This window comes from Rhizobium sp. Leaf262 (genome assembly GCF_001422245.1).
Lineage (GTDB): Bacteria > Pseudomonadota > Alphaproteobacteria > Rhizobiales > Rhizobiaceae > Agrobacterium.
This window is the reverse complement of record NZ_LMMM01000020.1, coordinates 57,672-171,481: the sequence shown is the minus strand read 5'-3', so window position 1 is coordinate 171,481 and position 113,810 is coordinate 57,672. Positions and strand designations below refer to the sequence as shown.

Sequence of the window (113,810 nt, the reverse complement as noted above, 5' to 3'; positions counted from 1 at the left end):
CTTCTGAGAGAAGAGATGCGGGGGAAAACAATCGCATTGATGATCTGCGACTCCGGCTTGAAGTATCTTTCTACGGATTTGTGGGCAGAGACCTGATCAAGGGCTCGTCGCCTGTCAGCGCAGACCCAAGCAGAGGGTGCGGTTGACTCGTCTATTAAAGTTGACTATCGTCTATAAATAAGAACGGAGGACGGAGTGTGAGGATGCCGATTAAAGAAGCCATCGATCAGAGCAATCAAAGCAGCGATTCTGAAGACATCGCGCGCCAATTACGAAAAGAAAGAGAAAGCAGGAACTGGTCGCTATCTCAGCTTGCCGTTCAATCCGGGGTAAGTAAGGGGACGATCAGTAAGATCGAACGAGGCGAAGCAAGCCCGACGGCAGTCGTGCTATCGCGACTGGCCGCTGCCTTTGGATTTACATTGGCCGGTTTTCTCTTGAAAGCGGAAGATTCCGGCGATCCGGTGACACGGAGCGCCCAGCAACCTGAATGGACGGATCCCGAAACGCATTACAAGCGTCGCCAAATTTTTGCGAAAGCGGATCATCCTATTGATCTGACCGCTATCGAGTTTCCACCAAATCAGAAAATCAAGTTTCCTGCCGCCGCATTTGGCGCCCGCAGGCACCTGATCTACGTCCAGACCGGACAAATCACCATTCGCATCGGCGACGACGCCCATAGGCTGACGGCTGGAGATAGCATCGGCATCAATGTTCTGACCGACGTGTCATTCGAGAACGAAACGGATGCGCCGTGTTTCTATCTGGTCGCAACGGCAAAGTAACCGCAGGATATTTTCATGTCTTTCGCCATTCTAGAAGCCTGCAGCACAACACATGTGCAACAGGTGCAATTTCTTCTGCGCGAGTATGTGGCGACCAGTCTGGTCGATCTCAGTTCGCAAAGCATCGATGCAGAAATTGCCGGGCTTCCCGGCGATTACGCTCCGCCCACCGGAGCCCTGTTTCTGGCAACCAGCGCGAATGGAAAGCCAGCAGGCTGCGTGGCGATCCACAAATTTGGCAAGCCGGGTGATGCGGAGTTGAAGCGGCTTTTCGTTGCTCCGAGCTATCGTGGCCTAGGACTTGGAAAGGCTCTGGTCACGACGGCGCTGGCGCATGCAAAGCAGATGGGTTTCAGCCGGCTGGTTCTGGATACCATGCCTGAAATGACCGCTGCCATTGCTGCTTATGAAGGCCTCGGCTTCCAGAGGGTCGACCCATACTGGGACAACGTGCTTCCAGTCATCTATTTTGGAAAAAGTTTGTAAGCGTTCAGAAAGCGAGCAATTCCACGTTCACTATGGTCGTTAAAGCCGATGAATCTCTAAGTCATCTGGCGAGAATGCGTCTCACAACAGGCCTGAGGACAGAGCCTCGCTTTTAAGGCGCTCCTCGGCCTCATCAAGGAGTTGGGGCGATAGGCTGGGATGTATGCGTGCAACAACTTCGCTCGTCACTGCCGCACCGATCGTTCCATGCCTGACCGCGGAAATGAAATCTGCACCCATGAGCAGCTTGGCGAGCGCCGTACTTACCAGCGCGTCATTTGCTCCACCGGGATCGATGATGTTGGCCTTTGGTGCCGGTATGTTTATCTGTTCTTGCGGGGTGGCGACTGCCACACTGAAGTCTCGAGAAATGACTGCAACATTCTTTGCACCCCTGCGTGCCAGTTCTTGCGCCAGCTTGGGTGGATCGAGATTCTCATGAATATATGATCGCGCCTCTTCCTCGCGTAAAAACAATGCATCGACATTTTCAAGGGTCTCAGGCAGGCGGACGGCTTTTGTCGTCGAAACTGCATCCAGCGCTAGCTGGAATCTGGCCCCTTTCTTCCGCTGGAGCAAGGCTGACAGAACGGATGCTGGAAGGTTGCAATCGGCGAAGACCCATGTTGCCGAGACAAAGTGTTGCACAAAGCGATCAAGGAACTCCGACGGAAGCCTGTCGAAGATTTCCATATCCGAAAACGCGACCACAGCTTCGCTTCCTGTGACGACAGATGTGTAAGTGGCGGTTCGCAGGTCAGGCCGAACTGAAACGCCACTGGTGTCGATGCCAAGTCCTTTGAGGTGAGCAATCAGTGACCGCCCGCTTTCGTCATCTCCGACAATGGAGATCAACGAAACGTCCACGCCCAGCCGCGCCGCGTTCTCAGCGACGTTTCGTGCAACGCCTCCAAAGTTATGGATAGTGGTTACCGGGTTCGATGTTTTAAATGAAATCGGTTGGTCAGAGAGCAGCACGGTGTCGATCGTGGATCCGCCGATGCACACCAGCCTGTCCTTCTTCGAAAGCACATAAGCCCTGCCCAGCAGATATCCTTTTCGCGTGAGCTGAGTGATGTGCATGGCAAGGGTAGGGCGCGGTATGCCCAACGAAACGGCAACGTCCTGTTGGGCCGCAAACGGGTTGTCTGCGAGGCGATCCAGAACCGCCTTCTCCATCTCTGTAAGCATTTCCATTCAATGGTTCCAAACTCAGTCGCCACGTTCGACCGTATAACATTGGTTAAAAACTCGGCAAGCATTGCCAGAAATTGATCGCTTTTTGAGCAACAAAGATTATATTGACAACAAAAGTTGGCGATGTCACGTTCCCATTACCGTTAGCTCTCTGACGGAATCCAAACGAGATGGTCTGAGTAAACAGGCCCGGAAAAACCTCCAAGAGACGGAAAATGAGAATGGAAATTGGAATCTTTATCCCGATCGGTAACAATGGATGGCTGATTTCAGAGAACGCTCCCCAGTACAAACCCACGTTTGAATTGAACAAGGAGATCACCCTCAAGGCTGAAAAATATGGTCTCGATTTCGTGCTTTCCATGATCAAGCTCCGCGGCTTTGGCGGAAAAACCGAATTCTGGGACCATAATCTGGAATCGTTTACGTTGATGGCAGGGCTTGCTGCTGTGACGACGAAAATCAAACTTTTCGCCACCGCCGCGACACTGGTTATGCCGCCTGCAATCGTCGCCCGCATGGCGTCAACGATCGACTCCATCTCCAATGGCCGCTTCGGACTCAACCTCGTTACCGGTTGGCAGCGACCGGAATATTCTCAAATGGGCCTATGGCCGGGCGATGAATATTTTTCCAAGCGCTATGACTATCTGGGAGAATATGCAACGGTTCTGCGCGACCTGTGGGAAACGGGAACGTCCAATCTAAAGGGCGAGTTTTTCCAGATGGATGATTGCAAGCTCTCGCCGCGTCCCCAGGCTGATATGAAAATCATCTGTGCCGGCTCGTCCAATGCAGGTATGCAGTTTTCCGCCGAATATGCCGACTACAATTTCTGCTTTGGCGTTGGTGTGAACACCCCGACTGCCTTTGCGCCGGCAGCCGAGCGCTTAATTGCGGCAACAGAAAAGACAGCGCGTAGTGTGTCGTCGTTCGTCCTTTTTATGGTGATCGCCGACGAGACTGACGATCTGGCCCGCGCGAAGTGGGAAAGTTACAAGGAGGGCGCAGATCAAGAGGCAATTGCCTGGCTTGGCGCGCAGGGCGCTGCCGACACCAAATCTGGTACCGACACCAACGTTCGCCAGATGGCCGATCCCGTTTCCGCCGTTAACATCAACATGGGAACGCTCGTCGGTTCGTTCGAGACTGTCGCCGCACTGCTTGACGAAGTTCCAACGGTGCCCGGCACAGGCGGCGTGCTTCTGACCTTCGATGATTTCGTCAAAGGTGTTGAAAATTTTGGCACGAAAATTCAGCCGTTGATGAAATGCCGTCAGCATATCAAGCCTTTTGCGGAGGAGGCGGCATGACGGTGACGGTAAGTGCGGGTTATCAGCCGCGTCCTGACCTGACAAAGAGCGTGACGCTTCCGGCGCGCCCCGAGCCGCTTTCGCTAAAGCCGAGTGAGACGGCAGTCGTTGTCGTCGATATGCAAAATGGGTATTCGACTGAAGGTGGATATGTCGACCTCGCGGGCTTTGACATTTCAGGTGCAAAATCCACCATCGGCAATATCAAGAAGACGCTGGACGCTGCCCGTGCGGCAGGCGTTCTCGTCGTCTATTTCCAGAACGGCTGGGATAAGGATTATGTCGAAGCTGGGGGCCCAGGCTCTCCGAACTGGCATAAATCCAACGCGCTCAAGCACATGCGCGCACATCCTGAATTACAAGGTCAGTTGCTGGCCAAAGGCACCTGGGACTATGCGATCGTAGACGAGTTGCAGCCGCAGCCGGGCGACATCCTTGTGCCGAAGACCCGCTATTCAGGATTCTTCAACACCAATATGGACAGCGTGCTGCGCGCCCGCGGTATTCGCAATCTCGTCTTTGTCGGTATAGCGACCAATGTATGCGTCGAAAGCTCGTTGCGAGATGCCTTCCATCTCGAATACTTCGGCGTGATGCTCGAGGACGCGACTCATCATCTTGGGCCCGAATTCATCCAGCAGGCGAGCGTTTACAACATAGAGAAATTTTTCGGTTGGGTGGCTTCGACCAATGACTTCTGCGCCGTTATCTCTCAGGCTGCACCAGCGGAAGCCTAGCCAATTTAAGAGTGAGGATTGAACAATGCCTAAAATCGCAATTATACCGGACAAGACACATAAACCGATCGCTCCATTTTCCCCGGGCACGCTTGCCGACGGTGTCGTTTACGTGTCAGGGACGCTGCCATTCGATCAAAACAACGACGTCGTGCATATCGGGGACGCTGGTGCACAGACCCGTCATGTCCTTGAAACCATCAAATCCGTTATAGAAGCCGCGGGCGGCTCGATGGATGACGTGACGATGAACCATATCTTCATCACGGACTGGGCGAATTATCAGGCCGTAAACAGCGTTTATGCAGAGTATTTCCCAGGTGAAAAGCCTGCAAGATATTGCATTCAGTGTGGCCTCGTGAAGCCGGATGCCCTGATAGAGATTGCTTCAGTCGCCCATATCAGGAAGTAGTCCGAATGGTCCACTTCGATGTTCGTGGACTGCGAGAGCCGGATGCCCCGACGATAATTCTGTCTTCTGGTCTTGGGGGTAGTGCTGCCTATTGGGGCCCTCAGCTGGGCTTTTTGGAGGAAAGGTTCCGAGTGGTCGTTTACGACCACTTCGGCACCAATCGCTCACCCGGCGACATCGGTGAAAACTACTCGATTACCGAGATGGCCGGTGACGTTCTGGAGATAGCAGAGACATTGTCGCTGACCTCGTTCAGTTTTATGGGCCACGCTTTGGGTGGACTGGTCGGCCTGGACATCGCGCATCGATTCCCCGGCCTCATTGACCGCCTCATCCTGGTCAATGCCTGGGCGAAGGCTGATCCTCATTCCGGACGGTGTTTCGACGTCCGCATCGAGCTTCTTCAGAAGTCCGGTGTGGCAGCCTTTATCAAGGCGCAGCCCCTTTTTCTCTATCCCGCCATCTACATGGCGCAGAATGCTGAACGTATGGACGCGGAGGAAGCACACGCAATCGAGAGCTTTCAAGGCACCCAAAACATTCTGCGCCGTATTTCTGCGTTGCGGGAATTCAACGTCGAGGATCGGTTGTCGGCGATTACCAGCCGGTGCCTGGTGATCGCAACCAAGGATGACCTGCTGGTTCCCTACGAGAGATCAATACACCTGAGTGATAACCTTTCCAGTGCTGAGCTATGTCTCATTGATCACGGCGGGCACGCGGTCAACGTTACATCACCAGACCTTTTCAATGATTGTGTTCAGCGCTTCCTCATGCGCTGAAGATGATCATGACAACGGTCGGGTATGAGGGTCTCAAAGGCTCTCCACCCTTGCGCTAGCCACAAGGGTGAAATCGCAACGATGAGCCGAAAGGGACTGCTAAGCTACAGCGTCCTTTAAAATCTCTTCGGTGGGTGACGATGCCAGCGCTTCAAACAGCGGTTTGGAGAAAATATAACCTTGCACCAGAGTGACTCCGAGGTCTCTCAAGGCGGCAAGCTCGCCGGCGGTCTCTACTCCTTCACACAACGGAACTATGTCGAGGTCTGCCAACATACCAAGAGTGCTTTTCACGATCTTACGGCGTGTCAAATCCTTGTCGATGTCGCGGATTAACTGCATGTCCAACTTCACGATGTCAGGCTGAAAATGAGCGAGAAGTCCGAGCCCGGAGTAACCTGCGCCAAAATCATCGATTGCTGTCTGAAAGCCCATTTCCCGATAAATGCGTAAGATATTCAGTAAGTGGGCGGTATCCAGTTTCTCGTTTTCGGTGAACTCGAAAATGATCCTGTTCAATGGGAAGCCCGTTTTCATAGCCGCCGCTAAGGTCACCCGAATACATGCCCGCGGCTCGTAAACCGCATTGGGCATGAAGTTTATGGAAAGTTTTGTGGAGCTTGACGGGTCATATAGCTTCGATGCCAGTTCAATCGCCTTTACACGACATTGCTGATCGAACGCATATCGATTGCTTTCGTCAACCTTCGACAGGACGGTTCCAGCGCCCTCACCATTTGGACCGCGTACCAAAGCCTCGTGTCCGAAGATAGAGCCTGTTTCGATATTCAGAATAGGTTGAAACGCCATGGAGAATGGCAAGTCGCCAATCTCGCTCTCATGGCAGCCGTGACATTTTGCCGAAGTCATAAATATCTCCGTGATTACTCTCACGCAGTGTGGACAAAGGGCATTAAGCTTTCGTTGTTTTAGCTATAATAATTGTATGTAGAAACGTTAAGCGGACGATTGAACCTGATGCTTGTCGTAGGCAGTGTAGTAGGCGATGGCGAGCAGAGCGCCTCCAATCACGTTTCCGATTGTCGACGGAACGAGGTTTGCCGCGATATCGCAGAGCGAGATCACCTTGCTTGCCTCCTGGGTGAAAAATTGCGTCATAAACGCATATGAGAGGAGATACATGTTCGCTATGGAGTGCTCGAACCCGGCGGCGACGAATGCAGCAACTGGTAACAGCAAGCCAAGGATTTTCTGGGTGACGGTCTGTCCTGCATAGGCGAGCCAGACTGCGAGACAGACGAGCAGATTGGCAAGAACACCGCTTGCTGCCGTCGCGATGAAACCCTTCGCCGTTTTGGTTTCTGCAAGCTCCATCGCGGCGCGACCAATTGCGCCATCGCCGGCCTCGTTCAGGCCAGAGAGAGCAGCAATGGACGCCAGAAGAACAGCGCCGAGAAAATTAGCGATGTAAACGATGCTCAATGCACGTATTGCCTTGAACGCCGGTATTTGTCTCGCAACCACCGGGCCAATCATAAGCGTATTACCAGTAAAAAGCTCCGCGCCCGCGATCAGCACCAGTGCCAGGCCCAAAGAAAATACCAGACCCGCCACCACCTGAGCCATTCCAAATGGTATGGCGTCGGCACCGGCAAGCGCGACAGTCGCGAATATGCCACCCAAACCGATATAAACGCCTGCAAGCACGCCCAGGACGATCATTTTTGACAACGGTAGATCGGCTTTATCGCGACAGGCCGCAAACACGGTTTCCTGCAGTCGATCTTGCTGTGGCATTGAGGCGTCAGGCATTGGGTCCCAATCTTCAGGTTTCACATTAAGAAACTTTGAGGACCCAACGATTTATCGGGAAGGAAGGTCATTCACAGGTCAACACCATCGCGTGAAGCCGGTCATTTGCGTTTGCCCGTTTTCCTTTGGTCGGACACAGATCGGGCGTTTGCTAAAAGGTGCCCGGACCAGCGTTCGCGTGTGCCACACCAACGGCCGGGCTGAGCGATACGTCAGGCCGACCGTTGATTGCATTGGGACGATTACTTTACTCCGCCCGAAATGAAGGCCTGAAGTTCGGGCGTTTTTGCCTGTTCGAACAGTTCCTTAGAAGGCCCCATCTCCCAAATCTTGCCCTGATGCATGAAGACCGTCACATCGGCCACACTGCGTGCGAAATTCATTTCATGTGTGACCAACAGCATCGTCATGCCCTCGCGTGCGAGTTTCTCCATGACCAGCAGCACTTCTCCCGTCAATTCTGGATCAAGCGCTGATGTCACTTCATCGAAAAGCATCACCTTTGGGCGCATCGCCAGTGATCTGGCGATGGCTACGCGCTGCTGCTGGCCACCCGAGAGCATGTCGGGGTAGACATCGAATTTTTCTGCGAGCCCTACCTGTTCCAAGACCTTGCGGGCGAGCTTTTCCGCCTCATCCTGAGCCACGCCCTGCGTTATCCTTGGCGACAGCATGATGTTTTGCCCTACGGTCAGGTGCGGAAACAGATTGTAGCTTTGGAAGACGATACCGACATCCTTGCGCAGTTCCCTCAGCTTCCCCTGATCCTGCTCCACCTTATGTCCCGCAACGGTGATGCTGCCGGCCTGAAACTGCTCGAGACCATTGATGCAGCGAAGCATGGTGCTTTTGCCGGACCCACTTCTTCCGATGACGGCAACGACCTGTCCCGCTTCCACGGTGAGCGACACGCCTTTCAAGACTTCCAGTGCGCCATAGCGCTTGTGAATCTGATCAATGACTACGACCGACATGGAGTGTCCTTTCGAGGTGGCGACTAAGGCGAGACAGCGGGAAGCAGATCGCGAAATAAAGGATGGCAACGACAAGAAAGACCTGAAAAGGCTTGAACGTGGCGTTGTTGACGAGTTGTCCAGCGCGTGAAAGCTCGACAAAGCCCACGACCGACACGATCGAAGTGTTTTTGACGAGCTGGACGAGAAAACCCACGGTTGGCGGCAACGAAATGCGAAGCGCCTGGGGCAGGATGATATAGCGGTACTGCTGGAAACGGGTGAGCGCCAGCGATGCCGAAGCTTCCCACTGCTGTTGGGGAACCGCCTGTATGGAGCCGCGCCAGATTTCCGCAAGATAGGCAGAGACATAAACCGAAAGGGAAACCGATGCGGCCAACAAAGGCGGGATCTCAAACCCGAAGAGTGTCAGTCCATAATAGGACATGAACAGGATCATCAGCACCGGAATGGACTGGATGATGGTGATGTATCCCGCTGCCAGACTGCGCAGCAACTTGTTCTGTGCCAGCCTCATGATGGCGAAGAGACCACCGGACAGGGAGCCGATCGCAAAAGCGATTGCCGTCAGGATAATCGACCAACCGGCAGCACGAAGGAGAAAGAGGAATTCAGGCCAACCGAATGTGGACATCAGGCAATCCCCTCCTTGATGGTAACGAGCGGCGCGATCTTGACGCGGCGTCGGAACAACCAGTGGCCAAGCCATGCCAGAATGATTTTCAGCGCCAGTGCAAGAACGAGGTAGATGGCGGTCACGACGATGTAGGTTTCGAAGCTGCGGAACGTGCGCTGTTCGATTATCGAGGCTGCGCCGGAAAGCTCCGGGACGGAAATGAACGAGCAGATACTGGACGCCAGAAGCATCAGCACGAATTGGCTGGACAAAGCTGGCCAGATTTTTGCGAAGGCTGGCTTCAGCACCACGTAACGGAAGACCTGTATACGGCTGAGTGCCAGTGAAAGACCGGCCTCGATCTGGGAGCGATGGATCGAATCCACGCCAGCGCGAATGATTTCCGTTGCATAGGCGGAAAGATTGAGTGTCATGGCAAAAAGTGCCGCTTGCGTGCCGGACATGCGAAAGCCCATCAGCGGCAGTCCGAAGAAGATCATGAAGAGTTGGACCAGGAACGGCGTGTTCCGCAAAAGCTCGACATAGGAATCGACGCCGAAACGAACCGCGGCGTTACCGAGATTACGCAGGGCCACCAGAATGATCGCCAGCAACGTACCGAGGATGATGGCTGTTGCGGAAAGCCAGATGGTCAGCATTATGCCGCGAAGGATCAAGTCGGATTCAGCCAGTACCGACTCGAAATGGAGTGTGAAATTCATGGATTATGTCCTCCCGAGTATCCATTTCCAGCGCGCCGCATGATAGCGGCGCGCCCGGGATTCTTGGGTCCGGCTTAAAAAGTCGGAAGCGTAGGCAGAGGTGTGCCGACCCATTTGCGGGCGATGGCATCCAACTCTCCGTTTTGCTTGATGTAGTAGATGGTGTTGTTGAGCCACTGATGAAGATCGTAGGCATCCTTGCGGACCGTCATGGAGTTGGGCTGCATGCCAAAGAAGAACTTCACCTCGGTCGTGGTGTCGCCCCGCAGGCGAATGGCAGTGTTGGCCTGCGCATCCGGCCCGGCAATGGCTTGCACCTGCTGAGAGAACAACGCCTGCATGGTGGTCGCATCGTCGTCGAAGCGCAGGATCGTCAGGCCGAGTTCCTTTTCGCGGTTGACGAACTCACGCTCGACACTCGATCCACGGTTGACGCCGACCGTCATCCCCTTGAGGTCCTCCCACTTTTCGATCTTGGTATCCTTGTGCGAGTAGATGCCAACCTGAAACGCGCTGTAGGGATTGGTGAACATGACAGCCTTGGCACGTTCCGGTGTCGGTGCGAGCGTTGCGACGAGAAAATCCACCTTGCCGGATTCCAGCGCCGGAATGCGGGCCGGTGGTGTCAACTGAACCATGGTCACCGGCACACCGAGATATTTGCCGATAAGCGTTGCGACGTCGGCATCGTATCCGATCGGATTACCCTGGGCATCGACGGAGCCGAAGGGTGGTGCGCCAACGAGAACGCCGATCTTGACCGAACCCCGCTTGGCGATTTCATCGACGCTCTGCGCATTTGCAGAAACACCGGTGAGCATACCGGCACAAACGGCAATCGCCGCTGCCGCAATTTTAAAAGATTTCAAGAAGCTCATCACTCTCTCCCTTGTTTGATTAAGCTTTCGTTTTGGGCCTGCCTCCGCTGACCCGTTTTCTCGACTTACTTCGCCGCCTCCCGTACGACGTTGATGCAATCGCGGCCTTCCAGACGGCGATTGACGTTGTCTGCGATCGTCTGCTGACGCCGCTGAATGGTGCCGCTGGTCCAGCCAGACATGTGCGGCGTCATGACGATGTTATCGAGTTCGTGAAACGGCAAAGCCGATGGCAGTTTCGAGCGGACGTCCGGTGATGGATAGGCGTACCAGGTGTCGATGATCGCCCCGCCGATTGTGCGCTGTTTCAACGCGTCGTACAGCCCCTGTTCGTCAATGGTCGGGCCACGCCCGACGTTGATGATGAGGGCGTCCGGCTTCATGGCGGAGAATGCGGCTGCGTCCACGATGCTGCGCGTCGAATCCGTCAATGGGACCGACACGACAATGAAATCCGCTGTTGGCCAGAATGCGTCCAACTGTTCGAGCGTAAAGGACTGGTCGACAAGATCCGACGGTTCGACCCGGCTGCGATTGGCGACGCTCACCTGCATTCCAAATGCCTTGGCGCGCTTTGCTATGGCTTTGCCGATGTGGCCAAAACCGAGCAGTCCGATGGTCTTGCCGGAAATCTCTCCATGCAACCGGTCGCTGGAGCCAGACCAGTATGCCCACTCACCGCGGCGCAATCTGGCGTCGGCATCTTCCAGCGGAACATGGCGATTGAGTATGGCGCTGAACACGTATTCAGCAATGGCGGGATCGTGACCGAAGCAGTTGCAGACAACCGCAGCTTTCGGCATCGCATCGAGATTGACGGAGTCGTATCCGGCGCCTGGAACGTGAAACAGGCTCAATCGTTCCGGCGTCGGCAATGACGCATCGTATTTTGCGCCGATAATGATGTCGGCGTTTGTATAAGCCTGACGCTCATCCTCTGTGGCCAGCACGTCGGGCAGGATGGTGACGTCCGCTCCGCCCTTCACCAGATTTGCGAAATCGCCGCTGAAACACGCGGCATTTTCACCATGGAACACGATCCTTGGCGACATATGCTTTCCTCCCTGCATCACACGCATCTAAAATCCGACACTGCCATCGACCGCAGCACCGACCTCATTTCGAAATTCGCTGTCCCGTCGTCGCCGAGAACAGGATGACCTGTCCGGGGTCGATCGTCAGCGACACCATCTGCCCTATGGACAACTCGCTGTAGCCGGAAACCGTAACCATCACCGCGTCGAGGTCGCCGTCGTCGGTGTGCGCTGTCCGTCCATCGTGCAGTCTCACGGCAATGATGGAATCGGCACCGACATGTTCGACCATGATCACTTCGCCTTTTAACGAGTCCGCTGCAGAATTTGCTGTCAGCGAGATGGCATTGGGTCGAACACCTAGCAGGATGTCGGTCTCTCCATTGGTCGAGGCCAAACTGATGGGAACGGTGGTTGAACCAACAGCGAGCTCATTGCCTTGTCTTTTCGCCACGATCAGATTCATAGGCGGTGTGCCGATAAAGCGTGCGACATAGGTATTTGCAGGGTTGGTATAGATTTCCCGTGCTGTGCCAAATTGCTGGATGATACCATCGCGCATAAGGGCGATCTTCGTCCCCATGGTCATTGCTTCGACCTGATCATGCGTCACATAGACGAAGGTGCCGCCGATCTCCTTGTGAAGCCGTGAAATCTCGGAACGCATGGACGTGCGCAGCTTTGCGTCGAGGTTGGACAGCGGTTCATCCATCAGGAAGACTTCGGGCTCACGCACCATGGCACGACCCAGTGCAACGCGCTGTCGCTGACCGCCAGACAGCGTGCGCGGAAAGCGGTCGAGCATCTCTGTCAATCCGAGGATTTTTGAAATCCTGGCGACTTTCTCGACAATGCCCGGCGAGCTTTCGATCCGGCGTTTCGCCATACCGCCGATGATGGGCAGATGATGCCACAAACGAAACTGTTGCATCAGAAGCGGGAACGACATGTTTCTGCGAACGGACAGATGCGGATAGAGCGCGTAGGACTGAAATACGAAGGCGATGTCTCTGTCGCCGGGCGGCAGCTGATCGACGCGTTTTCCGCCGATCATGATTTCGCCGCCTGAAATGCTTTCCAGTCCTGCCAGCATACGCAGCAGCGTCGATTTTCCACACCCGGACGGACCGAGCAGCACGAGAAAATCACCCTCGTCGATCGAGACATTGATATCGCGAATGACTTCCTTGGCGCCGAATTTCTTGGAAATGTTGGTGAGCTCGATAGCGGACATGACAGGTTCCTATCAGCCTTTGACGCTGCCAGCGGTCATTCCGGCGACCACATAGCGTTGGGCAAAGAGATAAAAGACAATAGCGGGCAGGGTGTAGATGACGCCTACCGCCATGACGGAATGGATAGGGGTGGAGAGTTCCCCGACGAAACTTGCAAGGCCGACTGAGGCGGTGCGCATGTTTTCACTGCTGACAAGTGTCTGGGCGAAGACGTATTCGTTCCAGCCGTGGAAGAATGAAATGACAGCGGCGGCGGCAAGAGTAGGCGCAATCAGCGGAATGACGATCCCCAAGACGATGTCCAGGCGCGAGCATCCGTCGACGCGTGCAGCTTCCTCGATTTCAATAGGGATGCCGTCTATGGCACCCTTGATGATCCACGTGATGACCGGCACGACGAAAGCCGTGTTGGCGAGTATCAAGCCGGAAATCGTGTTCAGTAGGTTGAGGTCTCCAAAGATGGAGTAGAGCGGTACCACCAGCATTGCTTCCGGCAGCATTTGTGTTGCGAACAAAGCAAAACCCAAGAGGGCAAGACCCGCGAACCTGAAGCGGGACAAGGCATAGGCTGGCAAGACTGCGAGCAGGATGCTCAAAACCGTCGTCCCCGCAGCAACCAGAAAACTGTTCTTCAGCCAGACGGCGACTGGTATGGTATTGAACACGTCGATGTAAATCCCGAGCTGCGACCAGTCCGGCAAGATGCGCGGCGACGTCGCAAACAATTCGGAAGAGGGCGTCATCGATGTGACGACCATCCAGTAGATCGGGAACGCGGCAAATCCCAGCATCAGTAGAACCAGAAGGATACGAAGCTGCTGTCCGTTTTGTCGGCTGGTCATCAACGTTTCCCCTGCGCCTGCTCGGTCATCTGCGTGACTTTGAAATAGATGACGGTCACGAGGAGTGCGATGGACAGTCCGATCATGCCGATGGAGGCCGCGGTGCCGAGATCACGGTAGACAAAGCCCTGACGGTACAGCTCTATGACCAGCGTATTGGTGGCGCCTATCGGTCCGCCCTGCGTCATCAACCAGATCAGGTCGAAACGGCGGAGAGACCAGATGGTGACGAAAAGCGTCAACATCAGCACAGTGGGCTGAATGGTGGGCCATGTCGCGGTCTTGAAGATGTTCAGGCGGTCTGCGCCATCGATGACCGCCGCTTCTTTTAGTTCTTGCGGAACGCCCTGGAGCGCCGCGAGAATGACGACCGACGAAAATGGAAAAATTTGCCACACCGTTGTCAACAGGATGGCGGGCAGAGCAAGGCTGGGATTATCCAGCCAATTCTCGCCGCCCAAGGGCAAACCCATGCCGGTCAACACCCGGTTGAAAATGCCGTATTGTGAATTGAATATCCAAGTGAAGACCAGAGCCACGGCCACCGATGGCGCTGCCCACGGAATGGTTATAAGCGCGCGTGCGATACCCCGTCCGAAGAAAGGGGAATCGAGCAGAAGTGCCGACCCCAATCCTATGCCAATAGCGAAGATCACGCAGGCTATCGTGTAAATTGCCGTAACCGACAGAACTTTCCACAATTCACCGTCTTCGATCAGAAAGGCATAGTTTTCAACGCCGACAAAAGGATTGACGTCCGGCGTCAACAGGTCGGTTGCGGTAAAGCTCATGTAGAACTGTTGAACCAGCGGGTAGAACTGGAAAAGCAGCAGATAGATGCCGACAGGGGCGGCAAATAGATATGGCGTCCACGGGTGGCCGTCGAGTCGAACTCGAACGAGTTGGGCGCGTTTCATAATGAACCTCGATCGGAAAATGGATGGTTTGCGGAGGCTTGCATCAAACCTCCGCAGTTGATCACCGAAGGACGCGTCGCTCTACCAGGGATTGCGCACGATCCATCGCATCTTTCGGATCGGCATTTTCGAGAAGCACCTTCAGCACCTGCTCCAGCACAATCTGCTGGATTTCTGGCGTCTTGCCCTCATGTCCCATGACAAGTTGCGGAAGCGCATTTTGCATCTGCCCTTCGTAAACTTTCAGCCAAGGCTGCTTCGCCTGCTCCTCTGCGGACATGTCAAGTTTGGTGCCTACGCCGGTTCCCATGGCGGCCTGAAGGCCCTTCTGGTTTTCAGGAGAGTAGGCCCATTTGATGAAAGTACCTGCTGCGTCCTTGTGTTTGGTATTGGCGTTAACGACGAGCGCAGTCATGATCAAACCCTGAGCCTTGTCTGGGAATGGCGAGGGGGCTGCCGCAAAGGCCAGTTGTGGCGCATTTTGATGGAAGATGGCCGCCACGCCGCCATTGTCGACATTCATGGCGATCTTGCCTTCCCAGAACATGCGTCGATAGGTGGCGGCGTCCGCACCTTTCGGTGTCACGCTGGCATCGTAAACCTGCTTATAGGCGGTAACACCCTTGATGACTTCTGGGCTGTTCAGCGTCAGTTTGCCGTCCTTGTCGCTCCAGCGTCCGCCAAAGCCGAAGACATAATTGCACAGGTCCTGCCAAAAGCCGGCGCGTTCCGCCATCGTCGCGCGGTACGCATAACCAAATGTGCCGCCCTTCGTTTTTTCCTTGGCCGCGGCCAAGAAGCTTTCGAAATCCTTTGGCGGCTCTGGAAGAATGTCCTTGTTGTAAAGGAGGGCGTAACCAGTGGTGTCGAACAACAGGCCATAACGAACGTCCTTCACCTTCATAAAGCGATCAGGTCCAAGGAATTCATAATCCTTTTCGCTGATCACATCATCGAGCGGCAAAAGACGCCCGGACGGGATTGCGGCAAAAAAGTCAGTCTGGTCGAACCGGACGAGGTCCGGCCCGCCACCGCCGCCCATCTGTGTAAAAACAGTGTTGGCGAGGCTAGAGAATGGAATTGCGATCGGCTCGACTTCGACCTTATCCTGACTCTCGTTGAATTTCTGAATCCATGCTTTTACGCGGTCGCCGCGTCCTGCTTCAGCGAAGACGGCTGCAGCAAAGGTGATCTTGTCTTTCGCAAAAGCCGTTGCTCCCAAAGGAACCAGTGCGGCCACCATTGTCGCTGCCATCAGTGATTTTATCGTCTTTTTCATTGATGCTCCTCCCTGAGCCTCCATACAGCGCCTCCCGAGCGCCGCGTATAAGATAAATATCGTGATATTTCAGAATGCGGGGTGCGACAGGGCCTCTCTGGAGAGTTTGCTACCCGTGCCGCCTTGTCTTTTAAATGTTGAAAATCGGCTCTATGCTGCAATCCAGCAGTCGAGGATCAATGCCAACCTCCATCTCGTCAAACATTGAGTCCACGAACCCGATCAATGCGTCTGTCGCTGAGATTGCCGTATCGAGATGGCGGTTGGCGACTGCGTTCAGGACGGAAAGATGGCAATCAACAGTCGGTGAGAGATCGGCTTTACCATGCGTCAGCGTGTGATGAATGAAGCCGATGCGGCGATAGATGGTGTGTAGCGGTCGCAGCGTATGCTCAAGGAACGGCTCGCTCGCCGCAGAAAGCAGGATCTGGTCGATCCGGCGATCCAGCAGGTTGAATTCGGTCAGGGTGATCTTGTCGCGACGCTCACGAAGCGCGCGCTCAAGGTGCAGCATCTGGTTGCGATGGGAGAGACTGGCGCGTTCTACCGCCAGACGCACGACGAAACGCTCCATATCCCGGCGCAATTGCAGCAAAAGGCGTTCCCGCGCCAGATCGATAGGCGCTACCCGTAAACCATGGCGTGGCAAAACGATCAGGAGGGTGTCTGCCGCAAGCCTGCTGACGGCATTGTGGACCGGAGTTCGGCCAAGGCCTGTTACATCTTGCAGTTCCTGCAAGGTCAACTGGCGACCCGGCTTCAGCTCGCAATTGATGAGCAGTTCCTCGATCCGCTCATAGGCGAGGTCGAAGAAATTGACCCGGTTTGCCCGCTGCGGCTTTTGGCCTTCGGTTACGAGTTCCGGCTTGGTCTGTTTTCGTGCCATCTCCGGTCTCCTCCCGTCACGGTCCAGAACGTCAGCGTGTTTTCCGTATAAAACATGTTGTGAAATTTCACAAGCGATATTATTGTCCGCTGCCATGGCAGGCTGGGAGGCTCGTCGAACAATTGGACGCGGACCAGAGCGGGACGTGCGGAGGATCGAATGAAAATTACGTCTATTGAAACTTTGCGAACGGAAGAGTTCGCAAACGTCCTGTGGGTGCGCGTGCATACGGACGCGGGAGTCATCGGGCTTGGTGAAACCTTCTATGGTGCGGGTTCCGTGGAGGCTCACATTCACGATGTGCTCGCCGGTCGTTTGTTGGGTCGCGATCCCTTGCGCATCGAGGCGCATGCCCGCGAACTCGTAAACTTGCCGATGGCGCAAGCTTCGACAGGTGCTGAATACCGTGCTGCCTCCGCGATCGACCTTGCGCTGTGGGATATTTTCGGCAAGGTCTGCGCCCAGCCCGTTCATCAGATGCTGGGTGGTCTTTGCCATGATCGCATTCCGGTCTACAACACCTGCGCAGGTTACGGTTACGTTCGCTCCAACAAGATCAAGCCGGTCGATACATGGAACTTCCGTGAGAACGCCGAAGGCCCCTACGAAGACCTGAAAGGTTTTATGACGGATGCAGGCGCTCTTGCCGAAAACCTGCTGGAGCAGGGCATTTCGGCGATGAAGATATGGCCGTTCGATCCCGCGGCAATCGAGAATGATGGTCGATATATTACCAGTGAGCAATTGCGGGCCGCGATCAAGCCGTTCGAGCAGATCCGCTCGCGAGTCGGCGACAGAATGCGCATCATGGTGGAGTTTCATAGCCTTTGGAACCTGCCGACGATCAAGAAGATTGCGCGGGAACTCGAAGCGTTCGACCCTACATGGTATGAAGACCCGATCCGGATGAACTCTGTCTCGGCGCTGAAGGAGCTTGCTGCTTCGACAAGTGTGCCGATTTGTGCCTCAGAAACACTTGGGTCCCGTTTCCCTTACAAGGACATGCTGGAAGCGGGAGCCATCGGCATCGTCATGACCGACCTGGTCTGGACCGGCGGTCTGACGGAAGGGCGCAAGATCGCCTCTTTGGCCGATACCTATCACCGACCCTTCGCACCGCATGATTGTACAGGCCCCGTTGCTTATGCCGCTGCCGTTCATTCATCCTTCTCGCAAACCAACACCATGATTCAGGAGTCGGTGCGTGCTTTTTATTCCGGTTGGTACAAGGAACTGGTGACGAATGTTCCTGTCATCGAGAATGGTTACGTCCTTCCGATGGAAGGCCCCGGCCTGGGCACGGAGTTGCTGCCTCAGGTCTTTGAACGGTCGGACCTGACGGTTCGCCGCAGCGCAATGTGAGGGACGCCGGATGAGCAATCAGACAATTTTCAGTCTTCAGGGGCGCACCGCTCTCGTTACCGGCTCTTCACGGGGGCTTGGTCGGGCCATGGCCGAAGGGCTTGCCGTTGCCGGCGCCCGCATCATCATCAACGGTACGGACCCTTCCCGTGTCGATGAAACCGTTGCCGAGTTTCGCGCGGCAGGCCATCAGGCTGACGCGGCAGCGTTTGATGTCACCTCGGAAGAGGCGATCAAAAACGCTTTCGCCGCGCTCGACACGGCGGGCATCGAGGTCGATATTCTCGTCAATAACGCTGGTATTCAATACCGCAAACCGATGATCGAGCTTGAGACCGCGGACTGGCAACGTGTGATCGATACCAACCTTACCAGCGCATTCGTGATTGGTCGCGAGGCGGCCAAGCGCATGATCCCGAGGGGATATGGCAAGATCGTCAATATCGGTTCACTTACCAGTGAACTCGCCAGGGCAACCGTTGCACCGTACACGGTTGCAAAGGGTGGCATCAAGATGCTGACACGTGCCATGGCGGCGGAGTGGGCGCAACACGGAATTCAATCCAACGCCATTGGCCCCGGCTACATGCTTACCGACATGAACCAGGCGCTGATCGATAACCCTGAATTCGATGCCTGGGTGAAGGGGCGCACGCCGTCCAGACGTTGGGGCAAGCCGGAAGAGCTGATCGGCACCGCCGTGTTCCTCTCGTCATCGGCATCCGATTACGTCAACGGCCAGATCATCTACGTCGATGGTGGAATGCTGGCTGTTCTTTAGCGGTCACAAAAAAGAAATTGGGAGGAGAAAGTCATGCGAGGAGTGGTCATCCACGCACCGAAGGATTTGCGCGTCGAGGAGGTGGCGAGCCAATCACTTGGTGCGGATGAGGTTCGAGTCGGTGTTTCCACGGGCGGCATTTGCGGGTCTGATCTGCATTATTACCACCACGGCGGCTTTGGGACCGTGCGCGTGCGTGAGCCCATGGCGCTGGGTCATGAGTTTTCCGGTGTTGTACTGGAAGCCGGTGGAGATGTGTCGCATCTCGTGCCTGGCATGCGCGTTGCCGTCAATCCGAGCCGACCGTGTGGACATTGCCGCTATTGCGCCGAGGGAATGCAAAACCAGTGCCTCGACATGCGTTTTATGGGCAGTGCCATGCGAACCCCTCATATTCAGGGCGGATTTCGCGAGATCGTGACCGTTCACGGCTCTCAACCCGTACCCATTGACGATGCGCTATCGATGGGTGAGGCGGCGATGGCCGAACCCCTGGCGGTGTGTTTGCATGCGGCGCGCCAAGCGGGATCGCTGCTGGGCAAGCAGGTTCTTGTCACCGGTGCCGGCCCCATTGGCATGTTGAGCGTGCTTGTTGCCCGAAGAGCCGGTGCGGCGCGGATCGTGGTCACCGACGTTGCCGAGGCTCCGCTGGAGCTGGCGAGGCGCATCGGAGCCGACGAGGCGATCAATGTTGGCTCGAATGCTACAGCACTCGATCTGTATCGTGCTGATAAAGGCACTTTCGATGTGCTGTTTGAAGCGTCCGGCAACCAGTCGGCGCTCGTTTCCGCACTGGATATTTTGCGGCCTGGGGGTGTGATTGTGCAGCTCGGTCTCGGCGGTGAGATGACTTTGCCGATCAACACCATCGTTGCCAAGGAGTTGCAACTCAGGGGGACCTTCCGTTTCCATGAAGAGTTCCAACTGGCCGTCGAAATGATGGGGCAGGGCTTGATCGATGTGAAGCCTCTCATCAGCGCCACCTTGCCTTTCGACCGGGCCCGTGAAGCCTTCGAGCTTGCCAGCGACCGTTCGCAAAGCATGAAAGTGCAACTTGAGTTCGGGGAGGCGGGCAAATGAGCCGTGTCATTGCCAAGCCCTTGACGAAAGAAGATTTCGCGCCATTTGGAGAGGTTTTCGACACCTCTCAGTTCAACGGAAGCGCCTTTGTGCAAGAGACCTTCATCGCAACGGACGACGCAAAGCGGCCCGTCCTCCAGATGGTGAGGATTGAAAACGTGGCGCAGGAACTGACGATCAGGCAGCTGGAAACGCATCCCTTTTCCTCGCAGACGTTTCTTGCGCTCGATCAATGCGCCTCGCTTGTCATCGTTTGCGAGCCGGATGCCTCTGGTCGGCCAGACGTTGCCACATTTAAGGCTTTCGTTGCTGCACCTCATCAGGTCGTTACCTACAGGCGCAATGTTTTGCATCACAAGCTCACACCGCTGAAAGCACCGGCAACCTTTGCCATGACCATGTGCCAGACCGGCGTGGGTGCAGATACGATAATGCATGACCTGCCTCAGGCCGTAACAATTGATATCGCGTCCGCATCTTGAATAGGGGACGGGCTTGCTTGCTGCTGGCGTGCGCTGAACCCTTGCCAGGAGCTTTCTCACGCTCGTGATGATTTTCAGAATCTTCTTGATTTGCCGTCGCTAATTTGCCGCGGATAATGACAAGGATGGCCGGTTTTTTGCTGTGCTTTTTGGCCGCATGCGACCGATTAGGGCCATAAACGCCTTGTCCAGCAAGCTATCATTTATTTAGCTCGTGAACGGAGAGTTTTGCGCTGCAACGGAAATGGAGTTGCAGGGCTGTGAAAGTTGAAGACACGTCGTACGGAGGTTGAGGGAGACGGCATGAAAATTGGATCGCCGAGGGAGATAAGCAGTGATGAATCGCGCGTGGCTTTGACGCCAGATAGCGCGGGTCATTTGCAGAGGCTTGGATATGAATGCGTGATTGAAAGGGGAGCCGGTATCGCGGCGGGTTTTTCCGACGAAGCCTATCGTGCCGCGGGTGTGGGACTGGTCGATAGCGCCACGGCTCTGTATGAAGCAGCCGATGTCGTCGTCAAGGTTCGACCTCCACAGTCATCGGAGATCACATTAATATCTGCGGATAAGACGCTGATATCGTTTTTCTATCCTGCGCAAAACGCCGAGCTTCTCGAAGAGGCGCGCACCAAGGGCATCAATGTGATCGCCATGGACATGGTGCCGCGTATTTCCCGCGCCCAGAAGATGGACGCGCTTTCATCGATGGCGAACATTGCTGGCTATCGTGCGGTCATCGAAGCTGGCAACAACTTCGGTCGCTTCTTTACGGGACAGGTAACGGCAGCGGGCAAGGTGCCACCAGCAAAGGTTCTGGTGATTGGCGCGGGTGTTGCAGGACTTGCCGCGATCGGCACGGCGACCTCGCTCGGCGCGATCACCTATGCCTTCGACGTGCGCCCTGAAGTGGCCGAGCAGATCGAATCAATGGGCGCTCAGTTCGTCTATCTCGACTTTGCCGATCAGCAGGATGGCGCAGCAACGGGCGGTTATGCAGCCCCGTCCTCGCCGGAATTTCTTGAGAAACAGCTCGCCAAGTTTCGCGAACTGGCGCCCGAAATCGACATCGTCATCACCACGGCGCTGATCCCGGGCCGTGATGCACCAAAACTATGGCTTGCTGACATGGTTGCGATGATGAAGCCCGGTTCTGTCATCATCGATCTAGCGGCCGAACGTGGCGGCAATTGCGACCTGACCGTTGCCGATCAGCGTGTCGTTTCAGACAACGGCGTCGTGGTCATCGGCTATACCGATTTTCCCAGCCGCATGGCCTCGCAGGCATCTACGCTCTACGCCACCAATATTCGCCATATGATGACGGATTTGACGCCTGCCAAGGACGGTCACGTCGTGCACAATATGGAGGATGATGTCATCCGCGGCGCGACGGTCGCCTATCAGGGCGAAATCACCTATCCGCCGCCGCCGCCGAAAATAAAGGCGATCGCGGCGCAAAAACCGAAGGAGAAGGTCAAGGAGCCGACACCGGAGGAAAAACGTGCGAGAGAAACAGCCGCCTTCAAGACACAGACACGGCGTCAGGGTCTGCTGCTTCTCGGCGCGACCGCGCTGCTACTGTTAGTGGGCGCATACGCACCATCGAGCTTTATGAACCATTTCATCGTTTTCGTTCTGGCCTGCTTCATCGGCTTTCAGGTTATCTGGAACGTATCCCACTCGCTGCACACCCCACTGATGGCGGTAACCAACGCGATTTCCGGCATCGTCATCCTCGGCGCATTGCTGCAGATCGGTTCCGGTAACTGGCTGGTGGTGATCCTGGCTTCGCTGTCGGTGCTGATTGCCACAATCAACGTCGTCGGGGGTTTTCTGGTGACACGGCGCATGCTCGCCATGTTCCAGAAGTCGTGATCAAACAGGGGGTATTATCATGACGATTGGTATCGTTTCGGCCGCCCATGTCGCGGCAGCAGTTCTGTTCATTCTTTCTCTTGGGGGCCTGTCCGGTCAGGAAAGCGCCAAGCGGGCCGTGTGGTACGGCATTCTTGGTATGGCGCTCGCCGTATTCGCGACCGTTTTCGGTCCAGATGTCGGCCACGGGTTCATCGTGTTTCTGATGATCATCGGCGGTGCGGTCCTCGGCTATTATGTTGCAAATCGCGTACAGATGACCGAGATGCCGCAGCTCGTTGCGGCTTTGCATTCCTTCGTCGGCCTTGCAGCCGTTTTCATCGGTTTCAATGCGCATATCGAGGCTGCAGATGTTGCTGCCCTTGATGAAGCGGCAAAGGCCGCTCTTTCCGGTTTTGCAGCGATTTTGGCGCACAAATCTCCGGTCGAACTCGTCATCCTGAAGGTAGAGGTCTTCCTCGGCGTCTTCATCGGTGCTGTCACCTTTACTGGCTCTGTCGTCGCGTTCGGCAAATTGGCTGGAAAGGTTGATGGCAGGGCAAAGAAGCTGCCCGGCGGCCACATGCTGAATGCCGGTGCAGCGATCCTGTCGCTGATCCTGCTCATCATGTATGTCAACGGAGCGGGTGCATGGGCGCTTGTGCTTGTTACGCTCGCGGCCTTTTTCATCGGCTATCACCTGATCATGGGTATCGGCGGAGCCGATATGCCGGTCGTCGTGTCCATGTTGAACAGTTATTCTGGATGGGCTGCTGCGGCCATCGGCTTCACGCTGGGCAATGATCTTCTGATCGTGACAGGTGCGCTGGTCGGTTCCTCGGGCGCTATCCTTTCCTATATCATGTGCAAGGCGATGAACCGTTCGTTCGTCTCCGTCATTCTCGGCGGCTTCGGCACCGTATCTGGTCCGGCGATGGAGATTTCAGGCGAGCAGATTGCCATCGATGCCGATGGTGTCGCCTCCGCACTGAACGATGCCGACAGCGTTGTCATCGTTCCCGGTTACGGCATGGCGGTTGCGCAGGCGCAAGGGTCTGTTTCCGAACTGACCAGAAAGCTCCGTGCGAGTGGCAAGGAAGTCCGCTTCGCCATCCACCCGGTGGCCGGTCGCCTGCCCGGGCACATGAACGTGCTGCTGGCGGAGGCCAAGGTACCCTATGATATCGTGCTGGAAATGGACGAGATCAACGACGATTTTCCAAAGACCGATGTGGTTATCGTCATCGGCTCCAACGACATCGTCAATCCGGCAGCACAGGAAGATCCGAACTCGCCTATCGCAGGGATGCCGGTTCTTGAAGTATGGAAGGCCAAGCAGGTCTTTGTCTCTAAGCGTGGCCAGGGCACCGGCTATTCCGGTATCGAGAACCCGCTGTTCTTCAAGGAGAACACGCGGATGTTCTACGGGGATGCCAAGCAAAGCCTCGACCGGCTGTTGCCATTGATCCGGTAATCGCATGTGATATTTGCTGATGATGATGAGCAAAAGGCCCGAAGTCATTCGGGCCTTTTGCAGTTCGGCGCTGTATTTAACAGAAAATACAAACCTCATCCCGGACATAAACAGTCAGTTGATTTCTCCGATCATTGCGAGCAGTTTGCAAAGATGGGCTGTCGCACACGCGCCAGTAACATCATGACGCGCCCTTTCCATCCGCGAGCGCTCTTGAATGCCTAGGATCACACTGTGCGTATCTTACTCGTTGAAGACGACAATATTCTCGGTTCATCCCTCCAGAAAGCCCTGGAGAAACATGCTTACGGCGTGGATTGGTTTCGCGATGGCGTGTCCGGCCTTGAAGCCGCAGAAAATTCGGATTTCGCCGCCGTCATTCTTGATATCAACCTGCCGGGATTGGGCGGTATCGGGGTTTTGAAAGGTCTGCGGCAGAAGGGAAACCGGGTTCCGGTGCTGCTTTTGACGGCGCTTGATTCCGTCAGGCAGAAAGTGGAGGGGCTGGACGAAGGTGCGGACGACTATCTGGTCAAACCTTTCGATCTGGATGAGCTTCTGGCGCGGCTGCGGGCGCTCATACGTCGGCGGGATGGCCGCACGGAAAGTGTCATCCGCTGTGGTGATCTGGAGGTAGACCCATCGGCCATGGTCATCCGCCGACGCGGTGTCCAGCTTCATGCCACCGCCAAGGAGTTTCATCTTCTGAAGCTGCTGATGGAGCGAGCGGGCCGTTACGTCACCAAGAATGACATCGAATATGCGCTCTACGATGCGTCCAGTCTGGTCGAAAGCAACGCCATCGAAGTCAACATCTATAATCTGCGCAAAAAGCTCGGGACCGATGTGATCAAGTCCATTCGCGGCGTTGGGTATATGATAGAGCGATGAAAAACTCGACGCTTTCGCGCAAACTCTTTCTCAGAATAGCCCCGGTCGTCGTGGTGGCCATCGTCGCCATTGGCGCTTTCGCATTCGACAGTGCTACACGAGAGATCGACAACATCTACGATGCGCAAATGATCAATGATGCCAATGTCATGTGGGGATTGCTGCGTCATCGGCTTGAAGATCCAGCCCGCCAGGGTCCGCACAAGATGGGCGACATCGATTTCAGCATGGATAATCAACTGGCCTTCAACGAGGATGCGGATGATTACGCCGACGCCCATATGTTTCGCGCCTGGGTCGATGGTCATATCGCCGTTTACAGCAGCACGGCATTTTTATCCGATGTGCCGCCGCGACCGGTCGGTTTCAGCGATTTTTCGTATAAGGGCGAAGCATGGCGCATCTATTCGCTTCGCATTCCAGACACCGCCATCGTCCTCGAAGTCGGTCAGAAGGATACCCTGCGGGCAACGCTGGTTGCCAATATTCTTCTCAATCTGTTTTTCCCGCTGCTCGTTATTCTGCCGATCATCGCTGCGCTGATCTGGCTCGGCATCAACAGCAGCCTCAGCACGATCCATGATCTGGTCCGCCAGATCCGCACCCGTTCCCCCGATGACCTCTCGGCCATTCCCACAGGGGCTCTTTCGCGTGATCTGCTGCCTCTGGGCCGCTCGATCAATCAGCTTCTCGTCAAGCTTGGCAATTCCCTGACGCTCGAAAGGCGCTTCTCCGATCTTGCTGCCCACCAGTTGCGAACGCCGCAGGCCTCGGTGAAGCTGCTGCTGCAAATGCTGCGCAACGCAGATGATGAAGCCGAACGCCAGCAGCTCATCTCGTCTCTGGTGGAAAGCAACGACCGGGCCTCGCATCTCATCGAGCAGCTTTTGCGGCTTGCGCGGGTCAGTCATCATCCGCTTCGCGTCGAAAAAGTAGCCCTCTATCATATGACGGCCTCCGTACTGGCGGAGTTTGGCGCCCTCATCAACAGCCGTAATCTGGATGTTTCGCTCGAAGGTGAAGAGGATATCGAGGTCGAAACCGATGGGGCCTCGGTGCGGACGATCATCGTCAACCTCATCGACAACGCCGTGAAATACTCCGTCGTCGGGGGGCGGGTGGCCGTTGTGGTCTCTAGTGACGGCGACGCGTGCCTTCTGTCCATTAGCGATACCGGCCCCGGCATTGCGCCGGAAGAGCGGTCGTCGGTGTTCCAGCGTTTCTACAGGGTCGATACGCTGCAGACGGAAGGATCGGGCCTTGGCCTTGCTATCGTTGCCGACATTGCCGAACGGCTCTCGATCAAGATCGACATGGGTACGCCCGAGTGGGGGGCCGGATTGAAGGTCTATCTGCATATTCCTCAAAATGTGTGACGATTTCAGTTTCGCTTCATTTTGACCTAAGCTTCGGCTCATCAGCCCTTGTTATGACCTCTGCCAGACGACAGGCAGGAATTGGTTCATGCAAGTGTTTTGTGATTTTGACGGAACGATCTCGGTCGGCGATACGACGGATCTGGTTCTCACACGGTTTGCCCACCCGGAATGGGAATTCATAGAACAGCAATGGCTCCGTGGACTCATCGGGTCGGCAGAATGCATGCGCAGACAGATCGCGCTTCTCCATGTCACACCGCATGATCTCGATGAGCTTCTCGATACGGTTGAGATCGATTCAGGATTTCCGGCCTTTCTGTCCGCATGCAAGGCATGGAATGTTCCGGTCACCGTCGTCAGCGATGGTGTCGGCTATTTCATAGGCCGTATTCTGGCCCGCCACGATATCGCCGGTCTGCCGATCATCGCCAACGTGCTGACCCAGTATCAGAGCGAAGACGGCGTCACCTATTCCATAAGCCAGCCCTTTGCGGAACGTAACTGCGGCACCGGCTCAGGTGTCTGCAAATGCGCAGTGGTTGAAGCCGTCGGCGGCACGATCTACATCGGTGACGGTCGCTCGGACTTCTGCGTGTCCGATAAAGCGGACATCGTATTTGCAAAAGACAAGCTTGCCGATCACTGCCGCCGGCAGGGTATCCCCTTCATCCCCTTCAACACTTTCACCGACCTTCTTCCCCGCATCACGTCGATCCTGTCCGACGGAGCACGGTCTTACCGTGCCCAGACGAAAACTCTCATCGCGTGAACCATCCTGAAAGGCATTTTTATGCGTAGCAATGTCATACCCGTTCACACAGCAGCCGATTGGCCGAACGAAAAGACTGAAGAGGAACTGCGCGTCCTGGAGGACACCTATTGTTCCCATGGCGATACGGTTCACTATTCGCCAAAGCCGAAGTTCTTCACCGAATGCAGCGGGTCCTATCTTTACGATGAAGGCGGCACGGCGTTTCTCGACCTTCAGATGTGGTACTCCGCCGTCAATTTCGGCTACCGCAATGAACGCCTGAACGCGACGGTTCACCGCCAGCTCGATCGTCTGCCACAGGTGGCATCCCAGTATCTGCACCGCGAAAAGGTCGAGCTTGCTACGCTCATCGCTCAGGATGCCGAACAGAAGTTCGGTCACAAGGGCCGTGTGCATTTCAACGTTGGCGGGTCACAGGCCATCGAGGATTCGCTGAAGCTCGTTCGCAACTACACGGGCGGGAAAAGCCTGATGTTTGCCTTCGAGGGTGGCTATCATGGCCGCACGCTCGGCGCCTCGGCCATCACCTCCAGCTATCGGTATCGCCGCCGCTATGGCCATTTTGGCGACCGCGCACAGTTCATCGAGTTTCCCTATCATTTCCGCGGGCCCAAGGGCATGTCGAAGGAAGAGTATGGTGAAACGTGCGTGGCCAAATTCGCTCGCCTGTTCGAAAGCGAATATAACGGCGTCTGGGATCCAAAGGTCGGCAAGAGCGAATATGCCGCCTTCTACATCGAGCCCATTCAGGGAACCGGCGGTTACGTCATTCCACCGATGAATTTCTTCACGGGTCTGAAGAAGGTTCTGGATGACCACGGAATCCTTATGGTGGTCGATGAAATCCAGATGGGTGTATATCGTACCGGCAAACTCTGGTCGGTGGAGCACTTCGGTGTATCGCCGGATGTTCTGGTGTTCGGCAAAGCCATCACCAACGGGCTCAATCCTCTGTCCGGCGTCTGGGCCAGAGAAGAGCTGATCAATCCAACCGTATTCCCTCCAGGCTCGACGCATTCGACCTTCGCCAGCAACCCGATGGGAACGGCTGTGGCGCTGGAAACCATGAAGATGCTGCAGGAGGAAGACTTCGGCGCCGCGATCATGGCCAAGGGTGCCTATTTCCTGGATGGCTTGAAACAATTGCAGCGTGCACACGCCATCGTCGGCGAGGTGGATGGGCTGGGTCTTGCTCTGCGTATGGAGATTTGCCAGGACGACAGTTACACGCCCGACAAGGCCACGATGGACTGGCTGTGCGACGAAGGTATGAAGGGCGACTTGCAGGTGGGTGCCAGCACCTACGGTCTGGTTCTCGATGTCGGCGGTTACCACAAGAACGTCATCACCTTCGCACCGAACCTGCTGATCACCTATGAGGAAATCGACCTTGCGCTCGCTTTGCTCGATCAACTCCTGATCCGCGCTGAACGGAGATAGGACCATGCAACTCCTTCTCCTTCATCTCGATGATGCGTTGGAGTTGCAGCCCGGCTTCGTGCGCGCCTGTGTTGCCGCAGGCGCGTCGCAACATGTCGACAAGGATGCGGGCAGGGATGTGCGGCTGTGGAGCAAGCAGCGTCAGCTAAGTGAACTCGCCCGCAGCCTTTCCAAGAACGGATGTGCTCTTAACGGGCAACCCCGGCTTTGCTTCATGGGATCAGGGGATTTTCACCACGTCACGGCCCTGCTGCTCGATGCCGCCCTGGAAAAACATCCGACCCCCACGACGCTGATCCACTTCGACAATCACCCGGATTGGGTGACGTTTCACGGCGGGCTGCACTGCGGGTCTTGGGTCAACAGCGCGCTGGAAAATCGTAATATCGAAAAGGTCATCACCATTGGTGTGTGCAGCGACGACTTGCGCAATCCCGAGCGTAATGGTGCCAATTTAAAGTGGCTCGCACAGGGCAGGCTCGAGCTTTATCCCTATTCGCATCCTCCAAGCCGGGTGTCATCAGACTATGGAAGCGGGCCGAGTTTCCGCCAGGAAGCCGGTGCGCTGCACTGGCGCTCGATTTGCGGTATCGGCGAGGCGAATTTCTTCGAGGAAATTCTTGGTCGCATCCAGACGCCATCGGTCTATATCTCCATCGACAAGGATGTTCTGGCTGCCGATGACGCCGTCACCAATTGGGATCAGGGCGGTATGCGGTTGCCCTATCTCCTGTCCCTCATTAGCGAAATCGGCAGGCGTCATCGCATCATTGGTGCAGACGTCATCGGTGATTATTCCGCGCCGGCCTATTCGGGAATGCCGTGGACTCAGATTGCCAAGAAGGTCGAGAGCCTGATCGATCAGCCGCGTCTGCGTCAGGACAAATCCTCTATCGAGGATGTCAACAGCGCGGCAAACCATGCGCTTCTGGATATTCTGGCGGAGCACATGCAATGAACGGCAGCCTGACCCTCACCATGCTTGGCCTGATCTGTTTCTGCATCCTTGCGGAAACAGCGCGTGAAGTCTGCTTTAAATATGCTGCCAATGACAGCACGCTGACCGCCACTCTGGTCAAACCCGTCACATGGGCTGGGATCGTATTCTGGGCAATCGAATTGATGAGCTGGACTGCGGTTTTGCAGAAGGTGCCGCTTTCGATTGCCTTTCCGCTGATGGCGTTGAGTTACGCCGCAATCGTGGTGGCCGGGGCCATTCTCTTCAAGGAACACATCAACATCAATCACGCCCTGGGGGTGTTTCTCATCACCTCCGGCGTTGTCTGTGTGGGAGTTACAGGATTATGAAAATCTTCGCACATACCAAATGGGATGTCGCCCCGGTCATCGCAGCTGTCGCGCATCTGGCTTTCGACATCTACCTGATTGCCGGTTTCCACAGCCGACCGCTTTGGCTTTCCGGCGTTCTCGGTTGTCTCTACGCCATTTCCATCTCCTGGAATATCAACAGCATATCCCACAATTTCATCCACACGCCCTATTTCAAGCCAAAGTGGATGAACTACGGATTCAGCCTGCTGGAATCCGTTGCGATCGGGTTTTCCCAGACCTACTATCACTGGATCCACATGCGGCATCATTCTGGAAACAGTGACAGGCCGGATGAAAAAGGCGACACGGTCGATCTCCTCTCGATCTACCGCCACGGCCGCAACGGTGAGCCGGAAAATGTCTGGTCATACACCTTCCTCAGTTTCTTCCGCGACGACATTGGAGACATCCACAAGGCCATCGCCAAGAACCGTCCTTTTGACGCAAAATGGGGACGTCTGGAGCTGGTGGTGTTTCTGGCCATGGTCGGTGCCGCCTTGCTTTACGATTGGAAAGCGGTGCTGTTTTTCGTCCCCTTCTACTATCTCGGCAACTGCCTTTCGTCCCTGAACGGATATTACGAACATCTGCACGGTGATCCCGATGTCCCGATTGCCTGGGGCGTCAGCAGTCACAAGCCGTTTTACAACTGGCTGTGGTTTGGCAATGGCTATCATGCAGAACACCATTACCGCCCGAAAACCCATTGGACGAAACTCAGCACGCTGCACGAGCAGATCAGGGCCGAACAGGAAAAAGCGGGCGTACACGTCATCAGCACCTGCCACGCACTGGGCTTCATGGCCAAGGAAAATCGTGAACTGGAGTTGCATCGTGACATCTGACGGTCTGAGTTTTTATCTGGAAGGAACCAATGGCAGCGGCGTTCTTCTCGTCCATGGCCTTACCGGTGCGCCGTCGGAAATGCGGCTGGTCGCCCGGCAGCTCAATCGGAGGGGATATAGCGTTTACGCACCTCTTCTGGCTGGGCACGGTTCCGATGTCGATACGCTGCGCCGCTCCAGCTGGCAAAACTGGCTGGACAGTTTGATCGATGCGGCGGCGTTGCTCAAGGCCCGCACGGAAGAGGTCTTTGCGGCTGGCATCTGCGTCGGGGGCAAGCTTTCCATTCTGGCTGCGGATGCCCAACCGGAGACCATCAGGGCGGCTGCGGTCTACTCGCCATGCTTCGGTTACGATGGCTGGAACGTGCCGTTCTATTACCCGCTTCTTTCCCATCACATCGACTGGCTTTCGCACGTTCCGTTTCTGGATCGGCTGAGTTTCAGCGAAACGCCTTCGATGGGTATCAAGGACCCGCGCATGCGCCGGATGATCGAGGGAATGGCAAGTGAAGGCATTCTCGAAAAGTTTCCCGGAAAGGGATTGGTGGAGATGCATCGGCTGGGCAAGGCGCTTAAACAAAGACTGCCTGACATCCATACGCCGACGCTGATCGTGCATTCGGTGGAAGACGATCTCAGTCATGCCCGGCATGCCCGCTACATCAACGATCACATCGGCGGATCGCACGAACTGCGGTGGATCGAAGACAGCTATCACATGATCCACGTCGATCGGCACCATCGCCAGGTCGCGGATTTCACCGCCGATTTTTTCGAGGCTCATCATGCTGCACCTCATTCATAGTCCCGTTGCCATGGGAACCGGCGATACGGTGACCCACATCAGCAAGACGATTCACGACATCGCGCCCGCAGCATGGAACATCTGCTTCCCTGCGCAGGTCGAGGATTACGACTGCCTGCTGGCGATAGAAGACGCTGGCCTTGCCAGCTTTGAGTGGCGCTATGTGACCCTTGTCGAAAACGGCCTGATCGTCGCCGCCATGCCGTTTTTCGTCTGCTCTTACGCGCTGGATACGACGCTCGAAGCAGGCCGGGTTCGCCGGTCCATTCATAAGATGCGGCAATGGTTTCCCGGATTTCTCACCCTGCGGCTTGCGTGTCTGGGCTCTCCCTGCACGGAAACTGCGGCGATAGGATTTCACCCCGATGTTGCGGTCAGCCAGCGCGCAGAGCTGTTGCGCATGCTGCTGAACGCTTTCGAGGCTTACGCCGCCCAGGAAAAATGCCCGCTGATGGCACTGAAAGATGTGCCGGAAACAACGTCTTCTGCGCTCGTCGATGTGATACGCGAACGGGGTTATGCCGCACTCGGCGGCTTGCCGACGGCCAGCCTCGATATCGACTTCGAGACGATAGAGGATTACCTCGAAGGCCTGTCTGCCAGCACGCGCAAGGATATGCGCCGCAAGCTGAAGTCGCTTGGGAAGGTGCATATTGAAACGAGAACCGATTTTGCCGATTTGTTGCCGCAGGTCATGGCGCTTTATCACGATACGCGCAACCGCAGCGAATGGCAGTTCGAGGAACTGACGGAAGCCTATTTCTCGGGCATTCTGGAACGAATGGAAGGCCGCGCCTTCTGCACCTTCTACCTCGTCGGTGATACGCTGATTGCGGCCAACCTGCTCGTTCACGACGACGAGACGTTGATCGACAAGTTCTTCTGCATGGACGGGGAGAAGGGGCGTCCCTACAACCCCTATTTTCTGAGCTGGTTCACCAATCTGCGCTATTGCCTCGACAACGGTCTGACCCGTTATCAAAGCGGGCAGGCCTATTATGAAAACAAGCTGCGGCTGGGCAGTACGCTGACGGCCAACACCATGTTCTTTCGTCACCGAAATCCTGCCGTACAGGCGCTGCTGAAACTGCTGTCACCGATGTTTTCCACCGACGAGGCCACATGATGTCCTCGATCCGTCTGTCATGGCTGGCGGTGCCGGTGCTGAACACGCTGTTTCAGATTTTCATCAAACGCGGTGCTGAGGATATGGGTGAGACCGGCGGCATGTGGCATCGGCTTGCCTGTGCGCTCCAGTCTCACTGGGTCCTTGCAGCCATTGCAGTCGAGGTCATCTGCTTTTTCCTCTGGATGAATATTCTTTCCGAACTGGATCTCAGCAAGGCATTTCCCCTGTCTGCCGTGAGCTATGTGCTGGTCATCGCCAGCGGATGGCTGATTTTCGGAGAGCCCATCGTCACCCTCCAAGTCATCGGCAGCATCCTCATCCTCACCGGTGTCTGGTTGATTGCGATTGCGGAAAAAGGCGATGGCAAGACACGCCCGGCACCGCCGCAGATGTTGGAGAGGGATGATCGGCATGCCGCAACCAGATCGTTATGACGCCAGAGTTTACTCTGTTGTCGACCGCATCCTGAAGCGCGCGCTTGCGCGCATCGTCTCAAGCGGTGCCTTGACGGTGAAGACCGCGAAAGGCCGCACCATGACGTTTGGGGATGGCACGGGCACGCCCGTCTCCGTCCGCTTCATGGACAATCGGGCGCAATGGGCATTTCTGATCGATGCCGATATGCGTCTGGGGGAGCTCTACATGGATGGGCGCTTCTGCGTAGAGACGGGAACGATCTACGATTTCGTCGCCCTGATCCTGCGGGAAGCAGGCAACCGGAAACACCCGCTTGTCTCCCGGCTGATCGATGGACTGCGGGCCAGGTTTCGCAGCTTTCGCCTTCGCAATCTGCCGGCTCGCTCGAAGCGCAATGTCGCGCATCACTATGATCTGGATGCGCGACTCTACGAGCTTTTTCTGGATGCCGACAGGCAATATTCCTGCGCCTATTTCGAGCGGGAAGATCAGTCTCTCGAGGATGCGCAGGCCGCCAAAAAGCGGCACATCGCCAAAAAGCTCAAGGCTGAGGCTGGCAATACCATTCTGGACATCGGGTCGGGCTGGGGTGGTCTTGCCCTTCATTTGGGCCAACACGTACCAGATAGCCGCGTGCTTGGCATAACCCTGTCGGAAGAACAGTTGGCCTATGCGCGCATGCGGCAACAGCCCGCTTCTGCCCATGTCGAATTTGCCTTGCAAGACTACAGAACGCTGACGGGCCGCTTCGACAGGATCGTCTCTGTCGGAATGTTCGAGCATGTGGGCGTGGGCTCCTATGCGACTTTCTTCAAGACCTGCGATGCGCTCTTGGCGGACGACGGCGTAATGGTCCTGCACACGATCGGCTGCTCGGGTCCTCCAGGATTTACCACGCCTTGGCTGGACAAATACATATTTCCCGGCGGGTACGTTCCAGCCTTGTCGGAAATCGTGCCGGTCATCGAAGCTGCGGGTCTCGTCATTACCGATGTGGAAGTTCTGCGTTTGCACTACGCCTTGACGCTGCGCCATTGGCGAGACCGTTTCATGGCGCATCGGGATGATGTGGAGCGCCTGTATGATGCGCGCTTTTGCCGTATGTGGGAATATTACCTGTCAACGGCGGAAGCCGCGTTCCGCTATGAGGATCTCGTCGTCTTCCAGATCCAGATCGCCAAACGTAACGACGTTCTTCCCATGACACGCCAATATCTCTACACGAACTGATCAATCAAAAGCTGATTTCGAAAGACCTCGTCAGCGAAACGCCGATGATGCTCTGATCGGGCGAGCCCAGAACGCTGGTGATCGGGCTATCGGCGGCATCGTTCAAAAGCCGGTCATATTTATAATAGACCTGCGCGCTCCAGACCTGTGAGATATTGTAGGTCGCGGCGACAGCAACGCCGAGCGATTTCAATCCACCGTCCGCGTCAAAAGCATCAACCCGTCCATTTGCCGCGGATTCGGCAGGTGTCACGCTGAAGTTGGTGTTCATATAGGCGCCATTGGCCACGGAAGCGCGACCGCCAGCCGATAGAACAAGCTTGTCGGTCACGGGCAAAAACCAGTCCGCCGCGAAATCCGCGAGAAGGCCTTCACCGCCCCAGAGCGCCTGACGGGTTTCGACGCGCAGCCGCACCTTGTCTTCCACCGGCCAATATTGCAGGAAAGCCCCCGCGTCGATGGCCCAATCCACCTTCTGCAGCCCACTCAGACGGCGATCATCTGACGTCGAGCGACCGGGGCGAAAGCCCGCGACAGGACCGAACTCCACGCCTGAAAACTCCAGCAGCGTGTAGTCGATGTTGTCATCCGGCGCGCTATAATCCGCTGGCTCGTCCATGCGGCGGATATCGAATGAGGGGATGAAGCCCAGCGACCCGCGATCGGCGCCCGGATAGGAAGGTCCGTATTCCGTAGAGCCCCCGATCGTGATGACCCAACCGGTGGATGTTTTTTGCGAGTCGTTCTCCGCTGCGGCATGATGAGCCGACATGAGAACGACGATAAAAAAACTGCCTGCTGAACGCCCCGAACGCCAGCACCCCAAAGAAGCCATATAACCTATCCACCCGATACTTCCGACCATCAGCTTCTCCTTTTTTGGTCTTATCCGCAAGGGCATTGCTGAGCTCAAGCCCGCCTCATCTACGGGCTTTTGCAGGAGGAGTGATCATTCTTGTGGAAACGCCGTAACTTCCGAGGGCGAATTCGCATCTCTCGCGTTTGGTAAGCTGCTGGTGACGATGCTATAAACGGCATGCCTGTTACGTTCGAAGGCCAGTGCTTATGATTTTGACTATCGCTATTTCAGGTTACCGCTCTCTACGTAATCTCGTTCTACCGCTTGAAAAACTCACTGTCGTTACCGGAGCCAACGGCTCGGGCAAATCCAGCTTTTATCGGGCGTTGCGGCTTCTTGCCGATGTGGCGCAGGGGCGGGCAATTGCTTCTCTGGCGGCGGAAGGGGGGCTTCAATCCACGATCTGGGCAGGGCCCGAGGCATTCTCCAGAGGCATGAAAGACGGCAGCGTTCCCTTGCAGGGAACGGTGCGGAAACACCCGATTGCGCTCAAGCTTGGATTGGCATCGGAGGATTATGGCTATGCCATCGATCTGGGCTTGCCCGTCGCGCCGCCTCCGCCGAGCTACTTTTCGCTCGACCCGGTCATCAAGGCAGAAGCCGTTTGGGCGGGCGAGACGCTCAGTCGTCGGAATGTTTTTGCCGAGCGTGCCGGGCCGACTGTCACGGCATTATCGGAAAGCGGCAGGCGTGAGGTATTGCTTCACGATCTTGCGTCTTTCGAAAGCATGATGACACAGTCCGCCGATCCTAAAAATCTTCCGGAACTGCTCTATCTTCGCGCCCGCATGAATGGTTGGCGCTTCTACGATCATTTTCGCACAGATCCCCATGCGCCTGTTCGGCAGATGCAGGTGGGCACCAGAACACCGGTTCTGGCGTCTGATGGTGCCGACCTCGCCGCAGCCGTCGCCACGATTTTGGAAATCGGCGATGCTGACGGGCTTCATGCCGCGATCGACGACGCCTTTCCCGGCAGCACAATCGAGATCAGACAGGAAAGTGGGCGCTTCGAACTTTTGATGCGACAGAAAGGTCTTCTGCGCCCTCTTTCCACCGCCGAATTGTCCGATGGCACATTGCGATACCTGCTGCTTGTCGCAGCGTTGATGACGCCTCGACCACCCTCCCTGATGGTGCTGAACGAGCCGGAAACCAGTCTGCATCCCAGCCTCCTTCCGCCATTGGCCCGCCTTGTGCTGCAAGCATGCGAGCGGTCCCAGCTCATCGTGGTGTCGCACGCGGAAGATCTGGTTTCTGCCCTGAATATGCAGGGCAATGCCATGATGATCACACTCTCCAAGTCTTTGGGCGAGACCGTTGCAGATGCAATCGAGGCACCTTCCTGGGTATGGCCTTCGCGATAGGAATATCTATCGTTTTCAATGCATTGATGAGGTTTGAGTGGATGTGTCAGCGGTTTCATCAAACACCACACGTGGAAATTAGTTATATAAAAAACTTGTGTTGTCGTATAACTATCTTTAATTCATCATGTGAGTGAGTGGCAAAGCTTCGAATTTTGCCGAAGCTGAAACGCGGGAGGCGTCTATGCGGAAGAAAACTCTCAATGCGCTGCTGATAAGCTGCGCGATCATGTGTGCAGGCACTGCTGCTGCGCAGGCGCAGACCATCAGCGTCTGGTCAAGGCAGACGGATGAATCGATCAGCGTTCTGAAGGCGCTGACGGATGCTTTCACGGCAGATACCGGCATCAAGGTTGAGACGTTCAACACCGGCATCGATTTCGAACAGCGACTGGCGAGAGCCGCTGCGGGCCGCACCTTGCCGGACATTGTGCTCAACGACACCACCGCAATTGGCCAAATGCGCCAGATGGGTATTCTGGAAGCGATCGACCCCGCAAAAATCGATGGCAGCCAGGATGTGTCGTCGTCCGCATGGGATGGAGCCAAGGCGGGTGACGGGCAGATTTATTCGGTGCCGATCTCGGCCCAGGCGTTTGCGATGTTCATCCGCAAGGACTGGCGCGAAAAGCTGAACATGCCGCAGCCGAAAACCTGGGACGATGTGCGCAAGCTGGCGGAAGCTTTCACCAACAAGGACCCGGATGGAAACGGTAAGGCTGACACATTCGGCATGGCAATCCCCGGGTCGACCACCCGTGGTTATGCCAGCTGGTTCATAAGCAGTTTCATCTGGCAGGCGGGTGGTGATTACGTCAAGCAGGCGCCTGATGGCTTTATCCCTACGCTCAATACGCCGCAGGTGACCGAGGCGCTTACCTATGTGCGGGGCATGATCTGCGACAAGCTTGCCCAGCCTGGCGCAATCAATGCAACGACGGGCGACACCCTGCCGACATTCCGTTCTGGTCAGACGGGCATATTCATCTCCGGCCCCTATCACATTCCGCAGCTTGATGCCGAACCCGGCAAAGATGTGGTTGAAGTCGTCATGATGCCCGCAGGTCCCGCCGGTGTCGCTTCGCTGGCCGAGGGCACGAGCGCCTACCTCCTGAAAAGCGTCAAGGATGTGGATGCGGCCAACAAGTTTCTCGCTTTTCTGATTTCACCGAAGGGGCAGGAAATCGCGATGGCGCAGGGGTCTGGCAAGACGCCGATCGTTCGCCTCCCTGTCAACACCAAGGTGGATGTCAATGCCGTGCGCAACGATCCGCGCTGGATGGTCTTTAAGGAGACCTTTGACAAATACGGCCATTACATGCCGCCCGTGCCGAACTGGACGGCAATCCGGACGGTCACCGGCGAAGGTTTCAACCGAATTCTGGCGCAATGCGACGCAAACGTTGCCGAAGAGCTGGAAGCCCTGAACACTCAGGTCGCTACGGAATTGAGCGGGCAGAACGCGCTCTCAGCTTCCAAACAGTAAACGGTTTTCTCCGCATCCCCTTTACATTGAGGGGATGGAGGCCATGCATTGTTTCTTGAGGTGAACATGTCCGTCATGTCTCAGTCTTCCGCTGCGCAAAGCGCCACGCCCGCATCCCGTCCCAAGCGTCGCCGCACAAGAAAACGTCTCAGCACATCACTCATTCCGTGGCTGTTTCTGGCGCCGGCCCTGATCATTTTCACATGGTTCAAGTTTTATCCCATGGTTTCGGGCTTCTCCATGTCGTTTTACGACGTGCAGTTCTATTCCGACAGCAAATGGGTGGGGCTCGACAATTTCTACCGCGCCTTCAACGATCTGGCGTTACGCGCTGCGGTTATCCATACGACGATCTATGTTATTGTAGCCACGCTGTCGGCATCCTTCGTCGCATTCTTCATGGCGCTTGCGCTGGAAGGGCCGGCGCGCCATCTGGGCGTCATTCGTACTGCCGTGTTTCTGCCCGCCATTACCAGTGTCGCCATCATTGCAGAAATCTGGCGTATCCTTTTCAATTCGGCGGATTATGGCCTCGTCAACTCCCTGCTGGGACTGATCGGCATCGCGCCCCAGGGTTTTTTAAGCGATCCCAATCAGGCGCTGTGGGTGCTGATCCTGATGAGCGTCTGGAAAAGCGCGCCCTATGACATGGTGATCTTCGTTGCGGGTCTCGTAGGCGTGAACCGGGAACTGTACGATGCTGCAAATGTCGATGGTGCCAGCATGTGGCGCAAGCTCTGGCATGTGACGTTGCCGGGCATCATTCCCTCCATCTCGGTGGTGCTGATGCTGTCATTCATCCGCGGTTTCAGGGTGTTCGCCGAAGTCTACGCCACGACGGGCGGTGGCCCTGCAGGTTCGACATCCACAATCATGACCCATGTCTACAAGGTTGGATTCGAGGAGCTGAATTACGGTTACGCCTCGGCTGTCTCGCTCATGTTGCTGGTGTTTACGGTCCTGTTGACGCTGCTGCACATGAAAATCAAATCCAGATTTACCCGGTGATGAGACGAAAGATGAAAACTCCTCTTCTGCTAACCGTGATGCGGTATGTCCTTTACGCCATTCTGATCGTTGTTTTCGTCGGGCCGTTCTGGGGTGCGCTGGTTACCGCCTTCAGTGGCGTCAGCCTGAAACCCGGTGAATTGACCCTCATTCCGCATAGCCCGACGCTTGAGAACTTCCGCATCGCGCTCGTGGATATGAAAGTTTGGCGATATCTGATGAACTCGGTCATCGTCGTCATCGTCGGTACGGCCTTGCAGGTCACCGTCAGTGCCCTTGCGGCCTACGCGCTTGCCCGCAAGAAGTTTCGCGGCGCTGCGGTCGTCAGCCTGCTTATCCTTTGTACGCTGATGCTGCCGGAAGAGGTCATCGCGATTCCACTCTATCTGGTCATGCAGAAGGAACTGCCGATCATTAATGTCTCGATCTACAATACGTATCTGGCGATGATCCTGCCGGTGGTCGGCTGGGCGTTTTCCATCTTCATGCTGACGGAGTTCATGCGTGCCATTCCGCTCGAGCTGGAAGAGGCCGCGCGCATCGACGGTGCAAGCGAATGGCAGATATTCTTTCGGGTTATCCTGCCATTGGTGCGTCCGGCGCTAGGGACAGTGCTCATTTTCGGCTTCATCATGATCTGGGATCAGTATCTTCTGCCGCTGATCGTGGTGAACGACAAGGAGTTGATGACACTGCCCGTGGCGCTCGGATCGCTGCGCGTGGACGACACCATCACACCAAATATCCTGGTGGCAGCGACGCTCGTCGCCATGGCACCCAGTGTCGTCGTCTACCTCCTGCTACAGCGGCAGTTCAATCGCGGCATCATGGCTGGCGCGGTCAAAGGCTAATTGCGCAGGATTTGCGCCAAGACAATTCAGGAGAAGAAGATGGGTGCGGTTTCTCTCAGAAACGTGTCGAAATCATTCGGTGCCGTCGACGTCATCAAGGACGTATCCATAGATATCGAAGATGGCGAATTCTGCGTCCTTATCGGGCCGAGCGGCTCGGGCAAATCGACCTTGCTGCGGATCATCGCGGGGCTTGAGGAAGCCACCGAGGGCACGATCGCTATCGGCCAGCGCGATGTCACCGATCTCGAGCCAAAGGAGCGTGACATCGCCATGGTGTTCCAGAGCTATGCTCTTTATCCGCAAATGACCGTGCGTGAAAACATGAGCTTCGCCCTGCGTTTGGCAAAGCGACCCAAGGACGAAATCAAGCAGAAGATCGATGAGGTCGCGCAGATGCTCGATCTTGGGAAATTGCTGGACCGCCTGCCGAAGGAGTTGTCCGGTGGCCAGCGCCAACGTGTTGCTATGGGTCGAGCCATCGTCCGCAATCCTGCCGTTTTCCTCTTCGATGAGCCGCTTTCGAACCTCGATGCGAAGCTTCGCAGTCAGGTGAGAGGCGAAATCCGCGACCTGCATCACAAATGGAATACGACCTCCGTCTACGTGACCCATGATCAGGTCGAGGCGATGACGATGGGGCAAAAGATCGTGGTGTTGCGTGACGGACGTGTCGAGCAGGCCGGGACACCGCTCGACCTCTATGATTTGCCTGACAGTATTTTCGTCGCCAGCTTTATCGGCTCGCCTGCCATCAATCTCATCAAGGCGAAGATCAGCGCCGATGCTAAAACGCTTTTGCTGCAAGATGGGCAGAGCCGGTTGTCGATACCCGGACATTACACCGATGCAGGCGGGCGTGACGTGGTCGTGGGCGTACGACCTGAATATCTTCAGATCGTGCAACACGGCACGGTCGATGCTTTGCCTGCGAAGGTCCATGCGGTGGAAACGACGGGCTCTGATACAACGGTGATTTGTGATAGTCCCGTTGGACAGATACTCGTTTCCTCGAAAAGCCGCAGCGAACTGCGTGTTGGCGAAGAGGTCGCGTTGACGATTGCCGATGGAAAAGCACTGCTTTTCGATGCCGGGACGGAACGCCGTCTGGTGCCATCGGTGTGAGACAGACATCGCATTGATAAAGCAGATTGGACTGACATGACATTGCAAGGCCCTTCGGTCCACACCGCCGAGCGCATCGCCCGCCCGAATTGCGGTGTTGGTGAAACCCCCGTCTGGGAGCCGGATGCCGGGCGCGTGACCTGGGTGGATGCGGCCGGTGCAAAGCTTTATCGCATGACCTACCCGGCTGCTCGTATGGAGCAGTTCGATCTGCCTGTGCGCGTAGGTGCCTTGGCGCTGAAGGCCTGCGGTGGGTTTATCGCCTCGACCGAGCGGGGCTTTGTCACGCTCGACATTGGCGATGGGGAAATCTTGCTGGGGGCTGGTAACGGACCGGCTCTCGGTTCCGGGTGGAGGATGAATGACGGAGCTTGCGATCGACAGGGGCGTTTCTGGTCCGGCTCCATGGCACCGGATACGTCTGCGCCCGGCGCGTTCGGCACACTGTTCAGCATTGGTCGTGGTGGTGTGGTTCTGGAGCGGGGCGGGCAGTTTCGAACACAGAACGGGCTCGCCTGGAGCCCTGACGGGCGGGTCATGTACGTATCGGACTCCAACCCACTCAATCCGCGAGTGCTGGTGCAGGATTTCGACCCGACCACCGGGAATTTCAAAAACAGCAGGCTGTTTGCGGATCAAGCGACGCTGGGCGGTCGGCCTGATGGTGCAGCTGTCGATACGGACGGTTGCTACTGGATCGCGGCAAGTGATGGCGGCAAGATTGTGCGCATGACGCCTCGGGGACGCATCGATGCGGAAATCCACGTCGATGTGCCGAATCCGACCAATATCTGCTTCATCGGGCCAGACTTGAAGACTGCTTTCATCACGAGCCTGAAAGCAGAGGGCGTTGGGCTTGGCGGCGACGTATACGTCGTCGATCTTCCTTTCCAGGGAATGCCGGAACCCATTTATGACCCCAACATGTCAGATGAGCCCTAAGCAGTGCGACAGCCTTTTGGCTGAGTTTCCATAAGACAGACTGAACGGAGCAAGCAGATGTATCTCGGAACACAAATCCCGGCCCGCAACGACGATGACTACCGGGTGATGAAGCAGCTCGGCGTCAGCAACGTTTCCGCCACGCCGCCGGGCGATTGGCGTGCATGGGATCGAGCGACGCTGGAGGCTTTTCGCGAAAAGATCGAGAGTTTCGGCCTGACGCTCGATATGACGCAGCTTCCCATGCCGTCCACGCGGGTCGACCGGGATGTGCCCTGCAAAGACATCATGCTGGCGGGGCCGGAGCGTGACAGCCAGATCGACGGAATTTGCAGGCTGATCGAAAATTGTGCTGCTGCCGGTATTCCGTCCGTTCGCTATAATTTCAATTATATCGGCATTCCCCGCACACCCATGGAGCCGGGGCGTGGTGGCTATATGGCAGAGGCGTTCAGGCTGGACCTTGCCAATCCCGATGAACCGGCACCGGCTGGCGTCGGCTCGCTTGATGAGGACACGATCTGGGAGCGGGTCGATTATTTCCTGGCGCGCGTGGTTCCGGTGGCGGAGTCCGTCAATGTTCGTCTCGCCTGTCACCCGCACGACCCGGCAACGCCGCCGGGCTACATGGGCGTTACCCGGGTTCTTGGCTCTGTCGAGGGCATGAAGCGTTTCGTCGGAATGCATGAAAGCCCGGTCCACGGCCTGAACTTTTGCATCGGTACCTTGGGTGAGATGGTTGAGGATGTGTCCGAAGTGCCTGAAATCACACGCTGGTTTGGTGAGCGCGGCAAGATCATGAACATTCATTTCCGCAACATCGTCGGCAAGCGCTATTCGTTCCGAGAAAGCTTTCCGGAAGACGGCGATATCGACATGCCTGCGGTCATCGATGCACTGCGAGACACGGGCTATCAATACATGGTCATGCCTGATCATGCGCCAACGCTGGCTGGGGAAAACCAGCAGCAAGTCGCTTTTGCTTTTTGCTACGGCTATATCGCCGCGCTTTTGCAGACGCGTTGCTGATTTCAGTGGCGGCCTGTCTCAGACCGTCGGACATGTTTCTTGAACAAACGATCGGATGTACCCATGACATCTTCACCCATCCGTATTTCACCTCAGAGCGGCGAGATCACTGAAACGCTGCAGTCACTTTTCGACGCGCAAACAGGACCGCTCCATGTCTTGCTCGAAGCGGGGATACACCATTGTGGTGGGTTGCGGCTACGCTCTGATTTGACGATCGAGATTTCAGATGGTGCCGAGCTGCATTTCGTACCGCGCTACGACGCCTATGCGCATACGACCGTTGCCATCGTTGCCGAGGAAAGCAACCGGGCGATGATGACCGCGGTGGGTGCTCGTAATATTGCGTTGATCGGCGGCGGGCGGATTTTCTGCGCCGGATCGACAGCTTATACCCACGGTGACGATGGTGAGATGGGAACGCTTGTCGCATCACGCCACCGTCCGCGTATTCTGGTTCTCGATGCTTGCCGTGACATCACAATCGAAAACCTGCGCATCGACGACTCTCCAATGTGGACCATGCATTTCGCCGGATGCGACGGCATCAAGGTCAAAGGTGTTGCTGTCGATAATGATCGCCGAATGCCAAACACTGACGGCATCGTTATCGACGGATGCCGCAACGTCGACATTATCGACAGTGTTTTTCGAACCGCCGATGATGGGATCGTGCTGAAAACGACGCGTCGGGAGGACGGTTCGCTAACCGGACCTTGTGAGAATGTCATTGTCAGAAATTGCATCGTGGAAAGCCGCTCCTGTGCCTTGAAGCTGGGAACGGAAAGTTTCTCTGACTTCCGCAACATCTCCTTTGAAGATGTCCGTATCGAAAAATCCAATCGTGGCCTTGGTATCTTCTCACGTGATGGCGGTGCTGTGGCTGGTGTTCGCTTCGTGCGTATCACCGTGGATTGCCATGAAACGCCCGCAGGTTTTTGGGGTTCTGGAGAAGCGATAACAATCACGGTGCTCGATCGCCGCCCGGAAGAGTTCCCGGCCGGGGCTGTTACAGATGTCGTTGTCGAAGATGTTACGGGACGAATGGAAGGTGCCATCAACCTAGTTGCAGAAACGCCCGGTGGTATTTCAGGGGTGGCTCTACGCAGGGTCTCGCTAGAGCAGGTTCCTGGCCCTTTGAAGACGGGACTAAGTTATGATATCCGCCCGACGATTGAGGATCGCTTCGATCGGTTTCCGATTGAGGACAAAAGTGCGGGGCGAGTAAACGCCTGGCGGTTTGGACCTGATGGGAAGATCATCGGGCTGATTGAGTATCCAGGCGGCATGCCGGGCATTTTTACACATAACGTCACCGGCCTAGACCTTGACGACGTACATGTGGTGAGACCTCTTCCGCTGCCGGAAGGCTGGAATCAGAGAGAAATCTCCATCGTTTCCACAGACCCGGCTTAGCCGCCTGGAATTCTTTTCGTCAGCTCTGGTTATTTCTACTTCATGCAGCCCCTGCTGGATCACCTATGGGCAGTAGTGCGGGATTGATCACCGGATCGTTGGGATTTTTGCTGTCACCGGGATTCGTTATGGGAGGAGCTGCGGGCTTCTCCTGTGTGCGGTCAGGAATACCGGGTGTTGTTGTCGGTCCACGAGGTGTTTCGACTGGATCGGTACCGGGAAGGTCACGGTCAGGCATATTTGTCTCCTCTTAATGAACCCATTAAACCGCTCTCCAGCTGTGAAGTTCCAAATCATATCCGATTGATGCAAGTCTGCGCTCCCGCCAAGCTGCAAACGGGCAGTGGAAGGGCCGCCCGGTTGCTGGGCTGTGTGTAAAACATCAGAACTATGTGCAAGATGTAAAATATGCTTTGACCAGAACCGAAAACGTTTTAGACATCGTTCGGGACGATTGTCAGACATCCTGACAATACGGCAAGCCTACTGCTGGAGGGCAAGGGGCTTGTCTGGACATGTGGAGGACTATCCGTGAATTCCGAAGGTGTACTGCGCGCAGAATCCATTTTGCCGGACGATGCCGATAACGCTCTCCTGGTCGGGCGCGTCTGGTCTGACGCGCAAGGTGGTCCTTGTCCGGTTCTTATCTCCGATGGCCGGGTTCTGGATCTGTCAAGCATCGCGCCAACGATGTCAGGTCTGCTCGAACTGGATGATCTCGGCGCGGTCCTTCGTCACTCGACCTCGTTTCCAGACCTTGGACCGTTGCAGGACTTCCTGTCTGGCGATGCTGGCAAGGTTCTGGCGCCGATCGACCTGCAGGCTATCAAGGCTGCTGGCGTGACCTTTGCAGACAGCATGCTGGAGCGGGTGATCGAGGAACAGGCCAAGGGTGATCCCCGTCGCGCTCAGGACATTCGTGCCAAGCTCGCGCCGGTTCTCGGCGATAGCCTTCGTGGTCTCGTCGCGGGGTCCGAACAGGCTGCTGCGGTCAAGACGCTCTTGCAGGACATGGGCCTCTGGTCGCAATATCTCGAGGTCGGCATCGGCCCTGATGCGGAGATATTTACCAAAGCACAGCCTATGTCATCGGTAGGATGCGGCGATCTCGTCGGCATCCACCCAATTTCCCAATGGAATAATCCCGAGCCGGAAGTGGTCCTCGTCCTGCGCTCGGACGGCACGATCCTAGGTGCAAGCCTGGGCAACGACGTCAACCTTCGCGACGTCGAAGGGCGCTCCGCCCTGCTTCTGGGGAAGGCCAAGGACAACAACGCTTCCTGCTCCATCGGCCCCTTCATCCGACTTTTCGACGAAAGCTTCACAATGGAGGACTTGCGCCGGGTTCGTGTTGGCTTGCGGGTGGAAGGCGAAGACGGCTTTGAAATGACAGGCGAAAGCCCGATGGAAGCCATCAGCCGCTCACCCGAAAGCCTTGCCTCCCAATTGAGAAATCGAAATCATCAATATCCTGATGGTGCGGTTCTGTTTCTGGGCACCATGTTTGCGCCTGTCAAAGACCGCCGTGGCGCAGGGCAGGGGTTCACCCACGAAATCGGCGACCGGGTTGAGATTTCCACCGCAAAGCTCGGACGGCTCGTAAACCGGGTTGAGCGCACCGACCAGTGCCCGGAATGGACGTTCGGCGTCGGTTCCCTCATTCGCAATCTGGCCCGACGCGGTCTTCTTGGAAAGGTGTGAGACATGCAAAAAGCCATCGATCTCTTCTATCGTTTCCTCGAGCTCCTGCTGATCCTGCTGCTGTCAGGCATGGCGATCATGGTCTTCCTCAACGTGATCCTTCGCTACGGTTTCAATTCCGGCCTCAACGTATCGGAAGAATTGTCGCGTTACTTCTTCGTTTGGCTGACCTTCATAGGTGCCGTCGTCGCCTTCAGGGAGCACAGCCATCTCGGTATCGAAACACTCGTAATGTTTCTGTCGCGTCGCGGTCGCATCATCTGCATGTCGCTTGCCAATGTGGTGATCATCGTCTGCTCGGCCATCTTTTTCTGGGGTACGTGGAAACAGTTTCCCATCAACGCCAGCATGGCTGCACCGGTGACCGGCATGTCGATGATCTGGGTCTACGGGATCGGTCTATTCACCGGTGCTGGCATGGTTCTGATCGCGCTGGAGCGTCTCGTGCGACTTTTGACCGGGCGCGTCACCGATGAGGAGATTTCAGCCTTTGCCGGTGAGAACCTGACAGTCGAACAACTGGCGGAGCGGACCTGATGACACTTCTCGTCTTTATCGCATCGCTCTTGGGCGCAATGGTCATCGGCGTGCCCGTCGCCTTTGCCCTGATGTTCTGTGGCGTCATTCTCATGTGGTTCATGGGCATGTTCAACACCCAGATCATCGCGCAGAACATGATTGCTGGTGCCGACACCTTCACGCTGCTGGCGATCCCCTTTTTCATCCTGGCGGGTGAGTTGATGAATTCGGGCGGTCTGTCGCGCCGTATCATCGATTTCGCCATTGCATGCGTCGGTCACATACGTGGCGGTCTCGGCATCGTGGCCATTCTGGCTGCGATCATCATGGCCAGTATTTCAGGCTCTGCGGCAGCGGATACGGCCGCGCTCGCTGCCATTCTGCTGCCGATGATGGCAAAGGCGGGCTACAATGTTCCGCGCGCTGGCGGACTGATTGCAGCCGGTGGCATCATCGCTCCGGTCATTCCGCCATCGATGGCGTTCATCGTGTTCGGTGTGGCCGCAAACGTTTCCATCACGCAACTGTTCATGGCGGGCATCGTTCCCGGCATTTTGATGGGGCTCTCGCTCGTCGTCGCCTGGCTGATCGTCGTCCGCAAAGATAACGTGCAACCGCTGCCGAAAGCGCCAATGTCCGAACGGCTGACAGCTACCGGTCGCGCCGCGTGGGCGCTCGGAATGCCGGTCATCATTCTCGGCGGCATCAAGGCGGGCGTCGTGACGCCGACGGAGGCTGCCGTCATCGCTGCGGCTTACGCCATGTTCGTGGGCATGTTTATCTATCGTGAATTGAAGCCGAAGGATTTGCCGCGGGTCATTCTGCAGGCCGCCAAGACGACGTCGGTCATCATGTTTCTGGTGTGTGCAGCGCTCGTTTCGGCCTGGCTCATCACGGCAGCTAACATCCCCGCCGAGATTGCCGGTTATATCGAGCCGCTGATCGATCGTCCGATGCTTCTGATGTTCGTCATCATGATCCTCGTCCTTGTCGTCGGTACCGCGCTCGATCTGACGCCGACGATTCTCATTCTGACGCCGGTGTTGATGCCGATTATCAAGCAGGCCGGCATCGATCCCGTCTATTTCGGCGTCATGTTCATCATGAATAACTGTATCGGCCTGATTACGCCGCCTGTCGGCGTGGTTCTCAATGTCGTCAGCGGTGTCGGACGTATTCCGCTCGGCAAGGTCACGATCGGCGTATGGCCCTTCCTGCTGGCGCAAACGATCGTCTTGTTTCTGCTGGTCATTTTTCCGGACATCGTTCTCGTGCCTGCGCGCTGGCTTCGCTAACGCGTCACCGTTCAATCATCGTTTTCTATCAATCTGGGAGGATAAAATGAGAAAACTGCTACTCGCTACCACGGCATTCGCATTCGGTCTGTCGGCTGCAATGCCAGCCTTTGCCGAGTTCAATGCCAGAAATATTCGTATTTCCAACGGCATCAACGCCGATCACCCCGTAGGCAACGGTATCAAGGCGATGCAGGCCTGCCTCGATGAAAAATCCGGCGGCAAGCTCAAGATCACCGCCTTCTGGGGCGGCGCACTCGGCGGCGACCTTCAGGCGACGCAGGCACTGCGGTCTGGTGTTCAGGAAGGCGTCGTCACGTCGTCTTCGCCGCTCGTCGGCATCATTCCAGCGCTTGGCGTCTTCGATCTGCCGTTCCTCTTTGCAAACCCGCAGGAGGCCTACAAGGTGCTCGACGGCAAGTTCGGCGACATGATGAATGAAAAGCTGGAGGCTGCCGGTCTCGTCAACCTCGCCTATTGGGAGAACGGCTTCCGAAACCTGTCCAACTCCGTTCGCCCAGTAACGAAGTGGGAGGATTTTTCGGGGATGAAGGTTCGCGTCATGCAGAACAACATCTTCCTCGACACCTTCCAGAACCTTGGTGCGAACCCGACACCAATGGCTTTCGGCGAAGTATTTTCCGCACTTGAAACCAATGCGATCGACGCACAGGAAAACCCCTATGTGACGATCGACACGTCCAAGTTCTTCGAGGTTCAGAAGTATATCACCGAGACGAACCACGCCTACACGCCGTTCCTGCTGCTGTTCTCAAAGGCAATCTTCGACACCTACACAACAGAAGAGCAGGCAGCGCTTCGTGAGTGCGCGGTCGTTGGACGTGACGAGGAGCGCAAGGTCATTCAGGAACTCAACAAGACCTCGCTCGAAAAAATCAAGGAAGCGGGACTGAAGGTGAACACCCTGTCACCGGAAGAACAGACCCGTATCCGCGAAAAGTCCATGGTGGTTTACGAGAAGCACAAGCAGCAGATTGGCCCTGATGTCGTTGACGCCATCATCGCCGAACTGACTGAAATACGGAAGTAACCGACCATTCGAACTCACGGTCTAAAGACATGCACGGAGCCTATGCTCCGTGCATTTTTGTTGTCAGGTCTGCTTATGCATCTCTACTGTCGGGTTATTTGCCCCGCCAGTTTGAAAGGGCTTGCGACAGCAGCACCGGCAGCATCGAAGACGAATGCACCAATGTTCTTGCCGTTCGTGCGCATCTGCGCTTCGGCCCTGACCAAATCACCGGAGAAGCGGGCTAGCGAAGCGTATCGGTCGTGACCAAGACCGTCGGAAGATTTCAGCGAAGAGATGTCGATGACTGTGAGGCGTTCTGCCTTGGCTGCCTGTTCGATTAGCGGATCGTTTATATCAAGCAAGCCGACGCGCGGTCGCTCGCCGCTCACAAAACTCGATATGCTGAGCGCGTCATCGCTTTTTGACACAAGCAGAACGACCGGGTTGGGAATACGTCCGATATCACCAAGCTGAGATTTGAAGACGTCAACGTCGATATCCGGTGCAGCAAGCACGATCTGCAGCTTTGCCAGAACGTCATTCTGCCCCCGAAACTTCAACTGCCGTGCGACTTCCATGGACAGAAAACCGCCCATGCTGTGTCCGAAGAGGACGATGCGTTTGATCTTGGGCGCTTTGGCAAGGGCGGTCAAAAGCGCATCCAGTTGTGAGCGTGAATACAGCACCGCATCCTTGTCGGCGACATAACCCGTGACGCTTGCTGCCGATGGCCAGGAGAACATGACCGGCGCACTCATGGAGGTGGCGTCCGCCGACATCTGGGCAGTTCTGAAAAGCGCCTCCTGATACGAGTAGTTATAGCCGTGAACGAATACGGCGGCCGTACCATCAAATTTGGCGGCAGATGCGGCAGCGTCCTGAACCAACGCATCCAGCGAGAGCTTTTCCCGTTCGGTTATGACGAATTCGCGCTTTGGGTCGGGTTTAGACGAAGGGTATGTGATATTTGCGCCGTTCCTGTCGCGCGGCACGGAAAAGACGAAGCGGTCGTAGTGGACATCCGTGGCCCAGCGATTGCCGAACGCGTTTTCCTTGCTTTGAAACACGCGGTTGGTGACGGCGAGTATGGTCACTTTCTGGGCCGGGTCGTTCTTCAATGCAACGGGTTGCAGCACGGCTGGCGTCGGGCGCGAAACGCAGCCCGACAGGGCCACGGCAACGGCAGCTATGGTCATGATGTAGCGCGAACGCCTGTCGATGCTGGATGAGAATAGAAACACGTTGGGCTTCGCTCTGCGAGGTGGGCATGGAAGAGGGCGCTGACGCGCCCTCCGGTAAATCAGACCGTTGCGGGCTCCTGCGTCGGCTTGGCGTCATCTTCACGGGGAATACGGAACCATGCAACGTAGAGCGCAGGAAGGAACAGCAGCGTCAAAACCGTTCCTACCACAATCCCGCCCATCATGGCATAGGCCATCGGGCCCCAGAAGACCTCGCGAGAGATAGGTATGAGGGCCAGCGTCGCCGCTGCCGCCGTCAACATGATCGGTCGCATACGGTGTTCCGTAGCTTCGATCACCGCTTGCCAGGCGCTGACACCCTCTTCTCGCAGATGCTCGATCTGCACCACGAGAATGACCGAGTTTCTGATGAGGATACCGATCAGCGCGAGCACGCCGAGGATGGCAACGAAGCCCATCGGAGCGTTGCTGAGCAACAGGGCTGCGACGACGCCGATGAGAGCCAACGGAGCGACGGCAAAGACGAGGAACAGGCGGCTGAAACTTTGAAGCTGGAACATCAGGATCGTGGCCATGGCCAGCAGCATCATGGGAGCGACCGCTGCGATCGGTCCCTGTGCCTCTTCACTCGATTCCACCGAGCCGCCGATTTCGACCTTGTAGCCTGTCGGCAGCGAAGCAGTGAACTTCTCGACCTCGGGCTTCAATTTCTCGACGATCGTTGCAGGCTGCGTCGGGCCGACGACGGCGGCCTTGACGATGATCGTCGGCATGCGGTCACGACGCCCGATCATAGGCTGCTCCAGCTCATAGCGGAACTTCGCGACAGCTGAGAGCGGGACGGACTTGCCGTTCGATGCAGCAAGCTGAAGGTTGCGGAGTGTATCGATCGAACCGCGTTCGAGGTCTTCGGCACGGCCCACCACATCGACCAGATAGATGTCGTCCCTGACTTGGGTCACGGTGGTTCCCTGAACGATATCATTGAGAGCGGTTGCGATATCCTGCGAGGAAACACCCAACTGGCGTGCCTTGTCCTGCAAGACGTCTACCTTCACGACGCGGGACGGTTCGTTCCAGTCATAGGCGATGTTGGACAGCAACGGCTGCGCATTGATGATGTTACCGAACCGCTGTGCGAGCTGACGCACGGTCTGCGTGTCCGGTCCGCTGATACGATACTGGACAGGCTTTCCAACCGGCGGTCCAATGTCGAGCAGCTTCACGAAGGCATCCGTGCCCGGGAATGTGTTGGAAAGATAATCCTGAAGATCGGCCCGCAGGCGGTTTCTGGCCTCCAGGTCCTTTGCCACGATGACGATCTGACCAAACCATGCGGCTGGGCTTTGGACGTCGTAGGACAGGATGAAACGGGGAGCGCCTTCACCGACATAGGTCGACCAGTGATCGATATCGCCATTGCCGACAAGCTTCTCCTGCTCAAACTGCGTCATTTGCCTGTTGGTTTCGGCAATCGTGCTGTTTTGCGGGAGATTCCAGTCGATAATCAGTTCCTCGCGGTCAGACGCGGGGAAAAACTGCTGCTGGACAAGACCCAGGCCACCGAGTGACAGGGCGAAGACGACGACGGTCGAGACGATCGTCACCCAGCGCCAACGCATAGCAAGCAGCAGCATCCAGGCAAAGGCGCTTGCAACGCGGCCTTTTTTACCATGGTGCGACTTCATTGTTTTGGGCAGAATGACGACGCCGAGCAGCGGGGTGAACACCACCGCAACGACCCATGAGACCACCAGAGACACGGCGATGACGACGAAGAGCGTGAAGGTAAATTCACCTGCAGCGCTGCTGTTGAGGCCAATCGGAATGAAGCCTGCAACAGTGACGAGCGTGCCCGTGAGCATCGGAAATGCAGTGGATGTATAGACGTATGTCGCAGCCTTTCGCAGGTCGTCACCTACTTCCAGCCTGGACACCATCATCTCCACTGCAATCATGGCATCGTCCACCAGAAGGCCCAGAGCGATGATGAGAGCGCCGAGCGAAATGCGCTGGAGCGAGATGCCCGAATATTCCATGAACACGAAGGTGATGGCCAGAACGAGCGGGATCGAAATTGCAACGACCAGACCCGCACGAACACCAAGGCTGATGAAGCTGATGGCAAGAACGATGACGATGGCTTCGAAAAGCGCCGTCGTGAAGCCGGAAACGGCTTCTTCCACCACGGCAGGCTGATCGGAAACCCGCTCCACGGTTACGCCAATGGGGAGGTCAGCCACCACGCGCTTCATTTCCGCATCGAGCTGTTCGCCGAAGGTCAGAAGGTTGGCGCCGGGTATCATGCCAATGGAAAGGCCGATGGCAGGCTTGCCTTTGAAGCGGAAGAGCGAGGACGGAGGATCGACATATCCGCGTTTGATCGTGGCAATGTCGGTCAACGGGAAATAACGGTCATTGACCCGCAGATTGATGGTCTTGAGGCTTTCCTCCGACAGGAATGCTCCTCCCACCCGCAATGCGATGCTCTCCGGCCCGGCATCGACGAAGCCGGATTGGGTCACGGCATTCTGTGCCTGAAGCGTGTCGATGATGGCCTGGCGGTCGATCCCCAGAGCCGCAATCTTGCGGGTGGAGAATTCGAGATAGATCACCTCGTCCTGTTCGCCCACGACGTCGATCTTGCCGGCATTGGGCACCGTCAGAAGCTTTTCGCGCGCATCTTCCACGAGATCACGCAGTTGTCGCTGTGAGAGGCCATCGGAGGTAAAGGCGAAGATATTGCCGTAGACATCGCCGAACGTGTCGTTGAAGAAGGGGCCGACGACACCGCTCGGCAGGTCTCCCTTGATGTCGTTGACCATGTTGCGGACCCGGATCCAGTTGCCGGTGACGTCCCTGGCCTTCGTCGTGGGAAGAAGCTCGACGTAGATCGTCGTCTGGCCAGCCTTGGTTTCGCTGCGGGTGTAATCCAGCGCGTCCAGCTCCTGAAGCTTCTTTTCGATTCTATCTGTGACCTGTTTGGTCACTTCCTCGGCAGAGGCACCCGGCCACTGGGCGTTGATGATCATGGTCTTGATCGTGAAAGCGGGGTCTTCTTCGCGACCCAGATTGATGTAGGAGAGGGTACCGGCGATGATGAAGATGATCATGAAGTACCAGACGAGCGAACGGTGATCGAGCGCCCAGTCGGAGAGATTGAACGATTTCACTGGGCATTCTCCTGCTCGATGCGCACGGCCTGGCCGTCTTTAAGTTGGTTGACACCGGCCACCACGACACGGTCACCGGGATTGACGCCTGCTTCGACGACCACGGAACCGCCGGGAACAGAACCTGGTGCAAGGGTGACATCCCGCGAGGACACGTTGCCCGCCTTGGCGTCCACGATCCAGACGAGCGTCTTTTGGCCATCGCGCTTGATTGCGGAAGAAGGTAGACGGATAATGGGCTGCGCATCCGATGTTGCCGTGGCAGTGATGACGGCACCCAGACGCAAGGCGTCCGGCGGATTGACCAGCGCGAGTTTCGTTCTCAGCGTCCGCGTTGCATCATCAGCTTCCGGTGCGACTTCCCGAACCAGGCCTTGCGCGTGATAGGTCGGGTCGAGCTGAAGCGCTACGTCGAATGCGGTGCCGGGCTTGAGCAGTGAAACCGCCGCTTCCGGCACGTCGATCACAGCGTCGCGTTCCTCGGGACGAGCAACGGTGACGACGCTTTGTCCCGCCGACACCACCTGACCAACCTCGGCGGACGTACTGGTGACGACGCCGTCGAACTCGCTTAGCAGGAGTGCGTAGCTCAACTGCTCGTTCGCCTTGTCGAGGTTGGCCTGCGCTTTGGCCAGGTTTGCTTGGGCTGTGGCGCGTTCTTGCTGCGCAGTTTCGAAGGTCGCCTTGGCGGCGGATTGCTTCTCGAAAAGCGTTTGCTGGCGCTGTTCGTTGGTCACCGCATTCGCGTATTGCGCCTGGGCGTTGGAAAGATCCGACTGCGAGCTTCTGACGGCAAGTTCCAGCGAAAGAGGATCGATCGCAGCCAGCACATCGCCTTTTTTCACGATGTCGCCGACCTGAACGTTTCGCGCCACGATGCGACCAAGAACGCGAAAGCCGAATTGCGTCTCAATGCGCGCGTTGACGGTGCCAGGTAGGGTCAAGGTTGCTGCAGGTGCAGGCTGAGCGATAATGGAAAGCACGGGCCGCGGTTTTTCAGCTGGCTCCTCTTCCTTCTGGCAGGCAGACAGAAAGGTGGCGGCAAGCAGAAGCGCCACGATAGTCTTTTGCGATGTCATCGGGCACTTCCTTCATAAGAGACGGTTTCGCCTATAGCCAGAAATTTGGTGCCGGTGGTCACGACGACTTCCCCTTCCGACAGGCCGGAACGAACCGTAAAGCGTTCATTTGCGTATTTTCCCACTTCGACTTTCCGCAAGGAAACGGCGCCGCTCTTCTGGTCTACGAGCCAGACGGCGGGGTGACCGGCGTCCGATGCCATTGCCGACCAGGGAAGTACGATCATGTCGAATGGTTTATAATGCGCGGTCGCGACGATCGGGCTACCGAGCCGTACATCTGCGTTGGCATCAAGCGTAAGTTTGACGCGAATGGTTCCCGTCGTGGTGTCTAGCGCCGGAGAGACTTCCCGAACCGTTGCCTTTATGGGCTTGCCACCAGTCAGTGTCGTGACGATGACATCATGCTGGATTTCGCCGCCCAGAAGCGTGGTTTCATCCGCATTGATCACTGCGTCGCGCGGGCCGTCATGGGCGAGGGTGAAAACAAGTTGGGCCGCCTGCGCGACCTGACCAACTTCCACGCTGCGAGCCGTAATGACGCCATCGGCATCCGCCTTCAGTTCGGTCTGTTCAAGCGCGTCGCGTGCGGTATCGACCTGCGCCTGCGCAGATTGAACGGTCCCCTGTCCTGTCAGCAGTGTTTCCTGCGCCTGATCGAGCGCCGCTCTTGTGGTGACGCCGGTGTTGAAGAGGCTCTGCTGTCGGTCGAACGCCTGCTGCGCCTGTGTCTGCTGGGCTTGCGCCGATTGCAACGTTGCCAGCGCAACCTGAAGATCTGCCTTCTGCTCTTCCGGATCGATACGGGCAAGAACCTGACCGTTAGAGACATGGTCGCCCACGTCCACAAGGCGCTCGACAATACGCCCGCTGACACGGAACGACAGATCGGATTGGACGCGGGCGCTGATCTCACCGGTCGTGGAAGCCGAATCCGTAACCTCGACGGGCTTCACCTTGACCACTTCGACATGCCGCGGCGGCTTTTCCTGAGCTTCTTTTTCAGGCGCACAGGCAGACAGGCCCGACAGGGATGCCGCCATGAGGGCGATTGTTGCGTACCGTCTCATATATTGCCTCTTGAACAATGATGAATAGCTGATACATTTGACTTACCGGACAGTCAATGAAATTATTGTGTGCGCGAATTGATCGGGTGCAGATGGTTAAGGAGTACAATGGCAAGGCTGACACGCGCCGAACAGAAGGCACTTCGCCCCACCCAGATATTGGAGGCTGCCTTCGAGGAATTCGTCGAGCACGGATATACGGCGGCAAGGGTGGAGGATATCGCAGAGCGGATCGGCGTCACCAAGGGAACGGTGTATGTCTATTTTCCAACGAAGGAAGAGATTTTTGCGGCGATGATCCGTCATATCGCCGCTCCGCTTGAGAACTTCGTTTCGAATCTCGGCGACCTGCAAGGAAGCAGTTCAGAGCGTTTGAAAGCGCTCGTTCTGCAGCTCTACGAAAGCTTGCTCTCGGAGAGGCGGCTTCGGCAGCTGTTGCGGTTTGTCATTTCGGAAGGCACCCGCTTTCCGCAGGTTATAGACACTCACCATGACGAATTGATCGAGCCGCTTCTCATGCATATCCAGACGATTCTGGATGACGGGGTGAAGTCTGGCGAGTTCCGGTCCGGCCCCCGGGCAACGGCACGGATCATCTTTGCCCCGGTCATCGCGATGGGTGTTGAAACCCTCATTCACGGGGATCGTCGGGAAACCGAACTTCCAAGCTTCATCGAAGCGCATCTTGATCTTGTGATGTGTGCGCTCGCTGTCTGCCCTCAGCAGCCTGCTCCACAGGGCTGACGATGGAGGATGGTCGGCACCGTCTGTCTTCAGACGTGCTGACCGCCATTGATATGGATTTCGGCGCCGTTGATGTAGGAAGACGGTTCGGTGCACAGGAAATAGATCGTTTCGGCGATCTCAAGCGGATCGCCCAGCCGTTGCATCGGCACCTCCGCCGCCACAAGCTCGTCCGTGCCGGGCGAAAGAATGGAGGTCTCGATCTCTCCGGGCGCGATTGCATTCGCTCTGACACCGCGTCGACCGAACTCGTGGGCCATCTCTCGTGTCAGGGAGCCCAGCGCTGCCTTTGATGCAGCATAGGCCACACCTGCAAAGGGGTGGACGCGAGTTCCGGCAATGGATGTGACATTGACGATCGAGCCCTTCGCGGCCTCAAGCTCAGGCAACAACGCGCGGGCAATCAGCGCTGTGGAAATGAGATTGACATTGAGCACCTGCGTCCAGATATCCGCGTCCGTTCCCATCACGCCAAGCCTGCTTTTATCTGGGCCCTTTGGTGAAATGCCGGCATTGTTGACCAGTGCATGCAAGCGCCCATGCGGCAAGCGCTCACGCACCGTTTCGGCAAGCCTTTCCACTTGGCTCAAGTCTGAAAGGTCGGCTTGAATATGGCTCTCACGGGCCGATGGCCATGCGCATTCTTCTGAAAACGGTTGTCGGGAAACCGTAAGTATGCGCCAACCCTTTGATTGGAAGAGCTTTACAGTTGCATGGCCAATGCCACGACTGGCGCCCGTCAATAACATGTAGCGACGTTCTTCGGTCATTCAGTCACTCTCCGTTGCTGATGGTAAGTTGGGGTGCAGCGGATAGATTGCAAGCGGCTTCATGGATTGGCCGTTCCCATATGATCCGGAAACTTGCGGCTGAGGAAAGGTGACTTGTCGAGACCGAAGCGCCAGGGCTGATCGATCGCTTTCGAAATTCCAATACGCGGACCAGCGATAATTGTGGGGGTAGACGAAGGCGCACTGACGAAGCAGGGGGTGCGGTCCAGGGACACGCCATCCATGTCGCCGGTAATCGCCAGTGCCTGAGAAAGCTTGCCTGGACCGGAGCAAAGTCTGGTCACGCCTTCGACATTGCGGCGCATCTTCATCATGTCGACGCCGCCCGTAGGCTCCAAGGCGCGGATCAGCACGGCAGAGCCCGGAACACACACGATGTTCGCACACCAGTGCAAGCCGTAGGAGCGATAGACGTAAAGATGTCCGGCAGGCCCGAACATGGTGCGATTGCGCGGCGTTGGACCATTGAAGCTGTGGGAAGCAGGATCGTCTGCCCGGTATGCCTCGGTTTCAACGATCATGCCGCTGGTATGATGGATATGCAGAACGCAGCCGATCAGCGCTTTTGCAACGATGACCGCGTCTCTCAAATAAAAGTCTTGGGCAAGGATGGCCATTTGATCCGTTTGTCTGGAACTAGCTCGGTTGTGTGATGTTGTCCCTCGATACTAGCCGAGACACATTCGACTTTGGAGAAAAGCATGACGATTGCAAAGGTTGCGCTGGTGACAGGCGCAGGATCGGGAATAGGTCGAGCGGCAACACTCGCACTGGCCAGCGAAGGATACAGCATCGGCCTCCTCGGGCGCACCAGAGACGAGCTCGAAAAGGTCGCAAAGGAAGTGCGTGCCACCGGACATCAGGCGATCACTCTTGTTGCGGATGTCGCCCATGATGACCAGATGACTGAGGCTTTGGCAAAACTGATAGAACAATTCGGCAGGCTTGATGTCGTCGTTGCAAACGCCGGTATCAACGGGGTCTGGGCGCCCATTGAAGATTTGAAGCCAGCAGAGTGGGACCAGACGATCAGCGTCAATTTGCGTGGTACCTATCTCACCATCAACAAGGCGGTCCCTCATATGAAAGCCAATGGAGGATCGATTATCATCGTGTCGTCCATCAATGGCACCAGAACCTTTACGTCCCCGGGGGCAACCGCCTATTCGGTGACAAAGGCAGGACAACTGGCAATGGCGCAGCAGCTTGCGTTGGAACTTGCCCGATACGGCATTCGCGTCAATGCCTTGTGCCCGGGCGCAATCGACACCGAAATAGATGACAATACCCAGATCCGTGACAAGGAAAAGACCGAGATTCCAGTCGAATGGCCCAAGGGCGAAATTCCGATTTCAAACGGCAGGGCGGGTAGCAGTGAAGACGTCGCTGACCTGATCGTCTTTCTGGCCGGTACAAAGTCGCGTCACATCACCGGTACGCCAGTATGGATCGACGGTGGCCAGGGGCTCCTTGTCTGAAAAGCCCCTGCCTCACTATGTTGTGTTCGTATGATTAACGAACCCGTAACGTAAATTCACGACTCTTTGTCCCAACGGCCGGTTGCCGTCATCCGGCCAACTTCTCTATGTACGTTTCGCTTATAGAGGCGGGCAAGGCGTTTAATGACTGATACGATTTCTTCCGGGTTCGTAGCGACGAAGTTACGGGGCATAAGGACAGCATTTGTGCGGGCAACCTCCGTTGCCGCTTTGTGCGGCGTTCTGGCGGCCTGTACCTCCATGGGATTGGATAGTGCCAATCGTGCGCCGCCCAAACTGTCTTCAAAGGTCGCTGCTTCCATGTCCGCCAAGGGTATGAAGCCTGAGAGCCCCGTTCTCGTGCGTATTTTCAAACAGGAGAGCGAACTGGAGGTCTGGAAGGTCGACAAGACCGGAAACTACGCTTTGTTCAAGTCCTATCCAATGTGCCGTTGGTCGGGAAAGCTGGGGCCTAAGACCAAGAGTGGTGACAGACAAGCACCCGAAGGCTTCTACCATGTCTCCGCAGGCATGCTGAATCCCAATTCGCAATATTACGTGTCGTTCAATCTGGGTTATCCCAACCGTCTCGAATCCGCTTTGGGTTACACTGGCGAAGCGCTGATGGTTCATGGCGCATGTTCGTCGTCCGGCTGTTATGCGATGACGGATGAGCAGGTCGGAGAAATCTATGCGATCGTCGATCGAGCGTTGAAGGGTGGGCAAAAACAATTTCAGGTTCAGGCCTATCCGTTCCGCATGATGGCACGCAATCTGGCGGCATACAAGAACGACCCGAATTTTTCGTTCTGGAAGACCTTGAAGGAAGGCTATGATTCCTTCGAGCTGACACGGCAGCAGCCGAAAGTATCCGTCTGCGGTCGGCGTTATGTCTTCAACAGCGAATTTGCTGGTGGCGAACCGACCGATCCGCTGGCCAGTTGCCCGCCCGTGGCCGCCCAGCTGAACCCGGCACTGGTCGCGAAACTCGATGCTGAGCAGCAGAAACTATCCTTGGCGCTGAATGATGCACCGGCCAGCGCAGCCACGGCCTATGTCGATGGCGGTATGCATCCCAGCTTTAGAGCTATCCTGAAAAACAACGGCGCAAAGAGCATGGCAGCGAAAGTTTCCGGCACCAAATATCCTATCAGCCGCCCGGAAGCGGCGCTTGCAGACCCGTTTGCGGGTGCGAGATGAAACTCAGTAAGGACCTTAATTGACAATGCATGACACCACCCGCAGATCTTTCCTTTTTGGCACAGGAGGTCTTGCATTGACTGCGCTTGCTGGCTGCACGACGACGCCACGCGAGACCGCGCAGGCATCGCGTCCCGTTGCCGATCCCTTCTATGCAGAGATTTACGGCCCGAAACCGGATGAGCAGTTTCCACTACCAGCCATTCCCTATGAGAAGATTGATCCCCGCTTCTACCGACAGATGGTCTCAAACCCCACCGGCGAACGTCCCGGAACGATCGTCGTGGATACAGCCAATCATTTTCTCTACCTGACCTACGAGGGCAATCAGGCGATGCGCTACGGCGTCGGCCTGGGGCGAGCCGGCTTCGAGTGGTCGGGCAGGGGTGTTATCCAGTACAAACGGCAGTGGCCCCGCTGGACGCCGCCAGACGAAATGATTGGTCGACAGCCGGAACTTGCGCCCTACAGCGCAGCAAATGGGGGGATGGCGCCGGGGCTCAACAACCCGCTGGGCGCACGTGCGCTCTACATTTTCAAGGATGGGCGGGATACGATCTATCGCCTGCACGGTTCGCCGGAATGGTGGACCATTGGCAAGTCTGTGTCGTCAGGCTGCGTCCGTCTGATGAATCAGGACATCGTCGATCTCTATAATCGCGTGCCGGATGGAACACCGATTGTCGTCATGGCGGGTGCACCTGCATCTCAAAATGTCGCCATGGCGCCCGGCTTCGAGCCCATGTAACGGATTTTGTCTGGAGGTCAGTGGGGAGGAGTGTGTTCTTCCCACTGAACGCAGATCGAAGCCCCTTGCGACGATGCAGTCGCCGACTGGCTGACAGTAGCCCGCAGACTTTGTGCCATTGCAGTAATGAGGCGTGTCCCAAGGCCGGTGCCCTTGGGAGGGTTGCTGCCGCTGATGCCGATGCCATCGTCCTCAACGGTCAGGCGAACGGTATTGTCTTTCGTTTTCAGCTGGATACGGATATCACCTTCACCATTAGGATAAGCGTATTTCAGCGCGTTGGTGGTCAGTTCGGTCAAAATAACGCCAAGCGAAACAGCCTGATCCGGCGTAGCCTTGATCGTGTCCATATCGGTCGTAATGCGAATTTTCTCGTTGTCGCGCGCCGATCTCGCCAAATCCTGAATGATCGACGAAAGATAGGAAGCAAGCTCGACTTCCCCGACATTATAGGCGGTATAAAGGCTGCGGTGAACGCCCGCTATAGCCGAAATGCGGCTCTGTGTTTCCAGAAGGGCGGTGCGTGCCTCTTCGGTTGCCACGGCATTCAGCTGCATGCGGATCATCGCAGAAACGAGTGACAGGCTGTTTGCAATGCGGTGGTTCATTTCCTTTGCCATCAGCTCGGCCCGTTCCTTGGCCTGTAGCAACTGGCGTTCGGCTTCTTCCTTTTCGCGGCGAAGCTGGAAGTTCTCCCGCGCTTGTTGAATGGAGTTCAGCAACAGCGGAAAAAAGTCGTCGGCAACGTTCTTGATGACGTAATCGGCTGCCCCTGCCTTCAAGGCGTCGATGGCGATTTGCGCCTCGCTGGCACCGGTGACGTAAAGGACGGGAATTTCCCGGGATGCCTCGCCGATGCTCGCCAGGAACTGCAATCCGGTTCCGTTCTGGAAATAGTGGTCGAGAACCACGGCATCGAAGGTGTTGGCGCGAAATTCCTCCAGTCCTGTGCTCACCGAGGCTGCGTGAACCACTGTTATGTCATGACGTCCAAGAACGCGCTGTGCGAGTTTTGCCAGCGTTGGATCGTCATCGACATAAAGTATTCTCAACGTCATGACGCTTTCACGGAACCTGAATTACAGAGAAGAAAAGACCGAGATTTCTGATGGCTGTCGCAAAGCCTTCATAGTCCACCGGTTTGGTAATATAGACATTGGCGCCAAGATCATAGCACTTCTGAATTTCGGTCTCGTCATCCGTTGTGGTCAGCACCACGACCGGAAGACGCTTGGTGTGCTCGTTGCTTTTGATCTGCTCGAGGATCTTGATGCCGGACATATCGGGCAGATTGAGGTCCAGCAAGATCAGCAGGTAGCGGTCCTTGCTCACAAGCCCATCGCGTTCCGGACCCAGTATGAAGTCCAGAGCCTTGTGACCGAGCGTGAAGGGCACGATTTCGTTGTTGACGCCCGCGCGCCTTACATTTTTTTCGATAAGGCGGGCATGGCCTTCATCGTCTTCGACCATGACGATCGTTACTTCCTGGCCTGTGGCTTTCATATATCGCTTCCTCGCGTGATTTTTCGAAGGTCGGTCGGCAATGTCAGGTGGAATGTACTTCCCTTGCCAAGCTCGGAGACGACCGTAATGTCTCCACCTAAATTTCTGATTAGCGAACGAACGTGAGCAAGACCGATGCCTTCGCCCTGTTGGTCCTGCTCTCCCGCACGGCGAAAGAGTTCGAAAATGCGTTCGTAATCGTCTTCGGCGATCCCTCGGCCATTGTCGCTGACGTCGATGCGGACAATGCCCCGCCCCTGTGGCAGGATACGAGCGGAGAGTTCCAGCGGTCTGCCCGGCATCTGGTATTTGACGGCATTATCGAAGAGATTGCCGAGAATCTGATCAAGCGAAATCCTGTCGCTGATCACGGTAAAGCTCTGCACGTCGACATCGATGTTGCCATCGACAGCGGTCACCTGATGGTGAACACTGGCTGCTGCGGAGGTCAGAAGCTCTTTCAGATCGACTTTTTCAGCCTGAAGCTTTCTGCGTCCATCGCGGGAAATCTTCAGAATTGCATTGATCAACTGGTCCATCTTGCGGGTTGAAGACCGGATGAAGCCCATCGCCTCGGGCAAATCTTCCTGCACCGCAATCTTCGCGTCCTGCACATCACGCTCTGACAGCGGAGTGCCATCGGCCAGAACGAAAGCCTGCACGGGTTTCAGCGATGCGTCGAACTCTGACAGGAAGCCCATTATGTTGACAAGCGGTGCGCGAAGATCGTGGGTAACGATATAGGCGAAGCGCTGAATTTCCTGATTGGCTCGGATGAGATCGCGAGTTCTTTCGTCCACGCGTTCTTCAAGGCCGCGGTTGAGCTCATCGACTTCTTCACGCGACCGCATGAGTTCGCGGATATATTTCATGATGAGCGCAAGAGCACCGCCGAGAACGGCAAGGATGGCGACCGCAGCGCCTATGGTGAACCAGCGCAGATTTTCTGCGGCCGACAGCTGATCGGCGACGATGATGCGCAAGCGATCGTCCGTCATGCGCTGGTAGTTGTCCAGCGTCTCGCGGATTGCCCGCATATAGGCAAGGCCTGTGTCGCTGCGCACCAGATCGATGGCGTCAGGCGTGCGCTGCGAGCGAACGAGTTCTACACCGCGCCCAATTTCGGTAAGCTTGGCATCGATGTTTGATTGGAGCGCTTCGAGGTCGCCAATGTAGTTCGGACGGCTTCCAATCCTCTCGACCAGAAGTTCCCGTTTCTTGGGGAGAGTTGTCAGGGCTTCCTGGTAGGGAGCCAGATAGCGGTCGTCGCCCGTCAGCAGAAAGCCGCGCTGACCCGTCTCCGCATCCTGCACCGTTGTCAGGACGTCAACGATGGAAGCGCGCAAGCGGCGCAGATCCGCGGTTTCCTGAGAGTATTTGTTGTTGGCCTGAACAAGCCACAGCGATGTTGCCACCATGCCGATCAGCAGGGCGACACCCAGTCCAAACATGATGAGCGTCCGACGAATGAACGCGGATAATTTTGCCAACGCAAGCTCCGTCGCTTTTTAGTTGGTCCGTAAGTAATCCGCCACTAAGCCCTTATGCAAGACGTTGCTGCGCGATTGGTTAAGTTGTTCACTTTTATCGAACAAGAATCGAGCTGTACCACCGCTGGTAGCCGGGATTGAGCGCTGTGACGGGTGAAATGGCCAATAAAAAAGCCCACCCTCGCGGGTGAGCTCAATGCGTTGGCCGGTGTTCGGGTCTATTAGAGACTGCGGCCGATATCGAGAAATTTCTGTCGGCGCTCGTTGCGCAACTGGTTGCCTGCTTGGGGAACGAGTTCCTTGAGAGCCGCATCAATCGTCTTGCCGGTCGCCTCGATGACCTTTTCCGGGTCGCGGTGCGCGCCGCCCAAGGGTTCCGGGATGATGCCGTCAATGACGCCGAGAGCCTTGAGGTCGTCGGACGTGATGCGCATATTGGTCGCGGCTTCCTTGGCACGGGTGGAATCACGCCACAGGATGGACGCCGCACCTTCAGGCGAAATGACCGAATAGATCGCATGCTCGAGCATGTAGACCCTGTTGCCGGTCGCAATCGCGATTGCGCCGCCGGAGCCGCCTTCGCCGATCACGACGGAGACGATCGGAACATTCGCGTTGAGGCACATTTCGGTAGAACGGGCGATTGCTTCGGCCTGACCACGCTCTTCCGCACCGACGCCTGGATATGCGCCTGCGGTGTCGATCAACGTCACGACAGGCAGGCCAAAGCGGTCGGCGAGTTCCAGAACGCGGATCGCCTTGCGGTAGCCTTCAGGCCGTGGGCTGCCGAAATTGTGCTTGAGGCGCGACTTCGTGTCGTTACCCTTTTCCTGGCCGATGATGGCGACAGGCTGGCCGTTGAAGCGCCCAAGTCCGGCCTGGATGGCTGCATCTTCGGCGAACTTGCGGTCACCGGCCAATGGCGTGAAATCGGTAAAGAGTGCCTTGGCGTAATCGACGAAATGCGGGCGCTGCGGATGACGCGCGACCTGCGTTTTCTGCCAGGCGTTCAGTTTGGAGTAGATGTCCTGCATCGCGTCCTTGACGCGGGACTCAAGACGCGAAATCTCCTCCGAGGTATCTATGCTCTCGTCTTCGGCGGCGAGTTTTTTCAACTCGAGAATCTTGCCTTCAAGGTCCGAGATAGGTTTTTCGAAGTCGAGGTAGTTGTGCATGAGATCCGTTTCCGATCGTTTTGCGCAAGGTTTGACCGGGTGGCCCCGGCGGTTCCGGTCGCTCTAATCAAGGTTTTTGCCCTGTTTGGCAAGGGGGTGGTGCGTTTGTACCAGCTCTTGAAGGCGTTCTTCCAACACATGTGTATAGATTTGTGTCGTGGAAATGTCCGAATGGCCCAGCAGTTCCTGCACTGCTCGCAGATCGGCGCCGTTCTGGAGAAGATGACTGGCAAAGGCGTGACGCATGACATGCGGTGATATCGCCGAGGGGGTAAGACCAGCCCGTATGGCGATGTCTTTTAAATCGCGGGCAAAGACTTGTCGGGGCAGATGCCCCTCTTTGCCGTTGGAGGGAAACAGCCAGAGGCTTTCAGGTTGATCGTCTTTCTGGTGCAGCAGTGTTTTTCTGGCACTGTCGTATTTTTCCATGGCGTCCATGGCCGCACGTGACAAAAGCACCATCCGATCTTTGTTGCCCTTACCCCGGATCATCAGGAAACGCCCCTCGTGCAGTAGAACGGTGCTCGGTAGGGCGACGAGTTCGCTTACACGCATGCCGGTGGCATAGAGAAGCTCCAGCAGAAGATGCATCCGAATACGCGCCATCTGGCCGGGCCCTTCCGTATCCGCCTCCCTGGAAGCCTGGGACAGAAGTGCGGTGACATCTTTGACGCTCATTGTTTTAGGCAGCGAACGGCCCTTGCGTGGTGCATCCAGTATGCCGGTCGGATCATCGCCACGCAGGCCTTCGGAATAAAGGAATTTGTAGAATTGCCGCATCGACGACAGCCGTCTCGCCTGGGAAGACGTGGCGAAGCCTTGCGTTGAAAGGTGCTCCAGATAGGCGGAAAGATCTGCTGTGGCCGCTTCTGCCAGCGTCATGTCTCGCTGTTGGAGAAACGCCTTGAGATCGGTGAGATCGCGCTCATAAGATGACAACGTGTTTTCTGCCGCGCCGCGCTCGGCGCTCATCATTTCCAGAAAACTATCCAGCCTCGCGGCATCATGCCCAGCCATCAGCGTCTACTTTCGATTGCTCATGGCGTGAGCGGGTTCAGCCGTTCCGAAGGGATGCGTACCGTCACTTCCCGCTCACGCGGCTCCACCAGCATGACGAGCGAGAGCATGCTGCCATATATGATGCCCGCAATGGCAGCCAGCACGAAAAAGAATCGAAAAAGGGTTGGCATGGTAACTCCGAGGCGGTCCTAGCGTAATATCGGGTGCGTCGTGTGTGAGGACAAGGTGCAGGAAGTGCGCCTTGCTGCGCATCTTCAAGGTGATTCTCTTTCTATAAGGCGCAATTTGGCTTGACGCTTCGTAAACATTTGCAGATACCGATCCCAAACGGGCCATCATTCATGAGCGAAATCAACACAAGTTTTCATCCTTTCATGGGTGAGAAATCCATAGGTGAAAGAGCGCGGGCAAAGCTCGGAAGACGAAATCTCGTTTTCGTGGGTTTGATGGGTGCGGGCAAATCCGCCATAGGCAGGCTTGTCGCGCAGCAACTCAAAATCCCTTTCGTCGATACCGATGTGGAAATCGAGCGCGTTTCACGCATGTCGATCGCCGAACTTTTCGCTTCGTACGGTGAGGATGAGTTTCGCGCGCTGGAAAAACGGGTCATCAAGCGTCTGCTTCGAGGTGGCCCGAAGGTCGTGTCGACCGGCGGTGGTGCCTTCATCAACGACAGCACGCGCAAGCACATCAAACGCGGCAGTATCTCCATGTGGCTGAAAGCGGACATCGAGGTGCTTTGGGAGCGAGTCAATAAACGGGACAATCGTCCGCTGCTGAAAACCGAGAATCCAAAAGCCACACTGATGGCGCTCATGGAGCGCCGCTATCCGATTTACGAACAAGCCGACATTACGATCGAGTCCCGCGATGTCCGCAAGGAAATCATCGTCAGCGAGGTACTGGAAGCGATCCTCGGTGCAGAGCAGAAGGCATGATCCATGACATCGCATGATATCCATATCGACGAGCGCCTCGTGCATGTTCCTCTGGGCGACAGAGCCTATGACATTCTGATTGGTCCGGGTCTGGTGGCGCGCGCCGGTGGGGAAATTTCCTCTCGACTGAAGGGCAAGCGTGCGGCGATCATAACCGATGAGCATGTCGCGCCGCTGTATCTCGAAGCACTGATGGACGGTTTGCAGACGGACGGTATCGAAGCCGTGTCCCTGACGCTTCCGGCGGGTGAGAAGACCAAGAGTTTCGACCATCTGGTTACGGTGTGCGACACCGTTCTGGCTGCCCGTGTCGAGCGGAACGATGCCGTGATTGCGCTCGGTGGCGGCGTCATAGGCGATCTCGCAGGTTTTGCGGCGGGTATCGTGCGTCGCGGCGTGCGTTTCGTACAAATCCCAACGTCGCTGCTGGCGCAGGTCGATTCGTCCGTGGGTGGGAAAACGGGCATCAATTCCCGTCACGGCAAGAATTTGCTGGGCGTATTCCACCAGCCAGATCTGGTTCTGGCAGATACGGCCGCGCTGGATACGCTCAGCGTTCGCGAATTTCGCGCCGGTTATGCCGAAGTGGTCAAATACGGCCTCATCGACAAGCCGGAGTTTTTCGAATGGCTGGAAAATAACTGGAGTGACGTTCTGAAAGGCGGCCCGGCCCGTATTCAGGCGATCGCGACGAGTTGCCAGGCCAAGGCCGATGTGGTCGTGGCCGACGAGAAGGAAAACGGCGTCCGCGCCCTTCTCAATCTCGGCCACACCTTTGGCCACGCGCTGGAAGCGGCAACCGAGTATGACAGCAAACGTCTGGTCCATGGCGAAGGTGTTGCTATCGGTATGGTGCTGGCGCATCAGTTCTCGGCGCGTCTAAACCTGGCAAGCCCTGACGATGCCGCCCGTGTCGAAGCGCATTTGAAAGCTGTCGGCCTTCCGACGACCATGAAGGACATTCCCGGAGAACTGCCGCCGGTGGAAACGCTGATGACGGCGATTGCGCAGGACAAGAAGGTCAAGGGCGGCAAGCTCACCTTCATCCTCACGCATGGTATCGGGCAGTCCTTCGTCGCCGACGATGTCGCCGCTTCAGAAGTGCAATCCTTCCTCACCGAAAAGCACCCCGGATAAAGTCCGCAGGCTTCAGAACCGGGTGTTTTCACCCGGGGCTGCGACTTCGATGGCCAGCGCATGCAGGCCCGCGTCGAGTTCCGGCTTTAAAAGTGCATTGATAGCGCGGTGGCGGTCTACCCGTGACTTGCCGGAAAAGCTCTCCGACACTATCTGAACCCGCATATGCGTTTCGCCGGTGCCGGTCATGTCCGGCTGGTGACCCGCATGCAGGTGGCTCTCATCGATCACATTCAGCCGAACTGGCGAAAACGTCTCGTTGAGCTTGTTTTCTATGCGCTCTCGCAGGGGCATCTGTTCAGTCTCCAAATCAGTATTGCGTGTCGAAGGGGCTCTCTAAAAGCCTGCAACATTCCGCTTTGTCAATTCTTGTTTGGCGCGCTTTCGCGTCCCATAATTAGGGTACCATGAAACTGGATTCGAAATATTTCGACCGCATTCGCACACGCCGCAGACGGGAGCCGGAGCCTGAAATCAAGGCGCCGACCTGCCAGTGGGATGGGTGCGACAAGCCGGGCGTTCACCGCGCTCCCGTCGGCCGCAATGCCGAGGGGCAATTCTTCATGTTCTGTTTTGAGCACGTGAAGGATTACAACAAGGGCTACAACTATTTTTCCGGCCTATCGGACAACGAAATCGCCCGTTACCAGAAAGAGGCCATCACTGGCCATCGCCCCACATGGACTGTCGGCGTCAACAAAACCGCCAGCGATAGCCCGCTGCATTCGACCCTTCGTTCGGGCGCGGCCAATGCACGCATTCGCGATCCCTTCGGCTTTGCCGGGCAGGGGCGCTCCGGCGGGCCTCGCTACCAGCAGAGCCGCAAGCTCAAGACTTTGGAACAGAAGGCCTTCGACACGCTGGGCCTCAGTGTGAATGCGACACGGGAACAGATCAAACGCAGCTATAAGGAGCTTGTCAAAAAGCACCATCCTGATGCTAATGGTGGTGATCGCGGATCGGAAGAGCGTTTTCGGGCTGTTATTCAAGCCTACCAATTGTTAAAGCAATCCGGTTTCTGCTAAGCCCTTTCCTGTGACCGCCTGATAGATATGTGGCCGGGTGGCTGCTACCCGCCTTGGAGACGTTATGAGCAAAATTGACCTGGATATTACCAACCTGCCGGATACCACAGTTTCCGTGCGTGATGTTTTCGGTATCGACACGGATTTGCGCGTGCCTGCCTATTCTAAGGGCGACGCCTATGTGCCCGACTTGGACCCGGACTATCTTTTCGACCGCGACACGACTCTGGCCATTCTCGCTGGCTTTGCGCACAATCGCCGCGTCATGGTCTCCGGCTTTCACGGCACTGGTAAATCCACCCATATCGAACAGGTCGCTGCCCGCCTTAACTGGCCGTGCGTTCGCGTCAACCTCGATAGCCATGTCAGTCGTATCGATCTCGTTGGCAAGGATGCCATCGTTCTGAAGGACGGCAAGCAGGTAACCGAATTCAAGGACGGCATTCTGCCTTGGGCCTACCAGCACAATGTTGCGCTTGTCTTCGACGAGTACGATGCCGGACGCCCGGACGTGATGTTCGTCATTCAGCGCGTGCTCGAATCGTCTGGACGCCTGACCCTGCTCGACCAGAGCCGCGTCATCCGTCCGCACCCCGCATTCCGCATTTTTGCGACCGCCAACACCGTTGGCCTTGGTGACACGACCGGCCTCTACCACGGCACGCAGCAGATCAACCAGGCGCAGATGGACCGCTGGTCCGTTGTGACGACGCTGAACTATCTGCCGCATCAGCAGGAAGTGGACATCGTGGTTGCGAAGGTCAAAAGCCTCGACAACGCGAAGGGCCGCGAAACCGCGTCCAAGATGGTGCGCGTCGCCGATCTGACGCGCTCGGCCTTCGTCAATGGCGATCTGTCCACCGTCATGAGCCCGCGTACCGTCATCACCTGGGCGGAAAATGCCGATATCTTCGGTGATGTCGCTTTTGCCTTCCGCGTCACCTTCCTCAATAAGTGCGATGAGCTGGAGCGGACGCTGGTGGCTGAGCATTATCAGCGCGCATTCGGCGTCGAGTTGAAGGAAAGCGCTGCGAACATCGTTCTCAGCGCCTGATATTCCCCGGTTTTCCCGGAGAGTGTCACTCATGAGTTGAAGACGTCACCCTGATACCCCGGTGGATGGGTGACGTTCTGGAATCGACAGGAAAGACAATGGCAGGCCGCGGCGACAATGTGAGACCCAAATCCGGAATGATGATCGATGCGGAACCGCTGCGTCAGGCTATCACAGGATGTGTGCGCTCGATTGCGGGCGATGCGGAAGTCGAAGTCACCTTCGCCAATGAGCGGCCTGGTCTTGCCGGTGAGCGTATGCGCCTGCCGGAAATCTCCAAGAAGCCGACTGCCCAGGAAATCGCGATCACGCGTGGCCTCGGCGATTCCATGGCCCTTCGCCTTGCCTGCCACGATAGTGACGTTCACGCCACAATGGCCCCTCAGGGGCCGGATGCACGGCTGATCTTCGATGCGGTGGAACAGGCGCGTGTCGAATCCATCGGCGCGCGTCGCATGCCCGGCATGGCGGCCAATATGCGCGCCATGAACACCGAGAAATACGCCAAGGCGAATTTCGTCAACATCAACACCCAGGAAGACGCGCCGCTGGCCGAAGCGATCGCCATGATGGTGCGCGAACGTCTCACTGGCGAAAAGCCGCCTGAAAGCGCCGGCAAGGTGCTGGATCTGTGGCGCGACTTCATCGAAGACAAGGCCTCCGCAGACCTTCAGGATCTGTCGAAGGTTGTCGAAGACCAGAAGGCCTTTTCGAAACTCATCCGCAAGATGTTGACTTCCATGCAGATGGCGGAAGATTTCGGTGACGAAGACGATCAGCCGGAAAGCCAGGAAGCCGAATCCGAAGAAGACCAGCCCGCCAGCAATGAAACGCAGGACGAGCAGGTCGAAGAAGAGGCCGGGTCCGATGCCGCCCCTGCCGAAGAGAGCGAAGCCTCTCAGGAGCAGATGGAAGACGGCGAGATGGATGGCGCAGAGATGTCGGAGGACGAAATGTCCGACGACCTCGATGAGGACTCCGAAACACCGGGCGAAACCCGCCGACCCAACAGCCCCTTCGACGACTTCAACGAGAAGGTGGATTACCGCATCTTCACGCAGGAATTCGATGAGGAAATTTCTGCCGAAGAGCTTTGCGACGAAGCCGAGCTGGATCGGTTGCGCGCTTTCCTCGACAAACAGCTTGCCCATTTGCAAGGTGCGGTCGGTCGCTTGGCCAACCGTCTGCAACGCCGCCTGATGGCGCAGCAGAACCGCTCCTGGGACTTCGATCTGGAGGAAGGCTATCTCGATCCGGCGCGTCTGGTGCGTCTGGTCATCGATCCCATGCAGCCGCTGTCCTTCAAGAAGGAACGCGACACCAAATTCCGCGATACGGTCGTGTCGCTGGTCATCGACAATTCCGGCTCAATGCGTGGCCGCCCGATCACGGTTGCTGCCACCTGCGCCGATATTCTGGCGCGCACGCTGGAGCGCTCGGGCGTAAAGGTCGAAATCCTCGGCTTCACCACCAAGGCCTGGAAGGGCGGACAGTCGCGCGAGCAGTGGCTGGCGGGTGGCAAGCCGCCGTCTCCCGGTCGCCTCAACGATCTGCGCCACATCGTCTACAAATCCGCAGATGCCCCATGGCGTCGTGCACGCCGCAATCTCGGTCTGATGATGCGCGAAGGCTTGCTGAAGGAAAACATCGACGGCGAAGCGCTGATGTGGGCGCACAATCGCCTCATCAATCGCCCCGAGCAGCGCAAGATCATGATGATGATCTCGGACGGCGCGCCAGTGGATGATTCCACGCTTTCGGTCAATCCGGGCAACTACTTGGAGCGACATCTTCGTGCAGTGATCGAGCAGATCGAGACGCGCTCCTCTGTGGAACTGCTGGCCATCGGCATTGGTCACGACGTCACGCGTTACTACCAGCGTGCCGTTACCATTGTCGATGCCGACGAGCTCGCAGGTGCGATGACCGAACAGTTGGCTGCGTTGTTCGAGGATACGAGCAATGCCCCGCGCCGCTCTGGCAGGATGCGCCGTGCGAGCTAGGCTCGCGGGCCGCAAAGTCGTGCGGTTCTTCACGGTGATCGGTCTCGTTGCAGCCACGCTTTTTCCTGACGAGATGGCGGCCTCGACCATTCGCGTCGAGGTCACGGCGCAGCCTATAATGGATTTCAAGGTCGGGTCTGCTCAGAAGCACTTCGGCAAGCTGGAGTTTATGGGCGGTTTGCTCATGAAATCACCCGAGCCACTGTTCGGTGCCATCTCCAGCATTCGTTTTTTGCTGGATGGACAGAATTTTCTGGCGGTGCTGGATACCGGACACTGGATGAGCGGCACGCTGGAACGGGGTGCGACCGGCGCACTCTCCGGTTTGTCGAATGTCAGCATCGATGCGATGCTGGACCAAAACGGGCAGGCGGCAAAGCGTAAAGTGGACATGGATGCCGAGGGGCTGGCAGTGCGCGGTGTGCAGGCTTTCGTCAGTTATGAGCAACAACCGCGAATCGATATCTATCCTTACGAAAATCGTGTGACTGCAAAGCCGGTCGGGCATTTGCCGCACCTTATTCCCGATAGCGAGTTTCGTCGAAACGCAGGCATGGAGACGCTCGCACTCTCGCCTGCCGACGGACCCTTGAAGGGCGCTATGGTGACGGTCGCCGAGGCCAGTCTTGACAGAAATGGCAACCTCTTTGCGGCTGTTCTAGAGGGTCCGCGAAAGGGACTTTTTGCAGTGGCAAAAAACGCGTCCTTTTCCGTCACCGATGGCGCATTTTTGCCTGATGGCGATCTTCTCCTGCTTGAGCGACGGTTCAATTTTGCGGAGGGGATCGGCATGCGCATCCGCCGCATCAAGGCCGATGCGATCAGGCCCGGTGCCGTCGTCGATGGAGACATCCTTCTCGAGGCTGATCTGTCCTACCAGATTGACAATATGGAAGGTCTCGATGTTGTGAAGGCGCCGGATGGTTCGCTTCGTCTCATCCTCGTTTCCGACGACAACCACTCTTTTCTTCAGAGAAACGTCATGCTCGAGTTCAAGTTGACGGAATAAGCTGCCATCTAAGTTCTTTCTGGCATGATTTTTTTGGATGAGCGCACTTTCGCTCAGCTGTGCTCGTCATATGTCGAAATTCTAAATCTCCTACAGATTACAGTAATTTAATCTTCCATCATCTTTCGTTTTCAGTGTTTGGCGCGTTAAGTGTGCAGGGAAAAACGATGGTTGCGTCGTCTTCAAGTCGCAGGGTGCAAATGATGGCTCTGATGGCATCAGCGGCGTAATACAACCGTAATTTCTATAGAACTATACTGATCGAAATGTAATGCCTGCGCAAAGGACGATGTATTTACTGTTCCTTCAGTAAGTCAAAAACCTTTGTGCTTCATAGGCGACGTGCCTTCTGTCCATCGGATTCATATCCTCCAAAGGACTACCGGATGAAGTACATTTTAACCCTCGTGGCGGTCGCGGCCTTTTCGGTACTGCTTTTCGTCTATCGCAGCGATTTGCAGCCCTATCTTCCTGCTTGGGCAAGCCAGACGAGCGCGACCAAGGATACGGCGCACGCCTCTGGTTCAGGGCAGTCAAGGAATGGTGAACGGCATGGCGGGTCAGCCCAGGCTGGTGGCCGTGCGATCGCCGTTACGGTGGCCGTTGCCAAGACCGGCTCGTTGCCCATCATGCGCGAAACGATCGGCACCATCGTGCCGGTGGCTTCCACGGCGCTCACCAGTCCGATTTCTGGCATCGTTGCCAATGTGCTGGGTAAGGACGGCGCAGAGGTGAAGGCGGGAGATCTCCTGATCCAGCTCGATGACCGCACGATAAAGGCAAATATCCAGCGTGACGAAGCCCAGCTTGTCAAGGATCAGGCGACGCTTGATGCTGCGAATGCCACGCTTAACCGGGTGCAGACATTGGCCAAGACGGGTGTCGATACGCAGCAGCAGGTCAGCGATGCCGAATCTGCCGCCAAACAGGCGGCTGCGACCTTGCTGGTCGATCAGGCCAATATCGCCGCCGATAAAGTCACCCTGTCGCAAACCCAGATACGCGCGCCTTTCGACGGTAAGCTCGGGGCTATGCTGTTTTCCGCCGGTGCTTATGTCGCCCCGGGCACGGATGTGGTGCTGCTGACCCAGATGAAGCCGGTTTATGCGGAGTTCATGCTACCGGAGCCCGATCTCGATCTCATCCGCACCACGCTGACCAACAACAGTCTGACGGCCGAGGTGTATCCGACGCAAGGTGATCCGGCCAACAGTTCCGCTACCGGCAAGATCGTGTTTATCGATAACCTCGTTGATGCGGCTTCCGGCACATTCAAGCTGCGGATGCTTCTGGATAATGAGGGAGAGAAATTCTGGCCGGGACAATCGTTAAAGGTCGATGTCAAGGCGGGACAGGCGGACAATCTGGTCGTCGTCCCCATGGTGGCGCTTCAGCCATTGTCGGGTGGCTACGTTTGTTATGTGGTAAAGCCTGACAACACCGTTGAGCAACGCAAAGTGACGGTGGCTGTGAGCGACGGTAATAGTGCTGGCATATCGCAGGGATTGGCGCAGGGCGAGACTGTCGTGACCGAAGGGCAGGCGAGCTTGACCAACGGGACACACGTCATGGTGAAAAATCCGAGCGAAGGCGCGGATGCTGCAGCTAAGATATCTCAGAACGGTGCATCGCTATGAATATTTCCGAGATATTCATCCGCAGACCCGTTGCAACGATCCTGTTGATGATTGGTGTTCTGCTGGCCGGTGCTTCCGCCTATCGCAACCTGCCTGTGGCCGCGCTGCCGCAGGCCGACTTTCCGACCATCAACGTCTCTGCCCAGCTTGCCGGTGCCGCTCCCGATACCATGGCCAGTTCGGTGGCCACCCCGCTGATCAAGCAATTCGAAACCATCGCAGGCATCGATACGATCACGGCAAGCTCTTCGCTTGGCAGCACACAGATTACCATTCAGTTCAATCTTTCGCGCAACATCGATGCCGCCGCAGCCGATGTTCAAGCCGCGATTGCGCGCACGCAGCGGCAACTGCCCGACAATATGACATCGCCACCGAGCTATCGGAAGGCAAACCCGGCGGATGCCGCCGTCATCATTCTTGCCTTGACCAGCGATGGGGCAGAGCTGACGAAGATGGACGACATCGCCGAAAATATCATCTCTCCGGCGCTCTCCACGATATCGGGCGTCGCGCAGGCGCAGATTTTCGGTGCGAAGACCTATGCGGTCCGTGTCGAGGTCGATCCGGCTAAGCTCGCCAGCCGTGGAATATCGCTGAATGGGCTGTCCACGACATTGGCCGCCGCCAATGACCAGTCGCCGATCGGCACGCTGCAGAATTCTTCTCAGGCCCTAACTCTGGACGCATCGACCCAGCGAACGGATGCCGCTGCTTTTCGCACCCTGATTATCGCCAATCCGAACGGGCGCATCGTGCGCTTGCAGGATGTCGCAACGGTCAAGGACAGTGTCGAAGTCGTCAATCAGGGTAGCTGGCTGGATGGCACGCCCGCAATCGTTCTTTCCGTGCAGCGCCAACCGGGTGCCAATACGGTCGCCGTGGTGGATGCCATAAAGGCCAAGCTGCCGGAATTGCAGGCGAGCCTGCCCGCCAACATGCATATCAATGTTGTCAACGACGCGTCTGTATCCATCCGTGCAGCGGTTGCTGATGTCGAGACGACGCTGATGGTGACACTCGGTCTCGTTATTCTTGTCATCTATCTGTTTCTTCGCCAGGTCTGGGCCACATTTATTCCCGGCCTTGCCGTGCCGCTGTCGCTGGTCGCCACGCTGGGAGCCATGTATGCGCTCGGCTATTCCATCGACAATATTTCTCTGCTCGGACTGACGCTTTCCGTTGGTCTCGTGGTTGATGACGCCATCGTCATGCTGGAAAATATCGTCCGCAAGGTCGAAGAGGGCATGCCGCCTTTTCAGGCCGCTGTCGAAGGGGCGAGCGAAGTCACCGGCACCATTATTTCAATGTCGATCTCACTGGTTGCGGTCTTCCTACCCATCCTTCTCATGGGGGGCATCGTCGGGCGCGTCCTGAACGAGTTTGGTGTGGTCGTCACGCTGGCCATCATGTCATCGGCCATCGTGTCCCTAACCGTCACACCCATGCTGGCAGCCCGCCTGCCACATCATGCGGCACCAGAACAACGCAAGAAGACATTGTTTGATCGCGCGACCGATGCGTATGGACGTTCGGTGGGCTGGTGTCTCACGCACCGCTTGGTCGTCATCGTCATGTTCGTTTTGACCTTGATCGGTTCTGGCTGGATGTTCTCCAGTCTTGCCCGCAGCTTCTTCCCGACGGAAGACATAGGCCTGCTGACGGTGTCGACACAGGCGCGGCAGGATATTTCCTATAAGGCCATGAGCGGGCTCCAGTCACAGGCTGCCTCTATTCTGTCCGCCGATCCAGCGGTGGCCCACGTGACATCGACACTTGGCTCAGGGCCTGGTGGTTCGGCCTTGAACTCCGGTACACTGCTGGTGCAGCTCAAACCCGCCGAGCAGCGGCCCGCACTTGAAGTCACGCTTGCCAGCCTGCGACGTTCGCTCTCGGGGATCGCGGGTCTGAAAACCTTTATCACGCCGCAGCAGAGCCTGCGTTTCGGCGGCCGTAGCACCCAGAGCCTTTATCAGATCGTGCTCCAGTCCATCGATGCATCTGCGGCGCGTCAGTGGTCGCAAACACTGGGCGACGCCATGCGTGCCGATAATGCGTACTTCGTCGATGTCGCTTCCGATTTGCAGGACAACGCACTTCAGGCGCATGTCGAGGTGGACAAGGACAGGGCTAACCGCCTCGGCGTAACCTCTGAAAGCCTGCGTACGACGCTAGAGGCAGCTTTCGGCAGCTATGTCGCGACGCAAATTCAGACGACGGGCAACAGCTACGACGTCATTCTGGAATACGATCAGTCGGTAGACTGGACCGAACAGTCACTTGGCGCGCTGCGGGTTCCCTCAGCATCGGGAACGCTGGTGCCATTGGCAAGCTTTGCCACGATCACGCGCAAACCCGGGCCAGTGACCGTCAACCAGACAGGGCAGCTGACATCTGTCACGCTGTCGTTCAACCTGCCTGCTGGCGTTTCGCTTGGTTCTGCGACCGAACAGATCGACGTTTTAAAGCAACAGATACAGCTTCCCGCGACGGTAACGACCAACCTTGCCGGTGCGGCGCAAATCTTCAAGCAGACGAGCGACAGCACCGGTCTGCTGATCGGCGCTGCCGTACTGACGATCTATATCGTGCTCGGGGTTTTCTACGAAAGCTTCCTGCACCCGCTGACGATCCTGTCAGGCCTGCCATCTGCGGCATTCGGTGCGTTGCTGACATTGAAGCTGTTCGGCTTCGACCTCTCCATCATCGCGCTGATCGGCCTGTTGATGCTGATCGGTATCGTGAAGAAGAATGCAATCATGATGATCGATGTCGCCCTGACCCTTCAGCGTGATGAGAAAATGCCGACGATCGAGGCCATTCATGAAGCTGCGGTCAGGCGTCTGCGTCCCATCATGATGACGACCTTTTGCGCCCTGTTCGGTGCGCTGCCCATCGCGCTCGGCACCGGTGCCAGCTCGGAATTGCGACAGCCATTGGGTATTGCAGTCGTTGGCGGCTTGATCGTCAGTCAAATCCTGACGCTCTTCATGACACCCGTTATCTTTGTGGAAGTTGAACGGTTTTCCGAGTTCCTGAAGTCTCTCTGGACTCGCAGACATCCTGAACCGGCGATGCAATGACACGAACGACAAGACTGCCATATAGAGAATGGCAGCCTTGTCGCCGATGACGCCAGCTTTCAGAGACGGTCCCCGTTCGCATCGAACAGGTGGAACCGGCCCGGATCGGCTGTTATCGTCAGTGTTTCCGCGATCTCGATGGCTGAGCGGCCCGGCACACGAAAGACGATAGGGGAGCCATCAGATATTTCTCCATGGACATAGCTTTCGGCACCAACGAGTTCCACCGCCGCGACCTTGACAGGTATCTGGAAGGGGCTGGCCGATGTGGAATCCGCAATGGTGATATCTTCCGGGCGGATTCCGATCGTCGCCGCATGTGCAGGAATTGTGCCATTTTCCGGTGTCTTCCATACCGTTCCATTGAGCGGCAGCAGGTTCATGGAAGGAGAGCCGATGAAGGTCGCGACAAAGCTCGTTGCAGGTTTTTCGTAAAGCTCGATCGGCGTCCCAACCTGTTCGATGCGACCCGCGTTCAGAACCACCAAACGGTCGGCCAGCGTCATGGCCTCCATCTGGTCATGCGTCACATAGATGCTGGTGGTCGCCAGCGATCGTTGCAGTCGGCGAATTTCCACCCGCATCTGCACGCGCAGCTTGGCGTCGAGGTTTGATAAAGGCTCATCGAACAGAAACGCGGATGGCTTGCGCACGATGGCTCGACCCATGGCAACACGCTGACGCTGACCGCCCGATAGCTGCCTTGGCTTGCGTTCCAGATATTGCTCGATCTCGAGCGCACGCGCCGCTTCGGTAATGCGGCGATCGATCTCGTCCCTCGGCGTGTTGCGGTTCTTCAGCCCGTAAGCAAGGTTTTGGCGCACGGTCATATGGGGATAGAGCGCGTAGTTCTGGAAGACCATGGCAATGTCGCGCTCTGCCGGTTCCAGTTCGTTGACGCGTTTGCCTGAAATGTTGATGTCGCCGGAGCTGATGCTCTCAAGCCCGGCAACCATGCGCAGCAGGGTGGATTTGCCGCAGCCCGAGGGACCGACGAGCACGATCATCTCGCCATCCTGAATGCTCAGCGATACGCCTTTGATCGCCTCGACATTGCCGCCATAGACCTTGCGGACGTCTTTAAGTTCGATTGTTGCCATTATTTTTCAGTCTCCACCAAGCCTTTGACGAACCAGCGCTGCATCAACACCACGACGATGACGGGCGGAATGATGGCGAGGATCGCAGTGACCATCACATAATTCCATGGCGTCGAAGCGTCGGTGAAATCCACCATGCGGCGCAGGCCGATAATAATCGTGTTCATTTCGGCGCGATCCGTCACCAGAAGCGGCCACAGATACTGGGTCCAGCCATAGATGAAGAGGATCACGAAAAGGGCGGCGATATTTGTCGTCGAGAGCGGCAGCAGAATATCGCGCATGAACCGGAACGGTCCGGCATTGTCTATGCGGGCGGCCTCCACCATCTCGCCTGGAATGGTCAGGAAGAACTGCCTGAACAGGAAGGTCGCGGTGGCTGATGCCATCAGTGGCAAGGTCAAACCGGCATAAGTGTTCAGAAGACCAAGGTCCACAATGACCTTGTATGTCGGCAAAATGCGCACCTCTACGGGCAGCATCAGGGTGACGAAGATCATCCAGAAGAAACCCATGCGAAAGGGGAAGCGGAAGAACACGATGGCAAAAGCCGACAGGAAGGAAATGATGATCTTTCCGATGGCAATCGCCAAGGCCACCACGAAGCTGTTGAAAAGCAGTCGTTCGAGGCTGACGCCAACCACGCGCTCTACCCCGCCGGAAATTGCCTCGTGATAGTTTTCGGCCAGATGTCCGGAAGGCAAAAGCGATAGAGGCGGGCGCAAGATATCCGTAGAGGTCGCGGACGAAGCGATGAAGGTATAGTAGATCGGAAAAGCGACGATCACGATGCCGATAATCAGCATCAGATGCGCCATGAGTGTTGCGATGGGTCGGTTCTGGATCATGTGTCTTGCCTCAACCGTAATGCACGCGCCGCTCGACGAAGCGGAACTGGAAGGCCGTCAGAGCGATGACGATAACCATCAGAACAACGGATTGGGCCGCTGATGAGCCAAGGTTCAAATTGACGAAGCCGTCGTTGTAAACCTTGTAGACCAGCGTCTCCGTAGCCTTTGCGGGTCCGCCGCCCGTGACCGAGTGAATGATGCCGAACGTATCGAAAAAGGCGTAGACGGTATTGACCACCAAAAGGAAGAATGTCGTCGGTGCCAGAAGCGGGAAGATGATCGTCCAGAAACGCCGCGCGCCGCGTGCGCCATCGATGGCGGCAGCTTCCAGCAGCGATTTCGGAATGGCCTGCAGGCCCGCCACGAAAAACAGGAAATTGTAGCTGATCTGTTTCCAGGCCGCTGCGGCAACCACCAGCGTCATGGCCTGATTGCCGTCCAGCAACGGGTCCCAGGCGATGCCGTTACGGCGTAGAATATAGGCGAAGGTGCCCATGGCAGGGTTGAACATGAAGAGCCAGAGCATGCCCGCCACCGCTGGCGCGACCGCATAGGGAATGATCATCATGGTGCGATAAAAGCCTTTTCCCCGCACCACCAGATCGGCAGCTGTTGCCAGCAACAGTGCCACACCCATTGACAACAGAGCGGTGGCAACGCTGAAAATCACAGTCACTTTAAGCGCATGCAGGTAATTCGGGTCCGACAGAATATTGGAGAAATTGTCGAAGCCGACGAAAGCGCTCTGAAGTCCGAAAGGGTCTTCCCGCATCGCCGACTGATACAGCGCCTGGCTCGCCGGCCAGAAAAAGAACACGACGGTCAGGACGATTTGTGGAGCGACGAGAAAATAGGGAAGAATCTTGTTTGGAAAGACAACGCTTTGCAAAGTCGGGCTCCTTTAGCGCAGGTCCAGCAAGCGGCTCTGCGAATGGAATGGCATAGAAATTCTAGAGCATTCAACCGCGTTGTGTAGGGCGGTTGGGGTGATCACGGACTGAGGCTGTGTGGAATATTCATTCCATCTTTTGCTATGGCTGCGCGGGCTGGAAGACCGCGCAGCCAAAAGCGGATTACCGTCCGATGGCCTGCTGGATAGCCGCGTTGCCGCGTTCGACGGCCTTGTCGAGAGCAGCCTTGGCATCCTGTTTGCCTGCAAGCATCGTTTCGAACTCTTCGTTCATGATGTCGCGAACCTGTGGCAGGTTGACCAGACGAACACCCTTGGAGTTTTCTGTCGGCGGCTTACCCATCATCTGCAGCAGAGGCGTTTCGCGGGCCGGGTTCTTCTCGTAGAAGCCGGATTTCTTCGTGTCCTCATAGGCTGCAATCGTCACAGGCATATAGCCGGAGACCTGATGCAGGCGAGACTGGATTTTGGTCTGGGACAGGAAGTGGAAGAATTCTGCAGTCCCCTTGTATTCGTCATCGGATTTACCGCCGAAGACCCACAGGCTGGCGCCGCCGGGGATGGTATTCTGCGGACGGCCTTCGCCTTCGTAATAGGGAAGCTGGCCGATGCCGTAGTTCATGCCGCTCTTGACGATATCGCCCAGACCGCCGGATGATTCAGTCAGGATGCCGCATTCGCTCGAGGTGAAAAGCTGCTTTGCTTCCGATGTGCGTCCGCCATAACGGAAGGTGCCGTCTTTGGCGAGATCGGCAATCGACTGGAAGTGCTTGACGAAGGGCTCTGCATTGAACGCCAGCTTGACATCCGTACCGCCCAGACCGTTTTCATTGCTGCCGTAGGAAAGGTTGTTCCAAGCTGCGAAATTTTCGGTCTGAATCCATGTCAGCCATGTGGATGTAAAGCCGCAAGGGGCGGCACCGCTGGACTTGATCTTTTTGGCAGCTTCAAAAACTGCTGGCCATGTCTTTGGTGGGTTTTCAGCGTCCAGACCAGCCTTCTTGAAGATGTCCTTGTTGTAGTACATGATCGGCGACGAGGAATTGTAGGGGAAAGACAGCATCGTGCCATCTGGTTTGGAGTAATAAGCAACGATACCAGGCAGATAGTCGGCCTTGTTGAATTTATATCCACCCTTTTCCAGCACCTCTGCGACCGGTACGATAGCGCCCTGCGCACCCATCATCACGCCGCTACCGGCATCAAAAACCTGAATGATGGCAGGCGGCTGCTTGGCACGGAACGCGGCGATGCCGGCATTCAGGGTTTCCGGGTAGGTTCCTTTGAAAACCGGCAGAACCTTGTAGTTGGACTGGCTTTCATTGAATTCCTTGGCGAGCTGTTCAACGACTTCGTTGTTTGCCCCGGTCATGGCGTGCCACCACTGGATTTCCGTGGCGGCCATGGCGCTTGAAGCCATGAGCGTAGCAAGAACTGCGGATGTCACCGAAGTGAGAACGGCTTTCATGGAATTTCCTCCCTACCATGAACTCGATTATGACACGATTTGGAATCGTCTTTTACTTCTTGCTCACTTACGCCGATAGCCGCAACTCATTTTTTGCGATGGCAGGCCTCCAATAGTCGAGGTGCGACCGAAACAATCTGCAAATCAGTTGCTCATAACGTCCTTTGCGCGTCTTTGGCGTGGTCTAAAAGGATTTCGTTCTGTCTGTGGATATCGTAAACGATGATACGATCGGGTTGTGGAGTATGGCGTGGATGGCTGTGAACGATAAGTCGGATGATAAGGAGAAGCAGACCCATCGCAGGGGATTTGGCGTTTCCACCGTTTATGAAACGCTGCGCAACGAAATCATCGAACTGAAACTTGCACCCGGAAGTCCGATTGACGAGGTCCAGCTTTCCGAGCGGTTTGAACTTTCCAGAACCCCCATTCGTGAAGCCCTGGTCAAATTGTCCGCGGAAGGGCTGATCACGACCCTGACCAATCGCGCAACGATCGTATCCCAGATCGACTTTCTCGGTCTGCCGGAATTTTTCGACGCACTGACTTTGATGTACCGGGTAACGACGCGGCTTGCCGCCGCACGGCACCAACCGGACGACGTCACCAGAATACTGGCAATGCAGAAGTCCTTCGAAACGGCGGTGCGGGAGCGCGACGTTCTTGCCATGATAGCAACCAATCGCGATTTCCATGCCGCAATCGCCGTTGCCGGACGCAATCGTCATTATACCGAACTTTTCACGCGCTTGCTGGATGAGGGACGGCGCATTCTCAGGCTTTATTATTCGTCTTTCAACGATGTCCTGCCTCGTCAATATGTGACCGAGCACGAGGACATGATTCAAGCCATCATCGAACGGGATACCGACAAGGCCGACCGTATTGCGCTCGAGCATGCGGACCAGATTGTTCAGCAGATACGCTCGTATATTGCCGCAGATACCCGCCAGAGCGTCAGTCTGACCCTTTAAAGCTCGACAAGGCAGCGCCATCACCATGGTATCCGCTCGCTTCAACGCTTTGTATTTTGTTTGTCGACAATGGTTTCTGGCCGTGCTAGGCAAGGGCATGAGACTTATGGCGTTTACGCTTTCATTGAAGAGGCACCACGATGGCTGATACGATATTCACCGGCTGCATTCCCGCTCTGATGACGCCGTGCAAGGCAGACCGCACGCCGGATTTTGACGGTTTGGTCAAGAAGGGCAAAGAGCTGATCGCGGCTGGCATGTCGGCGGTCGTCTATTGCGGCTCCATGGGGGATTGGCCGCTCTTGACCGATGAAGAGCGTCAGGAAGGCGTGCGTCGTCTGGCGGAAGCAGGCGTTCCTGTCATCGTCGGCACGGGTGCTATCAACACCAAGTCTGCCGTCAGCCACGCTGCGCATGCGGCAAAGGTTGGCGCGAAGGGTCTGATGGTCATTCCACGCGTGCTGTCGCGCGGTTCCTCGTCTTCTGCCCAGAAAGCGCATTTTTCGGCCATTCTGGAAGCTGCAGACGGTTTGCCAGCGGTGATCTACAACAGCCCCTATTACGGCTTTGCCACCCGCGCCGACCTGTTTTTCGATCTTCGCTCGCGTTACTCCAACCTCATCGGCTTCAAGGAATTCGGCGGTAAGGCCGACATGACCTATGCGGCTGAAAACATCACCGCAGGCGATGATGATTTGACCCTGATGGTCGGCGTGGATACCGGCGTTTACCACGGCTTCGTCAATTGCGGTGCAGGCGGTGCCATCACCGGCATCGGCAACGCCTTGCCGAAGGAAGTGCTGCACCTCGTTTCCCTGTGCGAAAAAGCCGCGAAGGGCGATGCGACTGCGCGTCGCGATGCGCGCGAGTTGGAAGAAGCGCTCACCGTGCTTTCCGCTTATGACGAAGGTCCGGACCTCGTGCTTCACTACAAATATTTGATGGTTCTGAACGGCGACACGGAATACGCGCTGCATTTCAACGAGACGGATGAGCTTAGCGCCTCCCAGCGCCGTCAGCTGGAAAATCAGTATGCCCTGTTTAAGGCATGGTACGCGTCGCGTTATCCGAATTGATCGCTCGGCTGAGCCAAAATACACAAACAAAAATGCGCCCCATCGGGGCGCATTTGCTTTGACGGAATGCTGTGTTGATCAGGCGACCTGCTTTTCGGCGATGTCGCTGTGCTCGCGCACCGTCAGATAATCGACCAGATCCTTGATCGTCACGACGATCAGGCCATGCCGTTCGGCAAAGACTTCCAGCTGTGGCAGACGCGCCATGGTGCCATCGTCATTGGCCACCTCGCAGATCGTGCCGGAGGGGAACTTTCCAGCGAGACGGCAGAGATCGACCGCTGCTTCCGTATGGCCCGTGCGGCCCAGAACGCCGAGCGGGTTGGCGCGCAGGGGAAAGATGTGACCCGGACGCGCAAAATCATCCGGCTTTGCTTCCGCAGAAACCAGCGCGCGCACCGTCTTGGCGCGGTCGCTGGCGGAAATTCCGGTCGTGGTACCGGGAATATAGTCCACCGAAACCGTAAAGGCCGTTTTGTGGAACTCGGTATTGCGCGGCACCATAAGGGGAATGTCGAGCTCATCCAGTCGCTCACCTGGCATGGCCACGCAAATGAGACCACGCGCGTGGTTCATCATGAAAGCAACCTGTTGAGGGGTGATGCTGTCTGAAGCGACGATGATATCGCCTTCATTCTCGCGATCTTCGTCATCCACGACGATGATCATGTCACCGCGTGCAATGGCTGCAACCGCATCTTCAATTTTCGCAATAGTCATTTCATGCCTTTCAAGGGTTATGCCGTTTCCAGCACTTTCGCGTTTTTAAAAACGCCAAATTTCCCTTGGGCGAACAACGCAACGGTCCCCCGCAACGTGCGGGTTATGCCACCTTGTTCTCTTCCATCCGGACTATACCGTCGGCTCCGGCATCTCACCGGATCTGCTGACCTTTCGGCGTGAGCCGAAAGCGCTCGCGGGCTCCGGGAAAATCCCGATACCGCCGGTGGGGAATTGCACCCCGCCCTGAGAACAATGCAAACATAGGTCATCGATGCTGCCATAGGCAAGAGGCAAACATTGCTTGAGGATGGTAAATTGCGAAATGGATTTTCGTTTAATCCGAGGCATTTGGCAGTGCTAAAACGCGGAGCCCTCTAATCAGAATGGCGACGGCACTTACGACCGCCAACCTTCTTCTCAGGACTCAAATCGGATAAGGCAGGAGATATCGATCTCTGATCGTCCTTCCCTCGTATTCCCGCGGATAGACGCCTCTATCCTGCAAAATTGGCACGACCTGTTCCACGAATTCGATGATGTCATCCGGCGCGCGTGGGGGCTGGAGGGTGTATCCGTCTACGGTGCCGTCCTGCCACAAATCGATGATGCCATCTGCCACTTCTTCAGCGGTACCCAGCAGCAGGCGGTGATGTCCCTCGGAGCGTCGCACGACTTGGCGGGCCGTCAGCCGCTCATGGGTCAGGAGGTCGGAAAGGCCGAGCCCCATGCCGACGGCCCATTGGCGGTTCTGGTCCGGTATGAATTCTTCGGCATTCAGTACGGCATCCGGGTCGAAGCTGTTGGGATCGAGACCATTTTCTTTGATGAAACGGGCGATTAGTCCGTCTTCAGAACCCGTGCCGCTGAAGAGTTCGTGTTTTCTCAAGGCCTCTTCGCGGGTCTTGCCCAGAATGACGACGAGGCCCGGAACGATGCGGATGCCGGATGGATCTCGGCCGAGGGCAACGGCCCGGTCCCGCACTTTCTTGCCGAATGCCCGCCCGGCGGGACGTGATAGAATGTTGCAATAGATGATTTCGCCGTGCCGCGCAGCAAGATCGATGCCGCCTTCCGACGCGCCTGCCTGGGCGATGACAGGATGGCCCTGCGGCCCACGCGGTACGTTGAGCGGACCTTTGACGGTGAAGAAGTCACCCTCATGCTCGATGGCCTGAGCGCTCACCGCGTCCCAGAAAAGGTCGTCCGGAACGGCTTGATCACGGCGTTCGTCCCAACTGGACCAGAGTTTTTTGGCCACATCCAGAAACTCCGTGGCCTTCGCGTAACGCTCGCTGCGCGGCGGCAGTGGCGCGTTGCCGAAATTGGCTGCGACATTTGGATTGAAGGAAGACACCACATTGATGATCAGGCGACCACCCGAGACGATGTCGATGGACTGCGTCCGTCTCGCCAGATTGTAAGGGGAGTTATAGGTGGAGGAAATTGTCGCCACGAAGCCGATGTCTGGCACTTGGGCCGCAAGGGATGTGGACAGGATCAGCGGATCGATGGTGTGAAACGGCCGGCTGAGCGGATCGGTCAGAAGTGCTGGATGGTCCGACAAAAACACCGCATCGAACCGCCCCTTATGGGCGATTTCCGTCAGTCGGCGGTAATAGCCGATATCATTGATGTCGTGCCGGGTACCGGTGCGGTATTTCCAGGCATTGGGAAGATAGCCAGTCGTGTTGATACCAACGTTCAGGTTCAGCCGGCGTTGTGGTCTGCTCATGCGTCTGTTTTTTCTTTGTCTGTTTGCACCGCTACTCCCACGCTACCATTGGCGGGCGGAGAGGCACCGTTGACGGCGAAATCGCCGACGATCCGGTCGTGGTAGATGCGTGGATTATGGGAGGTGATGGTGCGTGCGTTGCGCCAGTGACGGTCCAGTCCATGGCTGCGTTTGGCGGCAGAGGCACCAAGGGCGTCGAAAAGCGTAGTGGATGCTTCGAGTATCAGTTTACTGACAACCGTCACCGATTGGCTGACTTCGATTTCAGCGTTGCGGTTGGCAAAGGCAATCTGCTCTTCGTCGCCAGAAAGGTTGGCGTCATAGGCTGCTTGCAACGCCTCCGCTGCCTTCAGCACGATGGCGCCCGCAGTATAGACTGCACCCCGCACTTGGCCGACGACCTGGAGGATTTGCGGGTCATCCGCAAAGCGGCCGGCGTTGCTGCGCTGATAGACCCGCTTTCGATCCGCCACGAGGCGCGCCAGATCCGAGGCCGCAGCGCGGCCTATGCCGGCAAGCGATGCCAGATGAACCAGTTGGAAAAATCCACTGGAATAGCTGAAACGAAGCGCGCTGGGTTTGATCAACTCGTCCGCGATCGCCACATCGGTAAAGCGCGCCGTGCCACTTGCCGTCAGCGCCTGCCCGAAGCCATCCCAATCGTTGACGATGTCAACGCCGGGTGCCCGGGTCGGCACGAGTGCGCCGATAGGTTCGCCATCTCCATCCACCGCGCCAAGCGTGATCCAGTCGGCGTAAAGAGAACCGGTGGTGTAATATTTCTCACCATTCAGGCGCCAGCCACTTTCGTCACGGATCAACTGTGTCGAATAGGTCCCAAGCCGCGTGTCACCCAGTTCCGAAAAGCCGCTGCCGATGGTGTCTCCCTCGCCGAGCCGGGCAAGCCAGTTATCGCGCCATGCACTCGAGGGGGCGTTGAGCAAGTCTTCGGTAAAGCCGAAATGGCTGCGATAGGCATTGGTAAGATTGGGATCGGCTTCAGCCAGTTCGATGATCAGGCCGAAAAGTTCAGGCAGGGTTAGACCGATACCACCATGCTGTTCCGGCAGGCGCAACTTGGAAAAGCCTGCCGCCTTCAACGCTTCATACGCGTCGAAGCGAAGTTGCCTGTCGAGATCGCGCGCCACCGTGTCTGTGGCAATCTGCGTGAAAATCGGGCGAAACCGATTTGCGATTGTTTCATAGCGTTTGCTGGGTGGCGAGCCCCATGCGTGCAGGGTGTCGGTCATTCATTAAATCCTGTGCGCGGAAGCATCCGGGCAATATCCACGATGGTAGCAGCCGGGATTCCGGCTGCGAGTTAAAAATTCTTGGTCCGCCAGAAAGAAAAACTTGCGGAGCATGCAGGTAGATGTCGTCCCTCAGGCGGCGGCCTGCGCACTTTGCTCGAAATCATGGAGGTGAAGCACGATCTCAAAACCACGCCGTTTCAGCCAGTGCGCGACAATGCGTGCACGCGCTCCCAGGAGGTCATCAACGAGAATGACCCGTGCCCCGCGCACCGCAATGGTGCGGTAGGCAACGCCAAGCAACTGGCCGCCTTCCGATGAAATCGAGCCCGGTAGATGCGACGCCGCGAACTCTTCTGGGGTGCGAACGTCGAGGAAATAGGTCGTCCGCTCGTTATCCGCCAGCCATCTTTCGACGGTGACACGGTCGATGAAAGTGAGGTCGTCCCCGCTCGAAAGTGTATCAAGGCGAGCTTGTGCAAATCGCTTTGCTGTCGGACTTACGGGAGGGTAGATGCCCGACAGACCCGTCTCCAGTTCAAAGCCATCGTCTGTCCAGCCGCGCGTTCCATCATGCAGGTAGCTGACGCTGTTTTCGATGCCTGCATCGATCAAGGTCTGTGCGCCAAGGATTGCGCGGGGGAGTCCAGCGCAGGACACGACGATCTTCGTTTCCGATGAGGGGACGAGGTCTGCAAAACGCAGCAGAAGTTCCGCGCCCGGTACGTTGATAGCGCCGGGAACATGCGCCTTTTCATATTCAGGCGTGGTACGGGTGTCGATAACGAGGACGTTCTCTTCAGCGTCCTTCCATGCCTTGAGTTCGCGTGCGAAGATAACGGGCGTGTTCTTTTCCGCGCGCACCTTGTGCACGAAAGGCACGCCGGGAATGTCGAAGGTTGGAAGCTTGTCCAAACCGCCCTCGGTCCAAGTAGGTATGCCGCCATCAAGAAAATGGATGTCACTCCAGCCCTTGGCTTTCAGCCGTTCAGCCGCGTGGTGACCAACGTCCGTGCCATCGTCCACCAGCACCGTGCGGACCGAGCGGCGCGGAACGAAACGATCAAGCTCGGCATCCAGCCTGTCGGCGGGCAGGTTGGTCGCAAACAGCGGTGAGGCATAGCCGACAACCTCCGTTGGCCGGATATCGATGACGGCCAGTTCCTGGCCATCTCCCAGCCAGTTGATGAGCGTGTTTTTGCTGATGGATTGTTCTGACATGCTGATCTCCTTGGATGATGGGGTCAGGAATTCGGATCGAGCCAAAGGTCGCCAAAGCTCCAGTTGAGCCCCTGCGCGCCGGTGACGTAATTCTTCACCTTCTTGTGGGCGACGATCTGGTTGCCTGCGGCCACGAGATCCACCGAGGCGACATCGTCGTGGATGAGGTGCTGGAACTTGCTCCATATCTCTTTCCGCTTCGCCTCATCCGGCTCGATAGCTGCCGCCTCGAGCAGGGCGTCGGCTTGCGGGTTCGAATAGTGAGCGGCGTTGGAGAAGGGCAGGCCGAGTTTGAAGTTCTTGCTCCAATAGGCTCGCTGTATGCCAAGAGACGGATCGAAGGTGTTGGATAGAGATTCCACCACAAGATCGAAGGCGCGGTCGGTGTAAACGGTCTTGAGATAGGTCGGCAGATCGTATTTTCGGATCTCGACCGCGATGCCGATCTTTTCGAGCTGGTTGCGAATGACATCGGCGTAACCCGGCGTCAGATAGGAATTGTAGGTCAGTCGCACGGTGAAACGTTTGCCAACCGCCTTGCGTGGATAGCCCGCTGTATCCAGAAGCTTTTCGGCCTCTTTAGGATCATGCGGGTACGCCGTGACCGAAGGATCGTACCATTTGGGCAGCGCGGTGCTGACGGGACTTGGCGAAATCTGAGCGTAACCGAACAGCGCCACATTGACGATTTCTTCAAGATTGATGGCCTTGGCAATGGCAAGACGCACATCTTTCTTCGCGAAGATTTCGTTGTCGTAATTGAAAAACAGCTGCTGCTGTGGCCCCGCATAGGCATAGGTCGTCGTATCCAACACCAGATCGGGATTTTGCTTCAACCGTTCCAGATCGGCCAGCGGAACGGGGTTATCACCGATATCGACCTCGCCGGTCTCCAGCGCAACCGCGCGCGCAGCCGGGTCGGTAATGATGCGCAGGACAATGCGGTCGAGATAAGGTTTGCCAGCATCCCAATAATCCGGATTGCGCTCGAAGATGAGATGGCTGCCCGGCGTCCACTCCGTCAGCCTGAACGGGCCGGTGCCGATGGCGGTCTTGAGCGTTTGGCCATCACCGGGCTTCAGCGTTTCGAAAATGTGTTTCGGCACGATTGGGGATTCAGAACTGGATTGCGCAGCAATCAGGAACGGCGCCGGTTTGGACAGAACGATGATGGCGGTCAGCGGGTCGGGCGTTTCGACGGCGGTCACATTCTGGTAGGTTACGCGACCGCGCGGATGCGCCTCCTTGAGGCGAAAGATCGAAAAGGCCACGTCATCGGAGCTGAAATCCTTGCCGTCATGCCATTTCACATTCGGGCGCAATTTAAACGTATAGCGAAGATGATCCTCCGAGACCGACCATTCGGTTGCCAGAAGTGGCTGCGGCGTAAGGTCGAAATCGAACGTCAGAAGGCCTTCAACGATTTTTGGGCCGATGGCCTGGCCCGTTCCCGAAGAGGTGTTGATGGCAAACAGGGCATTGCCCGGATCGACGCGATAAAGAAGATTGAGCGTGCCGCCGGAAACCGGACGCCGCGTGGCATCCGCTGCAAAGACAGAGCCTGGCAGGGCGGTGCCTGCGGTGGCCAGAAGTAACAACTGGTTGAATTTACGACGTCCTATAGCCATTGCACTGTCCTCATCCCCTGAGAAAACATTGTGTCGAACCGCTGAAGCATGTCGGCAGAGGCGTTATTTCGTAAGAATAATTTTCTTTTTGTGCGTGTAAGAAATTGTTTCTTGGAGAATTAAATTCTAATTTTGCATCTACTGGTGTCGAGCTATGCCCTCCGATCTGCTTGACCTAGGCCCACGTTGCACGCTGGCGCATAAAGACAAAACGGTTCAAATCGAACGCCGCCGCTTGCCACGGCTACGGTTGGAAATGTTCTTCCAATAGCAGGATGTCGATTGGCAGAGCTTTCCTGGGCTGTCTGTGTTTAGAAGCATATGAATTATAAGACCGTTGCCGGGTAGCTGGCTTCAAACACGCCTTCCAATGTCTTTTTGATCGCCCAAGGGGTTTTCCATGACGATACATTCTTCCTCCATTACTGATGGTGACGTGCCAAGGCAGCGCCTTGCAGAACGCTATGGCGCGGATCAGGATTTTGCGCTGCCGTTCTGGAACAGCACCGTCGATGCTCTGCTGAACCATCGCACCGCGCGCGCCTATCTGCCGAAATCATTGCCCGAGGGTACGCTGGAACTTCTGGTGGCAGCGGCCCAGTCCGCGCCGACCTCGTCCAATCTTCAAGCCTGGAGCGTCGTCGCGGTTCAGGACAAGGACCGAAAGGCACGGCTTGCGGGCTATACCGGTGGCAACGCGCATATTCTGGCCGCGCCGCTTTTTCTGGTCTGGCTGATCGATCTGAAGCGGTTGAGGACCGTTGCCCAGCAACACGGCAATGAGGGAGAGGGGCTGGATTATCTGGAAAGTTTCCTGATCGGGGCCATCGATGCGGCTCTTGCGGCCCAGAACGCCGTCGCGGCAATCGATAGTCTTGGTCTCGGCTCATGCTATGTGGGCGGTGTCCGTAACCAGCCACATGACGTTGCCCGTGAACTGCAGTTGCCGCCGGAAACAGTTGCGGTCTTTGGCCTCACCGTGGGATATCCCGACCCTGACGTCATCACCGACGTGAAGCCGCGTCTGCCTCAATCTTCTGTCCTGTTTCATGAGACATATGCTGGAACACCTGAGAAAGATCTGAGTGCTTACGACGACGTGCTGAAAGCATTTCAGGTCAAGCAAAAGCTGCCACAGGCGGGCTGGACAGGGCCAATTTCCAAGCGTGTCGAGAATGCAGCGGCGCTGAAGGGCAGGGCGGAATTGACGAAAACTTTGCGGACGCTCGGCTTCTCGATCAAGTAGAGGCCAACGGCACGGTGCGCGCAAGCAGACCGTGCAACCTGCTTTTGGAAAAGCGATCTCACCACCACCATGATAAATAGTATATCATATCTATAGATTATATAATTATCCTTATAGCGTGCCTGATATCGCTCGTATTCAAGGATGATAGCCATGGCAGACGCAGCCCTTCGTAAGGTAACGCAACCAGACACCGTGTGGTATGCGCGCTGCCCGGCTCCCACACCTTTATCGATTGCTGCGCAGCTCGGTTGGGTCGAAGAGGGCTTTTGGGCGCATGGCATCGGCGTTACCTCCATTCGCGATGCGACTGATCCCGCCATTCGCCAGAGCCATTTCGATCACCGACTAGACTGGTCTTTTCGCCAAGGCGGCAATATCCCGCCGATCTGGACGCGTTCGAAAGGCCGCCAGACCCGGCTGATCGGTCTGACGCGGACGGATGAGTTTCAGGCCGTCATCGCCCTGCCGGAAAGCGACATCACCAAAGGCGCGGATTTGAAGGGCAGACGAATAGGTCTGCCAAAGCGCCCGAATGAGATTATCGACTTTCAGCGCGCAACATCGCTCAAGGGCATCGTCTCGGCTCTTACGATCTCCGACCTTGTCCCTGATGACGTTGAATTGGTGGATATCGGTGCGTCTGAGCCGGTTCTACTTAATCCTACCGACCAAAGGTTTCATGGCCTCAAGCGTCGGTTTCCTTACGGTGAAGAAATCGCGGCTCTGCACCGCGGCGAAATCGACGCCTTCTTCGTGAAGGGTGCCGAGGGGATAACGGTTGCCAACCTGCTCGGCGCACGGGTCGTCGTTTCCACCGGATTTCATCCAGACCCGAAAATCCGCATCAATAATGGTACGCCCAGACCACTGACTGTGGATGCGACCTTTGCGGATGAGCGCCCGGATCTCGTTGCCGAATTGGTGTCGAGCGTTCAGCGGGTCTCCCAATGGGCAAATGACAACCCGCAAGATGCGGTTCGCTTCATCGCGCTCGAAATTGGGGTGAGTGAAGACGCCGTTCTGGCCGCAAATGGCCCTGACGTGCACCGGCAACTGGTGCTCGATCTCGATCCTGCCGAAGTGGATGCCATCAGCCACTTCAAGGACTTCCTGCTTGAATGGAAGTTCATTCCCGCCGATTTCGATGTCCACGACTGGATCGATCCGCGGCCGCTGGCCGCATCGCGCCCGTCGCTTGTGAAGTGAGGGCGGGAACATGGCGGTAGACATTCTTGTCACGGGCGCGACAGGCAAGCTGGGCAAGCTCGTCGTGCCAAGGCTTCTCGAGGCGGGCAAAACGGTGCGGGTGCTGACCCGGCGTCCTCAGGAGGCAGTGGGTCTATGGGGTGACAAGGTTGAGGTCGCGCAGGGAGATTTCGCTGACCCGGAAACCGTGAGAAAGGCAGCGCGGGGCGCTCAGAAACTTTTCCTGCTTTCGCCGATCAGCGAGGCACTCATCACACACCAAAACGCCGCCATCGATGCCGCGAAAGCTGCCGGTGTTGTCAGGATCTTCAAGATATCCGGGTCCGACTGGACCTTGCGAAATGCCGACCGCTCCATATCCGGTGCCGCTCATGCGGCGGTAGAAGAGCATTTGACTGCGAGCAGCATCGCGCATGCCATTCTGCGGCCCAATGCCTGGATGCAGGTGTCTTTTGCCCCGGTTATCGCTGCTGCCATTAAAGGCGAGGATTTGCCAAGCCGGTACGGAAACGCTCCCGTGTCCTACATCGATGCGCAGGATATCGCCGATGTCGCAGTTCGGGCCCTGCTCGATCACTCCATCTCATCCGACCCCTTGGTTTTGACCGGTGCAGAGGCGCTGACCTCACTCGAGGTCGCACGGATCGCGGCTCGAATCTTACAGAGACCGATTGGCATATCGGATGCTTCATCCGCTGCATTGCCATCACACTTAGATGCATTCGAACGGCGCGCCATCGACGGGTTCGTCGATCTGATCGGTGCCGGACTGGCCGCACCGGTGACGCAGACGGTATCGCGCATCACCGGCAGGCAGCCGCGTGCGGTCGAGGAATTTTTGCGCAGCCATCTGCGGCCTGCCCAAACGCAAACACATGGCCCCAAGGGAGAAAAAACATGGCACTGACTGCGCCGATAGCCGGAGACCTGGAGCTAAAAGGACCGTTCGATTTTGCAGACAGCCCGCTCAGCAAAGCTTCACGACAGCCCTTGATGCTGGGGCTATTTCTCAATCTGCAGGACATCAATTTTTCAAGCCTGCCGACCAGCAACAGCTGGACCTTCGATTACAATGTCGAACTGGTGAGGCGAGCGGAGGAGCTGGGTTTCGAGTTGGCTTTCAGCCGAACCCAATGGCTGCCGAAGGGTGGTTACGATGGGGATTCATCGCTCGACAGCTTCGTTGCCTTGGGCGCCATGGCAGCGGTGACGAAAAGCATTTTGCTGATTTCGACCATTCATGTCCTTTACGGCCCGCTCCATCCCCTGCATCTGGCCAAGTATGGAGCAACGCTAGATCATATCGCCAAGGGTCGGTGGGGCATCAACATTGTTACCGGTCACCGCGCCATCGAGCATGAAATGTTCGGTTGGCAGCGCATCGAGCACGACAAGCGCTACGATATGGCGAGCGAACTTTTCGACGTGTTGCACCGGCTGTGGAGCGAAACCGAGAACTTCTCCCATGAGGGAAAACTCAATCCATGGGCTATCAGCAACGGCTGGATCACGCCTAAGCCTGCGTTCGGTCGGCCCAACCTCGTTACGGCCACAGGCTCTCCAGCTGGCATCGATTTTGCGGCGCGCCACTCCGATCTCGTGTTCGTTACATCGCCCGGCGGTGCCCACATCGATAGCGCGCTGGAGACGCTTCCCGACCACATTGCGACGATCAAAAACCGCGCAAAAGCATATGGGCGGCATGTGAAGACGATCATCAACCCGATCATCGTCAGTCGCGATACGGAAGCGGAGGCCATTTCCTATGCCGACGCCATCGAGGCGGGCAAGCCGCAGCCGGGCGGCGCGCGTGCATTCGCCGCCAATAATTATGAAAGCGATGCCCATGCCTGGCGCGGACGCGGCGACCCTCGTCACAAGCAGGGCCGCAATCTCGGCGGCAATATCGAGATCATCGGTTCGCCAGAGCAGGTGGTCGAGCAACTGGTGGCGCTCAAAGCTGTCGGCATCGATGGTGTTCAGCTCAACTTCTACGATTTCCGGGAAGACCTGGAATATTTCGGTGACCGTATTCTGCCGCTGATGAAGGAGGCCGGGCTGAGGCTTTGATGCTTCTCGCCGCTCTTACTGACCCGCATCGCCGAGACCTTGGCGATGCATTTTCTTCCCAATCTGAATGAGGACTAGCCGTGAATATTGCCGTCGATCCCGTCAAAACACCAGCACCAGAGATTATCGATCTGATCGCAACCTATGTTCCCGAACTGGTAGATATCCGGCACGATCTGCACCGCCACCCGGAAATTGGCTTTGAAGAAGTGCGCACATCCGGCATCGTCGCGGAAAAGCTGGCGTCGTGGGGTATCGAGGTTCATCGTGGATACGGCAAGACGGGCCTCGTCGGCGTGCTTCGCGGCAAACATGCGGGCAATCGCGTCATCGGTCTGCGCGCTGATATGGACGCTCTGCCAATGCCGGAAGAAACCGGCCTGCCTTACGCTTCCATTTACCCCGGCAAGTTCCACGGATGCGGACATGACGTTCACACCACGATCCTGTTGGGAACGGCTCGATATCTGGCGGAGACCCGTGACTTTGCGGGCTCGGTGGTCTTTATCTTCCAGCCTGCGGAAGAAGGCTTGGGTGGCGCGCGTGCGATGATCGCCGACGGGCTGTTCAAGGACTTTCCCGTGGATGAGCTTTACGGGCTGCACAATTCATCACACGCCGCGCCCAATCACCTCAAAGTATCGCCGGGAACCATTCTGGCGGGGGCCGACTTTTTCGATATCAGGCTGAAGGGCAAGGGCGCGCATGCGGCCCACCCGGATGTGGCGAATGATCCCGTTCCCGCAATCGGTGAACTCATTATCGCCTTGCAGACGATTGTCAGCCGCAATGTCCCGCCCACCGAACCGGCGGTCCTGTCGATCACCCGCATCGAGGCAGGTTCGGCCTATAATGTTATTCCAGAGACGGCTTCGATTGCCGGAACGGTGCGGGCTTTCTCAGATACGGTGCGGGAAACCATCCGCTCCCGGATACGCACGATCTCGGACCACATCGCTCAGGCTCATGGCCTTTCGGCAGAGGTCGATATTCGCGATATCTTCTCGGTTCTGACCAATGACGAAGCGTCGGTCGAAATCGTTGCCGATGTGGCACGTCGGGTTTTGGGCGAGGCGCGTGTATCGACGGAGCCCAGCCGTTTCATGGGCAGCGAAGATTTCGCCGATCTCCTGAAACATGCGCCCGGTGCGTTTTTCACACTCGGACATTCGGGCACCGTACCAGCCCACAATCCCGGCTTTATCGTCGATGACGCGATCCTTCCGGTTGGCGCAACACTGTTTGCGCGTCTGGTGGAAAGCCGCCTGAAACCGGTCTGATGCAGCACCCCATTTCATAACCAAAACGTAAAGGAAACAACCATGGATCTGACGAGGCGTAAGACATTGCTTTTGGGTGCGGCATTCGGCGGAGCAGCGCTTTTGCCATCGCTGTCCTTTGCCGCACCACAGACACCGAGCAAGGGAGGCATCGTGACGTTTGCCGGGCTGGGCGAACCCACGACGCTCGTTCCGCTCTCGGATAGCAATACGCGCACGCGCGCCATTTCCACGAAAATCCTTGAGGGGCTGGTGCGGTTTGACAGTGAGTTCAAGCCGCATCCTGTTCTGGCCGAAAGCTGGGATGTGTCCAGTGATGGTCTGCGCTATACGTTCAAGCTCCGCCAAGGTGTCAAATGGCACGACGGTAAAGACCTGACCTCGGCGGATGTGAAATTCTCGCTGCTGGCTTTCAAGAAAGTTGGCCCGCGCGGGCGCATCACATTTGCCAGCATTGCCGATATCGAAACACCCGATCCGCTGACCGCCATCGTGGTGCTTTCCAAACCCGCACCTTATTTGCTGCGCGCACTTGTCGGCGGTGAAACGCCGATCCTGCCTGCCCATGCCTACCCGTCGGAGACTTACAGTGAAAGTCCGAACGGCAATGCACCTATCGGTACCGGGCCTTTCATCTTCGAAGAGTGGAAGCGCGGCAGCTATGTGAAGCTCAAGCGTAACCCGAACTACTGGCAGGCCGGGCTGCCGCATCTGGATGGCTTCATCGCACGTTTCGTTGCGGACTCTGCATCAGCGACAATCGCGGTGGAAACGGGTGAGGCAGACTACGCGACCGATGTGTCCTACGGCGATCTGGAGCGCCTGCGGCAAGATCCGAAACTGGCCGTCGATGTCTATACGGATGCCTATTTGAACAACGCAGCCGTCTTCGAGTTCAATCTCGAAAATCCCATTCTTGCCAAGAAAGAGGTTCGGCACGCATTGGCGCATGCCATTGACCGCGATTTTATCAATGACGCCATTTTCTATGGCACGGCAAAGCCTGCCGGATCGAACATTCCCTCGGTCTTTGCGACCTATAATGACGAAGCGCCGTTCGACTATCCATTCGACCTTGCCAAGGCCAACGCCTTGCTCGACAAGGCGGGCTATCCGAAAGGCGCGGATGGAACGCGTTTTTCCCTTCGGCTCGCCTTCTTGCCGTCGGATGTTTTCCGCAAAACCTCTGAATATCTGCGCTCGTCATTCGGCAAGCTCGGGGTAAAGGTGGAAACGCTTGACGGTGATCTCGCGACCTTCATCAAGCGTGTCTACACCGAGCGCGGCTTCGATCTGACCGTAAACGGCATCAGCCGCCTATTCGACCCGACAGCTGGCGTACAGCGGCTCTACTGGTCCGATGGCATCAAGAACCCGGCACCTTATGTCAACGCGGCGCATTATAACAATCCAAAGGTGGATGACCTTTTCCGTGCCGCTGCCATTGAGAGCGATGAGGCGAAGCGCGCCGCGCAGTTCAAGGAAATCCAGAACATTACCGGCGATGAATTGCCGAACTTCTCCATTGTTGCGCTGCCGACAGTCATTTTGCGAAACGCAAATCTGCAATCCCTGGTCACGACCATCGATGTGGCCTACAGCGACCTCGCGACTGCATGGAAGCAACCGCAAAGCTGATCCATGTCTCTTGTCCTCTCTCGACCCGGCGCTTGCGTCGGGTTTTTAATGCGCGTCGCTCCAGTCATACGTTGTTGAGCGTTTGCGTGGGACGCGTATTTGGCGAACGCCATTACCCTCTTTGACCTACTGAAAAAAGGAAATGCCTGGAGAGTCATCTTCCAAAGAACGCTATTTCAGTACCGTTTTTCGGCACATTTATTCTTCGCATGGCAGCAAAAATACGTTTCTGGACCCATCATTTTTCACGCGTCAGTGTCGGCTCATCCCAACTGTGAATGATGGATGCCAATGGCCAAAGACACGCTTTTTCTGATCTCCCCCGGTTTTGAAGACCCGAAACATCCGGGGGTGACGTTCGTCTGCCCACATTGCAACCAGATCGAGGGATTGCTTGCAAGTTTTCCCGATCTGGCCGAACGGCTCGATATCCACCGTGTTGGCTTTACCCGTCCGCGAGAGGCGGTGATTGCGCAGGTTGGAGAGCAGAACCAGTCGCTGCCACTGCTGATCTTTGCGGGCGATGCGCCTGAAGACGCGGCGGTTCACGGCGACAAGCGCTTCGTTCAGGACACGAAACGCATCCTTTCCCTGCTGGCCGAACGCCACGGCTTTCCGCAGCTTCATTGATATCGGTTCATTCGCTTTACGCCGGAGACAGAGATGAGTTTTTCCAGACGCCAGTTCCACCAAATCGCGCTTGCTGCGGGGGCGTTCGTTGCCCTTCCCGGCGGTTCCTTCGCGGCAGCCGAAGAGCCGGTTTCAGGCGGCACGTTGAAGATCGTCTATTTCCCGGAGCCGACCCAGCTCGTCGCGATCAACACCAGCGCTGGTGGTCCGCAGTTTGTCGGCTCCAAGATTTATGATGGGCTGTTGACTTATGGTTATGATCTGACACCCAAGCCAAGTCTGGCGAAGGCGTGGTCAGTATCAGCCGATGGGTTGGAATATGTGTTCCATCTACAGCCGAACGCTAAATTTCACGATGGCAAACCCGTCACTTCGCAAGATGTCGCCTTCTCTGTTTTGCGCCTGAAAGAAGCTCATCCGCGCGGTCGTGCCACCTTCTCACAGGTCGAGAGCGTCGATACATCGGACCCGCTCGTTGCGAAACTGAAACTCGCCAAGCCTTCACCCGGGCTGATCACGGCGCTGGCGGCGTCGGAATCGCCGATTGTGCCGAAACACATATTCGAAACGTTCAAGCCGACCGAAAACCCCAAAACGGACCAGATTATCGGCAGCGGACCGTTCGTTCTGAAAGAGTGGACGCCGGGCAGTCACATTCTTTTGGAAAAGAACGCCGATTACTGGGACCAGCCGCGCCCGCATCTGGACCGGGTCATCATCCGGCTGATCAACGATGCGGGCGCGCGGGCGGCAGCGCTTGAAACCGGGGAGGGCGATATCGGTCACAATCCGGTGGCCCTGTCTGATCTGGAGCGCTTGAAAGCCGTGCCCTCGCTGAAGGTAGACGACCAGATTTATGCTTATGCGGGTCAGCAAAACCAGCTCGTCATCAATCTCGAGAACGAATATCTCAAGAACCTGAAGGTGAGGCAGGCTATCGCCCACGCCATCAACGTTCCCTCCCTGATCGATATCGTGCTTTACGGTTATGCCGTTCCGTCTCCCACGCCCATCAGCCCCGGTCTGCCGAAATTCCACAATCCGGATATCGGCTTTGCCAAGTTCGACACCGCCCTTTCCGAAAAGCTGCTGGATGAGGCTGGCTTCCCGCGCAAGGGGGATGGCAAACGCTTCAAGCTGAGGGTGACGACCAATCCATTCAATCCGCAGACCTATTCCGATTTTATCGCTCAGGCCCTGATCAAGATCGGTATCGAAGCTGATATTCAGAAGTTCGATTTCGGGACCTATGTGAAGGTCGTCTATACCGACCGGGCCTGGGACCTTTCGGTGGAATCACTCTCCAACACGTTCGATCCGACGGCTGGCGTTCAGCGTGTGTACTGGAGCAAGAACTTCAAGATCGGCCTGCCTTTCTCCAATGCCAGCCACTACGAAAACCCCGAGGTCGACCGCTTGCTGGAAGCGGCGGCCGTGGAGCCGGATATCGAGAAGCGCGCCAAGCTGTTCAAAGAGTTCCAGGTCATCATCGCCAAGGACCTGCCTGTCATCAATCTCGTCTCACCCATTCAGCCGGTCGTCGGCAATATCAGGGTCAAGGATTATGCCGTTGGCGCCGAGGGCCTGAGCGGCAATCTGGCACAGGCATGGCTGACAAAAGAAGCCTGATGCGCCCGGCGCACTCGCGAGTGCGCCGATCATCTCAAGACATACGAACAGGATAGGAACGATTATGAGCTGGACATCCGAAAAACTCGTTCTCAACGCATTCATCTATCCCGGCGGCCATCATGAAGCAGCGTGGCGGCATCCGCAGTCTGAGCCGCATCGCGTGACCGACATCAAGCTTTATCAGGAGATTGCGCGGCGCGCCGAAGCGGCCAAACTGGACGCGATTTTCTTTGCAGATGCGCCGGTGCTGGATAGCAATATCCGTTATGCCGCCCGCCATCGCTTGGAGCCGATCACCATGCTTGCCGCACTTGCGGCAGTAACGGAGAAGATCGGCTTTATCGCGACAGCATCCACCACCTATTACGAGCCGTACAATCTCGCGAGGCTGTTTGCTTCTGTCGATCATATCAGTGGTGGCCGTGTCGGCTGGAACATCGTTACGACATCGGCAGATGCGGCGGCCGCGAACTTCAACCTCGAAAAGCATCCGGCCAATGCCGACCGTTATCGTCAGGCTACCGAGTTTGTCGATGTGGTGACGAAGCTGTGGGATAGCTGGGAAGACGACGCCATCGTTGCCGACAAGGAAAGCGGTCTGTTTGCAGATACGGACCGTATCCATCCAGCCAATCACAAGGGCGAATTTTACCAGGTTCGCGGTGCGCTGAACCTGCCGCGTTCGCCTCAGGGGCGTCCGGTCTATGTGCAGGCGGGGTCGTCCGAGGAGGGAAGAGGTTTTGCTGCGCGCTATGCCGAAGCGATTTTCACCGCGCACCAGACGCTCGAAAGCGCCAAAAGTTTTTATTCCGACATCAAGAAGCGCGTGGCCGCAGCGGGGCGTAATCCCGCACATGTCAAAATCCTGCCCGGCATCAGCCCCTTCATCGCCTCGACGGAAACGGAAGCACGCAAGCTGGAGGCCGAATTCAACGATCTCGTCCAGCCAGCCTTTTCTCTGGCGCAACTGAACCGCATCACCGGCATCGATCTCGGTTCAGCGGATCTCGACAAACCCTTGCCGCGCGAAGCCGTTGAAGCAACACGCGCCCAAGCCGACAGCAGCCGTCATCAGCTCGTGCTCGATGTGATCGACCGGGAAAATCCGACGATCCGGCAATTGCTGCATAGGCTGGCTGGCGGCCGCGGCCATAAGGTCATTGCCGGCACGCCGGAGCAGGTGGCGGACTGGATCGAGACATGGTTCCGGGAGGGTGCTGCGGATGGGTTCAACATCATGCCGCCGTGGCTCACGGGCGGGTTCGATATCTTCATCGATGAAGTCGTGCCGCTTCTTCAAAAGCGTGGCCTGTTCCGGCTGGATTACAAGGGAGACACGCTGCGCGATCATTACGGCCTGCCGCGGCCTGAGAATATCTACACCGTACCAGCCGCCGCGAGAGAAAGTGCTTGAGCGATGACGTCAGGCGGCGGCAGCGTTCAAGGAAGGCACATCATCACGCAGCAATGCGATGAGCGATGTGATTTCCGGCTGTCGCCGTCTGTCGTGGCTGGCGAGGAGATGATAGCGGCAGGCGGTGGGCTGTGGTGAGCCAATCGGAGAGACAAGCCTGCCGTTTTTCAACTCTTCCGACACCAGCGATTGACGCACCAGCGCAATGCCGTGACCGGCAAGTGCTGCCTCGATCAGCACCGGCTGGTGGGAGAAGCGCGGTCCGAGGGTTGCAAGCCTGATGTGTATGCCGCAGGACCGCAGCCAGTTGGCCCACTCGAATGCGGCATCGCTGCCGCTACCGCGCAAAATTTCGCCCGAGAGATCGCGAAGGCGTTCCGGATGACCGGTCAGCCGATGGCGCGCGGCAAAGTCCGGCGCGCAGACTGCCAGCACTGCATCATCGAACAGCGGCTCATAGGCGTAGCCTGCAATCCGTTCGCCGGATGCGACAATCGCGCAATCGGCGTCGTCAAGCTGAAGGCGGTCGAGCGGTCCTTCATCCAGTGTTTCGATGGAAAGCTCCACATCGCCAAGGGCATGGCTGACCCGTCCTAGGCGGGGCCCCAGCCAGCGGGCAGCAAAAGACGGGCAGGCCAGGATGCTGAGCCTTGGCCGAGAACCGGAGCGCAGGAGATCCGACAGACTGCCCACCATGGTTTCGAAGGCTTCCGCCATGCCGGGATAAAGGGCCGCACCGGCATCCGTCAGTGCCAGTTCGCCGCGCTGGCGGCTGAAAAGAGGTTGGCCTAGATGGGTTTCGAGAATACGGACCTGTTGCCCTATTGCTGCGGTGGAGACATGCAGCTCATCGGCTGCGCGTGAAAAACTGGCATGCCTGGCCGCTACAACGAAAGCACGCAGGGCTGTCAGCGGCGGCAGACGCGAGAGCGTCGGCAATCGCAAGGGCGCGTTTGCTTTGGGCGGAGACAGAAACTCTGCTCTCATGACGGTCTCACTCTCATCATCAGAAAACCCGGCCTTCTGCAAGGTGCGTGGTGGTGCCATTCAAATAGTAGTCACCGATGACTCGTGCCTTGTGCTGCAACGGATTGTGGTTGTAGACGGTGCGGATATTGCGCCAGTGCCGGTCGAAGTTGCGTTCGCTCGATGTGGCCGAACCGCCACCCAGTTCGTAAATGGTTGTCGCTACGTTCAAGGAAAGCTGGGAGGCGATGATCTGTGTGCGGGCAGTAGCAAGTGAGCCGTCAATAAGAGCGGCTTCTATCGCTGCTTCGTCACCCGTCTGAAAGGTCAAAGCCGTCACATCCAGCGTGCGCGCCGCCTCGCGGATCAGCGTCTTGACCGCAAAGGCACCGGCGCTGAGCTCTCCGATCGTCTTCTGCACGAACGGGTCCTGATTGGCGGTTTCGGCGGCGCTGTGAAGCGTGGTGCGCGCCTGCTTCAGCACGTATTCGATGCCATCTCTCATGGCGGCCTGCACAGCGCCTGTGGCAGATGCCGCCAGATGCAGTTGCCGCATAGCGGAGCAGTGACGCCCGATCTGCGTCGTCAGTCGCCGTGTCGTCAGTTCATGCGGTAAGACCTCGACATTATCCAGAAGCACACCGCCACTGGCGGTCATGCGCTGGCCCATGCTGTCCCAGTCGTCAAGCACGGTGATGCCCTTGCGATCCAACGGAATGAGAACGCCAATGGGTTGTTCATCATCACCAATTGCGCTGAAAGACCCGAAATCCGCAAAGGCGGTGCCCGTGGCATACCATTTGCGGCCATTCAATTTGTAGCGGTCACCATCGGCGCTCAGGCGGGTGGTGATTTCGCCGGGACGCTTGGTGCCCTGTTCCGTACTCGCACCCGCGAAAAGCTTGCCGGAGAGCACGTTCTCCAGATGCCTGCGGTCTTCAAGCTCGATTTGACCAAGCGCCAGGTGTTCGGTGAAATTGAAGTGGCTGCGCAGCGCATGCGGAATATTGCTGTCGGCTTCACCAAGGATCATCAACAGCTCGATGTAATCGGTAATGGAGCCGCCCGGCCCGCCTTTCGACTTCGGAATCCGCAAGGTGCCGAGTTTCGCTTGCTTGATGCGGGCAAAGACGTCGAAAGGCAGTTGCCGCTCACGCTCGCGTCGGGCGGCGTCTTTTGCGGCAAAGGCTGCGATGTCTTTGGCACGCGCCAGGATTTCGTCACGGCTGGGCACGTCGGACAGGCTGGTGGTTTCTAGGCTGGCTGTATTGGCGTTCGACATCGCATTGGGTCCTTGAGCGGATCGGGTGGCCTGCGGCGCTATCTGCACCGCAGGCTTTGTAATGATGGCAGTCAGGCAACCGCGCGGGTCTGGACCGGCGCGCGTGGCGCGGGCTCGACATTGCGCGGTACGCGGCCCTCCACCGGGTGGCTCGGATCGTTGAAGCCGGGTGTCGAGGGATGGCCTGTCGTCACGAGGCTGTCCACCAATGCTTCGTCATCGGCGTCGATGGTCACGTTGAGCGCTCTGACATAGCCGTTCCAGTGCTCTTCGGTGCGCGGGCCGGTGATGGCGGCGGTGACGAACTTGTTGTTCAACACCCAGGCCAGCGCAAAATCGGCAGCAGAGACACCCTTGGCGGCGGCATGAGCAGCGACCTTCTGGGCAATCTCTACCGATTCCGGACGCCATTCCGTTTCCAGAACGCGCTTGTCACCACGGCCGACACGGGTATCAGCACCCGGCTGCTGGCCCGGCTGGTACTTGCCGGTCAACACGCCACGCGCCAGCGGCGAATAGGAAACAACACCGAGGCCATAATGGTTGGCGGCGGGAAGCTGCTCAGCCTCTGCCGTGCGGTTGACGATATTGTAGAGCGGCTGGCTTGCCACCGGGCGATCGATGCCAAGCTGGTCCGCGAGATGCGCAATTTCAGCAATTCGCCAGCCACGGAAATTCGAGACGCCGAAATAGCGCAGCTTGCCAGCACGGATGAGGTCTGCGATGGCGCGCAGCGGCTCTTCCAGCGGCGCATCAAACACGGCGCGGTGGAAGTAGAGAATGTCGATATAGTCGGTCTTCAGACGGCGCAGGGAGTTTTCGACCGTTTCGATCACCCATTTGCGCGAATGGCCACCCAGATTGGGACCTTTCTTGTGCGAGTTGACGAATTTCGTCGCCAGAACCCAATGATCGCGGTGATCCTTGATGCCGCGTCCGACGACTTCTTCGGATTTGCCATCATGATAGACATCGGCGGTGTCGATGAAATTGACGCCTTGTTCGCGGGCCTTGTCGATGATGCGAAAGGCGACGTCATCGGGCGTCGGTCCACCGAACATCATGGTGCCGAGGCTCAGCGGTGAGACTTTTAGCGCGCTGCGCCCGAGATAGCGATAATCGACCATAATATGTACTCCTTGGATTGTTATTGGGCATAGTGGCAGGCCACGGCGTGGCTCTCACCGAAAAGCTGGTGTTCCGGCGCTGTTTCGCGACAGAGATCGGTTGCCAGCGGGCAGCGCGTGTGAAAGCGGCAGCCCGAGGGCGGATTGTGCGGGCTTGGCAGGTCGCCCGAAGTGGGTGCCGCCTGCTTGCGGCGTGCCGGGTCCGGCACGGCGGCCAGCAGCGCCCGCGTGTAGGGATGTTTGGGCGATGCCCATAGCTGCGCGGTAGGGGCGCTCTCCACGATCTTGCCGAGATACATGACCAGCACGCGATCCGAAAAATACCGGACGACGGACAGATCGTGCGAGACGAAGAGATAGGAGAGCGACAGGCGGTTCTTCATCTCCACAAGGAGATTGAGTATTTGCGCCTGAATGGACAGATCAAGCGCCGAGACGGGCTCGTCGCAAACGACCAGTTCCGGCTCCAAAATCAATGCACGGGCGATGCCGATACGCTGGCGCTGCCCGCCGGAAAACTCATGCGGATAACGGTCGAGGGCGTCAGGTGGTAGTCCAACCTGGGCGACGATGGCCTCGACAATCTCGCGCTGCCGCTTGCCATCTCCAATCCCGTGCACTTTGAGCGGTGCGGTGAGGATCGTGCGCACCGTCTGGCGGGGATTGAGCGAAGCGAAAGGGTCTTGAAAGATCATCTGGATGCGACGGCGAATGCCGCGCAATTGCGAGGATGACATTGCCGTCACGTCGGCACCCTTGAAGGTGACCTTGCCGGAGGATGGTTCGACCAGACGCATCAGGGATTTGCCCAGAGACGATTTTCCGCAGCCGGATTCCCCTACCAGCGCCACCGTTTCACCGGCCTCGATCTCCAGCGATACGTCATCAACGGCACGCACCGTGCCACGACCGCCCGCATATTCGGTGGAAAGCCTATGCACTGACAAAAGCGCCATGGGAGACCTCCGCAGCTGTTGTGTTGACGAAAGGGCAGGCTGCCTGTCGACCCTCGGAAATGATCCTCAGCGGCGGCACGAATTGGCCGCACACACCGCGGGCATTGGGACAGCGCGGCTTGAAGGAACAGCCCCTCTCACCAGTGGCCGAAACAATCGACCCGGGAATTTCAAGCAGCGGTCCGTCGCGGTAGTGCTGACCGGCTTCCGCACGCGGCGACGCGGCAAGCAGTCCGCGTGTGTAGGGATGATAGGGGCTGCGGAATACTGGTTCCGGCAAGCCTTCTTCGACTTTTCGGCCCGCATACATGACCATCACCCGGTCTGCCCATTGTGCCACGATACCGAGATCATGGGTAATCAAAATGACGGCCATGTTGAGATCGCGGCGGAGGTTGTCGAGAAGCTGGAGGATTTGCGCCTGAATAGTCACATCCAGCGCTGTCGTCGCCTCATCGGCAATCAGGAGCTTGGGATTGCAGGCAACGCCAATGGCGATCATGACGCGCTGGCGCATGCCGCCGGAAAGCTGGTGCGGATAATCATCCACACGCCGTCCGGCCTCTGGAATATTGACGAGGTCGAGCAGTTCGATGGCGCGTTTTCGCGCCTGACGCTTGTCGATTTTCTCGTGGATGCGAAGTACCTCGACGATCTGCTCACCAATGGTCAGAACCGGGTTGAGAGAGGTCATCGGCTCCTGAAAGATCATGCCGATATCGCTGCCGCGAATGCCGCGCCATTGCCGTTCCGAAAGCGACAGGAGGTTGCGCCCCTCAAGCAAGATCTTGCCACCCACCTTGGCATGAGATGGTAACAGCCCAATCAAACCCAGTGCGGTCAGGGATTTGCCGGATCCGCTTTCGCCGACAATTGCCAGCATCTCGCCAGCCGATACGCTGAAGCTGACACCCTTGACGGGTTGGGCCTCGCCGAAGCCTACGGAAAAATCCTTCACATCGATCAGCTTGGTCATCGGCGTTCCTCCGAAAAGCGCGGATTGAGCGCATCGTTGAGACCATCACTGATCAGGTTGAGCGAAATCACGGTGAAGACGATGGCAAGGCCGGGGAGGGCTGTCAGATACCATGCGGTGCGGATGACATCGCGCCCGGAGCCGATCATCGAGCCCCATGACACGCGGTTCGGATCACCCAGACCCATGAAGGAAAGCGCTGCTTCCATGAGGATCGCACCGGCAACCATGACGGACGATGTGACGATGATGGGTGGCAACGCATTGGGCAGGATTTCCAAAAAGACGATGCGCGCATGACCGTAACCGAGGCTGCGGGCGGCCAGAACATAATCCTTCTCACGGATGGCGCGGAATTCTGCGCGCGTCAGCCGCGCCACCATGGGCCATGTGATGATGCCGATCGCCGAGGTAACCGTCGTGACGGATGGCTGGGCAATGGCAACGAGAACGACGAGTAAGACGAAATTCGGCAGAGTCTGGAAGATTTCGATGAGCTTGACCAGAATATCGTCCACCAGACCGCCAAAATATCCGGCAAATGCGCCGATGGTGATGCCTATGGTCAGGCCGATCAGTGTCGCAACGACACCAACGGTCAGCGAAATGCGTGCACCATGCACGATGCCCGCCATCACGTCCCGCCCCATGGAATCGGTGCCAAGTGGATAGGCGGCGTTCTGTCCGGGCCACAGGAATGGGCGTGCGACCATTTCCAGCGGATCACCGGGGTAGAGAACGGATGCCAGCAATGCCGTGACGATAACGGTAGCCAGAAAAAGCAGCCCGACAATGGCATTCGGGTTTGTCAGGAAGATTTTCAGCTCCCGCCGCAGACCCTTTCTGGGCACAGAGATCGTGCGGGCGGAAAGCGCGTCGGGAGCATGCAGGTAGGGCCAGGGTTTCTGATCCCCTTTCTGCTCTTTCACGGGCGAGACGGATGTTTCGGCTTTCGATTGCGTGCCGATATTGGCGGTTTGCAAAAGTGCGGTGGTGTTTGAGGAGCTCATCGGCTTTCTCCGATGCGAGGGTCGAGCCATGCCTGTAAGAGGTCGACGGCTGCGTTGACGATGATGACGACGAAAGAGGACAGAAGCAGGATGCCGAGAAGTACGCTGAAATCACGGGCCATCACGGCTTCGAATGCGAGGCGTCCCAATCCCGGCCAGCTAAAGACCGTCTCCACCACCACCGCACCACCCAGAAGTCCGCCGATGTGCATTCCGGCCATGGTGGTAATGGGGATGAGTGCGTTGCGCAGGATGTGGCGCGTGGTCAATTTGAAAGGCGAGACGCCCTTGGCACGCGCTGTACGCACATAGTCCTGCGACTTTACCTCCAGCATCGCTGCACGGGTCAGGCGTGCATAGATGGCCAGAAAATAGAGGGCTAGAGAAAGTGCGGGCAGAATGATGTAGCGGATGCGATCCAAAAAGGCATCGAGGCCGGTCAAGCTGCTGCCGATGGTGCTGTCACCGCCCGATGGCAACCAGCCGAGCTTGACGGAAAATGTCAGGATCAACATCAAGCCAATCCAGAAGCCAGGAACCGAATAGAAGATCAGCGATCCGATGGAGATGATTCGATCCGGCAATCTGCCGGAAAAAAGCGCCATGATCGATCCGAGGAAGACACCGACGAAGATGGCGATGCCGAGCGCCGCACCCATCAGCGCCAGCGTCCCGGGCAGTCGTTGGCCGATCAGGTCGGCTACGGGCATGCCGTATCGCGGTGAAAAACCAAGGCTGAACTGCGCGAGATTGCCAAGGTAGTTCGTCAACTGATGCAGCACCGGCAGATCGAGACCGAAGCGAGAGCGCATCTCCGCCATCGTCTCCACCGTCGCAGAACCTGCTTCCGCGGCAAGCACGTCAGCGGCATCACCCGGCGCAAGCTGAAGCAGGAAGAAATTCAAGATGATGATGCCAAGCACGGTTGGTATGGCCGACAAGGCGACCCGGCGCGCCTGGGATAAAATCCGCTTCGAATTCGACATTGCTTCCCATCCGTTTTGTCTCAGGCGTCAGCACTGCCCGATTTGAATAGGTTATTAGTTGACTAAAATTATGGAATTTGTCAAAGAGATAACGGAATTATTTTCTTAAAAACAGCAATAAATACCCATTTAAGGAAAGATAATTTCTAAAAAAGACAATTCTTGGGCGTATGTGCTCTTATCGGTCTTTGGCAGAAACGATTTTTCCATTGGGGCAAGTTTCGCCGGTCGATACCGGCGCGGAGAGGAACGTGACATGACAGATTTCCATCAAACGACAAGACGCGGGTTTCTTCTGGCATCCGTCGCCCTGGGTGCCGTTTCACTTTCACGTGTCGGGGCGTGGGCGGTGGAGCCCGCGCTCGGCGGCACGGCAACCTTCCTGCTGGCCACCGAACCGCCGGTGCTGACCACTATCGCCCACACGGCGGGCAATTCCTTTTATGTCTCGCCGAAGGTGACGGAGGGTTTGCTGACCTATGATTTCGATCTCAATCCGAAACCGCTTCTGGCAACGGAGTGGCAGATCAGCCCGGATGGCTTGCGTTATACCTTCAAGCTGCGACCCGGTGTGACATGGCATGATGGCAAGCCCTTCACCTCCGCCGACGTCGCCTTCTCGATCAAGACCATCAAGGAGGTGCACCCACGCGGACGCAATACCTTCCTTAACCTGTCGGATGTCGAAACGCCTGACGAACTGACGGTGGTCTTGGTTCTTTCCAAGCCGGCGCCCTACCTCATTACAGCACTTGCCGCTGGCGAGACACCCATCGTGCCGAAGCATCTTTATGAGGGCACGAAGGTTCAGGAAAACCCGGCCAATTATGCGCCCGTCGGCACGGGTCCGTTCAAGTTCAAGGAGTGGGTGCGCGGCAGCCACATCGTTTATGTGCGCAACCCGGATTACTGGGACAAACCGCGTCCCTATCTCGACCAACTGATCGTGCGTTTCATTACGGATTCGGCGGCGCGCAGCATTGCCATTGAGTCTGGTGAGATCGATCTGGCGCCCGGAACGCCCGTCCCCTACAGCGATCTGGACCGTCTCAAGGCTTTGCCGGATCTCGTCTTCGACACGCAGGGATATCAATATATCAACAGCATCAGCCGTGTGGAATTCAACATGGAGAAGGAATTCTTCAAGGATGTGCGCGTTCGGCGTGCCTTCGCGCATGTCATCGACCGCAACGTCATCTTCAACACGGTCAATTATGGCTATGGTGCGCCCATTCCAGGCCCGATCAGCGCGAAGCTGAGTAAGTGGTATGTTGGCGACCTAAAGACCTATCCAATCGATCTGAAGGCAGCGGAAGCACTGCTGGATGAGGCGGGATATAAGCGTGGCGCGGATGGCGTGCGTTTGCGCATCAACCTCGATTACGTTCCCGGCGAAGGTTATCCGCGCGGGGCAGATTACATCCGTCAGGCGTTGGCGAAAGTTGGTGTGGAGGTGAACGTCCGCAATCAGGATTTTGCGACCTATACCAAGCGCATCTACACCGACCGTGATTTCGATTTCGCCTATGAGGGCATGAGCAATCTGTTCGACCCGACTGTCGGCGTCCAGCGGCTTTACTGGAGCAAGAACTTCAAGAAAGGTGTGCCTTTCTCCAATGGCGCAGCCTATAGCAATCCGAAAGTGGATGCGCTGTTCGAAGCTGCTGCTGTTGAGATTAACCCTGAAAAGCGCTTCGCGCAGTGGAAGGAAATCCAGCAGATCCTTGTCGAGGATGTCCCCGCGATCGACATCGTCAGCGCGCCGGAAATCACGATCTACAACAAACGGCTGGCGGATCACACCGTGGGCGCAGAGGGCGCGGCTGGCAGTCTTGCGTTTGCCCATATCGCCACGTCCTGACCCATCCCGAAAAGACCCATCGTCTTCAGGGCGGTGGGTCGCCTTGGCGTGCATTTTCCAACGCCTCTCTTCCCTTTTGCACTTCAAATCGAGGACATGTGATGACAACGCCACTTTCCGAAATCTGGTACACGCGCTGCCCTGTTCCCACGCCTGTTGGTCTGGCGGCTCAATTGGGCTATCTGGAACAGACATTTGCCGATGTGGGCGTTGCCCTGAAATCGATCATCGATTCGCCGGATCGTGCCATCAGGCAAAGCCACTTCAACCATACGCTGGAATGGTCTTTCCGCCATGGCGGCAATGTGCCGCCCATTCGTGCGCGCTCCGAAGGGCGTAACACCCGGCTCGTCGGCATTACATGGACGGATGAGTTTCAGGCCGTCATTACCCTGCCGCACACGGGTATTCGCTTCGTCAAAGACCTCGTTGGCCGCCGCTTCGGTGTGCCGCGCAGGCCGGAAGGCATCGTGGATTTCATGGCCGCAACGGCTCTCAAGGGGCTGGTATCGGCTCTGTCGCTGGAAGGCTTGAAGAGTGATGACGTCCAATTGGTCGACATCGAGATCAAGGATTCGGTTCTGGCCTCGCAGGAAGGTCCTTCGCTGTTCGGTCTTAAGCGCCGTCAAAGCTTTGGCGAAGAGGTCGCAGCACTGTTACGCGGAGATGTCGATGCCATCTTCGTCAAGGGAACCGCAGGCGTGAGCGTCGCCAATCTCATCGGCGCGGTGCAGGTTGTGGAGTTCGGCTTCCATCCTGATCCGAAGATTCGCATCAACTCCGGGTCACCCCGTGTTTTGACGGTGGATGCGCGTCTTGCAGATGAGCGTCCTGATCTTGTCGAACGTCTCATCACCGTCATTCGCAAGGCATCCAACTGGGCCGAACAGCACCCCGAAGAAACCCGCCGCTTCATCGCGCGGGAGGCCGGGGCGAGCGAGGAACAGGTGCTTGCGGCTAATGGTGCGGATGTTCACCGCCATCTGGGCATCGGGCTGGATGCCGACCTGGTGGCCGCTGTCGGGCACTACAAGGATTTCCTGCATGAATGGGGCTTCCTCGAAAATGACTTCGATATCGCAGAATGGGTCGATGCCCGTTTTGTCGATGCGACGTCTGAGAGGGCCGTGGCATGAGTGCAGCTGTCTCTTCCGTCAAACAGTCTTCCGAACCACCAGTCGATCCTGTAGCTATCGCAGCCGATCTGGCGCGGCGCTTTGCCGAAACCGCCGCCGACTATGACAAAACCGGTGAGTTCGCCGCTGAAAACTTTGCTGCACTTTTCCAGTCCGGACTGCTGGGGCTGGTCACCTCACGGGAGGATGGCGGTCTTGGCGCAGGTCTTGAAATCACGCAGGCCGTGATTTCCACCATCGCCAGCGGCGACCCCTCCACAGCGCTTATTCTCGCCATGCATTACAGCGTCCATTCCGCCATAAGGCGTGGTCGCTGGTCCTCCGCGCTTGCCTCCAGGGTTCTCGCCGCCAATCTCGAAGGGCCAGCGCTCCTGAACAATGCACAGGCCGAACCCGGTGCAGGCTCTCCCGCGCATGGTGGATTGCCGGAAACGGTGGCGCGGATCGATGGCGATTCTTGGGTCATCAGTGGCCGCAAAAGCTTCGTGACCGGGCTTCCCGGTCTTAAATGGGCCATCGTTCTCGCCGTGACGGAAGAGACTGCGCCTCGCCTGGTGCAGCTGCTTGTCCCACTCGACAGCGATGGCATCAGCCACGACCGCGCATGGGAGGCGACCGGCATGTTCGGCACCGCCAGTCACGATCTGGTTTTGACGAATGTGCGTGTGCCGCTGGCTGACATCGTCGCGCAGCAGCCAGCGAACGAACCCCTTCGCCGTGACGAGGCGGATGGCCAGACCTTCTTCACCCTGCTTTCGGCAGTCTATCACGGCGTTGCCCTTTCTGCCCGTGACGACCTGCTGCGCCATCTGACCGCGCATGTCCCATCCAGCCTGGGCGCGTCGCTCGCTACCATTCCCCGAATTCAAGAAGGGATCGGACATATCGAAGTGCTGCTGACTGCCAATAAAAGGCTGCTCACGTCGGTCTCGCGTGATGTCGATGCCGGTGTGTCGATCGGAACGGACGCGTTTGCTCTTCGCCATGTCGTCATCGAAAACGCTGTCACCATCACTGATCTCGCCCTTGAACTTGGCGGAAATCGCGGACTGCGACGGGACTATAATCTGGAGCGTCACCATCGCGACGCAATCACTGCCCGCGCCCATGCACCGCAAGGTCACATGATCCGTTCCATGCTCGGGCGAAACGCAGTCGATGTCTTTAGTCGTGGAACTCGATGACGTTGGTGTGTTTAGGCGGAAAAGGCACGCATCGGTTCGCTTGGGAAAAGCACTTTTTGATGTCAGTCTGGCCAAAGAAGCCCTATGCGGTAAAATCCGGGTGGGGTTGCCCGTCCATCTCCAGGGCTCTTTGCGAGATGCGACCTGCTCCCTATATTTCGCACATCGCTACCCACATCCAAGGCCTCGTTGAAACTGAAGAGCGCATCTTATGGCAACATCCCTGCACCTAACCGCTTTTATGAGACCCGTAAGCCTACACACCGGGGCCTGGCGTTACCCCGGCGCTTATCCCGACGCCAACTTCAACTTTGGCCATATCAGGTCATTCATCGAGAAGCTCGAGGCGGCAAAGTTCGATGCCTTCTTTATGGCCGATCATCTGGCCGTCCTGAACATGCCGGTCGACGCTCTCATGCGCAGCCATACCGTAACGTCCTTTGAGCCTTTTACGCTTCTTTCCGCTCTCGCTTCAGTGACGGAGAAGATCGGGCTTGCTGCCACCGCCTCGACGACATTCGACGAACCCTACCATGTGGCCCGTCGCTTTGCCTCGCTGGATCATATCAGCAACGGTCGCGCGGCCTGGAATATCGTCACCACATCCAATCCTGATTCCGCTCGGAATTTCGGGCTGGACGAACATGTCGCTCACGGCGATCGATATGCGCGCGCCCGCGAATTCTACGACGTCGTGACTGGCCTTTGGGACAGTTTCGCCGATGACGCTTTTATCCGTAATCAGGAGAGTGGTATTTTCTTCGATCCTACGAAGATGCATGTCCTCGACCACAAGGGAGACGAGTTGAGTGTCCGCGGTCCTCTCAACATCGCCCGCCCTGTTCAAGGTTGGCCAGTCATCGTGCAGGCAGGCCAGTCGGAACCGGGCCGTCAATTGGCTGCGGAGACGGCCGAACTCGTCTTCTGCTCTCCTCGTGAC

General features: G+C 56.9%; 107 protein-coding genes and 1 riboswitch (2 of these 108 cut by a window edge). Of the genes, 63 read left to right on the top strand and 44 right to left on the bottom strand.

The genetic code is table 11. The features are described 5' to 3' along the window. From ASF29_RS21875 to ASF29_RS21865, 3 genes are all read left to right on the top strand, one after another. Positions 1 to 96, top strand: the final stretch of a protein-coding gene (locus tag ASF29_RS21875; protein ID WP_062452790.1) for a cysteine synthase family protein. Its footprint begins 873 nt before the window's first position; 96 of the gene's 969 nt are visible here — the last part of the coding sequence; its start codon lies off the left edge, out of view; the stop codon is at positions 94 to 96. Positions 97 to 203: 107 nt separating this feature from the next. Next, positions 204 to 788, top strand: a complete 585-nt coding sequence (locus tag ASF29_RS21870; protein ID WP_062452789.1) for a helix-turn-helix transcriptional regulator — start codon at positions 204 to 206, stop codon at positions 786 to 788. Between the two features lie 15 nt (positions 789 to 803). Further along, entirely contained in the window at positions 804 to 1,274 is a 471-nt protein-coding gene (locus tag ASF29_RS21865) for a GNAT family N-acetyltransferase (protein WP_062452788.1), read from the top strand. An 81-nt stretch (positions 1,275 to 1,355) separates the two neighbouring features. Here ASF29_RS21865 and ASF29_RS21860 read toward each other — a convergent pair whose 3' ends face one another. Then, positions 1,356 to 2,471, bottom strand: coding sequence for a PfkB family carbohydrate kinase (locus ASF29_RS21860; RefSeq protein ID WP_082453678.1), 1,116 nt, complete (start codon positions 2,469 to 2,471; stop codon positions 1,356 to 1,358). A 221-nt stretch (positions 2,472 to 2,692) separates the two neighbouring features. Here ASF29_RS21860 and rutA point away from each other — a divergent pair, with 221 nt between their 5' ends. Genes rutA through rutD form a run of 4 tightly spaced genes read left to right on the top strand, consistent with a single transcriptional unit; the run spans position 2,693 to position 5,715 of the window. Continuing rightward, complete coding sequence (rutA, locus tag ASF29_RS21855) at positions 2,693 to 3,784, top strand: pyrimidine utilization protein A (protein WP_062452786.1); 1,092 nt, start codon at positions 2,693 to 2,695, stop codon at positions 3,782 to 3,784. Next, the gene (gene rutB / locus ASF29_RS21850) at positions 3,781 to 4,521 is read left to right on the top strand and encodes a pyrimidine utilization protein B (protein WP_062452785.1); all 741 of its coding nucleotides are present in this window, start codon (positions 3,781 to 3,783) and stop codon (positions 4,519 to 4,521) included. The genes rutA and rutB overlap by 4 nt, the downstream gene beginning before the upstream one ends. A gap of 25 nt (positions 4,522 to 4,546) precedes the next feature. Beyond that, positions 4,547 to 4,933: a pyrimidine utilization protein C gene (rutC, locus tag ASF29_RS21845; RefSeq protein ID WP_062452784.1), complete on the top strand. Its 387-nt coding sequence runs from the start codon at positions 4,547 to 4,549 to the stop codon at positions 4,931 to 4,933. Between the two features lie 5 nt (positions 4,934 to 4,938). Further along, positions 4,939 to 5,715: a pyrimidine utilization protein D gene (gene rutD, locus ASF29_RS21840; protein ID WP_062452783.1), complete on the top strand. Its 777-nt coding sequence runs from the start codon at positions 4,939 to 4,941 to the stop codon at positions 5,713 to 5,715. A 99-nt stretch (positions 5,716 to 5,814) separates the two neighbouring features. Here rutD and ASF29_RS21835 read toward each other — a convergent pair whose 3' ends face one another. From ASF29_RS21835 to ASF29_RS21780, 12 genes are all read right to left on the bottom strand, one after another. Then, entirely contained in the window at positions 5,815 to 6,585 is a 771-nt protein-coding gene (locus ASF29_RS21835) for an EAL domain-containing protein (protein WP_062452782.1), read from the bottom strand. A gap of 87 nt (positions 6,586 to 6,672) precedes the next feature. Further along, positions 6,673 to 7,488, bottom strand: coding sequence for a formate/nitrite transporter family protein (locus tag ASF29_RS21830; protein WP_082453675.1), 816 nt, complete (start codon positions 7,486 to 7,488; stop codon positions 6,673 to 6,675). A gap of 242 nt (positions 7,489 to 7,730) precedes the next feature. After that, positions 7,731 to 8,462 (bottom strand): amino acid ABC transporter ATP-binding protein, encoded by a 732-nt coding sequence (locus ASF29_RS21825; RefSeq protein ID WP_062452780.1) that lies wholly within the window; start codon positions 8,460 to 8,462, stop codon positions 7,731 to 7,733. Next, the gene (locus ASF29_RS21820; RefSeq protein WP_062452779.1) at positions 8,443 to 9,096 is read right to left on the bottom strand and encodes an amino acid ABC transporter permease; all 654 of its coding nucleotides are present in this window, start codon (positions 9,094 to 9,096) and stop codon (positions 8,443 to 8,445) included. Before ASF29_RS21820 ends, ASF29_RS21825 begins: the two co-directional genes overlap by 20 nt. After that, a complete protein-coding gene (locus ASF29_RS21815; RefSeq protein ID WP_062452778.1) occupies positions 9,096 to 9,800 on the bottom strand; it encodes an amino acid ABC transporter permease in 705 nt (234 codons plus the stop codon). Before ASF29_RS21815 ends, ASF29_RS21820 begins: the two co-directional genes overlap by 1 nt. A 74-nt stretch (positions 9,801 to 9,874) precedes the next feature. Beyond that, on the bottom strand, positions 9,875 to 10,678 hold the full coding sequence (locus ASF29_RS21810; protein ID WP_062452777.1) for a transporter substrate-binding domain-containing protein: 804 nt from the start codon (positions 10,676 to 10,678) through the stop codon (positions 9,875 to 9,877). Positions 10,679 to 10,743: 65 nt separating this feature from the next. Then, positions 10,744 to 11,730 (bottom strand): 2-hydroxyacid dehydrogenase, encoded by a 987-nt coding sequence (locus ASF29_RS21805; RefSeq protein ID WP_062452776.1) that lies wholly within the window; start codon positions 11,728 to 11,730, stop codon positions 10,744 to 10,746. A 64-nt stretch (positions 11,731 to 11,794) separates the two neighbouring features. Next, positions 11,795 to 12,946, bottom strand: a complete 1,152-nt coding sequence (locus ASF29_RS21800; protein ID WP_062452775.1) for an ABC transporter ATP-binding protein — start codon at positions 12,944 to 12,946, stop codon at positions 11,795 to 11,797. A 12-nt stretch (positions 12,947 to 12,958) separates the two neighbouring features. Continuing rightward, positions 12,959 to 13,789 (bottom strand): carbohydrate ABC transporter permease, encoded by an 831-nt coding sequence (locus ASF29_RS21795; RefSeq protein WP_062452774.1) that lies wholly within the window; start codon positions 13,787 to 13,789, stop codon positions 12,959 to 12,961. After that, positions 13,789 to 14,706, bottom strand: a complete 918-nt coding sequence (locus tag ASF29_RS21790) for a sugar ABC transporter permease (protein ID WP_062452773.1) — start codon at positions 14,704 to 14,706, stop codon at positions 13,789 to 13,791. Before ASF29_RS21790 ends, ASF29_RS21795 begins: the two co-directional genes overlap by 1 nt. A gap of 61 nt (positions 14,707 to 14,767) precedes the next feature. Beyond that, positions 14,768 to 15,985, bottom strand: a complete 1,218-nt coding sequence (locus ASF29_RS21785) for a sugar ABC transporter substrate-binding protein (protein WP_082453673.1) — start codon at positions 15,983 to 15,985, stop codon at positions 14,768 to 14,770. A 130-nt stretch (positions 15,986 to 16,115) separates the two neighbouring features. Beyond that, the gene (locus ASF29_RS21780; protein ID WP_062452771.1) at positions 16,116 to 16,871 is read right to left on the bottom strand and encodes a GntR family transcriptional regulator; all 756 of its coding nucleotides are present in this window, start codon (positions 16,869 to 16,871) and stop codon (positions 16,116 to 16,118) included. 159 nt (positions 16,872 to 17,030) lie between these two features. Between ASF29_RS21780 and ASF29_RS21775 the strand changes: the two genes are divergently transcribed. From ASF29_RS21775 to ASF29_RS21695, 17 genes are all read left to right on the top strand, one after another. Then, positions 17,031 to 18,233 carry a mandelate racemase/muconate lactonizing enzyme family protein gene (locus ASF29_RS21775; RefSeq protein WP_062452770.1) on the top strand — a complete coding sequence of 401 codons (1,203 nt, stop codon included), beginning with the start codon at positions 17,031 to 17,033 and terminating at the stop codon, positions 18,231 to 18,233. Positions 18,234 to 18,243: 10 nt separating this feature from the next. Further along, a complete protein-coding gene (locus ASF29_RS21770) occupies positions 18,244 to 19,014 on the top strand; it encodes an SDR family oxidoreductase (protein WP_062452769.1) in 771 nt (256 codons plus the stop codon). Positions 19,015 to 19,047: 33 nt separating this feature from the next. After that, positions 19,048 to 20,094, top strand: coding sequence for an L-idonate 5-dehydrogenase (locus tag ASF29_RS21765; protein WP_062452768.1), 1,047 nt, complete (start codon positions 19,048 to 19,050; stop codon positions 20,092 to 20,094). After that, on the top strand, positions 20,091 to 20,576 hold the full coding sequence (locus ASF29_RS21760) for an ureidoglycolate lyase (protein WP_062452767.1): 486 nt from the start codon (positions 20,091 to 20,093) through the stop codon (positions 20,574 to 20,576). The genes ASF29_RS21765 and ASF29_RS21760 overlap by 4 nt, the downstream gene beginning before the upstream one ends. Before the next feature lie 303 nt (positions 20,577 to 20,879). Continuing rightward, entirely contained in the window at positions 20,880 to 22,451 is a 1,572-nt protein-coding gene (locus tag ASF29_RS21755) for a Re/Si-specific NAD(P)(+) transhydrogenase subunit alpha (protein ID WP_062452766.1), read from the top strand. A 19-nt stretch (positions 22,452 to 22,470) separates the two neighbouring features. Continuing rightward, positions 22,471 to 23,904: an NAD(P)(+) transhydrogenase (Re/Si-specific) subunit beta gene (locus tag ASF29_RS21750; protein WP_062452765.1), complete on the top strand. Its 1,434-nt coding sequence runs from the start codon at positions 22,471 to 22,473 to the stop codon at positions 23,902 to 23,904. 234 nt (positions 23,905 to 24,138) lie between these two features. Then, positions 24,139 to 24,795, top strand: a complete 657-nt coding sequence (locus ASF29_RS21745) for a response regulator transcription factor (protein WP_062452764.1) — start codon at positions 24,139 to 24,141, stop codon at positions 24,793 to 24,795. Then, a complete protein-coding gene (locus ASF29_RS21740) occupies positions 24,792 to 26,171 on the top strand; it encodes a HAMP domain-containing sensor histidine kinase (RefSeq protein WP_062452763.1) in 1,380 nt (459 codons plus the stop codon). Before ASF29_RS21745 ends, ASF29_RS21740 begins: the two co-directional genes overlap by 4 nt. Before the next feature lie 88 nt (positions 26,172 to 26,259). Next, positions 26,260 to 26,943 (top strand): MtnX-like HAD-IB family phosphatase, encoded by a 684-nt coding sequence (locus ASF29_RS21735; protein WP_062452762.1) that lies wholly within the window; start codon positions 26,260 to 26,262, stop codon positions 26,941 to 26,943. A 21-nt stretch (positions 26,944 to 26,964) separates the two neighbouring features. Continuing rightward, entirely contained in the window at positions 26,965 to 28,386 is a 1,422-nt protein-coding gene (locus tag ASF29_RS21730) for an aminotransferase class III-fold pyridoxal phosphate-dependent enzyme (protein ID WP_062452761.1), read from the top strand. A gap of 4 nt (positions 28,387 to 28,390) precedes the next feature. Beyond that, complete coding sequence (locus ASF29_RS21725) at positions 28,391 to 29,344, top strand: arginase family protein (RefSeq protein ID WP_062452760.1); 954 nt, start codon at positions 28,391 to 28,393, stop codon at positions 29,342 to 29,344. Continuing rightward, entirely contained in the window at positions 29,341 to 29,694 is a 354-nt protein-coding gene (locus ASF29_RS21720) for an EamA family transporter (protein WP_062452759.1), read from the top strand. The genes ASF29_RS21725 and ASF29_RS21720 overlap by 4 nt, the downstream gene beginning before the upstream one ends. Next, complete coding sequence (locus ASF29_RS21715; protein WP_062452758.1) at positions 29,691 to 30,563, top strand: fatty acid desaturase; 873 nt, start codon at positions 29,691 to 29,693, stop codon at positions 30,561 to 30,563. Before ASF29_RS21720 ends, ASF29_RS21715 begins: the two co-directional genes overlap by 4 nt. Next, complete coding sequence (locus ASF29_RS21710) at positions 30,553 to 31,368, top strand: alpha/beta fold hydrolase (protein ID WP_062452757.1); 816 nt, start codon at positions 30,553 to 30,555, stop codon at positions 31,366 to 31,368. Before ASF29_RS21715 ends, ASF29_RS21710 begins: the two co-directional genes overlap by 11 nt. Before the next feature lie 10 nt (positions 31,369 to 31,378). Next, complete coding sequence (locus tag ASF29_RS21705) at positions 31,379 to 32,494, top strand: GNAT family N-acetyltransferase (RefSeq protein WP_244473628.1); 1,116 nt, start codon at positions 31,379 to 31,381, stop codon at positions 32,492 to 32,494. Beyond that, the gene (locus ASF29_RS21700) at positions 32,494 to 32,931 is read left to right on the top strand and encodes an EamA family transporter (RefSeq protein WP_082453699.1); all 438 of its coding nucleotides are present in this window, start codon (positions 32,494 to 32,496) and stop codon (positions 32,929 to 32,931) included. Before ASF29_RS21705 ends, ASF29_RS21700 begins: the two co-directional genes overlap by 1 nt. Then, positions 32,909 to 34,144 carry a cyclopropane-fatty-acyl-phospholipid synthase family protein gene (locus tag ASF29_RS21695; RefSeq protein ID WP_244473623.1) on the top strand — a complete coding sequence of 412 codons (1,236 nt, stop codon included), beginning with the start codon at positions 32,909 to 32,911 and terminating at the stop codon, positions 34,142 to 34,144. Before ASF29_RS21700 ends, ASF29_RS21695 begins: the two co-directional genes overlap by 23 nt. A 4-nt stretch (positions 34,145 to 34,148) precedes the next feature. Here the strand turns inward: ASF29_RS21695 and ASF29_RS21690 are convergent, their stop codons facing one another. Continuing rightward, positions 34,149 to 34,979 (bottom strand): MipA/OmpV family protein, encoded by an 831-nt coding sequence (locus ASF29_RS21690; RefSeq protein WP_244473622.1) that lies wholly within the window; start codon positions 34,977 to 34,979, stop codon positions 34,149 to 34,151. Positions 34,980 to 35,209: 230 nt separating this feature from the next. On the opposite strand from ASF29_RS21690, the gene ASF29_RS21685 reads away from it, so the two are divergent. From ASF29_RS21685 to ASF29_RS21650, 8 genes are all read left to right on the top strand, one after another. After that, positions 35,210 to 36,370, top strand: a complete 1,161-nt coding sequence (locus ASF29_RS21685; RefSeq protein ID WP_062452754.1) for an AAA family ATPase — start codon at positions 35,210 to 35,212, stop codon at positions 36,368 to 36,370. A gap of 184 nt (positions 36,371 to 36,554) precedes the next feature. Next, a complete protein-coding gene (locus ASF29_RS21680; protein ID WP_062452753.1) occupies positions 36,555 to 37,856 on the top strand; it encodes a sugar ABC transporter substrate-binding protein in 1,302 nt (433 codons plus the stop codon). 66 nt (positions 37,857 to 37,922) lie between these two features. Beyond that, complete coding sequence (locus ASF29_RS21675; RefSeq protein ID WP_200925566.1) at positions 37,923 to 38,864, top strand: sugar ABC transporter permease; 942 nt, start codon at positions 37,923 to 37,925, stop codon at positions 38,862 to 38,864. An 11-nt stretch (positions 38,865 to 38,875) separates the two neighbouring features. Further along, complete coding sequence (locus tag ASF29_RS21670) at positions 38,876 to 39,715, top strand: carbohydrate ABC transporter permease (RefSeq protein ID WP_062452846.1); 840 nt, start codon at positions 38,876 to 38,878, stop codon at positions 39,713 to 39,715. 39 nt (positions 39,716 to 39,754) lie between these two features. Next, entirely contained in the window at positions 39,755 to 40,840 is a 1,086-nt protein-coding gene (gene ugpC / locus ASF29_RS21665; protein WP_062452752.1) for a sn-glycerol-3-phosphate ABC transporter ATP-binding protein UgpC, read from the top strand. A 36-nt stretch (positions 40,841 to 40,876) separates the two neighbouring features. Continuing rightward, on the top strand, positions 40,877 to 41,782 hold the full coding sequence (locus ASF29_RS21660; protein ID WP_062452751.1) for an SMP-30/gluconolactonase/LRE family protein: 906 nt from the start codon (positions 40,877 to 40,879) through the stop codon (positions 41,780 to 41,782). A gap of 57 nt (positions 41,783 to 41,839) precedes the next feature. After that, positions 41,840 to 42,811 carry a mannonate dehydratase gene (locus tag ASF29_RS21655; RefSeq protein ID WP_062452750.1) on the top strand — a complete coding sequence of 324 codons (972 nt, stop codon included), beginning with the start codon at positions 41,840 to 41,842 and terminating at the stop codon, positions 42,809 to 42,811. A 63-nt stretch (positions 42,812 to 42,874) separates the two neighbouring features. After that, complete coding sequence (locus ASF29_RS21650) at positions 42,875 to 44,227, top strand: glycosyl hydrolase family 28 protein (RefSeq protein ID WP_062452749.1); 1,353 nt, start codon at positions 42,875 to 42,877, stop codon at positions 44,225 to 44,227. Between the two features lie 40 nt (positions 44,228 to 44,267). Here ASF29_RS21650 and ASF29_RS24210 read toward each other — a convergent pair whose 3' ends face one another. Beyond that, a complete protein-coding gene (locus ASF29_RS24210; RefSeq protein WP_082453671.1) occupies positions 44,268 to 44,465 on the bottom strand; it encodes a hypothetical protein in 198 nt (65 codons plus the stop codon). A 293-nt stretch (positions 44,466 to 44,758) separates the two neighbouring features. Here ASF29_RS24210 and ASF29_RS21645 point away from each other — a divergent pair, with 293 nt between their 5' ends. From ASF29_RS21645 to ASF29_RS21630, 4 genes are read left to right on the top strand one after another with little or no spacing between them, the layout of a single operon-like run. Continuing rightward, a complete protein-coding gene (locus ASF29_RS21645; protein WP_062452748.1) occupies positions 44,759 to 45,928 on the top strand; it encodes a fumarylacetoacetate hydrolase family protein in 1,170 nt (389 codons plus the stop codon). A 3-nt stretch (positions 45,929 to 45,931) separates the two neighbouring features. Continuing rightward, a complete protein-coding gene (locus ASF29_RS21640) occupies positions 45,932 to 46,465 on the top strand; it encodes a TRAP transporter small permease (protein WP_062452747.1) in 534 nt (177 codons plus the stop codon). Beyond that, positions 46,465 to 47,742 (top strand): TRAP transporter large permease subunit, encoded by a 1,278-nt coding sequence (locus tag ASF29_RS21635; RefSeq protein ID WP_062452746.1) that lies wholly within the window; start codon positions 46,465 to 46,467, stop codon positions 47,740 to 47,742. The genes ASF29_RS21640 and ASF29_RS21635 overlap by 1 nt, the downstream gene beginning before the upstream one ends. Before the next feature lie 46 nt (positions 47,743 to 47,788). Then, positions 47,789 to 48,793 (top strand): TRAP transporter substrate-binding protein, encoded by a 1,005-nt coding sequence (locus ASF29_RS21630; RefSeq protein ID WP_062452745.1) that lies wholly within the window; start codon positions 47,789 to 47,791, stop codon positions 48,791 to 48,793. 83 nt (positions 48,794 to 48,876) lie between these two features. Here the strand turns inward: ASF29_RS21630 and ASF29_RS21625 are convergent, their stop codons facing one another. From ASF29_RS21625 to ASF29_RS21610, 4 genes are all read right to left on the bottom strand, one after another. Continuing rightward, the gene (locus ASF29_RS21625; protein WP_062452845.1) at positions 48,877 to 49,971 is read right to left on the bottom strand and encodes an alpha/beta fold hydrolase; all 1,095 of its coding nucleotides are present in this window, start codon (positions 49,969 to 49,971) and stop codon (positions 48,877 to 48,879) included. A gap of 104 nt (positions 49,972 to 50,075) precedes the next feature. Then, on the bottom strand, positions 50,076 to 53,150 hold the full coding sequence (locus ASF29_RS21620; RefSeq protein WP_062452744.1) for an efflux RND transporter permease subunit: 3,075 nt from the start codon (positions 53,148 to 53,150) through the stop codon (positions 50,076 to 50,078). Then, entirely contained in the window at positions 53,147 to 54,229 is a 1,083-nt protein-coding gene (locus ASF29_RS21615; protein WP_062452743.1) for an efflux RND transporter periplasmic adaptor subunit, read from the bottom strand. Before ASF29_RS21615 ends, ASF29_RS21620 begins: the two co-directional genes overlap by 4 nt. Continuing rightward, entirely contained in the window at positions 54,226 to 55,299 is a 1,074-nt protein-coding gene (locus ASF29_RS21610) for an efflux RND transporter periplasmic adaptor subunit (RefSeq protein WP_062452742.1), read from the bottom strand. The genes ASF29_RS21615 and ASF29_RS21610 overlap by 4 nt, the downstream gene beginning before the upstream one ends. 108 nt (positions 55,300 to 55,407) lie before the next feature. Here ASF29_RS21610 and ASF29_RS21605 point away from each other — a divergent pair, with 108 nt between their 5' ends. Further along, entirely contained in the window at positions 55,408 to 56,043 is a 636-nt protein-coding gene (locus ASF29_RS21605; RefSeq protein WP_062452741.1) for a TetR/AcrR family transcriptional regulator, read from the top strand. Positions 56,044 to 56,072: 29 nt separating this feature from the next. On the opposite strand, the gene ASF29_RS21600 is transcribed toward ASF29_RS21605, so the two are convergent. After that, positions 56,073 to 56,813, bottom strand: a complete 741-nt coding sequence (locus ASF29_RS21600) for an SDR family oxidoreductase (RefSeq protein ID WP_062452740.1) — start codon at positions 56,811 to 56,813, stop codon at positions 56,073 to 56,075. A 59-nt stretch (positions 56,814 to 56,872) separates the two neighbouring features. Continuing rightward, the gene (locus ASF29_RS21595) at positions 56,873 to 57,451 is read right to left on the bottom strand and encodes a DNA-3-methyladenine glycosylase (RefSeq protein WP_062452739.1); all 579 of its coding nucleotides are present in this window, start codon (positions 57,449 to 57,451) and stop codon (positions 56,873 to 56,875) included. Positions 57,452 to 57,535: 84 nt separating this feature from the next. On the opposite strand from ASF29_RS21595, the gene ASF29_RS21590 reads away from it, so the two are divergent. The 3 genes from ASF29_RS21590 (at position 57,536) to ASF29_RS21580 (ending at position 60,260) form a co-directional block, all read left to right on the top strand. Then, complete coding sequence (locus ASF29_RS21590) at positions 57,536 to 58,312, top strand: SDR family NAD(P)-dependent oxidoreductase (RefSeq protein WP_062452738.1); 777 nt, start codon at positions 57,536 to 57,538, stop codon at positions 58,310 to 58,312. Positions 58,313 to 58,573: 261 nt separating this feature from the next. After that, a complete protein-coding gene (locus ASF29_RS21585) occupies positions 58,574 to 59,512 on the top strand; it encodes a murein L,D-transpeptidase family protein (RefSeq protein WP_156462791.1) in 939 nt (312 codons plus the stop codon). Positions 59,513 to 59,537: 25 nt separating this feature from the next. Further along, the gene (locus ASF29_RS21580) at positions 59,538 to 60,260 is read left to right on the top strand and encodes a L,D-transpeptidase (protein ID WP_062452736.1); all 723 of its coding nucleotides are present in this window, start codon (positions 59,538 to 59,540) and stop codon (positions 60,258 to 60,260) included. Positions 60,261 to 60,277: 17 nt separating this feature from the next. Here ASF29_RS21580 and ASF29_RS21575 read toward each other — a convergent pair whose 3' ends face one another. The 6 genes from ASF29_RS21575 to ASF29_RS24760 all read right to left on the bottom strand — a co-directional run bounded on the left by ASF29_RS21575 (position 60,278) and on the right by ASF29_RS24760 (position 65,618). Beyond that, positions 60,278 to 61,318: a response regulator gene (locus tag ASF29_RS21575; protein ID WP_062452735.1), complete on the bottom strand. Its 1,041-nt coding sequence runs from the start codon at positions 61,316 to 61,318 to the stop codon at positions 60,278 to 60,280. A gap of 7 nt (positions 61,319 to 61,325) precedes the next feature. Beyond that, positions 61,326 to 61,763, bottom strand: coding sequence for a response regulator (locus tag ASF29_RS21570; protein ID WP_062452734.1), 438 nt, complete (start codon positions 61,761 to 61,763; stop codon positions 61,326 to 61,328). Continuing rightward, positions 61,760 to 63,214: a CHASE3 domain-containing protein gene (locus ASF29_RS21565; protein ID WP_062452733.1), complete on the bottom strand. Its 1,455-nt coding sequence runs from the start codon at positions 63,212 to 63,214 to the stop codon at positions 61,760 to 61,762. Before ASF29_RS21565 ends, ASF29_RS21570 begins: the two co-directional genes overlap by 4 nt. 260 nt (positions 63,215 to 63,474) lie before the next feature. Beyond that, the gene (locus ASF29_RS21560) at positions 63,475 to 64,428 is read right to left on the bottom strand and encodes an acetyl-CoA carboxylase carboxyltransferase subunit alpha (protein ID WP_062452732.1); all 954 of its coding nucleotides are present in this window, start codon (positions 64,426 to 64,428) and stop codon (positions 63,475 to 63,477) included. A 63-nt stretch (positions 64,429 to 64,491) separates the two neighbouring features. Then, the gene (xerD, locus tag ASF29_RS21555) at positions 64,492 to 65,445 is read right to left on the bottom strand and encodes a site-specific tyrosine recombinase XerD (protein WP_062452731.1); all 954 of its coding nucleotides are present in this window, start codon (positions 65,443 to 65,445) and stop codon (positions 64,492 to 64,494) included. 20 nt (positions 65,446 to 65,465) lie between these two features. Continuing rightward, entirely contained in the window at positions 65,466 to 65,618 is a 153-nt protein-coding gene (locus tag ASF29_RS24760) for a hypothetical protein (protein WP_156462783.1), read from the bottom strand. 171 nt (positions 65,619 to 65,789) lie between these two features. Between ASF29_RS24760 and ASF29_RS21550 the strand changes: the two genes are divergently transcribed. Together ASF29_RS21550 and aroB are read left to right on the top strand one after the other, a co-directional pair. After that, a complete protein-coding gene (locus ASF29_RS21550) occupies positions 65,790 to 66,386 on the top strand; it encodes a shikimate kinase (protein WP_062452730.1) in 597 nt (198 codons plus the stop codon). A gap of 3 nt (positions 66,387 to 66,389) precedes the next feature. Then, positions 66,390 to 67,523: a 3-dehydroquinate synthase gene (aroB, locus tag ASF29_RS21545; RefSeq protein WP_062452729.1), complete on the top strand. Its 1,134-nt coding sequence runs from the start codon at positions 66,390 to 66,392 to the stop codon at positions 67,521 to 67,523. Positions 67,524 to 67,535: 12 nt separating this feature from the next. Here aroB and ASF29_RS21540 read toward each other — a convergent pair whose 3' ends face one another. Then, positions 67,536 to 67,817, bottom strand: a complete 282-nt coding sequence (locus ASF29_RS21540) for a BolA family protein (RefSeq protein ID WP_062452728.1) — start codon at positions 67,815 to 67,817, stop codon at positions 67,536 to 67,538. 113 nt (positions 67,818 to 67,930) lie between these two features. Here ASF29_RS21540 and ASF29_RS21535 point away from each other — a divergent pair, with 113 nt between their 5' ends. From ASF29_RS21535 to ASF29_RS21510, 6 genes are all read left to right on the top strand, one after another. Further along, positions 67,931 to 68,548, top strand: a complete 618-nt coding sequence (locus ASF29_RS21535; RefSeq protein WP_062452727.1) for a J domain-containing protein — start codon at positions 67,931 to 67,933, stop codon at positions 68,546 to 68,548. A 64-nt stretch (positions 68,549 to 68,612) separates the two neighbouring features. Then, on the top strand, positions 68,613 to 69,602 hold the full coding sequence (cobS, locus tag ASF29_RS21530; protein WP_062452726.1) for a cobaltochelatase subunit CobS: 990 nt from the start codon (positions 68,613 to 68,615) through the stop codon (positions 69,600 to 69,602). A gap of 98 nt (positions 69,603 to 69,700) precedes the next feature. Next, positions 69,701 to 71,605: a cobaltochelatase subunit CobT gene (gene cobT / locus ASF29_RS21525; protein WP_062452843.1), complete on the top strand. Its 1,905-nt coding sequence runs from the start codon at positions 69,701 to 69,703 to the stop codon at positions 71,603 to 71,605. 73 nt (positions 71,606 to 71,678) lie between these two features. After that, positions 71,679 to 72,614, top strand: a complete 936-nt coding sequence (locus ASF29_RS21520) for an esterase-like activity of phytase family protein (RefSeq protein ID WP_062452844.1) — start codon at positions 71,679 to 71,681, stop codon at positions 72,612 to 72,614. 386 nt (positions 72,615 to 73,000) lie between these two features. After that, a complete protein-coding gene (locus ASF29_RS21515) occupies positions 73,001 to 74,251 on the top strand; it encodes an efflux RND transporter periplasmic adaptor subunit (protein ID WP_082453666.1) in 1,251 nt (416 codons plus the stop codon). Next, positions 74,248 to 77,334 (top strand): efflux RND transporter permease subunit, encoded by a 3,087-nt coding sequence (locus ASF29_RS21510; RefSeq protein ID WP_062452725.1) that lies wholly within the window; start codon positions 74,248 to 74,250, stop codon positions 77,332 to 77,334. Before ASF29_RS21515 ends, ASF29_RS21510 begins: the two co-directional genes overlap by 4 nt. Before the next feature lie 59 nt (positions 77,335 to 77,393). Here the strand turns inward: ASF29_RS21510 and ASF29_RS21505 are convergent, their stop codons facing one another. The 4 genes from ASF29_RS21505 to ugpB form a co-directional block, all read right to left on the bottom strand. Beyond that, the gene (locus ASF29_RS21505; protein ID WP_062452724.1) at positions 77,394 to 78,434 is read right to left on the bottom strand and encodes a sn-glycerol-3-phosphate import ATP-binding protein UgpC; all 1,041 of its coding nucleotides are present in this window, start codon (positions 78,432 to 78,434) and stop codon (positions 77,394 to 77,396) included. After that, positions 78,434 to 79,282: a sn-glycerol-3-phosphate ABC transporter permease UgpE gene (gene ugpE / locus ASF29_RS21500; protein ID WP_062452723.1), complete on the bottom strand. Its 849-nt coding sequence runs from the start codon at positions 79,280 to 79,282 to the stop codon at positions 78,434 to 78,436. The genes ASF29_RS21505 and ugpE overlap by 1 nt, the downstream gene beginning before the upstream one ends. Positions 79,283 to 79,292: 10 nt before the next feature. Further along, on the bottom strand, positions 79,293 to 80,174 hold the full coding sequence (gene ugpA / locus ASF29_RS21495; RefSeq protein ID WP_062452722.1) for a sn-glycerol-3-phosphate ABC transporter permease UgpA: 882 nt from the start codon (positions 80,172 to 80,174) through the stop codon (positions 79,293 to 79,295). Positions 80,175 to 80,358: 184 nt separating this feature from the next. Then, positions 80,359 to 81,663, bottom strand: a complete 1,305-nt coding sequence (gene ugpB, locus ASF29_RS21490; RefSeq protein WP_062452721.1) for a sn-glycerol-3-phosphate ABC transporter substrate-binding protein UgpB — start codon at positions 81,661 to 81,663, stop codon at positions 80,359 to 80,361. 254 nt (positions 81,664 to 81,917) lie between these two features. Here ugpB and ASF29_RS21485 point away from each other — a divergent pair, with 254 nt between their 5' ends. After that, the gene (locus ASF29_RS21485; RefSeq protein WP_062452720.1) at positions 81,918 to 82,637 is read left to right on the top strand and encodes a GntR family transcriptional regulator; all 720 of its coding nucleotides are present in this window, start codon (positions 81,918 to 81,920) and stop codon (positions 82,635 to 82,637) included. Between the two features lie 140 nt (positions 82,638 to 82,777). Further along, positions 82,778 to 83,713 (top strand): dihydrodipicolinate synthase family protein, encoded by a 936-nt coding sequence (locus tag ASF29_RS21480; RefSeq protein WP_062452719.1) that lies wholly within the window; start codon positions 82,778 to 82,780, stop codon positions 83,711 to 83,713. Positions 83,714 to 83,791: 78 nt separating this feature from the next. On the opposite strand, the gene ribB is transcribed toward ASF29_RS21480, so the two are convergent. The 5 genes from ribB to ASF29_RS21455 form a co-directional block, all read right to left on the bottom strand. Further along, complete coding sequence (gene ribB, locus ASF29_RS21475) at positions 83,792 to 84,433, bottom strand: 3,4-dihydroxy-2-butanone-4-phosphate synthase (RefSeq protein ID WP_062452718.1); 642 nt, start codon at positions 84,431 to 84,433, stop codon at positions 83,792 to 83,794. Positions 84,434 to 84,544: 111 nt separating this feature from the next. Then, positions 84,545 to 84,691, bottom strand: a riboswitch (FMN riboswitch). Between the two features lie 169 nt (positions 84,692 to 84,860). Beyond that, positions 84,861 to 86,168 carry an NtaA/DmoA family FMN-dependent monooxygenase gene (locus ASF29_RS21470; RefSeq protein ID WP_062452717.1) on the bottom strand — a complete coding sequence of 436 codons (1,308 nt, stop codon included), beginning with the start codon at positions 86,166 to 86,168 and terminating at the stop codon, positions 84,861 to 84,863. After that, complete coding sequence (locus ASF29_RS21465) at positions 86,165 to 87,418, bottom strand: acyl-CoA dehydrogenase family protein (protein WP_062452716.1); 1,254 nt, start codon at positions 87,416 to 87,418, stop codon at positions 86,165 to 86,167. The genes ASF29_RS21470 and ASF29_RS21465 overlap by 4 nt, the downstream gene beginning before the upstream one ends. A 132-nt stretch (positions 87,419 to 87,550) precedes the next feature. After that, positions 87,551 to 88,639, bottom strand: a complete 1,089-nt coding sequence (locus ASF29_RS21460) for a rhodanese-like domain-containing protein (protein ID WP_062452715.1) — start codon at positions 88,637 to 88,639, stop codon at positions 87,551 to 87,553. Between the two features lie 23 nt (positions 88,640 to 88,662). Further along, positions 88,663 to 90,267: an ABC transporter substrate-binding protein gene (locus tag ASF29_RS21455; RefSeq protein ID WP_062452714.1), complete on the bottom strand. Its 1,605-nt coding sequence runs from the start codon at positions 90,265 to 90,267 to the stop codon at positions 88,663 to 88,665. A 400-nt stretch (positions 90,268 to 90,667) separates the two neighbouring features. Here ASF29_RS21455 and ASF29_RS21450 point away from each other — a divergent pair, with 400 nt between their 5' ends. The 9 genes from ASF29_RS21450 (at position 90,668) to ASF29_RS21410 (ending at position 101,386) form a co-directional block, all read left to right on the top strand. Continuing rightward, positions 90,668 to 91,513, top strand: coding sequence for an NADPH-dependent oxidoreductase (locus ASF29_RS21450; protein WP_062452713.1), 846 nt, complete (start codon positions 90,668 to 90,670; stop codon positions 91,511 to 91,513). Positions 91,514 to 91,666: 153 nt separating this feature from the next. Then, entirely contained in the window at positions 91,667 to 92,722 is a 1,056-nt protein-coding gene (locus ASF29_RS21445) for an ABC transporter substrate-binding protein (RefSeq protein ID WP_062452712.1), read from the top strand. A 10-nt stretch (positions 92,723 to 92,732) separates the two neighbouring features. Beyond that, complete coding sequence (locus ASF29_RS21440) at positions 92,733 to 93,629, top strand: NmrA family NAD(P)-binding protein (RefSeq protein WP_062452711.1); 897 nt, start codon at positions 92,733 to 92,735, stop codon at positions 93,627 to 93,629. Further along, positions 93,620 to 94,792 carry an LLM class flavin-dependent oxidoreductase gene (locus tag ASF29_RS21435; RefSeq protein ID WP_062452710.1) on the top strand — a complete coding sequence of 391 codons (1,173 nt, stop codon included), beginning with the start codon at positions 93,620 to 93,622 and terminating at the stop codon, positions 94,790 to 94,792. The genes ASF29_RS21440 and ASF29_RS21435 overlap by 10 nt, the downstream gene beginning before the upstream one ends. Before the next feature lie 80 nt (positions 94,793 to 94,872). Beyond that, on the top strand, positions 94,873 to 96,072 hold the full coding sequence (locus ASF29_RS21430; RefSeq protein WP_062452709.1) for a M20 aminoacylase family protein: 1,200 nt from the start codon (positions 94,873 to 94,875) through the stop codon (positions 96,070 to 96,072). 42 nt (positions 96,073 to 96,114) lie between these two features. Then, positions 96,115 to 97,710 carry an ABC transporter substrate-binding protein gene (locus tag ASF29_RS21425; protein ID WP_062452708.1) on the top strand — a complete coding sequence of 532 codons (1,596 nt, stop codon included), beginning with the start codon at positions 96,115 to 96,117 and terminating at the stop codon, positions 97,708 to 97,710. A gap of 291 nt (positions 97,711 to 98,001) precedes the next feature. Beyond that, entirely contained in the window at positions 98,002 to 98,340 is a 339-nt protein-coding gene (locus ASF29_RS21420; RefSeq protein WP_062452707.1) for a DUF3088 domain-containing protein, read from the top strand. A 33-nt stretch (positions 98,341 to 98,373) separates the two neighbouring features. Further along, positions 98,374 to 99,969, top strand: a complete 1,596-nt coding sequence (locus ASF29_RS21415) for an ABC transporter substrate-binding protein (protein ID WP_062452706.1) — start codon at positions 98,374 to 98,376, stop codon at positions 99,967 to 99,969. 64 nt (positions 99,970 to 100,033) lie between these two features. Next, a complete protein-coding gene (locus ASF29_RS21410) occupies positions 100,034 to 101,386 on the top strand; it encodes an LLM class flavin-dependent oxidoreductase (protein ID WP_062452705.1) in 1,353 nt (450 codons plus the stop codon). 9 nt (positions 101,387 to 101,395) lie between these two features. On the opposite strand, the gene ASF29_RS21405 is transcribed toward ASF29_RS21410, so the two are convergent. The 7 genes from ASF29_RS21405 to ASF29_RS21375 form a co-directional block, all read right to left on the bottom strand. Further along, positions 101,396 to 102,373, bottom strand: coding sequence for a LysR substrate-binding domain-containing protein (locus ASF29_RS21405; protein WP_062452704.1), 978 nt, complete (start codon positions 102,371 to 102,373; stop codon positions 101,396 to 101,398). 19 nt (positions 102,374 to 102,392) lie between these two features. Beyond that, on the bottom strand, positions 102,393 to 103,634 hold the full coding sequence (locus tag ASF29_RS21400; RefSeq protein WP_062452703.1) for an acyl-CoA dehydrogenase family protein: 1,242 nt from the start codon (positions 103,632 to 103,634) through the stop codon (positions 102,393 to 102,395). Positions 103,635 to 103,705: 71 nt separating this feature from the next. Then, positions 103,706 to 104,761 (bottom strand): aldo/keto reductase, encoded by a 1,056-nt coding sequence (locus tag ASF29_RS21395; protein ID WP_062452702.1) that lies wholly within the window; start codon positions 104,759 to 104,761, stop codon positions 103,706 to 103,708. 20 nt (positions 104,762 to 104,781) lie between these two features. Then, positions 104,782 to 105,717, bottom strand: a complete 936-nt coding sequence (locus tag ASF29_RS21390; protein WP_062452701.1) for an oligopeptide/dipeptide ABC transporter ATP-binding protein — start codon at positions 105,715 to 105,717, stop codon at positions 104,782 to 104,784. Further along, positions 105,695 to 106,693, bottom strand: a complete 999-nt coding sequence (locus tag ASF29_RS21385) for an ABC transporter ATP-binding protein (protein WP_062452700.1) — start codon at positions 106,691 to 106,693, stop codon at positions 105,695 to 105,697. The genes ASF29_RS21390 and ASF29_RS21385 overlap by 23 nt, the downstream gene beginning before the upstream one ends. Next, on the bottom strand, positions 106,690 to 107,703 hold the full coding sequence (locus ASF29_RS21380) for an ABC transporter permease (RefSeq protein ID WP_062452699.1): 1,014 nt from the start codon (positions 107,701 to 107,703) through the stop codon (positions 106,690 to 106,692). Before ASF29_RS21380 ends, ASF29_RS21385 begins: the two co-directional genes overlap by 4 nt. Beyond that, on the bottom strand, positions 107,700 to 108,689 hold the full coding sequence (locus tag ASF29_RS21375) for an ABC transporter permease (RefSeq protein ID WP_062452698.1): 990 nt from the start codon (positions 108,687 to 108,689) through the stop codon (positions 107,700 to 107,702). Before ASF29_RS21375 ends, ASF29_RS21380 begins: the two co-directional genes overlap by 4 nt. A gap of 256 nt (positions 108,690 to 108,945) precedes the next feature. Here ASF29_RS21375 and ASF29_RS21370 point away from each other — a divergent pair, with 256 nt between their 5' ends. From ASF29_RS21370 to ASF29_RS21355, 4 genes are all read left to right on the top strand, one after another. Beyond that, entirely contained in the window at positions 108,946 to 110,550 is a 1,605-nt protein-coding gene (locus tag ASF29_RS21370; RefSeq protein ID WP_062452697.1) for an ABC transporter substrate-binding protein, read from the top strand. Positions 110,551 to 110,651: 101 nt separating this feature from the next. After that, entirely contained in the window at positions 110,652 to 111,686 is a 1,035-nt protein-coding gene (locus ASF29_RS21365) for an ABC transporter substrate-binding protein (RefSeq protein ID WP_062452696.1), read from the top strand. Then, on the top strand, positions 111,683 to 112,870 hold the full coding sequence (locus ASF29_RS21360; RefSeq protein WP_062452695.1) for an acyl-CoA dehydrogenase family protein: 1,188 nt from the start codon (positions 111,683 to 111,685) through the stop codon (positions 112,868 to 112,870). Before ASF29_RS21365 ends, ASF29_RS21360 begins: the two co-directional genes overlap by 4 nt. 211 nt (positions 112,871 to 113,081) lie before the next feature. Next, positions 113,082 to 113,810, top strand: the 5' portion of a protein-coding gene (locus tag ASF29_RS21355; RefSeq protein WP_062452694.1) for an LLM class flavin-dependent oxidoreductase. Its footprint extends 591 nt past the window's final position; the window shows 729 of its 1,320 coding nt (coding positions 1–729); the start codon lies at positions 113,082 to 113,084; the stop codon falls past the right edge of the window.

Excerpts from the sequence above, each read along its gene's own strand:
- ASF29_RS21365 (WP_062452696.1), top strand. The coding sequence starts at position 110,652 with ATGACAACGCCACTTTCCGAAATCTGGTACACGCGCTGCCCTGTTCCC.
- ASF29_RS21765 (WP_062452768.1), top strand. The coding sequence starts at position 19,048 with ATGCGAGGAGTGGTCATCCACGCACCGAAGGATTTGCGCGTCGAGGAG.
- ASF29_RS21600 (WP_062452740.1), bottom strand. The coding sequence starts at position 56,813 with ATGACCGAAGAACGTCGCTACATGTTATTGACGGGCGCCAGTCGTGGC.
- ASF29_RS21700 (WP_082453699.1), top strand. The coding sequence starts at position 32,494 with ATGTCCTCGATCCGTCTGTCATGGCTGGCGGTGCCGGTGCTGAACACG.
- ASF29_RS21435 (WP_062452710.1), top strand. The coding sequence starts at position 93,620 with ATGGCACTGACTGCGCCGATAGCCGGAGACCTGGAGCTAAAAGGACCG.
- ASF29_RS21370 (WP_062452697.1), top strand. The coding sequence starts at position 108,946 with ATGACAGATTTCCATCAAACGACAAGACGCGGGTTTCTTCTGGCATCC.
- ASF29_RS21425 (WP_062452708.1), top strand. The coding sequence starts at position 96,115 with ATGGATCTGACGAGGCGTAAGACATTGCTTTTGGGTGCGGCATTCGGC.
- ASF29_RS21485 (WP_062452720.1), top strand. The coding sequence starts at position 81,918 with ATGGCTGTGAACGATAAGTCGGATGATAAGGAGAAGCAGACCCATCGC.
- xerD (WP_062452731.1), bottom strand. The coding sequence starts at position 65,445 with ATGGCTGGGCATGATGCCGCGAGGCTGGATAGTTTTCTGGAAATGATG.
- ASF29_RS21515 (WP_082453666.1), top strand. The coding sequence starts at position 73,001 with ATGAAGTACATTTTAACCCTCGTGGCGGTCGCGGCCTTTTCGGTACTG.
- rutC (WP_062452784.1), top strand. The coding sequence starts at position 4,547 with ATGCCTAAAATCGCAATTATACCGGACAAGACACATAAACCGATCGCT.
- ASF29_RS21550 (WP_062452730.1), top strand. The coding sequence starts at position 65,790 with ATGAGCGAAATCAACACAAGTTTTCATCCTTTCATGGGTGAGAAATCC.
- ASF29_RS21460 (WP_062452715.1), bottom strand. The coding sequence starts at position 88,639 with ATGTCAGAACAATCCATCAGCAAAAACACGCTCATCAACTGGCTGGGA.
- ASF29_RS21415 (WP_062452706.1), top strand. The coding sequence starts at position 98,374 with ATGAGTTTTTCCAGACGCCAGTTCCACCAAATCGCGCTTGCTGCGGGG.
- ASF29_RS21775 (WP_062452770.1), top strand. The coding sequence starts at position 17,031 with ATGAAAATTACGTCTATTGAAACTTTGCGAACGGAAGAGTTCGCAAAC.
- ASF29_RS21685 (WP_062452754.1), top strand. The coding sequence starts at position 35,210 with ATGATTTTGACTATCGCTATTTCAGGTTACCGCTCTCTACGTAATCTC.
- ASF29_RS21405 (WP_062452704.1), bottom strand. The coding sequence starts at position 102,373 with ATGAGAGCAGAGTTTCTGTCTCCGCCCAAAGCAAACGCGCCCTTGCGA.
- ASF29_RS21610 (WP_062452742.1), bottom strand. The coding sequence starts at position 55,299 with ATGAGACGGTACGCAACAATCGCCCTCATGGCGGCATCCCTGTCGGGC.
- ASF29_RS21470 (WP_062452717.1), bottom strand. The coding sequence starts at position 86,168 with ATGAGCAGACCACAACGCCGGCTGAACCTGAACGTTGGTATCAACACG.
- ASF29_RS21595 (WP_062452739.1), bottom strand. The coding sequence starts at position 57,451 with ATGGCCATCCTTGCCCAAGACTTTTATTTGAGAGACGCGGTCATCGTT.
- ASF29_RS21565 (WP_062452733.1), bottom strand. The coding sequence starts at position 63,214 with ATGTTTGGACTGGGTGTCGCCCTGCTGATCGGCATGGTGGCAACATCG.
- ASF29_RS21690 (WP_244473622.1), bottom strand. The coding sequence starts at position 34,979 with ATGGCTTCTTTGGGGTGCTGGCGTTCGGGGCGTTCAGCAGGCAGTTTT.
- ASF29_RS21820 (WP_062452779.1), bottom strand. The coding sequence starts at position 9,096 with ATGTCCACATTCGGTTGGCCTGAATTCCTCTTTCTCCTTCGTGCTGCC.
- ASF29_RS21695 (WP_244473623.1), top strand. The coding sequence starts at position 32,909 with ATGCCGCAACCAGATCGTTATGACGCCAGAGTTTACTCTGTTGTCGAC.
- ribB (WP_062452718.1), bottom strand. The coding sequence starts at position 84,433 with ATGACTATTGCGAAAATTGAAGATGCGGTTGCAGCCATTGCACGCGGT.
- ASF29_RS21400 (WP_062452703.1), bottom strand. The coding sequence starts at position 103,634 with ATGTCGAACGCCAATACAGCCAGCCTAGAAACCACCAGCCTGTCCGAC.
- ASF29_RS21455 (WP_062452714.1), bottom strand. The coding sequence starts at position 90,267 with ATGGCTATAGGACGTCGTAAATTCAACCAGTTGTTACTTCTGGCCACC.
- ugpE (WP_062452723.1), bottom strand. The coding sequence starts at position 79,282 with ATGATCCAGAACCGACCCATCGCAACACTCATGGCGCATCTGATGCTG.
- ASF29_RS21650 (WP_062452749.1), top strand. The coding sequence starts at position 42,875 with ATGACATCTTCACCCATCCGTATTTCACCTCAGAGCGGCGAGATCACT.
- ASF29_RS21540 (WP_062452728.1), bottom strand. The coding sequence starts at position 67,817 with ATGCCCCTGCGAGAGCGCATAGAAAACAAGCTCAACGAGACGTTTTCG.
- ASF29_RS21825 (WP_062452780.1), bottom strand. The coding sequence starts at position 8,462 with ATGTCGGTCGTAGTCATTGATCAGATTCACAAGCGCTATGGCGCACTG.
- ASF29_RS21675 (WP_200925566.1), top strand. The coding sequence starts at position 37,923 with ATGTCCGTCATGTCTCAGTCTTCCGCTGCGCAAAGCGCCACGCCCGCA.
- aroB (WP_062452729.1), top strand. The coding sequence starts at position 66,390 with ATGACATCGCATGATATCCATATCGACGAGCGCCTCGTGCATGTTCCT.
- ASF29_RS21465 (WP_062452716.1), bottom strand. The coding sequence starts at position 87,418 with ATGACCGACACCCTGCACGCATGGGGCTCGCCACCCAGCAAACGCTAT.
- ASF29_RS21640 (WP_062452747.1), top strand. The coding sequence starts at position 45,932 with ATGCAAAAAGCCATCGATCTCTTCTATCGTTTCCTCGAGCTCCTGCTG.
- ASF29_RS21725 (WP_062452760.1), top strand. The coding sequence starts at position 28,391 with ATGCAACTCCTTCTCCTTCATCTCGATGATGCGTTGGAGTTGCAGCCC.
- ASF29_RS21420 (WP_062452707.1), top strand. The coding sequence starts at position 98,002 with ATGGCCAAAGACACGCTTTTTCTGATCTCCCCCGGTTTTGAAGACCCG.
- ASF29_RS21445 (WP_062452712.1), top strand. The coding sequence starts at position 91,667 with ATGGCAGACGCAGCCCTTCGTAAGGTAACGCAACCAGACACCGTGTGG.
- ASF29_RS21860 (WP_082453678.1), bottom strand. The coding sequence starts at position 2,471 with ATGGAAATGCTTACAGAGATGGAGAAGGCGGTTCTGGATCGCCTCGCA.
- ASF29_RS21480 (WP_062452719.1), top strand. The coding sequence starts at position 82,778 with ATGGCTGATACGATATTCACCGGCTGCATTCCCGCTCTGATGACGCCG.
- ASF29_RS21570 (WP_062452734.1), bottom strand. The coding sequence starts at position 61,763 with ATGAAAGCCACAGGCCAGGAAGTAACGATCGTCATGGTCGAAGACGAT.
- ASF29_RS21535 (WP_062452727.1), top strand. The coding sequence starts at position 67,931 with ATGAAACTGGATTCGAAATATTTCGACCGCATTCGCACACGCCGCAGA.
- ASF29_RS21410 (WP_062452705.1), top strand. The coding sequence starts at position 100,034 with ATGAGCTGGACATCCGAAAAACTCGTTCTCAACGCATTCATCTATCCC.
- ASF29_RS21730 (WP_062452761.1), top strand. The coding sequence starts at position 26,965 with ATGCGTAGCAATGTCATACCCGTTCACACAGCAGCCGATTGGCCGAAC.
- cobS (WP_062452726.1), top strand. The coding sequence starts at position 68,613 with ATGAGCAAAATTGACCTGGATATTACCAACCTGCCGGATACCACAGTT.
- ASF29_RS21655 (WP_062452750.1), top strand. The coding sequence starts at position 41,840 with ATGTATCTCGGAACACAAATCCCGGCCCGCAACGACGATGACTACCGG.
- ASF29_RS21395 (WP_062452702.1), bottom strand. The coding sequence starts at position 104,761 with ATGGTCGATTATCGCTATCTCGGGCGCAGCGCGCTAAAAGTCTCACCG.
- ASF29_RS21625 (WP_062452845.1), bottom strand. The coding sequence starts at position 49,971 with ATGACCATAGCTGCCGTTGCCGTGGCCCTGTCGGGCTGCGTTTCGCGC.
- ASF29_RS21505 (WP_062452724.1), bottom strand. The coding sequence starts at position 78,434 with ATGGCAACAATCGAACTTAAAGACGTCCGCAAGGTCTATGGCGGCAAT.
- ASF29_RS21590 (WP_062452738.1), top strand. The coding sequence starts at position 57,536 with ATGACGATTGCAAAGGTTGCGCTGGTGACAGGCGCAGGATCGGGAATA.
- ASF29_RS21440 (WP_062452711.1), top strand. The coding sequence starts at position 92,733 with ATGGCGGTAGACATTCTTGTCACGGGCGCGACAGGCAAGCTGGGCAAG.
- ASF29_RS21750 (WP_062452765.1), top strand. The coding sequence starts at position 22,471 with ATGACGATTGGTATCGTTTCGGCCGCCCATGTCGCGGCAGCAGTTCTG.
- ASF29_RS21360 (WP_062452695.1), top strand. The coding sequence starts at position 111,683 with ATGAGTGCAGCTGTCTCTTCCGTCAAACAGTCTTCCGAACCACCAGTC.
- ASF29_RS21865 (WP_062452788.1), top strand. The coding sequence starts at position 804 with ATGTCTTTCGCCATTCTAGAAGCCTGCAGCACAACACATGTGCAACAG.
- ugpC (WP_062452752.1), top strand. The coding sequence starts at position 39,755 with ATGGGTGCGGTTTCTCTCAGAAACGTGTCGAAATCATTCGGTGCCGTC.
- rutB (WP_062452785.1), top strand. The coding sequence starts at position 3,781 with ATGACGGTGACGGTAAGTGCGGGTTATCAGCCGCGTCCTGACCTGACA.
- ASF29_RS21385 (WP_062452700.1), bottom strand. The coding sequence starts at position 106,693 with ATGACCAAGCTGATCGATGTGAAGGATTTTTCCGTAGGCTTCGGCGAG.
- ASF29_RS21735 (WP_062452762.1), top strand. The coding sequence starts at position 26,260 with ATGCAAGTGTTTTGTGATTTTGACGGAACGATCTCGGTCGGCGATACG.
- ASF29_RS21575 (WP_062452735.1), bottom strand. The coding sequence starts at position 61,318 with ATGACGTTGAGAATACTTTATGTCGATGACGATCCAACGCTGGCAAAA.
- ASF29_RS21770 (WP_062452769.1), top strand. The coding sequence starts at position 18,244 with ATGAGCAATCAGACAATTTTCAGTCTTCAGGGGCGCACCGCTCTCGTT.
- ASF29_RS21380 (WP_062452699.1), bottom strand. The coding sequence starts at position 107,703 with ATGAGCTCCTCAAACACCACCGCACTTTTGCAAACCGCCAATATCGGC.
- ASF29_RS21795 (WP_062452774.1), bottom strand. The coding sequence starts at position 13,789 with ATGACCAGCCGACAAAACGGACAGCAGCTTCGTATCCTTCTGGTTCTA.
- ASF29_RS21450 (WP_062452713.1), top strand. The coding sequence starts at position 90,668 with ATGACGATACATTCTTCCTCCATTACTGATGGTGACGTGCCAAGGCAG.
- rutA (WP_062452786.1), top strand. The coding sequence starts at position 2,693 with ATGGAAATTGGAATCTTTATCCCGATCGGTAACAATGGATGGCTGATT.
- ASF29_RS21800 (WP_062452775.1), bottom strand. The coding sequence starts at position 12,946 with ATGTCCGCTATCGAGCTCACCAACATTTCCAAGAAATTCGGCGCCAAG.
- ASF29_RS21810 (WP_062452777.1), bottom strand. The coding sequence starts at position 10,678 with ATGAGCTTCTTGAAATCTTTTAAAATTGCGGCAGCGGCGATTGCCGTT.
- ASF29_RS21605 (WP_062452741.1), top strand. The coding sequence starts at position 55,408 with ATGGCAAGGCTGACACGCGCCGAACAGAAGGCACTTCGCCCCACCCAG.
- ASF29_RS21635 (WP_062452746.1), top strand. The coding sequence starts at position 46,465 with ATGACACTTCTCGTCTTTATCGCATCGCTCTTGGGCGCAATGGTCATC.
- ASF29_RS21560 (WP_062452732.1), bottom strand. The coding sequence starts at position 64,428 with ATGCACAACTACCTCGACTTCGAAAAACCTATCTCGGACCTTGAAGGC.
- ASF29_RS21815 (WP_062452778.1), bottom strand. The coding sequence starts at position 9,800 with ATGAATTTCACACTCCATTTCGAGTCGGTACTGGCTGAATCCGACTTG.
- ASF29_RS21785 (WP_082453673.1), bottom strand. The coding sequence starts at position 15,985 with ATGAAAAAGACGATAAAATCACTGATGGCAGCGACAATGGTGGCCGCA.
- ASF29_RS21580 (WP_062452736.1), top strand. The coding sequence starts at position 59,538 with ATGCATGACACCACCCGCAGATCTTTCCTTTTTGGCACAGGAGGTCTT.
- ASF29_RS21680 (WP_062452753.1), top strand. The coding sequence starts at position 36,555 with ATGCGGAAGAAAACTCTCAATGCGCTGCTGATAAGCTGCGCGATCATG.
- ASF29_RS21720 (WP_062452759.1), top strand. The coding sequence starts at position 29,341 with ATGAACGGCAGCCTGACCCTCACCATGCTTGGCCTGATCTGTTTCTGC.
- ASF29_RS21670 (WP_062452846.1), top strand. The coding sequence starts at position 38,876 with ATGAAAACTCCTCTTCTGCTAACCGTGATGCGGTATGTCCTTTACGCC.
- ugpB (WP_062452721.1), bottom strand. The coding sequence starts at position 81,663 with ATGAAAGCCGTTCTCACTTCGGTGACATCCGCAGTTCTTGCTACGCTC.
- ASF29_RS21510 (WP_062452725.1), top strand. The coding sequence starts at position 74,248 with ATGAATATTTCCGAGATATTCATCCGCAGACCCGTTGCAACGATCCTG.
- ASF29_RS21390 (WP_062452701.1), bottom strand. The coding sequence starts at position 105,717 with ATGGCGCTTTTGTCAGTGCATAGGCTTTCCACCGAATATGCGGGCGGT.
- ASF29_RS21660 (WP_062452751.1), top strand. The coding sequence starts at position 40,877 with ATGACATTGCAAGGCCCTTCGGTCCACACCGCCGAGCGCATCGCCCGC.
- ASF29_RS21755 (WP_062452766.1), top strand. The coding sequence starts at position 20,880 with ATGAAAATTGGATCGCCGAGGGAGATAAGCAGTGATGAATCGCGCGTG.
- rutD (WP_062452783.1), top strand. The coding sequence starts at position 4,939 with ATGGTCCACTTCGATGTTCGTGGACTGCGAGAGCCGGATGCCCCGACG.
- ASF29_RS21630 (WP_062452745.1), top strand. The coding sequence starts at position 47,789 with ATGAGAAAACTGCTACTCGCTACCACGGCATTCGCATTCGGTCTGTCG.
- ASF29_RS21760 (WP_062452767.1), top strand. The coding sequence starts at position 20,091 with ATGAGCCGTGTCATTGCCAAGCCCTTGACGAAAGAAGATTTCGCGCCA.
- ASF29_RS21835 (WP_062452782.1), bottom strand. The coding sequence starts at position 6,585 with ATGACTTCGGCAAAATGTCACGGCTGCCATGAGAGCGAGATTGGCGAC.
- ASF29_RS21805 (WP_062452776.1), bottom strand. The coding sequence starts at position 11,730 with ATGTCGCCAAGGATCGTGTTCCATGGTGAAAATGCCGCGTGTTTCAGC.
- ASF29_RS21780 (WP_062452771.1), bottom strand. The coding sequence starts at position 16,871 with ATGGCACGAAAACAGACCAAGCCGGAACTCGTAACCGAAGGCCAAAAG.
- ASF29_RS21705 (WP_244473628.1), top strand. The coding sequence starts at position 31,379 with ATGGGAACCGGCGATACGGTGACCCACATCAGCAAGACGATTCACGAC.
- ASF29_RS24760 (WP_156462783.1), bottom strand. The coding sequence starts at position 65,618 with ATGCCAACCCTTTTTCGATTCTTTTTCGTGCTGGCTGCCATTGCGGGC.
- ASF29_RS24210 (WP_082453671.1), bottom strand. The coding sequence starts at position 44,465 with ATGCCTGACCGTGACCTTCCCGGTACCGATCCAGTCGAAACACCTCGT.
- ASF29_RS21375 (WP_062452698.1), bottom strand. The coding sequence starts at position 108,689 with ATGTCGAATTCGAAGCGGATTTTATCCCAGGCGCGCCGGGTCGCCTTG.
- ASF29_RS21520 (WP_062452844.1), top strand. The coding sequence starts at position 71,679 with ATGGCGGCCTCGACCATTCGCGTCGAGGTCACGGCGCAGCCTATAATG.
- cobT (WP_062452843.1), top strand. The coding sequence starts at position 69,701 with ATGGCAGGCCGCGGCGACAATGTGAGACCCAAATCCGGAATGATGATC.
- ASF29_RS21790 (WP_062452773.1), bottom strand. The coding sequence starts at position 14,706 with ATGAAACGCGCCCAACTCGTTCGAGTTCGACTCGACGGCCACCCGTGG.
- ASF29_RS21740 (WP_062452763.1), top strand. The coding sequence starts at position 24,792 with ATGAAAAACTCGACGCTTTCGCGCAAACTCTTTCTCAGAATAGCCCCG.
- ASF29_RS21715 (WP_062452758.1), top strand. The coding sequence starts at position 29,691 with ATGAAAATCTTCGCACATACCAAATGGGATGTCGCCCCGGTCATCGCA.
- ASF29_RS21870 (WP_062452789.1), top strand. The coding sequence starts at position 204 with ATGCCGATTAAAGAAGCCATCGATCAGAGCAATCAAAGCAGCGATTCT.
- ASF29_RS21585 (WP_156462791.1), top strand. The coding sequence starts at position 58,574 with ATGGGATTGGATAGTGCCAATCGTGCGCCGCCCAAACTGTCTTCAAAG.
- ASF29_RS21830 (WP_082453675.1), bottom strand. The coding sequence starts at position 7,488 with ATGCCTGACGCCTCAATGCCACAGCAAGATCGACTGCAGGAAACCGTG.
- ASF29_RS21615 (WP_062452743.1), bottom strand. The coding sequence starts at position 54,229 with ATGACATCGCAAAAGACTATCGTGGCGCTTCTGCTTGCCGCCACCTTT.